The organism is Corynebacterium sp. HMSC070E08, assembly GCF_001808895.1.
GTDB classification, from domain to species: domain Bacteria; phylum Actinomycetota; class Actinomycetes; order Mycobacteriales; family Mycobacteriaceae; genus Corynebacterium; species Corynebacterium hiratae.
The window spans coordinates 1-103,455 of record NZ_KV794771.1 but is presented as its reverse complement, the minus strand read 5'-3'; the positions used below and the strand labels follow the sequence as shown (position 1 = coordinate 103,455).

Genomic DNA, 103,455 nt, shown 5'->3' with positions numbered 1-103,455 from the left:
TTCCACGTCGGTGGCATCACCAGAAGCGGCCGGCGCCTCGGACTCAGCGTCCTCAGCGGGCTTGTCTGGGGTCTCGGCAGCCTTCTCGGAGGAATCCGCGGACTCCTCAGTAGCCGGTGCGGATTCGCCTTCGTCACCGATGATGGCGATGACTGCGCCCACGTCTACGGTGTCATCTTCCTCAGCCTTGATTTCGAGGATGGTGCCGGCGACCGGGGAGGGGATTTCGGTGTCGACCTTGTCGGTGGAGACCTCGAGCAACGGTTCGTCGACCTCGACGGTGTCGCCGACGGACTTCAGCCACTGGGTAATCGTGCCTTCGGTTACGGATTCGCCCAGTTCGGGCATCACAACAGAGTGTGCCATAAGTGTTAAGACTCCTCGAAAGTTGGAATTAGTGAAACGCTAGTGTTTGATTCTACAGCGTGTTTATAAAAGGTGCGCACGGGTGGGGTGAATTAGGGCATCCTCCGCACGAAGTGGCTGAAGGTGGCCTCCGGTAGGCTAAAGAGCCATGTTCAACCCCTTCCGCCGCAACAGCTCCAAGTCCCAACTGCGCCCGCCCCGCGCACCGGGGGAGACCATTCGCGCAGAAGACGCCCAAGAGCTTCAAGCCTGGGCGCAGGGACGTGCTTTTATTGAGGCCTTTGTTGAACCGGAGACCGTGGTCAACGAGATGTCTGTCGTTGTGGTGGATGAAAACGGCGCCTTCATTCGCCGTCGCATTGGTGGGCCCAAAGGCATCGACGCGGTGGCTAAGCTTCTGCGCTGCGATGTCTATGACGTCGAAGAGACTGGTTACCCCCAGCGCATGCGCGAGCGCATCGAGCGAGAGCGCATTCTGCGCAAGCGGGAGGAACAACGCGAGCGCCGTCAGCGGTTTGAACAGCGACAGCAGCAGAATGACCAGGACGGCAATTAGAGGGGTGCTGCCTAGCCAGTAATGATGGTGGCGCCTGCCTTCTCAAGCTCTTCCAGAGCGGCGGCGCCGCGGGCCTCGTCGACAGGCGCGCAGTAATCCGCCAGCACACGCACCGTGAATCCCTCCGCAAGGGCGTCGGCAGCGGTGGCGCGCACGCAGTGATCGGTAGCGATGCCCACGATGTCCACGGCGGTGATGTCGTGCTCGCGCAGCCACTCTGCCAGGGGAACGCCGTCGGCCGCGCCTTCGAAACCGGAATACGCAGCGGTATATTCACCCTTCTTGAAATAGGCCTGGGCGGGCCCGATCGCTTCGTGCATCGCGGCGCCGAAGGAATCGGCCACGCAGTGCGTGGGCCAGGTATCGACAAAGTCGGGGTTCTCAGAGAAATGAGTGCCTGGGTCGATGTGCCAGTCCTGCGTGGCAACGACAGTGTCGTAGGAAGGCTGGAGGGCACCGATGCGATCGGCCACCTCATTTCCGCGCTCGGCGGCGAGGGCTCCGCCGGGGCAGAAGTCATGTTGGACGTCGACAATGATGAGTGCAGGTGTCATACGCGGCAATTCTATACGCTGGGAAACGATGAAAACACCGATTCCTTTTTATCTACAGAAGATCCTTGATGGCGTTCACGATCACGATTCCGGAGAAGTCGCGGACTATATCCCGGAGCTGGCTGCCGCAAACCCCGAGCAGCTGGGGGCTGCGCTGTGCTCTGTGACGGGCCACCTCTACAGCGCCGGTGACGCGGAGACCCGCTTTACCATTCAGTCCATTTCCAAGCCCTTCGTCTATGCCCTCGCTCTGAGCGAGTTCGGCCCTGACGCGGTGCGTGAGGTGGTAGGACTCGAGCCCTCGGGGCAGGCCTTCAATGAGTTATCCCTAGCCAAGGACCACCGCCCCCTGAACCCGATGATCAATGCCGGTGCCATCGTGGTCAATCAGCTGATTAATGGGGTGGAGTCGACCGTGGAGGACCGCGTGGAAAAGATCCGCGCCTTCATATCCCAGTTGGCGGGGCGCGAGGTGGACGTCGATAAGCGCCTGTGTGACTCGGAACTTGAGCACGCTGAGCGCAACCTGTCCCTGGCACATATGCTGCGCTCCTACGGCATCATCCAGGACGATGCCCACGACGCCGTGCTGTCCTATACCTCGCAGTGTGCTCTGTCGGTGGACGTGCGCGACCTCGCCGTCATGACCGCGACCCTGGCTAATGGTGGCCGCCAGCCGGTAACGGGGGAGAAGATTTTGGACGCCGACGTCTGCCGCATGACGCTGGCGGTGATGAGTTCCTGCGGCATGTACGACGGTGCTGGGCGCTGGATGGCGGAGGTGGGAATCCCCGCTAAGTCCGGCGTATCCGGAGGACTCATTGGAACGCTGCCGGGGCAGATCGGCGTGGCGACGTTCTCGCCGCGTCTCGATGAGCAGGGAAATAGCGTGCGCGGAACCGAAATCTTCCGCGAGCTCTCCTCGGACATGGGCCTGCACTTGATGTCCACGGAAAACCGCTTTGGTGTGCACCCAGTGCGCAGCGTCGACGAGGATGACGACACCGCGATTATCCGCCTACAAGGTCATATCAACTTCACCGCCACCGAAGCCATCCTCCACGAGCTGGAGGAGCGCCAGTTCTCCGGCAAGCGCTTGGCCTTGGACTTCTCCCAGGTCTCTGGCCTGCACAAGGTGGGCCGGCGCATGCTCAAGGAAGGACTGCGCCGGCTGCGTGAGGAAGGCAACGAGGTCGCGCTTGTCGACGACGACGGGCTCGTCACCGACCGCGCCATGTCCGACGGTACGGTCCTCCCATTGGCGGATAAGGAGGACTACGTCATCGCCGGCGAAGAGGTGTGAGCGGCCTAAAGCCGCTCACACGAGGGGCCGCATGGAAGCCGCTCTGATCTAGGCTTCGGCGATCTCGCGCAGCGCTGCCACCACGGTGCGCACCGGAACTCCGGTGGCGCGCTTCGGGGTGTAGCCGCGCGGGGCGGAACCGTTCCAAGAGGGGCCGGCGATATCGATGTGGGCCCACTCGATGCCCTCGCCCACGAACTGCTTGAGGTAGGTGCCGGCGAACTCCATGCCGCCCTCGCGCTTGGCGTTGATATTGCGGATGTCTGCGGCCTGGGACTTGATCTCCTCGTCGTGCTCCTCCAGCAGCGGCATGGCCCAGGCGTTCTCGCCCACTTCGCGGCCGATTTCGGCGAGGCGATCGCGGAAAACCTCGGAGCCCATGATGCCGGAGGTGCGCGAACCCAGCGCCACGATCTGTGCGCCGGTGAGTGTCGCAGTCTCAATGAGGTAATCCGGCTTGTCCTCGCTGGCGCGCGCGATGGCGTCCGACAGCACGAGGCGGCCCTCGGCGTCGGTGTTGAGAACTTCGGAGGTCAGGCCACCGTAGTGGGTAATGACATCGCCCGGGCGGGTGGCGCCAGAGCCCGGCATGTTCTCAGCCAGCGGCAGGGTAGCGGTGATCTGAACCGGCAGCTTCAGCTTGGCCGCCGCGATGATGGTGGCCGCCATCGCAGCAGAGCCACCCATATCCGAAATCATGTCCCACATGCCATTGCCTGGCTTGAGGGAGATGCCGCCGGTATCGAAGGTAATGCCCTTACCTACAAGAGCCACGTGTTTCTTGGCCTTCTTGGGCTTCCAGCTCAGGCGCACCAGACGCGGCGGACGGGCAGAACCCTTGCCTACCGCGAGGATACCGCCGAAGCCCTGCTTCTCCAGCTGCTTTTCATCGAGCACCTCGACGTCAAGACCGGCTTCCTTTGCCTGGCCGGAAAGGAATGCGGCGTAGGACTCCGGGTAGAGTTCGTTGGCGGGGGCATTCACGAGGTCGCGGGCAAGCAAGACAGACTCGGCCACGGTGCGGGCTGCCTCGAATTCTTCGGAGACAGACTTATCAGCCACCACCACGAAAGTGGCTGGTTGTTCCTTCTCCTCCAGTTCGGTGGAGCGAATGCCGCGATAAGCGTAGCCGCCGAGGATGAGACCCTCGACAGCAGCAGAAACACCGAAGTCCGCCAGGCTGGTCACGATGGTGCCCACGCCTGCGGTGGCGCGGGCCACGGAGCCGGCGGCGCGGCGCAGGGCCTCGGCGTCAAGCTCCTCTACATCGCCCAAGCCCAGCGCAATGACCTGAGCAGCGCCCGCCTTCTGCGGGGCGGGAACCTTCACGATTTCCCCGGCCTTGCCCGTCGCGCCCACGGCCGCGAGAGCCTCGTACGTCGAGCGCAGTGCGGACGAGCTGAGAAGAGAGGTGCCCGGCACCTCGAGTCCCTCCTCGCCGGCGAAGGCGGCGATCAGCAGGGCATCTGCCTGCTTCGGGGCCTTCTTGGCCAGCTCAACAGTGGGGAAAGAGCCGCGTGCGGGCAGTTCGAACGTGGAAGAAGCCACGATGTCCTCCTTGAGAAAAGTGACAATGGGATACTCCTCACACACTACCCGTGTCTATGGTGTGGAACGTAGTGGGATTACAGTGGGATTACAGTGGGAGTGGGGTGGGGTGGCAGCGGGGCTAGTGGGCTAGCCGAGTGGACTTAAGGAGTGGTGATCTAGCTAAGGCATTTCTGCATCTCTATAGGGGGCTAAGGAGTACGCTGTAATCCATGTTGAATTACACCGTGACGCGAACTGAAAACCCCACCTCCCCGAAGCGCCTGCAGGAGATTCTGGCGAACCCGGGCTTTGGTAAGTACTTCACCGACCACATGGTGACGATTGACTGGACTGAGGACAAGGGATGGCACGACGCGCAGGTACGCCCCTACGCGCCGTTTAGCATGGATCCGGCGTCCACCGTCTTCCACTATGGCCAGGCCATCTTCGAGGGCATCAAGGCCTACCGCCAGCCCGACGGCAGCATCGCCACCTTCCGCCCGGAGCAGAACGCGCAGCGTCTGCAGGCTTCCGCTGAGCGCATGGCTATGCCGCAGCTGCCAGAAGAGGAGTTCATCGAGTCCCTGCGCCAGCTTGTCGACGTCGACCAGGCCTGGGTCCCCGAAGCCGGCGGCGAGGCAGCCCTGTATTTCCGCCCTTTCATGATTGCTACCGATGTGTCCCTGGGCGTGCACCCGGCGCACTCCTACCGCTATGTCGTCATCGCCTCCCCGGCAGGCGCGTACTTCACCGGCGGCATCAAGCCGGTGTCCGTCTGGCTATCCACTGACTTTGTTCGCGCTGCTCCTGGTGGAACGGGTGCGGCCAAGTTCGCCGGCAACTATGCGGCCTCCCTGCTGGCGCAGGCGCAGGCAGCGGAAAAGGGCTGCGACCAGGTGGTGTGGTTGGATGCCATCGACCGCGCCTACATCGAGGAGATGGGCGGTATGAACCTGGCCTTTGTCTACGGCGAGGAGGGCAACCAAACCCTGGTGACCCCGGCGCTGTCGGGTTCGCTGCTGCCGGGCATTACCCGCGCCTCGCTTCTGCAAGTTGCTGAGGATATGGGGCTGAAGGTCGAAGAGCGTCGCATCACCTACAAGGAGTGGGAGCAGGACGTTGCTTCCGGTGCCATGGTGGAGGCCTTTGCCTGCGGCACCGCAGCCGTTATTACCCCGGTGGGCCACGTCATGGGCGACGAGACCGACTTCCACATCAACAACGATGAGGCCGGTGCTACGACGATGGCCCTGCGCGAGCGCCTCACCGGCATCCAGCGCGGGTCCGTGGAGGATACTCACGGCTGGCTGCACACGCTGGTGGAGGCTTAGAGCGCAATTCGCTTAGGCAAGCTCGGCGGCCAGCTGCACCAGCGGCAAGGCCGCGAGCGCGCCGAGGGGGAAGCCTTCGCTCAGGTTTAAATCAAGCAGTGGGGTTAGTCCCAGCTCCTTGAGGGCGAGGGCATACGCCGGTTCGGGGGTGGTCGTCCCTGCGCGCAGCCAGCCCTTCACGCCGGGCGCGGTGCGCTCGGCCAGGACAGCGGCGGTGGCGGCTAGGGGGCCGTCGATAAGCACCGGCGTTCGCCGCGCCGTGGCCTGCGCGATGAAACCCGCCAGCGCTGCGAGATTCGGGGAGCCGATGGTCTGCACGACCTCCCAGCCCTCCAGGTTGCGGGCGCGGAACATCGAGTCACGCACAACGCTCACGCGGGCCTTCCACATCGCATCCGTGATACCGCTGGCCAGAGTATTCGTCCCCACAATCGCCACCGGTTCGGTATGGGTAATCCGGCCCATGACGCTGGCGGCGACTGTGCTTGCGCCGATACCAAAATCAGACGTGATGAGCAGATCAGTGCCCGAATCGATCTCTCGGTCAGCGGTAGCCATGCCGAGTTCGATGTGTGACTCGCACTCTGCCGGGGACATAGCGGCAGAGGGGGCACCAGGCTCAGTGCTGGTGGACTCTGCGCTGCATTCGACGAAGTCGATGCCCGCTCCTGCCCGCTGCGCAGCGCTGAAGAGATTATCGCGCCACCGATCTGCATCGCTGGGGGAGTGCAATGTGGCTTCTGCACCGTCGACGGTGCGTTGAACGTTGGCATCAGCGCCCTCAAAGACGATGGCTCGGGGGCGCTGAAGGGGCTTCGCCTGCGGGGAATCCTGCGCTGCCGCCAACCACGCGGCAATTTCGGCTACGCGGTTTGGTTGAGCTGCGGTTGAAGGGCGCAGCTGGGGAACCGCGGTGAATTCAGGCATGTGTCCTCCGGTTTAGACGGTGGCTCCGCGCTCCACCTGCGGGCGCGGGGTGCGCCACTTACGCGGCTGGGAGGCGCGGGAGTACGCGTAGAAGCCTAGGCCAAAACCGGCCTCGGTGGTGCCGGGGAACTTGAGACGCACGGCGTTGTTGCACTTGCGCGCGAGCAAGAAACCTTCGACGGCAAAGACAACGATGACCGCCATCGCGCCGATAGAGATGATCTGCGACAGGCGCGGGTCCCGAGTGCTGACGAACATGAGCACCAGCAGGACGATGGCAAAGGGCATGACCCACTCGTTAATGAAGCGGCGGGAGTCTACCCAATCGCGTACGTAGCGGCGGACCTCGCCCTTATCGCGGGCGAGCAAGTAGCGCTCGTCGCCAGCGGCCATGCGCTCCTGTGCCACCTTGTTACGTTCGCGGGACTCAGCGCGCTCCTTACGCTTATATTCCTTCCATTCCGCCTTGGACATGGAAGCCTTAAGCTCCTTGCGATGCTGGTAGCGCTGCGCGTCCGACATCCCCCGGGGATCACGCTTGACGCCGCGGGCGATTTCCTGCGCATCACGCTTGGGCGTGGGGCGGCCCTTCGGCGGCGTGTAGCCCTTGCGGTGCGGTTTCTCGGCGGCGGGTTGTTCTTCCGGCGCCGGGGTGTGCTCGGCGGGGGAAGAAGTCTTGTCATCTTTTTGCCACGGAAGTTTCACGCTGTTTAGCGTACAAGGTCGCGCGGACATAACGGGAATAGGCCCGCGGGAGAGAGCGTTGTGGTGAGGGAACAGGGCACCAGTGAACCACTAGTGAACTGTGAGGCATCCTTTCTTCCTCACCTGTGAGGGGGTAGGGTGGGCTCCAGAAAAATTCCGCATATATAAGAGGAGAAATCATGACCGCTCCCGCGTCTGCAACCGGAGTTATCCTGACCGAGGCCGCTGCTGCCAAGGCAAAGTCCCTGCTTGAGCAGGAAGGCCGCGACGATCTGTCACTGCGCATTGCTGTCCAGCCAGGTGGCTGCGCGGGTCTGCGCTACCAGCTCTACTTCGATGACCGCACCTTGGATGGTGACAAGGTGGACACCATTGGCGGCGTTAACCTCGTCGTAGACAAGATGTCTATCCCGTACCTCACCGGCGCCAAGATTGACTTCTCTGACACCATTGAGGCCCAGGGCTTTACCATCGATAACCCCAACGCTGGCGGCTCCTGCGCTTGCGGTGATTCCTTCAATTAAATTCAAGTAAAGTCACGTTGACAAAACGATGAAGCCCTCGTCCGCAGTGTGCGGCGAGGGCTTCGTCAGTTTTGTTGTTTTAACTAGAGCTTCACGGGGTAGTCGCGCTGCTCTATCTTCGGGTCGATGCGGTCTTCCACGAAGATGCCATGCCAAATCATGAAGGACAGCACCGTCCACAAGCGGCGTGAGTGATCGGATACACCGTCGCGGTGCTCCTTGAGCATCTCCAGAACTTCCTTCTTGTTGAAGATGTCCTCGGTCTGGGATTCGGTAATCTGATCCTGGGCCCAGCCGTAGAGCTCATCGCCGGCCAGCCAGTGGCGCATCGGAACCGGGAAGCCCAGCTTCTTGCGGTGCAGCACGTGCGGGGGAACGATCTGCTCCATGGCCTTGCGCAGAGCGTACTTGGTCGTGCCGTGCGAAATCTTGAGCTCGTGGGGGATAGTTTCCGCGACCTTAAACACTTCCTTGTCGAGGAAGGGAACGCGCAGCTCTAGGGAGTTGGCCATGTTCATCTTGTCGGCCTTGACCAAGATGTCGCCGCGCATCCACGTAAACAGGTCGAGGTGCTGCATGCGGGCTACCGGGTCGAAGTCCTGTGATTGCGCATAGATCGGTGCGGTGACCTCGCGGTGATCCCACGACGGCTTGGCCCAGGGGAGCACCCGCTGGAGCTGCTCGAAGTTAAAGGAACGTGCATTGCCGTAATAGCGCTCCTCCATGGTCATCGAACCACGGTTGAGCAGGGACTTGCCCTTCATTCCTTCGGGGAGTACCTGTGAGAGCTTGCCCAAGCCGCGGCGCAGCGGGGAGGGGATCTTCTCGAACGGAGCTAGCGAGAGTGGCTCCTTATAGATGGTGTAGCCGCCGAAGAGTTCATCCGCACCTTCGCCGGAGAGCACCACCTTGACGTGCTTACGGGCTTCCTGGGCCACGAAGTACAAGGGGACAAGAGAAGGATCTGCTACGGGGTTGTCCAGGTACCACATGATCTTCGGGACAGCCTCGGCGTATTCCTCGGGGGAGACGATCTTGACGATGTGCTCTACACCAATGGCTGCAGCCGACTCGGCGGCGACGTCGACCTCGGAGTAGCCTTCGCGCTCGAATCCGGTGGTGAAGGTGAGGAGGTCCGGGTTGTGGCGCTTGGCCAAGGCTGCGATGGCGGTAGAGTCAATGCCGCCGGAGAGGAAGGAACCGACGGTCACATCGGCACGCATGTGCTTCTCGACGCTATCCTCCAACGCCCGGGCAATCCTATCGAAGAGCTTCTGCTCCTCGCCCTGCTTGACGGGTTGGATAGGGAAGCGTGGCTTGAAATAACGCTCGGAGACTACTTCTTCGCCGGGGCGAAGAGTGACGGTACAGCCAGATTCCACGCGGCGAATATTGGCGTGGAGGGACTCCGGCTCAGGCACGTACTGCAGGTCTACGTAGTGCTCGATGGCGCGCCTATCAAGGCTGAGGTCTAGACCCAGCGAATCGGCCATCGAAAGGATGCACTTCATCTCCGAGGCGAAGACTGTGCCCTCCTTGGTGGTGGCGTAGTAGAGCGGCTTGATGCCGAACTGGTCGCGGGCAGCAAACATCGTGCGCGTTTCGGTATCCCAGATAACGAAGCCAAACATGCCACGCAGGTGCTCTACGACGTCCTTACCCCAGTGGTGATAGCCCACGACGATGGGCTCGCCGTCGCCCTCGGTGTTGAAGGTATAGCCGGCGGCACTGAGCTCTTCGCGAAGTTCTACGTAGTTATAGATTTCGCCGTTGAAGGTAAGGGCATAGCGCTCGGGGTTGTCCTCGGGGCCCCAGCGGAGCGGCTGATTGGAGTGCTCGAGGTCGATGATGGATAGGCGGTTAAAGCCAAAAGCCGCATCATCGTCGTGCCAGGTTCCGGCAGCGTCCGGGCCGCGGTGGCGCATGCACTGAAGAGACTGTTCAAGAGCTTCCAGGTGCTGGGCGGCGTTGCGATCGGCGCTCAGTAGCGCGCAGAGTCCGCACATAAGCTTGCTTCTCCTTATAGATCAAGGTTCATCTCCGGAACACTTTACGGCCGCGGCCAAACGATCTGCGAACCCCGCGCCGCGTTCCCCGTTAGGGTGCGAACTTTCGGATGATGCAGGGGTGTGCGGCTTGTGAATTGGGTCATAGCCGGGAGGGGGAGGCTGGGGGAGCTGGCGTGATCTTGTGCAGGTGGGCCGGTAACATTCCGTACGTTCACTACTTATAGGGCAGGTCCAACGCCCAAACAGTCCAGCGAAAAGGCCTGAAAATCAGGCAGGATGCTCTATTCTGATTGGGTAGGAATGCTCTGTGAGTATTCGAGAAGTTTGTGTGCACAGAAAGGCAGAACACACGTGGGACAGCGTAAGCAGCGCAACCTCGGCCGTAAGGCAGGCCTAGCGGGCGTCATCGCTTTGGGCGGTCTAGCCCTTGCGGGTTGTGACGTCGCAGCGCCGACGGCAGTTGAGAACCTCCTAGGCATGGGTTGGCCGAAGGGTGTTACCCCTGAAGCGACCTCGATGTACAACTTCTGGATCTGGGTCTGGGTTGCTGCATGGATCATCGGTTTCATCATGTGGGGCCTGTTCCTCACCGCTATCTTCCGCTGGAATGCGAAGAAGGCTGAGAAGGCCGGCAAGGGCGAGTTCCCGAAGCAGCTGCAGTACAACGTGCCGCTGGAGATGGCTCTGACCATTATCCCGATTCTGATCATCATGGGCCTGTTCTTCTTCACTGTTCAGGCTCAGCAGAAGGTTACGGCGCTGGACAAGAACCCTGAGGTGACCGTGGACGTTACCGCCTTCCAGTGGAACTGGAAGTTCGGTTACGCCGAGAACAAGGTTGATGGCGAGAACTACGATGGCGCCGATGCTGAGCGTCAGAAGCTTGCCGAGGAATCCTCCCTCGACCCGGAAGGCACCCCGAACCCGAACCCGATTCACGGTAAGTCCACCGGTGACATCTCCTACCTCAACTTCAACAAGATTGAGACTGTTGGTACCACCGAAGAGGTTCCGGTTCTGGTTCTCCCGGTTGACACCCCGATCGAGTTCCGTCTCGCCTCCGGCGATGTTTCCCACTCCTTCTGGGTTCCGGAGTTCCTGTTTAAGCGCGATGCTTACTCCCACCCGGAGAACAACTCCCAGGAGCGTCGCTTCCAGGTAGAGAAGATTGAGGAAAAGGGCGCCTTCGTTGGTCGCTGTGCTGAGATGTGCGGTACCTACCACGCCATGATGAACTTTGAGATTCGCGTCGTTGACCGCGCAGACTTCAACGAGTACCTCAAGTTCCGTGAGGAGAACCCGCAGGCAACCAACGCCGAGGCTCTCGAGCACATCGGTGAAGAGCCCTACGCAGTTACCACCGCTCCGTTCAACTCTCTGCGCGACACCCGCGATGCCGACAACTTTGTCGACACCGCTGAAGCGGCATAAGAAAAGGAACTGATAGAAAATGCGTGCAACATCTAAGGTCTTTTATTCCATCGCGACCTACCTCTTCGTGTCGCTCATCGTCTACGTCATTGGCGTTAACTACGTCAAGGATGATGGCTACATGTACGGCACCGAGTGGGTCGGCATCGTGGGCTTGGTCCTCGCTATGCTGCTCTGCCTCATGCTGGGCGGCTACCTGCACTTCACCGATAACCGCTCCGACATCGCGCCGGAGGATTGGGAAGAGGCGGAGACTGAAGACGCAGCCGGTATCCTTGGCTTCTTCTCTCCGAGCTCCATCTGGCCGCTGTGCATGACCGGCTCCATCGCAGTGCTGGGTCTTGGCATCATCTTCCTCTACTTCTGGATGATTATCCTGGGCGCAGTCCTGCTCGTCACCTCCGTGACTGGCCTGTCCCTGCAGTATGGCCTTCCGAAGGAAAAGCACTAAGGCTTAACCTTTTCTGCCGCGCTTTCTAGCGTCACGACTTCTCACGCCTCCGCCACACCTCGTGGCGGAGGCTTTGTCGTTGAGAAGACTGCGTCGTAGTGCGTTGCGGAAAGTTCCCAAAAGGGAGAAAAAATTTTGATTTGGGTGGAGTGCTGGGGGAGCGGGTGGCTTGCCGAAAGTGTGTAACTCTAGGTCTGTGCTTAGAATTCCAGCACGTTAACGGCCATTTTTACGGGGGTCATCCGAAAGTTGCAGTCCTGCACTTTCGCCCGCGGGGGCGGGTGTGATTTATCTCATTGGCGTTGGTCCGACCAGTTTCGGATTGCGGGCAAAACGTACCTCTTCTTGACCTGTTGCTGGCTTCACAACTGGCGTTGCCAAGTCTCACTACCTGCAGGGATGAGGCGTCGTAAAGCGCGCTAAAAAGTTCCCGACTACTTCCTGGGAGCTCTATGGTTCCTGCCTGGGGTGAAAACTGTGAAGGTCTAGGTCGTGGCCTCAAAAAAATCGGGGGGAAATGAGATGACTTATGCGGTCAGACCAGCCATACTGTTATGCGTGACGAGCGTAGTTTCTAACCAAGGTATGGCAGCACCACGTGTTGCCGCGCTGAACCGACCCAACATGGTCAGCGTCGGCACCATCGTGTTCCTGTCTCAGGAATTGATGTTCTTTGCTGGACTGTTCGCGATGTGGTTCACCTCGCGTGCGAACGGCCAGGAGGGTGACTGGGCAGAGCACACGGCGCACATCAACGTGCCCATGGGCTTCCTCATTACGAGTGTCCTGGTTCTTTCCTCCGTGACCTCTCAGTTCGGCGTGTTTGCAGCAGAAAGGGGTGACGTTTACAAGCTCCGACTCTGGTACTCGGTAACCATCGCGTTGGGTGTTGTCTTCTTGGGCATCATGGCGTTCGAGTGGACAGAGTTGATCATGGCAGGTCTCACTGTTCAGTCCAGTGTCTTTGGTTCGGTCTTCTATATCCTGACCGGGTTCCACGCGGCACACGTGACTGCGGGTCTGATCGCCTTCGGAATTATCTTGGCGCGAATTGCCCGCTCCAAGTTCACGCCTGCACAGGCCACCGCGGCAATGGCAGTGTCTTACTACTGGCACTTCGTTGACGTTGTGTGGATCGGCGTGTTCGTAGTCATCTACCTAGTTCAGTAGGCCGTAGTCGCCGGAGAATAGCCGGCCTACAGTCATTCATCTCCATGTACGAGTTATCTAAAGGAAAATGATGGATAACATCCAGCAGCCCGCCGCAGTGGAAGACACCACTGCCGCGGCTAAGAAGACCCGCCGTCGCCGCAAGGCGAAGCGCACGCTTGCTGGCGTCTTTGCACTGAGTATCGGGCTTACCGGCGCAGGAGTCTTGGCTTCCGCCCTGACCCCTGATGCGCAGGTGGCCACCGCCGCAAAGGATGACCAGGCACTCGTTCAAGAGGGCAAGGATATCTACGAAGTCGCGTGTATCACCTGCCACGGTGCGAACCTGCAGGGTATCCAGGACCGTGGTCCTTCCCTCGTTGGTATCGGTGCCGGCTCTGTGTACTTCCAGGTGCACTCCGGTCGTATGCCGATGATGTCGAACGACGCACAGGCTGAGCGCAAGACCCCGCGTTACACCGAGCAACAGACCCTTGCGCTGGCTGCCTATGTTGCTGCCAACGGTGGTGGCGCAGACATCGTCTACGACGAGGATGGCTCCGTTGCGCAGGAGTCCCTGCGTGGCGCTAACTACAACGGCCAGATCCAGGCAGAGGACGTCGCCAAGGGCTCGGAGCTCTTCCGCATGAACTGCGCGTCCTGCCACAACTTCACCGGTAGGGGCGGCGCTTTGTCCTCCGGTAAGTTCGCGCCGCCGCTCGACCCGGCTAACGAGCAGGAGATCTACCAGGCAATGCTGACCGGCCCGCAGAACATGCCGAAGTTCTCCGACCGTCAGCTGACTGCAGATGAGAAGAAGGACATCATCGCCTACCTCAAGTCTGCGAAGGAAACCCCGTCTCCGGCTGGTTGGTCGCTCGGCGGCCTCGGTCCGGTGGCTGAGGGCCTGGCAATGTGGATCATCGGCATCAGCCTTCTGTGCGTTGCCGCTATGTGGATTGGATCTCGCTCATGAGCAACGTAAAGAAGAATTACTCTCGCAAAGAGCTCGATGCTATGAGCAACGACGAGCTCGCAGCCCTCGGTACCGAGCTGGACGATGTTACCGTTGCGTTCCGTAAGGAGCGCTTCCCGGTAGAGGGCGATCCCGCCGAGAAGCGTGCCGCTGCAAACGTCACCTTCTGGCTCATCATTTCCGTCCTGATGGGCATTGCCTTCCTGGCCGTCTACCTCTTCTGGCCGTGGGAGTACAAGATGCTCGGCGAGGACGGCATGTGGTGGCACACCCTCTACACGCCGTTGCTCGGCTTGACCTCGGGTCTGTGCATCCTGGGCTTGGGCTTTGCCATCGTTCAGTACGTCAAGAAGATCCTCCCCGAGGAGATCTCGGTTCAGCGCCGCCACGACGGTCCTTCCGATGAAGTCGACCGCCGCACGCTGACCGCGCTGCTGAATGACTCCTGGAACACCTCGACCTTGGGTCGTCGTAAGACCATCATGGGGCTGCTCGGTGGTGCTGGCGTTCTCTTCGGCCTTACCGTCATCGCTCCGCTGGGTGGTGCCATCAACAACCCGTGGAAGAAGCGCCACGAGTTGAACTACATGGGTGACGGCACCCTGTGGACCTCCGGTTGGACCCTGCATGAGAAGGGCGTCAAGCTCTACCTCGCTCGCGATACCGGTACTATCGCCGAAATGCACGAAGGCGAGTCCGGCTCGCACTACACCACCCGTGGCGTCACCCGCCTGGTGCGCGTGCGTCCGGAAGATCTGGCTGCAGGCGGTATGGAGACTGTCTTCCCGCTGGCTGCTGAGGATGTCAACGACGGTGCAGAGTACTCCGAGGACAAGGACGTCTACGAGAACCACATGCACTCCATCCACGGTAACCGCAACGCTGTGATGCTCATCCGCCTGCGCAACGATGATGCCAAGGAGGCTATCGAGCGCAAGGGTCAGGAAGACTTCCACTACGGCGATTACTACGCCTACTCCAAGATCTGTACCCACATTGGTTGCCCGACCTCGCTGTACGAGGCACAGACCAACCGCATTCTCTGCCCGTGCCACCAGTCGCAGTTCGACGCGTTGCACTACGGTAAGCCGGTCTTCGGCCCGGCAGCCCGTGCACTGCCGCAGCTGCCGATTGATGTGGACGATGAGGGCTACCTCATTGCTAAGGGCAACTTCATCGAGCCCGTCGGACCTGCATTCTGGGAGCGTAAGTCATAATGAGTAACAAACTTGCACAGATGGGTAACAACATGGACGAGCGGTATTCCGCTGCCGGCGTCCTGCGTACCCAGCTCAACAAAGTCTTTCCCACTCACTGGTCCTTCATGCTCGGTGAGATGGCACTGTACAGCTTCATCATCCTGTTGCTGACCGGTATCTACCTCGCGCTTTTCTTCGATCCTTCAATTACGAAGGTCATCTACGACGGTGGGTACACCCCGCTGAACGGCGTGGAGATGTCTCGCGCCTACGCAACGGCACTCGATATCTCCTTTGAGGTCCGCGGCGGTCTGTTTGTGCGCCAGATGCACCACTGGGCTGCACTCATGTTCATGATGTCCATGATTGCCCACATGCTGCGCATCTTCTTCACCGGCGCATTCCGTCGCCCGCGTGAGGCCAACTGGATTATCGGTTGCGCGCTTATCCTGCTGGGCATGGTCGAGGGCTTCCTTGGCTACTCCCTTCCGGATGACCTGCTCTCCGGTGTTGGTCTGCGAATCATGTCAGCCATCATCCTGGGTCTGCCGATCATCGGTACCTGGCTGCACTGGGCCATCTTCGGTGGCGACTTCCCGTCCGACCTCATGCTGGACCGTTTCTACATCCTGCACGTGCTGGTTATCCCGGGCATCATCCTGGGCCTTATCGCAGCACACCTCATCATGGTGTGGTTCCAGAAGCACACCCAGTTCCCTGGACCGGGTCGCGCTGAGAACAACGTCGTGGGTGTCCGTATTATGCCGGTCTTCGCCACCAAGGCAATCGGCATGGGCATGATGGTTGCCGGTGTCCTGGCGCTCATCTCCGGTCTGATGACGATTAACGCCATCTGGAACCTTGGCCCGTACAACCCGTCCCAGGTCTCCGCTGGTTCCCAGCCGGATATCTACATGCTGTGGACTGACGGTGTTGCTCGTGTCATGCCGGCATGGGAGCTCTACATCGGCAACTACACCATTCCGTCTGCGTTCTGGGTTGCACTGCTCTGTGGCCTCATGGTCGTTCTGCTCTTCGCCTACCCCTTCATTGAGAAGAAGCTGACGGGCGACGACGCTCACCACAACCTCCTGCAGCGCCCGCGTGACGTTCCGGTTCGCTCCGCTATCGGTGCAGCTGCCATCGTCTTCTTCCTGCTGGTAACGCTGTCTGGTGGTAATGACCACGTGGCACACTTCTTCCAGATCTCGCTGAATGCGATGACCTGGGTTGGCCGTATCGGTCTGATTGTCCTGCCGCCGATTGCATACTTCATGACCTACCGCATCTGCGTTGGTCTGCAGCGCTCCGACCGTGAGGTGCTGGAGCACGGTATCGAGACCGGTGTCATTAAGCAGCTGCCGAACGGTGCCTTCATCGAGGTTCACCAGCCGCTTGGTCCGGTGGACGAGCACGGCCACCCGGTTCCGCTCGAGTACGCCGGCGCTCCGGTTCCGAAGCAGCTCAACCAGCTTGGTCTGGCCGACTCCGAGACACAGGGCATCTTCTCTTCCGATGACTCCGCTATCGTCTCCCGAGTCAATGAAATTCGCCACGAGAACCACGCTGAGGAGGCGGAGATGTTCCGTCAGCTCAACGAGGCTAACCGCCGCGAAGACGAGGAGAATGGCCGCATCTAGCGCCATCACTCGCTGAAACACGCTCACAGAGCCCGTTCCTTTCTCCATCAGACAGGAGATTGGGAACGGGCTTTTGCGTTTTCATTTCCTTTTGTCGCGGGGCTTCGAACTGGGCCCTTGGAGCCGGCCTGGTTCATTTGTTCATTTCGGAAGCTGAGCTAAATTAGGAGGGCGTACTTGCACAAGGCATCTGACAAAAGGCATCTTTGGGTCTGAAGACGCCATCTGAAATGAGTAAATGGCGTTTTTAGCCGTCAAAACGCCTTATGACTGATGCCTTTTGCCAGACGCCTTTTGTCAGATGCCTCAGGCGTGTCAATAGAGGCTCCCAGACGTTGGGCGTTGGAGGAGCTCAAAGAAGGTAATCCGTTTCGCGAAGATATGTGCAGTGCACTACGGAAAGGTCGTCGTGAACCGACCTGGGTTGGGAGGGTCAGTAAACCTTGATGTCACTCTTGGCAGTATTGCCTAGTGTTGTTCGGCGGTGGGGCGGGATTTCTTCGCACTTAATTGGCCTACGTCAGGTTGGAGCTGTCTTGGTTGAAGAAGCATTAGACCCCGCCGCGAGCACGCTAGGTGAGCGCGAAGGGCGTCCCAGAGGAGTTCGTTGGATACAGCGTTCTTTCATGCCTAGGCCTCTAGAGCGTGTGCTTTACACTGGTTGTAAGGCCGTCTACGTACCCGCTGTCAGAGGAGCGGTCTGCAGGCGCCAAGCTGGGTGGGAGACCGGGCTCGTAAGTTTTGCGTTGCTTGCCTTTCAAGGTGTTAACCCACAGTTAACCTCCTCGTAGTTTGTCTGATTTCCGGGAATCGAGGAGCGATACGGCGATGCGGAGGTCTCTCATTTGCTCGGGAGAGTGACGCGGTCGACATAAAAACCGCAGGAGAGAACCACTTTGTTGCATGGTTTCAGGAGAGGGTAGTGGGTCAAATGGGGTCGATGTGACGCCGAGTTACACGAGTGTGATGAAGGTTACATCGTATACTTTTGGACGCTCTTTGGGGCTTTAGGTCGGTGTTAAGGTCTAGCGGTGTGAAGTGAAAACCCCTCTGGGTTATTGCAGGTGAGGGCAAGTATCTGCCTGTCGTGCTTGTGTAATGAACTGGGGTCGTTGGGCGCCGTGTCGTTTAGGTTTCCATTTGATAACGGGACGGTAACGAAGCCGGTTTTACGTTTCTGACTCGACATCGCTCGTGATGATTTCGTAACCTATTCGAGACATTGAGTTACCGCCACGGTGTACACATCACCGGTGCTCAATACGAACTGAAGATTTAAGCGCCGCGTCTGGCCCCTCCTAAACATCCGGGGGCCGAGCGGAGATGGCCCTACAGGAACGGGTCATCGTCGAACGCTAGGCCCGCCCTTGGGTCAGAGCTTTTGTTCGCGTCATGTGGAGAGTAGTCATATGGATTGCCTTCTCCTAGTGAGCGAAAGTAGGCGCGCAGGAAGATTTGGAGTTTAAATTCGTGGCTAAGCACCGTCGTCAGGGCAACCTGAACACCCGTCGCATCGCATCCACTGCTGCTGTTGCTGCTACCGCAGCTGTTACCGTCCCTGCCGCTGCTAATGCGGCTGAGGTTGTCGTCCCGGAGACCGATATCCGCTTCGAGGTTGCTGGTCTGGAGAACGTCCCGAATATCAAGCAGCTGCCGAACATTGACCGTTACATCCCGGCCTTCAAGGCTGATCAGGGCGCGGGTTACGCCGCTGCTGTGGAGGCTCCGGTAGCTGAGGCTCCGGCGCCGGCACCGGTTCAGTCCGTGGGCGAGAAGGTTCTCGAGGCTGCTCGCTCCGCCGTCGGTTCCCCGTACGTCTATGGTGCCAACGGCCCGAGCGCTTTTGACTGCTCGGGTCTGACCTCGTGGGCTTATCGCCAGGCTGGCGTGTCCATTCCGCGCACCTCCCAGGCGCAGGCTTCTGCGGGTACCCCGGTGTCCCTCGATGCCCTGCAGCCGGGCGACATCATCGTCTACTACTCCGGTGCATCCCACGTTGGTATCTACACCGGCCACGGCACCATCATTGACGCGCTGAACTCCGGCACCCCGGTCGGCGAGCGCTCCCTGAACTACATGCCGATTCACTCCGCTGTTCGCTTCTAAGCGAACCTGGCGATTTGGCTAACCCCTTCCGCTGCTCTTGCCATGTTGATGGCGAGGGTGGGGAAGGGGTTCGGCTATTCTAGAAGCCGTTATGCTTTTCCTTGACTGAGGGTATAATTCAGTCATCTATTAACCTTCTCTTAGTTTCGGGGGTATTCATGTCGCGTCGTGGCATTGCGTGTGCCGTCGCTGCAATCGTTGTGGGTGCGGCTCCGGTGGTCGTCCTGTCGCAATCTGCAGTGGCTCAAGAGTTCCTCCAGGAGCAACCGCAAGAAGCGGCAGGGGAGCAGGCACCCGAGGATCTGAGCGATCTCATTGAGCGCATGGCGGACGTCGCCCAGCGGGTTTCTGCCAAGGGTGAGGAAGTCAAGGGGCTTGAGGATGAGCTCGCAGAATCGGAGAAGGAGATCGGCGAGCTGGAACGCAAGGCTGAGGAGGCGCAGCGCAATTCCGAAGACGCCTCCGTGGTTGTCGCTGAGCAACAGCAGCGGATCGATTCCCTGGCGCAATCGCGCTACCGCCGAAGCGCGGCAACGCCAGTGTCGGCAGCCCTTGATGCCAACGACGTAGCCAGTGCGGTCGAGCGCATGGGGTACCTGGGGGCTTTGACGAGGGCTGCCAAGCGTGAAGAGGAAGCCATGGTGGCTGCCGCCGCCGCGGCCGACGAGGCGCATCAGCAGGCAGTCGATGCTACTGAGGAAGCGCGCCTCAAGCGCGACGAGCTGCAGGCACAGCGCGATGCGGTTCTCAAGGAGCAGGCTGACCTGGAAGAGCAGCAGAAGGAGCTCGAAACCAAGGTTGATGGCTTGAGCCCTGAGGCGCGCCAGGCATGGGTTGAGCACTTTGGCGGCTCTGCCGACCTTGACTTAGCTGCGTTGGCCGATGGTTCGGGATCCGCCGCTGTCCAAGCAGCACTCACCCGCATTGGTGCCCCGTATGGCTGGGGAGCAACGGGCCCTGATGTGTTCGATTGTTCCGGCCTGATGGTGTGGAGCTATCAGCAGATGGGGAAGAGTATCCCGCGCACCTCGCAGGCGCAGATTGCCGGCGGCACCCCAGTACCGATCGATGAACTACAGCCCGGAGACATTGTGGGCTATTACGCCGGCATTACCCACGTGGGAATGTATATCGGCGACGGTCAGGTGGTTCACGCCTCCACCTATGGCGTTCCCGTGGCAGTGGTGCCGCTTCATTCCATGCCCGTTCAAGGCGCCGTCCGCTACTAGGCCATGGCGCGCACACTCCTAGTAACGAATGATTTCCCGCCCACCATCGGCGGGATTCAGTCTTATCTTCGAGATTTTCTGGCAACCCTCAACCCGGAGGACGTCGTCGTCTTCGCCTCGACCCAAGATGGTGACGCCGCTGCCGAGTATGACGCGACGCTGCCGTATACCGTGGTTCGCTGGCCACGCACCATCATGCTTCCGACACCAGCCACCGCGCGCCGGATGCAGAGTCTGATTCGTGAATACGATATCGAGACCGTGTGGTTTGGGGCGGCAGCCCCGCTTGCCCTTATGGCGCCGGAGGCCCGGGCGGCGGGCGCTCGCCGGATCGTTGCCACGACGCACGGTCACGAGGTGGGCTGGTCCATGCTTCCCATAGCCCGGCAGGCCCTGCGTCGCATTGGTCAGCATGCCGATGTCATCACGTATATCTCGGACTACACGCGTACCAGGTTGGAACCCGCGTTTGGTACCCATGCGCGCTGGGTGCACTTGCCTTCTGCGGTTAATCTGGAAGACTTCACTCCGGCCACGGAGGGAGAAAAGCAGAGCGCGCGGGAGCGCTTTGGACTCGGCCCAGGGCCCGTCATCGTGTGCATCTCCCGCTTGGTTCCCCGCAAAGGCCAGGACCAGCTCTTGCGGGCGATGCCGGCGGTACGGGCACGCTTCCCGGACGCCCAGGTACTCATCATCGGTCGCGGACGCTATGAGCAGACACTGCGCGAGCTAGCGCGTCTGTACTGCCCCGACGCGGTGTTGCAGGAGGCGCGGGACACCGAAGAATTGCAGTTGGCGCTTCATGCTGCCGATGTGTTTGCCATGCCGGCGCGCACGCGGGGTGGGGGACTCGACGTCGAGGGCCTCGGCATCGTTTACCTAGAAGCACAAGCGGCGGGGTTGCCGGTCATTGCGGGTGACTCCGGTGGTGCACCGGAAACAGTAACGTCCGAGACCGGCATCGTCGTGCGCGGCTCCTCAGTTCTGGAACTTGAGCAGGCCTTGTGCACGTTGCTTGGCGACGTCCCCGGGGCCCGCCGCATGGGGGCGGCAGGGCGCCGTCACGTGGAGGAGCACTGGACGTGGGAAATCATGGGCGCACGATTGCGTGAGGTTCTGGAATGTGATCGTGGGCAGGCCGGGGTATATCCTACTAGTCATGCTTGAACACACTTCCTCCGCTGACGGTGGCCACAGCGGCCTCACCATCGGGTTCGATATTGGTGGAACCAACTTGCGGGCCGCGGTGATTAATCCCGCCGGAGAGATTGTGGATTCGACAAGCGTCCCCACGGCCAGGGAAGCGCAGACACTCGAAGATGACATCGTGCGCTGCGTAGACAACTTGGCAGCATCCCATGACATCGAGGCCGTGGGCCTTGCCCTCGCGGGCTTTTTGGATCCCGAGTGTGAAGTTGTCCGCTTCGCCCCGCATTTGCCGTGGCGTAACGCCCCAGTACGCGAGATCCTCAGCAGGCGTTTGGACGTGCCGGTCCGCCTTGAGCATGACGCCAATTCAGCCGCGTGGGGCGAATGGCGCTTTGGCGCTGGGCGCGGTGCGAAAGAATGGGTTTTCTTTGCTGTGGGAACGGGCATTGGCGCCACGCTTTTTACTGAGGGAAAAATCTACCGTGGAGCTTTCGGCACCGCCCCGGAGTTCGGGCACCTTGTTGTGTCGCCAGGCGGGCGCCTCTGCCCCTGCGGCAAGCGCGGGTGCTTAGAGCGCTACGCTTCCGGAACCGCTTTGCCGGACACCTGCGCAGAGCTGCGCGGCGAGTATGACACCACCTTGTCGGAGAATCCCTCCGGCGAGGAGATCACCGCAGCAGCTAGGCAGGGCGATCCGCTGGGGATAGCTGTCATGGAGAACTTCGGTCAGTGGCTCGGGCAAGGGTTGTCCATGGTGGCAGATGTGCTCGACCCAGAGCTCATCGTGATTGGCGGCGGGGTGTCCAAGGATGCGGATTTGTACCTGGATCGGGCGCGGGATGCCATGGCTCGGCAGATCGTCGGAGCCGGTCACAGGCCTTTGGCCCGAGTGGCAACCGCGAAGTTGGGTTCGGCGGCAGGTATGATCGGAGTCGCTGATCTCGCCCGCCAGGAGCACCGAGGTTAACACCGCACATTTTTCTTTCACCGAGCAGCACTGCTTGCTCGGCACACACAGATAGGACTATAAGCGATGCGAAACAAGTGGTACTGGGCCTTTAAGCACATCTTTTTCGGCCCGGCCCTTCGAGTGTGGAACCGCCCATGGTCCGAAGGTATGGATCGCATCCCGGAGTCTGGTCCGGCAATCTTGGCATCCTCCCATCAAGCGGTGATGGACTCCTTCTACTTCCCGCTGTTGTGCCCGCGGCAGATCACCTTCTTGGCAAAGAGTGAGTACTTCACCACCCCCGGTTTCGTTGGCCGCCTGCAAAAGTGGTTCTTTAGCTCCGTGGGGCAGGTGCCGATTGATCGCGTCAACAAGGACGCCGGTGACGCGATGCTGGTGAGCGCACAAAAAATTTTGGGCCGCGGGGATCTCTTCGGTATTTACCCGGAGGGGACTCGTTCGCCCGATGGGCGCATCTACAAGGGGCGCACCGGTATGGCCCGCATCGCGCTAACCACCGGTGAGACAGTAATACCGATCGCCATGCTCAACACCCGTAAGGCTAATCCAATCGGTTCGTGGGTTCCGCGTCCGGTGCGCGTCGGCATGCGCGTTGGCGAACCCATCGACCCCCACGCATGGGCCGCTGAGCGCAACCTTGATCCGCAGGATCACGCCACCGTGCGTGCTTTCACGGACTACGTGATGAAGCAGTTGTCTGAGCTGTCCGGTGAGCCGTACGTCGACGTCTATGCCTCCGACGTGAAGGCGTCCCTGCAAGCTGGGCACGGCTACCCGGAAGGGGCCGAGCCCAGTTCGGAGGCGCGGTAGTCAGTGACTTCCTCCCCGTCTCAACGCTTAGCGTGGCCTGATGTAGCAAAAGGGATTTCCATCCTGGGCGTCGTGCTGTTGCACATCACGCTTACGGTTCCAGAATCGAAGGGCACGTGGTTGGCCGCTTTCAACGTGTGGCTCGACCCACTGCGCCTGCCCCTGTTCTTTTTGGTGAGCGGGTTCTTCGCGCAAAAGGTTTTTCGCTTTAGCTTCGCAGAACTCTTTACTCGCCGCCTGTGGTACTTCCTTGTTCCTTATGTGGTGTGGATGCTGGTTGAACAGCAGACCAAGCGCGTGGAGTACCACTGGGTATTCGGGGATCCCGTGTTCGATTTCAGCCAGATGACGGCCAGCCTGCTCGTGGGCCATTCCATGGCGTGGTTTCTGCATTCGCTGATTCTGTTCAATATCTTCCTCTGGTGCGTGCGCAAGCTGCCCGGGTGGGCGGCGCTAGCGCTGAGTTTTAGCCCTATTCTGTTCATCGCATGGCAGGCGCAGTTCACCTCGATCGCGAAGGCCATCATGTTCCTTCCCGTCTTCGTTGCCGCTGCTTATTTCCGGGATGCAATCTCCGCCTTCGCTTCCGCTATCGAGGCCCCCTTCAAAGGCGAGTGGGATTACCGGAGCTTTTGGGCGTATTCCGGCATGGTTGGGGCCTACGCCATCGGGTTCTTTATCCGCCGCGCGTGGGATAACTACGCTGGGGCCGTCGAGGTCACGTGGTTGTTGCCAGGCACGGAGGCGTTGGTGAGAGATGACGTCCATATTCTCGTGCGCATGGTAGAGCAGTTCTTCGAGGTTCCGGTGGGAATTGCGGTGGCGGTGGCCGTGTCCTATATACCGGTCTTATCCACCGGACTGCGGTTTATCGGTTCGCACACGCTGCCCATCTACCTCGGTCACCCGATTGGACTTACCGTCCTTTGTGGCTACCCCATGGCGCTCAACCCGCGCGAGGTAAGCTTGGCTGGTCAGTGGCCGTTGGAAAATACCTGGTTCTGGCTCAGCATGTGCTTTGTTTATTGCGCGATTGCGTCGTTGGTCCTGTGGGTCTTGGGCAAGGTGCCCGTTGTGGGCTGGACGCTGAAGCCGCCGCCGATCGGTGCGAGTAGGAGAACCACGGAACCGCCCTCGGCAGGCTTGAGCTTGAGCCAGAAACTCACTGCGACAAGGAGCACCACGACAAAGAAATAGTCGTTACCTAGAGCCTGCTGCCACCAGGACCACTCCAGTTCCAGCTGCTCGCCGTGGGGGACAAGCCAGTGGCCGCGGGCTAGCAGCACGAACCACGTGAGGCCTGCGAGGAACCAGTAGCGGCGCGCGGTGAGGTAGACCGCGGCTAGGCACAGCCACGTGAAATGGTGGGACCACGAGACCGGGGAGCACAGCAGCGCCGCCGTGGAGGCCAGTAACACGAGTTCTATCTCTGAGGATGTGTGCTCCATGACCCACCACAAGACTGCGACGATGAGAGCGCAGCCAATCAACCACAGGCCCGATGCTTCCTCGGGACTAACACGGCTGAGCAAGCCTCGGAGGGATTGGTTGCTGGAATAGGACAGCGTGCCGATTCGGGAGGAGTCCCGGAGGATGTCAGTCCAGTACGCCGCAGAGCTTGCAGGGGAGGCGAGGTAGCCCACCACACCGCAGGCGATGAAGGCACCTATCGCCGTGGCGAGGGCACGCCAGTCGCGGCGAACGAAAAAGACCGCGAGGAAGACCGCCGGGGTGAGCTTGATCGCCATAGCAACGCCGGTCAGCACACCTCGCCACGAGGAGCGTGGTCTGAGCAGCAGGCAGTCGACAACGACGGCCGCGGTCAGCAGGAGATTCACTTGGCCGAAGCTGAAATTCTCGGTAATCGGTTCGGTGAGTGCGCAGGCGAGCAGCGCCCACGTGGCCCACCAGTCGGGGCGGTCAACTTCGCAGCACCGCGAGATAACGGCGTAGAGACATACCCAGAGCGCACCGAGTGACGCCGCAGTAAGAAGGAGAGACAGCGGCCACAGCGGCATCCACGACACCAAGGCAAAGAGCGCTGCAGCAAAAGGCGGGTAAGTAAAAGGCAGCGACACGCCGTTGCCGAGAACGTAGCTTTGCGCGTAGAGATTCTCCCCGCGGAGCAGGGCCTGCCCTCCCTCTCGGTAGACATCGAGGTCAACATGGTAAAACGGCACAATTCCGCCGCTGTTCATCGACGCCGCAAGATGGATAGTCCACGGCACCGTTGCCAGCCCCACCAGAAGGAGTGGAAGGAGGAGCGAGGAGAGAGCTTTCTTCACGCAGCTGAGTATAGGCCCCCAGTGGCACGGCTCCTCTAGGCAGCAGACTAGGATACGGGGCGTGCGCTACTTCTACGACACCGAGTTTATCGAGGACGGATCGACCATCGAGCTGGTCTCCATCGGCATTGTCGGAGAAGACGGCAGCGAGTATTACGCGGTATCCACCGATTTCGATCCGGGCAAGGCCAATGCGTGGGTGCGCGACAATGTACTGGATAAACTCCCGAGCCCGGCGGATCCCGTCTGGAAATCGCGCGAGACCATCCGCGAAGATCTCCTGAAATTCTTGGGCCGCCACTCCACCCCCATCGAACTGTGGGCCTGGGTCGGGGCTTATGACCACGTGGTGCTCGCCCAGCTGTGGGGAGACATGGCGAGCCTGCCCAAGGGGCTCCCGCGCTACACCCGGGAACTCAAGCAGTACTGGGAGTTTGCGGGCCGCCCCAAGCTGCCTCCCGTGCCCAACGGGAACCACGACGCGTTGGTCGACGCCCGCCATAACCTGGCCAAGTTTCGCATCTGTGAGCAGCACTTGCCGCTGACTCGGGGCAACCGCGTGAGCTGATCGTGAATTAATACCGTGACCTAAAAGTCCATTAACTAACGCGCGACAGGCCCGAGATGGTTAAATACTGGGTGTGAGTTGGACAGTAGATATTCCCAAAGAAGTGCTTCCTGATCTGCCGCCGCTGCCGGAGGGGATCAATGAGAAGTTCCAGGACGCCATTTCCCGCGAGGCGAAGCAGCAGCCCAGCTGGGATCAGCTGCAGGCTGATAACGTGCGAAAGATCCTGGAATCCGTCCCGCCTATCGTCGTGGCTCCAGAGATTGAGGAACTCAAGCGCAAGCTTGCCGACGTCGCCTTGGGCAACGCCTTCCTCCTCCAGGGAGGCGACTGCGCGGAGACTTTCGAGTCCAACACGGAACCGCACATCCGCGGCAACATCAAGACGCTGCTGCAGATGGCCGTCGTCTTGACGTACGGCGCTTCCACTCCGGTGGTGAAGCTGGGTCGTATTGCTGGCCAGTACGCTAAGCCGCGCTCCTCTGATTTGGACTCGAACGGTCTGTACAACTACCGCGGTGACATCGTCAATGGAGTGGAGGCCAACGAGGAATCCCGCCGTCACGATCCCGCCCGCATGATTCGCGCCTACGCAAACTCCTCGGCGGCAATGAACCTGGTTCGCGCGCTGACGCACTCCGGAACCGCGGACCTGTACCGCCTCCACGAATGGAACCGAGAGTTCGTGGCCAACTCCCCGGCGGGTGCTCGCTACCAGGCCTTGGCTGATGAAATTGAAAACGGCCTGGCCTTCATGAATGCCTGTGGGGTGTCGGATGAGACCCTGCGCTCGGCGGAGATTTACTGTTCCCACGAGGCCTTGCTGAAGGATTACGAGCGTTCCATGCTGCGCTTGGGTACGGACTCTAACGGCGAGACCAAGCTTTATGACCTGTCCGCGCACCAGCTGTGGATTGGTGAGCGTACCCGTGGTCTCGACGACTTCCACGTGGCGTTTGCTTCCATCATCGGCAACCCCGTGGGAATCAAGCTTGGCCCCGGCGTGACGCCGGAGCAGGCAGTGGAGTACGCGGAGAAGCTTGACCCGAACCGTGAGCCGGGCCGTCTCACCATGATCGCGCGCATGGGCCACGATAAGGTGCGCTCCGTGCTGCCCCCGATCATCAAGGCAGTGGAGGACTCCGGCCACAAGGTGGTGTGGCAGTCCGATCCGATGCACGGAAACACCTTCACGGCGTCGAACGGTTACAAGACCCGCCACTTCGACAAGATCGTCGACGAGGTCCAGGGCTTCTTCGAGGTGCACCGCGAGCTGGGTACCCACCCGGGCGGCGTGCACCTGGAGTTCACCGGTGAGGACGTCACCGAGTGCCTCGGCGGCGCTGAGGACATCACGGACGTGGACCTGCCGGGTCGCTACGAGTCTGCCGTGGACCCGCGCCTGAACACCCAGCAATCGCTGGAGCTGTCCTTCCTCATCGCAGAAATGCTGCGCAACTAGAGTCTGCGCAGCGTCTAGCTGCGCAGACTAGTACGGCCTCCAGAGAATCGGCCAGGTGCCGTATTCTCCGGAGCCAAACCACCAGGCGGCCACGGCGACAGCCAAGGTGGCGAGGCCGACGAGGACGAGGAACCCGATGAGCCCGACCGCGCTGCGGTTGCTCAACGGACGTTCCTCCGGCTCCTCTTCGGCCCCGGCCGCATATGGTTCTGGCACGGCGGGGGAGGGCGCCGGGGTGTCTACCGGTGCGGCAGGCAGGGGGAAAGCGTCCTCGCGGGTTTCCGCCCGTGTTTCACGCGTGGGGGAATCGGGCGAGGGGATTGCAGAGGTCGCTTCGAAGACACGCGTATTGTCTGTTCCCGAAAAGTCTGTAGGTACTGCAGCGGTACGTGCGGCGGCCGAGTTTCGCGGGACGGGGACCGTGAACTGTGGCAGTTGCAGTTCCCGGGAAACGTCATCCAAAGCATCGAGGAATTCACCCGCGTCTGCAAAGCGTTCGGCTGGGTTACGTGCGGTGGCGGTGGCCACGAGGGCGTCGAAAAGCATCGGCACCCCCTCAATGCGTGAAGATGGTGCCACCACATCCGCGTGCACGCGCGCGGTGGCGTGCGCCAGCGGGGTGTCACCGTGGAAGGGGACTGTGCCCGTCAACAACTCGAACAGGACGATTCCAGCCGAGTAGACATCGGAAGCCGGCGTGATATCCGCGCCAGTGACTTGCTCGGGGGAGAGGTAGCTTACGGTACCGACGATCTGGCCGGAGCTATCATGCTCCGCCTTTGCGGAGCGCACCAAGCCGAAGTCACCCACCTTGACTCGGTGGTTATCGGTGATGAGAACGTTATCCGGCTTGATATCGCGGTGCACGAGGCCGGCGTGGTGGACTTCGGTGAGCCCGGCCAAGACCGAGTGCATCACGCCGGCCGCAGCGTGCGGCGGCATGGGTCCGCGTTCCGCAAGGAGCTCGCGCAACGTGCCGCCGGTGATGAGCTCCATGATGAGATAGATGGGCAAACCATCCGCGGAAAAGTCATGCACGGCGACGAGATTGGGGTGGCTCAGCTGCGCCATCGCGCGGGCCTCGCGCTTAAAGCGGGTGACGAAGACGGGGTCGTCGTGATAGCGCTCATCCATCACCTTGGCAGCTACTGCGCGGCCCAAACGCATGTCCACGCAGCGATACACAGTGGACATGCCGCCGCGAGCGATCGGCTGATCAATGCGGTAGCGTCCTTCAAGAATGTCGCCCACGTTCAGCCTTGTCATGGGTTCCAGTATGGTCGATCCTCTCCTCAAAGTGTGATCCCGCTACAGTTGTGTCTGTGACTAATTCTGCGAACCCTGAAGAGAATTCCCATCCCGAGCTTCCGCAACTTCTCGCCGGAGAGAAGCTGCTGACGCTTAAAGAGGTAGCTGAAAAACTCGATCTGCCCATTACTCGCGTCTTCGATCTGCTCAATGCCCGGAAGTTCATCGCGTGGCGGGACGCCGAAGGCCAGCGCCTCGTCCCGGAAGCGTTTTTCAATGCCAAGGGCGTCATTTCCAAGCACGTGTCCGGCGTCATCACTGTTCTTTCGGACAACGGCTGGGGTGACAACGAGATCCTGGCGCATCTTTTTACCGAGGACGAGTCCCTACCGGGCCGCCCCATCGACGCGCTGCACGGCCACCTCGCGCGGGAGGTTATACGGCGCGCGCAGGCTTCGGCGTTTTAGACGGCGCATCAGCACCAGGCGCAGTTGGTTCAGCGGCGGTGCGTGGAACACCATCGAAAATCCACTGTGTGGCCAACCATGCCACGACCACCATGGCAATCACCCAGAACCAGTTGTAGAGCTGGTGATTACCGTCGCCGGCGAAGGCCACACCAATAAAGAGAGCTGCGCCGGTGGTGAGCTTGATGAGCGGTAGTGGTGGGCGAAAGGTTCCCATGAGCGTGAGTACTGAGGCGTAGTACCACGGCAGCGTCACAGAGTTGAAGACGAACGCCACCTGGTAGGCCGCGGCCGTGGCGGCAATGGCGCGGCGCACGCCCGTGCGCCCCCACCACCACACAAGGACAAGGCCCAGGAGCATCAGGAGCATCGCGGCCGAGCGCAGCACGGTGAGCACGCCGTTATAGGTGGTATCGGGGGAGAAGACCTGGATGAGCGGAACGAGAATATCGGCAAGCAAGGTGGGGCCGGCCAAGGGGTTGATGACCTTAGAATTACCACTGATCTGAGACAGCCAACCCCACGAGCTTCCCGACGCCCATGTGATCGCCGCCACCGCCAACGCGACCTCCGCCACGGCGATAACGCCGGATAGTAGGAAGAACCCGACGCGCTTGAGCGGCTTCGTTCCCTTCGGCGCCCAGTGATGCAGCATGAGCCACACGATGAACGGCGCGGCGAAGACGGCGGTGGCCTTGAGGGACACTGCCACGCCAACGAGTATGAGGCTGAGGTGGAACTTGTGGTGCACAGCAGCGAGAAGGCCCAGCGATACCAGCCCCACCATGACTGATTCGTTGTGCATGCCGCCGATGAGGTGCAAAACCATCACCGGATTCGCCACTCCCAACCAGAGTGCTAGGGCGGGGTCGCCGCCGATGCTTCGGGCTAGGCGTGGAATTGACCAGGCGATGGCTGCAAAACCAAGGACGGAAATTGCCTTGTAGACGATGATGCCCGCAGCAACGTTATCGCCCACCAGGTGGGTTACCCCGTTGCCCATCCACAGGTGTAGCGGCCCGTAGGGCGTAGTGGTGTTGCGCCAGTCGTGAGAGACCTCAAGCAGGAAGGGACCGGGGTTAACGGCTGCGCCCTCGACGTAGGGGTCGAAACCATCGCGCACCATCGCGCCTTGCATCAGGTAGGAGTACACGTCCCGGGAAGCCAGCGGTGCGGCGCACAGCAGCGGGGTGACCCAGCAGATCAACATCCGGCGGATGTCTGCCAGTGCGCCGTCTGGTTGCGGGTTCTTGAGCTGTGGGGCAATGAAGTGGCGGCCCGCCAACACCCATGCGGCGACGAGGCCAAACAGGCCAACCCAGTAGAGGACCATGCCAATGTTGCGGCCGTGGCCATAGGCAAGGAAGCTGATGTTGAGCGCCTCAAGAAAACCTCCGCGATTCCGGGTCGCGCCGCCGGAGAAGGAGGCGAGCGCCAGGACGATCGCAGAGACGATGCCCAGTGGCAGGGGATGGGGAATGCGCAGGGGCACGCGCGTGGATGCGGAGCGAGCCATGCTACATCCGGCGGGCCGTGGACTTGTGAGCAAGTTCTTCCAAAACCGCTGTGACCTCGGGGTCAACCTGCGCGTTGTGCAGATGATCGAGGCCGGAACGCGTGAGATCGCTGATGCGCTGCTCGACGACGTCCGGCGCACCGGAATCAGCAATGATCTGCGCCATGCGGGCAATGTCTGCGGGGTCCTCCGTCTGCCCGATGAGGCGGCGAAGCTCAGCGGCGGCTGCGGGATCGGTGGCGTCCGCGCGCTGTAGGGCCAGCGACAACAGAACCGTGCGCTTGCCTTCGCGCAGATCGTCTCCGGCGGGCTTGCCGGTGATAGCCGGGTCACCGAAGACGCCGAGCAAATCATCGCGCAGCTGGAAGGCGACACCGATGTCCTGGCCGTAACCGCGGAAGGCAGCAACGAGTTTTTCGGGTGCGCCCGCTATAACGGCGCCCAGATGGAGGGGGCGCTCGATGGTGTACGCGGCAGTCTTGAACCGGTTCACCGAGTCCGCCAACGTGGCGTCCTCGGAGCCGGCGGCTTCCAGGGAGATGTCCAGAATCTGGCCGCCGATGACTTCGCGGCGCATTGCCCGCCATGGTGCGCGGGCGCGCGCCAGCGCCTCGGGGCTCAAGCCGGAATCTTGAAGCATGTCCTCCGCCCAGACCAGGGCCATGTCACCGATGAGGATGGCCAGCGATTGCCCGAAGAAATCAGCGTCGCCGCTGAGCCCGAGCTCGCGGTGGCGAGCAGCAACGCCGCGATGGACAGTGGGGTTGCCGCGCCGGGTATCGGAAGCATCCACGATGTCGTCGTGGATAAGTGCACAAGCCTGAATGAACTCCAAGGACGAGGCAGCGCGGAGCATTGCCTGCGGGGACTCAGTCCCGTCGAGCCCGTGCGCACCGACAAAACCTGCCCACGCGTAGAGGGGGCGAATGCGCTTGCCGCCGTCCAGGACGAAGGAATCCAAATAGGAGATCGCGTCGGCCACCGGAGAGCCGATGGCCGCGATGGCGTCGCGCTGACTGTCCAAGAAAAGCTTAAGCTCCTCGCGCACGGCTGCGGGGATGTCGTTCAAGGAAGGTATCTGCGGTGTAGTCACGCCTGCTACTTTACCTGGGTAGCTATGCCGGCTTGCCGCCAGGTTAAGCGGTGTCGGCTGGTGTCAGCGGCACCGTCGATTGCAGGATGGCGAAGGGGCGCGCATCGGCGGGGTAGTAGAGCTGGCGAAGGAAATCACTAAATCCCATCTTGCGGTAGAGGCCGAAGGCGGAGTTTGCCTCGTTGGGAACTTCCGGAGTGGAAAGCAGGATGTAGCGCGCGGGAAGGTTCCACGCCAAGGCTTCGAGCAGTGCGCGCCCTAAGCCGCGACCCTGTTCTTCAGGCAGCACGTGAATCTCCGCCAGCTCGAAATAGTTGTGGAGAATGTCTTCTTGTTCCGGGGTCGGTCCGCCACTGGCGGTGAGCGCTCGGCGAAGCTGTTTGTCCCACCACGTGTCCGGAGAGCCAAAGAATCCGTAGGCAAAGCCTGCAATGCCGTAGTCGGTGGTGGCCGCGACGCAGGAAAACCCTGGGCGTATGAGATCTGCGCGCCACCGCGAGATAGAGACGTCGCGCACTGACTGGCTATAGCCCATTGCCGCGATGTAGATATCCACCAAGCGCGGGACAGCAATGGCGAACTCTTGGGGGCTTAGGCGGCGCAGCGTGTAACTCACATCTCTAATAACAGCAGATTCTTCAGGCATGTGAAAGCGCACAGAGAAACTATCTTCTGCACATCCAACCGCCATGGAGTCAGAGTACGTGTTCGAAAAGAGAAGAAATATCGCCCATCCCTATTGTTTAAATCGAACACATGAACTAAAATTAGAGGTGGATGTACGAAGGTGGTTTTACGGTGAGTCTCATCAGCGAACAGCAGCAGAAAGTCAACAGCACAGTCTTCATTGACAAGCTCAGGAAGCAGCCCAAGGAGGAGAGGTTATGGCACAGGTAATTTCAGCAACGGCAGCGGCTCGGGGCCGGAACAGGGAGGCGATGCAGCGCGTGCGCCGTGACCGCTTCCTCGGTCAAGCGTTGGATCTGTTGGTGGATGCGCGCCGTAGCGCTGCGGAGGGGCGGTTCGAGGACGCTCTTGAAATGGCATACCGCGCCTCGCTTCGTGCTGCGGGCGCGCGTGTGGCGGCGTCTGCGGTGTCGCGCCGTCGGCGCTTGCCTACCTCTGCATGGGAGCAGGTAGCTCTTATCGGTCCGGCGGATGCTCAATGGGCCGCAGAATTCACAGACTATTCCCGCGTGCGCTCGCGCGTGGCCTCCGGAATGGATCCGGTGCCCGCTGCGGATACGGTCTACCAGTACTTGGCGCTTGCCACACGTTACGTGGACGCGACCGAATCTGAGCTGGGCTTCGGTGGGCTGGCCGCCTAGTGAGGGCGTGATTGCTCCGGTAGCAGGGGTGCAGGGATGCCCAAAAACTATGGACTGTCTTTGTGGGAACTATCTCGCTATCCTTGACGTTATAGAGGTAGTAAACATAGTTCCCAGTTCCACTACCTAAACCCAAATCATTACGGAGGACGCTGTGGCCCTTTCTGAGCACGAACAGCAAGCGCTGCGTGAAATTGAACAATCGTTGCTGGCCAACGATCCTGATTTTGGCGCGTCTGTGTCCGGTGAAACTTCTTTCGGCGGCAACTCGGGTGCCATCACCCTCCGTGGGGTGGCCTTAATCGTTGTCGGTCTGTGCATGATGGTGGGCGGAATCGCGTTGGCCCAGCAGTCCCTGTGGTTCGTTATCCTCTCCGTACTTGGCTTTTTGGTCATGTTTGGATCCGGTGTGTGGATGCTGCGCGGAAATTCGGAAGATTCTCTGGTTGCCGCCGGCGCACCAGCATCCGCTAAGCGGCGCAACAAGCAGTCCAAGAAGGCTGGCAGTGACGTTGGAAACCGCCTTGAAGATAACTTCCGCCGCCGTTTCGAAGGAAACTAAGCGCTAGAAGCATCCCAGCAGCCCTTCGCTCTATTGTGAGTCGGAGGGCTGTGGCACGATGGCATCGGCCATGGCGTACAGGGTTTGCGTTATGCCCGGGAGCTGCTCGGGCGAGCGGTTTGCCAATTCTGATGCGCGAACGATGGCGGCGTTGAGCAGCGAGATATCCGCTCTGGAAACGCCAGGGCAAAACTCGTTAACGATCGAGGCAAACCCACCATGTGACTGCTGCACTGCCTCATCCGCAAAAGCCTGGGGGAAGTGCTGCGCGGCGGTCATCAAATGGCCGTGCGCACTATGAATAAAGAGCTCGAGCGTAGCGTCGACATAGGCGTGGATACGCTTCTTAGGCTCCGGGGAGGCTACCGCCATGGCAGACTCGAGCTGCTCATTCCACGATTGGGTGGCCTGAATTAGCAGCTGCACCAGTAAATCGTGCTGGGATGATACGTATCGATAGACGCTGGGTCGGGCAAGACCGACCTCCGCGGCGACTTCGGCCAAGGTGGGGACTGCACCATGGCTTGTGATGATCAGCTTTTCGGCAGCCTCGAGCACCGCGCGGTGCTGGACGGCGCGGTGCTCGGCTACTGTCGTTTCAGTGATCTTTGGCATGCGTGTGAGTCTACGTTAAGCTGCGCATTCTTTGCTTATCGCTGGGCGGAGGTGGTGGCCGGTGTTAAGCGGCCGTCGACCATCTCATAGACCTTGTCGCAGTGATCGAGAACCTCGTAGTCGTGAGTGACCATAACGCCCGCGACGTTGAAGTCATGGCACTCTTGTGCCAAGAGCGCAACGATCTCCTGGGAGCGTGCGCGATCGAGGGCGGCAGTGGGTTCGTCGACGAGCAGCACCTGTGGATCGCCTACGAGTGCGCGCGCGATACCGACGCGCTGGCGCTCACCGCCGGAAAGGCTGCCGGGCCGGTGCTTCGCGCGATGCGCCATGCCGACCTTCTCCAGCAGCTCGGCGCTGGAGTAGCGCCCAGTCTTGCCGATGACCTTGCTGGCCAATTCGATCTGCTCCTCCGCCGTCAGTGCAGACGGGAGATTGCCAGAGGACTGGAAGACGAAGCCGATGTGGTTGCGGCGGATCTGCGCCAGTTCGGAGTCACCCAGCGGCACGATGTCCTCGCCCGCGACGAGGACTTGGCCGGAATCGGGCGTCGTCAAAGCGCCCGCGACCGCGAGCAGTGTGGACTTTCCGGAACCGGAGGGGCCAACCACGGCAACGAATTCGCCTGCCTCAACGGTGAGATCGACGGAATTCAGTGCCTTAACGTGTGAATCTCCGTCGCTGTAGCTGATGGTGACGTCTTTCAGTTCCAAAGCGTGGCTCATCGGTTTTCTCCTAGGGCTGCGAGGGGGTTGGTTCGGGTAACGCGGACGACGGCAATGAAGGCGCCGAGCAGTCCGGCGACGAAGAGAATGAGACCGCCATTGATGACAGCGCTGAATTCGGTGGCGTAGGGCATAGCCGTTTTCTCTAGGAGGCTGCCCAGGCCAACGGCGATGAGTGCGCCGGCGAGGATTGATACGAGGAGGATGACCACCGCTTGGCCGAGGCTATCGCGCAGCAGGAAGCTCTTGGTGGCGCCCATTGCGCGAAGGGTGGCGATATTGCCGGCGCGCTGGATGGTCCACACGAGGAAGAAGGCGCCGGTAACGAGCGCGGCAATGACATAGAGGAACCAGGTGATCATGGAAAGGGTCATCATTTCGGCGGTGTAGCCGGGGGAGGAGTCGAAGCTCTCTTTGAGAGTTCGAACGTCGAGGCCGGAGCGCTCGGTGAGAGCATCGGTATCGGGCTTATCCGCCGTGCGAGCGACGATGACAGATGCTTCCTCATAGGCCTCTGGGGTGACAGCTTCGCCGTGGCGCCCGCCGGCGTGAACCTCTTGCCAGATATCGAGCGGCAGGTAGGCCACGTCGACGTGGCCGAAGGTTCGCTGGTTGTCGGTGAACCCGATGACGTTGAGGGGGATATCCAAGCGGTCGAGGGTGATGGTGTCGCCCACCTCGATCCCCTCGTCCTGCAGGGTGGAGGACAGGATGATGTCGTGTTTCGTGTTGCTGGGCTTGCCATCTGTCCGGGCGGTGTCGATTGGGGGCAAGCCTGCCGGTGCGATGAAGGAGTCAGGTTCTACTCCGAAGAGTGTGAGGTCCACCGCCGTGGCGTCCTGGTTGTGGGCGTTAGCAATGGTCAGGCCCAAGGGGGTGGCTTGGTCCACGCCCTCTAGTTGAGAGAAGGACTCGGCATCGGAGGCATCGACAACCGAGCGGGTGAATGCAGAGTCTTTCTGCGTGCCATCGGCGAAAGCGATGACGTTGCTCTCCATCGCCTTGAGGCCGGAGACGCCGTCGTTGACCAAGCCTGCTGTGAGACCGGAGATGATAACGACGAGCATGGACATGAGTGCAAGGACGACGCCCATGAGGAGGAATCGGGTACGCGCGAAGAGCATCTCGCGCCAAGCTAGATACATGAAGGAACTTCCTAGTGTGTGGGGTGAAAGTAGGTTGGCGTGTCACCCTGCGTGCCGCAAGATGGCAACATGATGTTTCTATCATGGCGACGCAGTGTTTCTAAAAACTTGTGCGGGCATCTTGCGTGGGGAGGGGAGACTTTTCGTGCGATTTCCCGATTTTCCCCACTTTGCCCCACCTGTGCTGCTCGCCGGTCGGAAAATGTCGGCCCGAGGGCTCTTTGGGGCGTGGTGGGAAGGTGTAAACGTCAGGAATATGGGGGTGGTGGGGAAAATTACATGCTAAGAGGTCAAAGTTGCGTGAGTGAATACGTGGAAATTGGCCTGTTTAAGGGGGTGTGTCAAGGGGAGTCTGGGAAAACTTCCCACTGGAAAAACTGCCTTTTACCTGCAATGTTTTTGCGACACGCAGATTGTTGCGGTGATAAAGGTGTGGGAGGTGGGGGAAAGTGGGGTAGAGTGGGGCGTAGCGGAGGAGAGTTGCTCTCTTGTCGCGAGAGGAATCCGGAGTTTTCGAGTGACAGGAAGGTGGACCCGGGGATGTTTCTCGGCACCTACACTCCCAAGCTCGATGACAAAGGACGGCTCACGCTTCCGGCAAAGTTTCGCGAAGAACTGGCTGGCGGCCTCATGGTCACCAAAGGTCAGGATCATTCGCTCGCGGTATACCCGCGGGAGGAGTTCGCGGCGCGAGCTAGGAAAGCAGCGGCCGTGTCACGCACCAACCCAGAAGCGCGTGCGTTCATCCGTAACTTGGCAGCGAGTGCGGACGAGCAGCGCCCCGATGGGCACGGACGTATCACGCTGTCCGCAGGGCACCGTGAGTACGCAAACCTGACGAAGGAATGCGTAGTTGTGGGCTCGGTTGACTTCCTCGAAATCTGGGACGCAGCCGCGTGGGCTGAATACCAGGCGCAAACTGAAGACGCTTATTCGGCGGCAGACGCCGATGACGTACTTGCCGGGCTGCTGTAGAGCTTCCTGGCACACAGAGAGTGCGTGTATGGACTCTGCCCGAGGAGGATGAGCTGGTGTACTTCCCCGACATCAGAACCCTTCCTCGGACAGGGCCCTATACGCACTCGATTTTTATCGAACAGATCTGATAGCGGCCTCAGGCGCCTGAATGGAAAGGGGGACAGCAACTGTGGACCACAACGGCACCATTACCTATGACGTGAATGACAACCACGGCCATGTCCCTGTTATGCGTGCACGTATGGCTCAGCTGCTTGCTCCGGCCGTCGAAGCAGCGGGGGAGCACGCCGTCATCGTGGACGGCACCCTGGGGGCTGGTGGTCACAGCGAATACTTCCTCAGCAGCTTTCCTAACGCGCGGATTATCGGTGTGGACCGTGATTCCGCCTCCTTGAGCAATGCTTCTCGACGTCTCAGCCCCTTCGCTGACCGCTTCGTCGCCGTCAACGCGCGTTTCGACGAGGTGGGCAGCGCCATTGCGCAGGGCGAGCACGAAATCTTTTCTATCGCGCGGGAGCACGGCATTGCCGGGGCGCTGTTTGATCTTGGTGTGTCATCCATGCAGCTCGATCAAGTAGACCGCGGATTTGCGTACAAGACCGATGCACCGCTGGATATGCGCATGGACCCGCGTCAGGAAATGACGGCCGCCGACATCCTGAATACGTATAGTCACGGCGAGCTTGCGCGCATCCTCAAGACTTATGGCGATGAACGCTTCGCCGGCAAGATTGCTTCGGCAGTAATAAAAGAAAGAGAAAAGGAACCTTTTACTACCTCAGCCCGCTTGGTTGAGCTGTTGTACGCCACGATTCCGGCAGCGACGCGTCGCACCGGTGGCCACCCCGCGAAGCGCACCTTCCAAGCGCTGCGCGTCGAGGTCAACCGCGAGCTTGAAGCGATTGAGCAGGTTATCCCTGTGGTAACGGACGCCCTGGCCGTTGGTGGGCGCGCGGTGTTTATGAGCTACCAGTCGCTCGAAGATCGCATCGTCAAGCATGCCTTCACCAAACTCAGCACCTCGACCACACCGGCGGGCCTGCCCATGGATCTTCCGGGCACCGCTGCGCACTACTCCATTGTGACGCGCGGCGCGGAGAAGGCGAGCGAGGAGGAGATTGCAGAGAACCCGCGGGCAGCGTCCGTCCGGGTACGCGCACTCGAACGCCTCGAGGGCACTCCGTCATTTCATGAACCGGGAGGTAGGCCATGACGCTGAGAGATCGAACCGCACAGGCAATTCACCACCGCGACCACGAGAGGACCCACACCATGGGAGCTAGCCGCGATTTCACCACCGGATCTGATTTCTCCGGTCAGGGAACCGCGCTGCTGGAGCGGGGACGCCGCACCACCCCGTTGCCCAGTCGCACGCCGCATCGCGGTACTGTGCCCGCCCGCCGGGTCGGAACGGGTCTGCGAGGAAACCGTCTTGGTTCGAAGCAGATAGTGAGTAATCGTGGGCGCCGTGTCGTGCAGCCCACTCGGGTTACTGGCCTGTTCGCTCGCCTTTCTTTCATCGCCATTGGCCTGCTCATCACTGGTGTGGCAGCGGCGATGTGGCTCTCTGGCCTGTCGACGTCCCAGACCTTTAAAATTCAGGAGCTTACTGCCCACGAATCCACGCTGGATAACCAGCTGGAAACTCTTAACCGAGACTTGGAGAACGTGCGTTCGGCGTCGGACGTCGCCCGCCGCGCCCACGAGGCCAAGATGGGCGTCCCAGTTCAGCCTGGCGTAGTGGAAGTCGACGCAGACGGAAACGTGGAACAGAAGCGCGAAGCCACCCCGGATATGGAATCTGTCATCGACGTAAACGGCGAACCGGTCCGCCCGGGTCAGGCCTCGAGTGACCCACACGCGACGGCGAACGTATCCGATAACCTGAACGCCCGTCCGACGCTGAGCGAGAGGAACCGCGAGCGCGAAGGCGCCGAGTCGGGTGCGTCTCGTTCGGACAGCCACCCAGACAGCGGTGAATCCACCAATGACGGACAGCCGGCCGAAGGGAACGTAGAACTGCCGGACATCCCGGCCCAGGCTCCCTACGCCGCCCGCGGGTAGATTCCATCCCCGCTCCGCGCGTGCCTGCGTGGGCGGGCGGCGATAATAGGGCACAATTCGGGATGAACCACTGATTATTGACCCATCTTCGCTGCAGACAGAAAGGTGACGTGTGACCCCACCACACTCCGGTGGCCCGCGCCCGAGGCGCGCTTCCGCCGCCCGTGCCGCCCAACCGCGCGGTACCTCTCACCAACCACGGCAGCGTTACGACGCCGACCGCGTCGTTCCCGCGACCCGTTCACGGAATCCGCGCACCGGCAAGCCCTTCATGAGCCAGCAGAAGACGATGCGCCGTCGTGTACACGTCATCGCGGCTTTGCTGCTCGTGGTGATGCTGGCGTGGATGGGGCGCCTCGCGTGGGTCCAGATAGTGTGGGGACCTGACTTGGCGGCGAAGGCCGCTGCGCAGAGAACCCGCGTCTATGTCGATACGGCCGGGCGCGGCGAGATCCTCGCGCGCGACGGCCAGCGGTTGGCCTACACGATGCGCGCCCGATCCTTGACCGTGTCACCTACGCGCCTGCGAGATGAGCTCCGTGAACAGGAAGAGCAAAAGGCCGCCGGCGAGGCTCACTTTGAGTCGTTGGCACCCGATGCCAAAGAGGCTTTCCTCGACGACAAGGTGACAGAGCGGCTCACTGACATGTCGGAGGGCATCCCGAACAAACTGAAGGAAGCCGGCATCGATGCCGGGGACGTGGATTCGGAGCAAATCATGGACAAGCTCCGTGCCGATACTCAATATGAGGTCCTCGTGCGCAACGTCGATCCGGATGTCGCGGTGGCCATCTCCGAGGACTACCACGGTCTCGCCGCTGATGAGCAGCAGATCCGCCAGTACCCCAATGGTGCTATCGCAGAGAACGTCATCGGCAAGGTATCCATGGACGGCCAAGGCCAGTTCGGCTTTGAGGCCTCCGGCGATACCACACTGACGGGTATTGACGGCAGCTCCACCGAAGACGTTTCAGCCAGCGGTCAGGTCATTCCCGGTACCCTTCGCGATCAGGTGCCCACCACCGACGGCAAGAACGTCACGTTGACGCTCGATCTGGATCTGCAGACCTACGTTCAGCAGAAGCTGGAAAAGGCCAAGGCTAATTCGAAGGCAAAGAGCGCCGAGGCAGTCGTTCTGGATGCCGCCACGGGTCAGGTTCTGGCTATGGCGAATACCGGCACCATCGACCCGAACAAGGACATCGAAAAGCAGCTGGAGAAGGATAAGACCTTCGACAACCTCGCCGTATCCCACCCCTTTGAGCCGGGTTCGGTGGCAAAGATCATCACCGCCGCGGCAACCATTGAGGAGGGCCTCACCAACCCCGATGAGGTCCTCCAGGTTCCCGGCTCCATCGACATGGCTGGGGTGACTGTGAACGATGCCTGGCCGCACGGCGTTGAGCCCTACACCACGACGGGCGTCTTCGGTAAGTCATCGAACGTGGGAACGTTGATGTTGGCAGATCGTCTTGGCCAGGATAAATACGCTGACTACCTCAAGAAGTTCGGCCTCGGCCAGACTTCCGGCATTGAGCTGCCCAACGAGTCTCCAGGCCTCGTACCTGACCGTTCGCAGTGGTCCGGCGGTACCTTCGCTAACCTGCCCATCGGCCAGGGCCAGTCATGGACTGCCCTGCAGTTGGCCTCCATCTATCAGACCCTGGCCAACGACGGTGAGCGCATTGAGCCGCGCATCATTGATTCGATCACCGCGCCTGACGGGACTAAGGAAGAACTAGAGAAGCCCGAGACCACCCGCGTGGTCAGTCCCGAAACTGCGCGCACTGTCGTGGACATGTTCCGTGCGGTCTTCCAGGAGGATCCGCAGGGGCTGAACAACGGTACAGCCGGCAACGCGCAGATCGAGGGCTATCAGCTCTCCGGCAAGACTGGTACCGCGCAAAAGGTCGACGAGGAGACGGGAGCATACTCGAACTCCAAGTACTGGATCACGTTCGCGGGCATCGCGCCTGCCGACGATCCCCGCTTTGTCGTCGCAGTCATGCTGGACGAGCCCGAATCCGGTGTCAACGACGATGGCTCCGGCGGCCAGTCTGCAGCGCCTGTGTTCAGTGATATCGCATCCTGGCTGCTTGATCGTGACAATATTCCGCCTTCCCCACCAGCACCGCACCTGACCTTGCGTGCCGAATAGATAGCTCCGGCCGCGAATAACCTACAGAGATAGAGAAGAGGACGCACCGTGACCAGCAGCATCAGCCTTGATCGTTTAGCAGAAATTTCTTCGGGCACCGTGATCGGGGATGCCTCGACCACCGTGGGCTCCTGCGGACTAAACTCTGCAACCCTGCCACCTGGTGGACTCTTCGCTGCGCTTCCGGGAACGCGCGTTCATGGCGCACGCTATGCCGCAGACACCGCAGCAGCCGCGATTCTGACCGACCCGGAAGGCCAACGCATCCTTGCCGAAGCGGGAGAAACACGCCCACTTCTCGTGGTCGAGGATATCCGCGCCATCCTCGGACACGTTTCCGCGGAGATCTATGGGCACCCCACTGAAAAGCTCACCATTCTTGGCGTGACGGGTACGTCCGGTAAAACTACGACGAGTTACCTGCTGGAAGCGGGGCTTTTGCACGCGGGCTTGTCGGTGGGCCTGATCGGCACCACGGGCACTCGCATTAACCGGGAGCCGGTGCCTACCTCGCTGACGACTCCAGAGGCCCCCACATTGCAAGAGCTCTTCGCCCGCATGGTGGACGAAGGGGTAACGCACGTGGTCATGGAGGTGTCCTCTCACGCGCTTTCCCTGGGCCGCGTCCAGGGAACGCGCTTTGCCGTTGGCGGATTCACTAACTTGAGCCAGGACCACCTCGACTTCCACCCTACGATAGAGGATTACTTCGAGGCGAAGGCCATGCTTTTCGACGGTCCCCAGGCCGCCGACCGCTCCGTTGTTTGTGTCGACGACGAGTGGGGGCGACGCATGGCGCAGCGCGCCGCGGCGCGTCCGGTCATGACAGTGTCCACGAGCGCGGAGGCCACCGAGGCGGACATCACCGCCCGCCAACTCAGCACTGAGGCCACCGGCGCACAGCAGGTGGAGCTGACGGTGTCCACCGGAGAGCACGCTGGTTCCTATGAATTCCGGCTGCCCATGCCGGGCACTTTCAACATCGCCAATGCGGCCTTGGCCACCGGCATGGCCGCAGCCAGTGGCATCGAGCCGCGCGTCTTCTTGGAAGGCGTAGAAAAGGTGGCGGTTCCGGGCCGCATGGAGCGCATCGACCGCGGCCAGCAGTTTGTCGCCGTGGTCGATTATGCGCACAAGCCAGCTGCGGTCGCCGCGGTCCTCGATACCCTGCGTGCGCAGCTGGAAGGCAGCAGCGGCCGGATCGGCATTGTCGTCGGCGCGGGAGGTGACCGCGATTCTTCCAAGCGCCCGCTCATGGGGGCGGCTGCTGCGAAGGGCGCCGATATGGTCGTGATCACCGATGACAACCCCCGCACCGAGGACCCAGCAGCTATCCGCGCGGCAGTGCTCGCGGGAGCGCGCGAAGCGAACCCGGAGGCCGATATCCGGGAGGTCGGCTCCCGTGCCAAAGCCATCGACGAGGTCGTGGCGTGGGCACAGCCGGGCGATGCCGTCATCGTCGTCGGCAAGGGCCACGAAGTAGGACAGCTGATTGGTGATACCGTCCACCACTTCGACGACCGCGAAGAGATGGCGCGTGCACTTGATGCCGCGATGACAGCGACTACCCTGAGTACCGAAGAATCCAAGGAGCAAGCATGATTGCGTTAAGCCTCGCTGAGATAGCTCAGATCACGGGCGGCCGCCTGGATAGCGTCGACGAGCCAGAGACCCCAGTGACCGGCTTTGTTGAGTTCGATTCTCGCAAGGTCACTCCGGGTGGACTCTTCGTGGCACTGCCCGGAGCCCGCGTCGATGGCCACGATTACGCCCACACCGCGGTGGAGAAGGGAGCCGTCGCCGTCTTGGCTGCCCGGCCGGTGGGTGTACCCGCCATCGTCGTGGAGCCGCGCGGACGCGTAGAAGGTGACGGAGCCAACGCCGATATCTATGCCAACGATGTCGATGGCTCCGCCGCCGCCGTCGTCGAGGCGTTGTCCGCGCTGGCCCGCGCAGTAACGCAGCGGCTGGCGACAGAGCAGGATTTGACCATCGTGGGAGTGACGGGATCGGCGGGCAAGACCTCGACCAAGGACCTCATCGCCACCATCTTCCGCGAGGTGGGGGAGACCGTCGCCCCGCCCGGCTCCTTCAACAATGAAATTGGGCTTCCGTATACGGCTCTGCGCTGTGATGAGCACACGCGCTACCTCGTGGCGGAGATGTCGGCCCGCGGTATCGGGCACATCCGCCACCTCACCGAAATCACCGCTCCGCGCGTCGGCGTGGTCCTTAACGTCGGCTCCGCGCACCTCGGCGAGTTTGGCTCGCGCGAGAATATCGCGCAGGCCAAGGGAGAGCTGGTGGAGGCTCTGCCGAGCGCGGAAGCGGGCGGTGTGGCCGTCCTCAACGCCGACGATCCTTTCGTCGCCGCAATGGCGACGCGCACGGGGGCCAAAGTGGTGTACTACTCCACGGATAACCGCCGCGGCGGCGCGCCGGCGGCACAGTACTATGCCACCAACATCGAGCTCGATGACGTGGCCCGCCCCTCCTTTGTCCTCCACAGCCCCAACGCTGAGCCAGTTGCAGTGAAGCTGCAGGTATTTGGTTCCCACCAGGTGTCTAATGCACTGGCCGCGGCAGCCGCAGCCATCGAGCTGGGGGTATCGGCAGCCACGGTAGCGGCTGCGCTGTCTGGGCACCGCCTAGCCTCCGAGCACCGCATGGACGTGCGCACGCGCCGCGATGGCGTCACCATCATTGATGATTCCTACAACGCCAACCCGGATTCGATGCGCGCGGCGATTGCCGCCTTGGCCTATACCGCAGCAGCACGCCCCGATGCCCGCTCCATCGCGGTGCTTGGTGAGATGGGAGAGCTCGGCAGCGATGCCGAACAATCGCACCGCCAGCTCGGGGAGATATTGGCCAAATACCACGTGGAGCACCTCGTCGCGGTGGGGGAGAACCCCAACTGTCGGGCAATGACTGAGGCGGCTGCGCAGCAAGGTATAAATACAATGGTGTGCGCCGATGCCGCGGCTGCCGCTCGGGCGGTCGACGGCATTCTGCGCGCGGCCCCGGCAGGGGTCGATGATTGGGCTAGCCGTAGCGTTAAGGACGTGGTCTTGATTAAGGCCTCCAATGCCCAGCGCCTCTGGTTGGTCGCGGAGCAGCTGAACCACAGCTAGCCGCTAGAAAGGACTTCAAGCTCGTGACTCAGATCATCATCGCTGGTGCGGTTAGCTTCCTCGTGGCGATCTTTACCACCCCGGTTCTCATCCGATACTTTTCCGACTCCGGTCGCGGTCAAGAGATCCGCGAGGACGGACCCAAGTCCCACCTGCGGAAGCGGGGTACGCCGACGATGGGCGGCCTGGCTATTCTGGCCGGTATCTTGGTGGCTTATCTCGTGGTTGGTTTTTATGGAATGCTGACGGGCCACGGGGGGTTTACTGCTTCGGGTCTGCTCGTCCTCGGACTGACGCTGGGCTTGGGCGCGGTGGGATTTGCGGATGACTTCATCAAACTCTTCCGGAAGCGCAACCTAGGTCTCAACAAGACCGCGAAGCTGGTCAGCCAGCTGGTACTGGCCCTCCTCTTTGGCTTTCTTGTGCTGCGTTTCCCCAATGATGCGGGCCTGACTCCTGGCTCCACCAAGCTGTCGTTCATCCGCGATTTGAAAACTTTCGACTTTGCGGTTGGCGGCGTTGTGATCGGAACCATCGTGTTCTTGATCTTCATGTACTTCCTCATTGCGGCGTGGTCGAACGCGGTCAACCTCACCGACGGCCTCGACGGTCTTGCCGCAGGAGTGACGGCGATTGTCATGGGCTCCTACTCGCTGATGACCTTCTGGCAGTTCCGCTATTCCTGCGCCACCAACTTTGCGGCAGGCTGCTACCAGGTGCGCGATCCCCTCGATCTCGCCGTGCTCGCGGCGGCGGGCCTCGGTGCCTGCCTCGGCTTTTTATGGTGGAATGCCGCGCCCGCCAAGATCTTCATGGGAGACACCGGCTCCCTGGCGCTCGGCGGATTGGTTGCCGGCATTTCGGTCACCAGCCGTACCGAGCTTCTCATGGTGATTATCGGCGCCCTGTTCGTTATCGAGACGGTGTCCGTTGTCATTCAGATCGTGGTCTTCCATTCCACCGGCAAGCGCTTCTTCCGCATGGCCCCGATCCATCACCACTTTGAAAACGGCGGTTGGGCGGAGACTGCTGTGGTTGTCCGTTTCTGGTTGCTGGCCGCGATGGCGGCGATGGCCGGCGTGGCCATCTTCTACGGTGAATGGCTGACCTCCACAGGTATAGGTGTCGGCGCATGACGCGCCCCGACTTCCTCTCTGGCCGGGTCCTCATCGCCGGTGCCGGCGTTTCCGGCCGCGGCTGTGCTGCGGTCCTGGACCACCTAGGCGTGGACGTCACGGTGGCTGATGGAAACCAGGAATCCCGCGCTCGCCTCGCCGCCGAGCTCGACGTTGCCACCGTGGACACAGCAGCAGTAGACCTGTCGGATTACTCCCTCGTCGTGACCTCGCCGGGGTGGCGCCCGGATTCGCCGTTGCTCGCCGCCGCAGCTTCCCGCGGCCTTGAGGTCATCGGTGACGTGGAGCTGGCCTACCGCCTTGACCAGGCAGAGGTATTTGGGCCCTCCCGCCGCTGGCTCGCGATCACAGGTACCAACGGCAAGACCACAACGACGGGGATGCTCGCTGCCATCATGGCCGCTGACGAGCAGCGATCCGGGCAGCGCGCGCAGGCCGTAGGAAATATCGGGGTCTCGTCTTTTGATGCCCTGGCCGCCGAGCCCCGCGTGGATATCCTCGTCGCGGAACTGTCCTCGTTCCAGCTGCACTGGGCCTCCCAGCTGCGCCCGGATGTGGGAGCGCTGCTCAACCTCGCCGATGACCACCTCGATTGGCACGGCTCCTTCGAGGCCTACGCGGCGGATAAGGCGAAGATCTTGCGCGGCACGCACGCCGTTTATGGAAAGGACGACGAGCACGTTCGAGCGCTTGCCGCCTCTCTATCCAGCGCCACCGCCTTTACCCACGCCGAGCCCGCCCCGGGCGAAGTCGGCGTGAGCGCCGGCAGCCTCGTGGTCAATGAGGTCGCCGGACTGCACGCGGCAGTGGTGGAGGATGTCACCACCATCCAGCCCGCAGGTCTTGCTGGGGTGCTGGATGCCGCTGCTGCCGCGGCGGTTGCCGCGCTTGCCGGCGCTCAGCCTGAGTCCATCGCGGAGGGCCTCGACGCCTACGTGGTGGCCGGGCACCGCGGTGAGGTTGTCCACCGTCATGGTGGCGTGACCTACATCGACAATTCCAAGGCGACGAATCCGCACGCCGCGGAGGTGGCCATGCGTGGTCTTGACTCCGTGGTGTGGGTCGCCGGTGGTCAGCTCAAAGGCGCAGATGTCTCGGACCTCCTGCGTACCCACGCTGCGCGGCTGAAGGCGGCGGTTCTGGTGGGCGTCGACAAGCACGTGCTGGCCCAGGCCCTCGTCAAGGCGGCACCCCACGTGCCTCTCGTCATCGTGGACAGTCATGACCCGCAGATCGCTATGGACCAGGCCGTGAGCGCCGCCGTGCAACACGCCGAAGCCGGCGATACCGTACTTTTGGCGCCCGCTGCGGCATCGTTGGACATGTACACCGGAATGAGCCAACGCGGCGACATGTTTGCCGCCGCTGCCCGCCGCCTCGCCCGCTAGCTAGGAGCACCCAGAAGCCGTGACTGCCACCAGCACCCAGAAGCCACACCGCACGCTGGGCCACCGCCTGCGTGATCTTCGCGAGCGCCTGCGCGCCTACCCGGGGCTTGACTACCTGATGCTGCGCATCGCGATCTTCTCGCTCATCGGCATCGGCGTACTCATGGCCTTCTCTTCGTCGATGGCGACGTCCCTGTCGGAGACCGATAGCCCGTGGTCGGCCGCTTTGCGCCAGTGCGTGTTGGTCGCCGCCGGCCTCATCGTGTTCTGGATAGGCCTCCGCATATCGCCGCGCACGTTGCGGGCGCTCGTACCGTGGTTCTTGGGGCTATCCATCCTGCTGCTTATCCTCGTGCTTGTGCCCGGTATCGGTACCGGCCGCGCGGAGGTCGGTTCACAGTCGTGGATCATGTTGCCGGGCGGTGTGGCCTTCCAGCCCTCTGAGTTCGCTCGCGTCGCCGTGGGTATGTATGGCGCCTCAGCGCTGGCGGATAAAACACATCGTTCGATGCGCTTGACGGATCCGTTCATGATGTATTCCATCATCGCCGGCATCATGTTCGTGCTCATCGTGGCCCAAGGTGACTTGGGCATGGGCGTATCCTTCGCTCTCATCGTGGTCTTCACCCTCGTATTCGCCGGCGTGAACTGGCGTGTGCCCGTCGTCGTCGGCGTCTTTGGCGCCATCGGCATGATCACTGTTTTCCTGGCGGGTGGATTCCGTTCGCACCGTTTCCACACTTACTTTGATGCGCTGCGCGGCAACATTGAGGACACACAAGGTACCGGTTTCCAGGCTTATCAGGGCTTTCTTTCGCTTGCCGACGGCGGCTTCTGGGGCGTTGGCCTCGGCCAATCACGCGCCAAGTGGTTCTACCTCCCAGAAGCCAAGAACGACTTCGTCTTCGCCATTATCGGTGAGGAGCTAGGCCTCTGGGGCGGTGCGCTCGTCATCGTGCTTTTCGCCGTGCTGGGCTACTTTGGGTTGCGTACCGCAACCCGCGCGCAGGACCAGTTCCAGTCCTTGCTGGCCGCCACGCTGTCGGTGGGTGTTGTCGTGCAGGCCTTCATCAACATCGGCTACGTCATCGGTGTGCTGCCGGTGACGGGTATTCAGCTCCCGATGATTTCTGCGGGTGGTACGGCTGCGGTCATCACCATCGGCTCGATGGGCCTGCTGTGCAATGTGGCACGCCACGAGCCGCTGCAGGTGTCCGCGATGCAGAACTTTGGACGTCCGCTCTTTGACCGTATCTTCTTCATCCCAGAGCCGACCCCGCCCAACGAGCGGCGCGGCGGGGCGCACCGTGCCCCGCGCGAGCGCGCAGATGCTCGGCGTTCCCAGCGCCCATACCGCGAGCGCTCCCAACGCCACGTGGAACGCAGCCGTGAGGAACGTTTCGGGCGTGCGGTGACGGGGCGCTCTCAGCGGTCGCAGGCGCCGCGCGTGGAGGGGCGGCGGGAGTATCGGCGCGGCGAGCGCCGGTAGCGCAGTGCGGCGCTGGTAGCGTGTAGTGCATGAATGACACGCCGATTTCCGTCGTCATAGCAGGTGGCGGCACCGCCGGACACATTGAGCCCGCGCTTGCGGTGGGGGAGGAGCTACGCCAACGCCACGGGGCGCGGGTCACCGCCTTGGGTACGCCGCGGGGTCTGGAAAGCGATATCGTGCCGGCTCGCGGTGTCGATCTGCGCATGATCACTCCGGTTCCTGTCCCGCGAAAGATCAACATTGACGCGGTGAAACTGCCCTGGCGGATTCTCAAGTCCGTTCGGGAAACTCGCGCGGTGCTTAAGGACGTCGGGGCCAACGCTGTGTTTGGCACCGGTGGTTACGTTGCGGCGCCGGCTTACCTGGCGGCGAAGTCTTTGGGCATTCCGTTCTTCGTTCTCGAGACGAATGCCTTGGCCGGTATGGCTAATAAGCTGGGCGTGCGTCTTGGCGGCACGGGAATCAACGCCCAAGAGGGTTCTGGCATGCCGGGCGAGGTCCTGGGCATTCCGGTTCGCCCGGGCTTGGCCGAGGACCCGGATGGTACGAAGGCCGCTGCTGCGCGCCAGAATTGGGACTTGGATGAAGGCCGCCCGACCATCGTGGTTACCGGCGGTTCGCAGGGAGCGGTGAGCATTAACACCGCCGTCGCCGGAGCGCTCGAGGACCTGTGCCGAGACTTCCAAGTGCTGCATGCCTACGGCAAGAAGAACACGGTGCCGACTGAGCACGAGCACTACACGGCCGTGCCCTATATCGATGACATGGCCGGCGCGCTTGCCGTTGCTGATGTGATGGTCTGCCGCTCCGGCGCGATGACCGTGGCTGAGGTGTCTGCGGCCGGCCTGCCCGCTATCTATGTGCCACTGCCGCACGGCAACGGCGAGCAAGCGTTGAACTCCCGGGCTCTGGTGGAAGCGGGAACCGCGGTCCAGATACCGGACGCGGAGCTTACTCCGGGGCGCCTTGTCGCCGAAGTTCGCGCTATCCTTGACCATCCCGACGCCCTTTCGGCCATGCGTGTCGCTGCCGATGCCAGCACCGCCGGCGATGCCGCCGCGGTGATCGCTGACCGAATCGCGCACCGCGTCGCCGCCGACACCCGCGGCTAGGCGCACAGTACAGGTTTATTAAAGAAGGAAATTTTCACCATGACTGATACCCCCGCCACCACGGACCTGTCCCGCGTCCACTTCGTCGGCATCGGCGGTTCCGGAATGTCCGGCCTCGCGCGCATCCTGGTTAGCCGTGGCGCGGTCGTCACCGGCTCGGACGTTAAGAAGTCGACGGCCGTTGACGTCCTCCGCGCGATGGGTGCGCACGTCGCCGTCGGCCACGCGGCTGAGAACCTCGATCTGGCCGGGGACAAGCCTACGGTGGTCGTCACCTCCTTCGCCGCCATCCCGCAGGACAACCCGGAGCTGGTGGCGGCACGGGAAGCCGGGATTCCGGTGATCCGTCGCTCGGACCTGCTGGCTGAGCTCATGGAAGGCCACCGTCAGGTGCTGCTCGCCGGCACGCACGGAAAGACCTCGACGACCTCTATGGCGGTCACCGCGCTCCAGCAGGCGGGGATGGATCCTTCCTTCGCCATCGGCGGGCAACTCAACCGAGCTGGGACCAACGCGCACGGCGGCACTGGCGACGCCTTCGTGGCAGAAGCCGACGAATCCGATGCCTCCCTCCTGCGCTACAGCCCCTTCGTGGCAGTCATCACCAACATCGAGCCTGATCACCTCGACTATTTCGGCACGGCAGAGAGCTACTATCGGGTCTTTGATGATTTCGCCGACCGCGTGGTTGAGGGCGGCTACCTCGTCGTGTGCCTCGAGGATGAGCATGCGGCCGCCACGGGTGAGCGGGCGGCTCAGCGCGGGATTCAGGTGCTGGGCTACGGCACGCGCAGCGAGGTAGCCGCGGATTCTTCCGTGCCGCTGGCAGCGGAGATCCTAGAAGAAACCGTCTCCGCCGCCGGCGCGCACGTCCGCGTTCGCTTGGCCCTGCCGGGGCAGGCGCCGCAGGAGTTGTCTTATGACTTGCACGTCCCAGGCCATCACATGGTGCTCAACTCGGCGGCGGCCCTGCTGGCCGGTGCGCTGGCTGGCGGAGACCCGGCGGAACTGGCTGCAGGCTTGACCGACTTTACGGGTGTGCGCCGCCGCTTCGAGTACCGCGGCAGCGCCCAGGGGATCCGCGTCTTCGATGACTATGCCCACCATCCCACGGAGGTGTCTGCGGTGCTCACCGCAGCGCGCGCGAAGGCGGACGCCGAGGGCGAGGGTGCGCGCGTGATCGCTTGCTTCCAGCCGCACCTGTACTCCCGGACCATGGAGTTTGACGCCGAGTTTGCTCGGGCCTTGGCGCTTGCCGACGCCGCCGTCGTCCTCGACATCTACGGCGCCCGCGAGAAGCCGGTAGAAGGAATTACCTCCCGCATTATCACCGACAAGATGCCCGAAGACATGCCGGTCATTTTCGAGCCTGATTTCTCTGAGGCTGCCGGCGACGTCATTTCCCTGGCGCAGCCCGGAGATATCGTCCTCACCATCGGCGCGGGAACGATTACCTACGTGGCGGGTGAAATTTTGTCGGCGCTAGAGAATGCGAGCGGCGCGGAGGAACCGAAGGAACCGAATGTCTAAAAAGACTGGGGCGCTCGCGCTAGGTGCGGTGCTTCTCGTAGTGGCGGTTGCTGCCGCGGCGGTGTGGCTTTTTCCCATCCTGAAGGTGACATCCTTCGAGGTCGTGGGAAATGATCACGTCGCGGCAGAAGAGGTCGAGCAGGCCAGTGGCGTCGTGAAGGGCTCTAATTTGGTGCGGCTGGATGCGCGCGAAGCTGCGCACGGTGTGGCCTCCCTGCCGTGGGTAGAAAGCGCGACGGTGTCGCGGGCCTTCCCGTCAACCGTCCACATCGAACTTGTCGAGCACGAGGCGGTAGCTTACGTGCGGGAGGGCGATAGGACGATTTTGGTGGACAACAACGGCAAGGAATTCGCGGAGGACGAAGCACCACCCGAGGCCGTGGAGCTGACGGGGCACACCGACTCCGGTTCGCCTGAGATGCAGGGGGCTGTCGACGCCGTCGCTGCGCTCCCCGCGCCGATTCGGGAGAAGGTCTCGACCCTCGAGATCAAGGACCGGTATTCGCTGACCTTCCGAACGGAGGATGACAAAACCATCTTTTGGGGTGCGTCGGAGGACAACGCGAACAAGGCCATTGCTTTCGAAGATGTGCTCAAGCTCGAGGGCGAATCCTGGAACATTTCTAACCCGTCGCTGGTGACTCGCCGCTAAGCGCGTCGCGAGTGGGGCGGGTGGGACGCCTGTTAAGAAAACCGCATGTCAGCAACCCTAAAGTAGAGGTTGAGGGTACCGACACGCGGCAAAATGTGCGCCGAAATTACCCCGTTGTCGTTAAAGATGGATGTAACCGCCTCTCAGAAAAAAGGGGCGCCTCCTCGTTTACATTAAAACCTTATTCGAAAGGCAAGAGACCCTCGTATGATCTCATCTAGCAACAACCTCGCGGACATCAAGGTCGTCGGCGTCGGCGGCGGCGGTGTCAACGCTGTCAACCGCATGATCGAAGAAGGGCTCAAGGGAGTCCAGTTCGTGGCGATCAACACCGATTCCCAGGCGCTGATTTTCTCCGATGCGGATACCAAGCTCGACATCGGTCGCGAGGCCACCCGCGGCCTCGGCGCGGGTGCCAACCCGGAGGTAGGTAAGACCTCCGCGGAGGACCACAAGACCGAAATCGAAGACGCCCTCCAGGGCTCCGACATGGTCTTTGTGACGGCTGGCGAGGGTGGCGGAACCGGTACCGGCGCCGCTCCGGTGGTCGCCTCCATCGCGAAGAAGATGGGCGCTTTGACCGTCGGTGTCGTTACCCGCCCGTTCAAGTTCGAGGGCGCGCGCCGCACCCGTCAGGCCATGGCCGGCATTGAGGAGTTGCGCGAGGTCTGCGATACCCTCATCGTTATCCCGAATGATCGCCTCATGCAGCTGGGCGGCGAGGAGCTGTCCATCGTCGAAGCCTTCCGCGCCGCCGACGAAGTTCTGCACAACGGTGTGCAGGGTATTACCAACCTCATCACCATCCCGGGCATGATCAACGTCGACTTTGCGGACGTTCGCTCCGTCATGTCCGACGCCGGCTCCGCCCTCATGGGCATCGGCTTCGCCCGCGGCGATAACCGCGCGCTCAACGCCGCCGAGCAGGCCATTAACTCCCCGCTGCTGGAGTCGACCATGGAGGGTGCCAAGGGCGTTCTGCTGTCTATCGCCGGTGGCTCCGACTTGGGCCTTCACGAAGTCAACGCCGCTGCCTCCATGGTGGAGGAGCGCGCCGACGAGGACGCCAACATCATCTTCGGCACCATCATCGATGACAACCTCGGTGACGAAGTCCGCGTCACCATCATTGCGACCGGCTTCGATGCCCAGGCCAACATGACCTCCCAGCCGGCACAGCCTGGCCAGACGCAGCAGCATGGTGCGGAGGCTACCCCGGCTGCACGCCCGGGTTCCCTCTTCGAGAACCGCGCTGAGGCACAGCCTGAGAGCCCCGCCGCGCCCCGCACCGAGGCCCCGCGCGAGGAGTACACCCGCGCCGAACCGCAGCGCGCTGACTCCCAGCGCATTGAGCGTGAAGAGTACGCCCCGCGTCACTCCTACGAGCGCGAGCAGCCGGCAGAGCCGGCCCCGTCGAGCGGACTATTTACCACCTCGGATCGCTTCCGCGGTGAGGACTACCGCCGCGGCGGCGACGATGAGTACCGTCTCTCGCGCCCCACGGAGCGTCGCGGCCGTGACTTCGACGATGACGGCGATGACGATCTCGACGTGCCATCCTTCATGCGCTAGTTCCAGCCAGCTACTCTGGAGTGCATGCCAGTAAACGAGGAAGCACACGCAGTACGACGCCCCGTCCGCATGGTTTTTACAAGCCGTGCCGGCGGGGCGTCGTCGTCGCCTTATGACTCTTTTAACCTCGGCGATCACGTTGGCGATGACCCCGCCGCCGTGGCCGCCAATCGCGAGCGGCTCCGCCGAGCCACGGGCTTAGAGGACATCGTGTGGATGGAACAGCTCCACACCAACACCGTGACGGTGGTGGGGGCCGAGCGCCGCGGCGTCGAGGAGCCCGTGCCGGCCACCGATGCCGTGGTAACCACCGAAAAGCGCTTGGGCCTGGGCGTTCTCGTGGCGGACTGCACGCCGGTGCTGCTTGTCGACGTCTCCGCGGGCGTCATCGGCGCCGCCCACGCCGGGCGCCTTGGCGCGCGCAACGGAATCGTCCGCAATACCGTCGATACCATGGTTGAGTTAGGGGCCCGCCCCGCCTCGATTCAGGTGCTCATGGGGCCGGCCGCTTCTGGGCGGAACTATGAGGTGCCGGAGGCGATGGCGGATGACGTCGAGAAGCATCTGCCAGGCTCCAAGACCCGCACGTCGTCGGGTACCTGGGGCGTCGACGTGCGCGCTGGGCTGATTCGTCAATTGATGGAGATGGGGGTTACGGCTATCGAATCGGACCCGCGCTGCACGATTGAGGACACAGATTTCTTTTCTTATCGCCGCGAGGGCGTCACCGGACGCCAAGCCGGCGTGATTTGGTTGGAGGATTAATGACGAACAACGATACTGCGCGCCGTGAAGAACTGAGGGCTGGTTTGGAGAGCACCCGCGCTGCTATTCACCGTTTCGCTGAGGCCGCTGGCCGCCCCGCCCCGCAGCTGCTGCCGGTGACGAAGTTTCACCCGGCCGAGGACATCGCGCTGCTAGCTGAGCTGGGAATCACGGATGTGGCGGAAAACCGTGAGCAGGAAGCGCGCGCCAAGGCGGAGGCTTTGCCCGAGATGCGGTTCCACATGATCGGCCAGGTACAGACCAAGAAAGCGAACCACGTGGCCCGGTGGGCGCATAGTGTTCACTCGCTCGACTCAGAAAAACTCGCCAGAGCACTCGACCGCGGCGTGGCTCTTGCCCAGGAACGCGGCCAGCGAGAGGACACGCTTCCGGTCTATATTCAGGTATCCGCCGACGGTGATACCGCGCGTGGCGGCTGCCCGCTAGAGAACGTACCTGCTCTGGTGGATCTGGTCGAAGATCTGGAGAACCTACAGCTGTGTGGGTTCATGGTGGTTCCACCGCTGGAAAGCGAACCGGCGGAGGTTTTCACCCAGGTGAGAGCATTGACGGATGAGGTGGCGGCCAAGCTTGGGCGAGACCTGAAAATGTCCGCCGGCATGAGCGCCGACATGGAGGCAGCGATTGCATCTGGAACGGATATCGTGCGTGTCGGAACCGGAATCATGGGAGCCCGCCCGCTAGGTTAATTGTCATTGTAAAACTGCATTACAAGACAGCAAATGAACAGAACACACTAGGTCAGAGGGAGACCCAGAATGTCACTGATTGATAGGACTAAAGAGTTCTTCGGGCTGGGCCCGATGGACATGGACGCCGACGATGCCTACTACGCCGACGAGCGCAGCTACAACGCTCCGGCCTACGCACCTTCCTACGAGAAGCAGGAAGAGGAGTTTGTCCCGACCATCGTGGCTCTCTCCCTCGTCTCCTTTGATGATGCAGCAAAGGTTGGCGGCCCCTTCCGTGACGGTGACGCAGTGGTCTTTGAACTCACCGATGCCGACCGCGGCTCTGCCAAGCGCTTCGTGGACTTTGCCGCTGGCCTCTGCTTCGCGTTGGAAGGCCGCATGAAAAACCTGACCAAGGGCATGGACACCAGCCGCAAGGTTTTTGCCATCGTGCCGAAGGGTGCTGATATCTCCACCGTGGAGCTGGAGCGAGCAGCACACCTGCGCTAGAGACGTCAGGCTTTAACCGCTTCATCGTTATTCTCCTCCGTGTTGGCTTAAGGGAGGCGGAAGGCGATGGGGCGGTTTCGTCGTTTTCATCGTGGGGCCTTATCGGAGAGTCATTCTCGGCGGCGGTATGGCTGCCGCGGTGCCGTCTCTGTACGCCGAGGGCGAACCTTAGGGCAGGGGAGTACCGCTGGCGGGGGTGATTCCGATAGGCTCAGGCATTGTGAGTGCTTTAGGTTCAATTCTCCTCGTCGCCGTGAGTCTTTACTCGTGGGTTTTGTTGGCGCGCATCGTTATTGAAATGATCCAGTCTTTTTCGCGCCAATTCAACCCGCCCCGCTGGTTCATGATGGTTGCTGAGGTGCTTTTCGTGGTCACCGATCCGCCGGTCAAGGCGCTGCGAAAGGTGATTCCGCCGCTGCAATTGGGCGGCATCGCGCTCGATGTTTCCATCATTGTTTTGTTCCTGCTTTTGTCCGTTCTTTCGCAACTTATTGCGTGGCTATTTTTCGGTACCAACGGACTTGCGGTGTAACTAACGGGTGTATTAAACCCTCCTGTTAACGTTGAGACTCGTGCCCGCGTTAGATAATGTGTTGATTCGGATACAATGAGTTACCACAATCCGTATTATTAACCGCATATGTACCCGGCCTCTGGACCCTCTAGAGGTTTGACCGATTCGTAAGGGGAAGAGAAGTCAATGCCACTGTCACCAGCTGATGTACACAACGTCGCTTTCAGCAAGCCGCCAATTGGCAAGCGTGGCTACAACGAGGACGAGGTCGATCAGTTCCTCGATCTCGTTGAGGATGCTCTTGCTCAGCTGCAGGATGAGAACGATGATCTCCACGCCCAGGTTGAGGAGCTGAAATCTCAGGCTCCAGCCGGCGCTGCCGGCGGCGCCGCTGCCGCTAAGGTCGACGAGGCCGCTGTGCGCAAGGAAGTCGAATCCAAGCTGCGCGCTGAGTATGAGGCAAAGCTGGCTGACTCCAAGAACGAGACTGCCAAGGCCAAGGAAGAAACCAAGCGCGCCCAGGAACAGGCGAAGGCCGCTCAGGCGCAGGACAATTCCGCAGAGCTCAAGGCCGCACGCGAGGAAGCTGCTGCTGCCAAGCGTGAGCTCGAGGCCTCCAAGAAGGAACTGGAGAGCACCAAGAAGGAGCTGGAGTCCGCAAAGAAGAACTCCGCAACCTCCACCACCGCATCTTCCGCTGCTGCCGTGGCTGGTGCAGGTGCTGCACAGTCCAACGCACAGGGCCTCGCCACCCCGGACACGCATATGCAGGCAGCCCGCGTTCTGGGCCTGGCGCAGGAGATGGCAGACCGCCTTACCAACGAGGCCAAGGCCGATTCCGAGTCCATGCTGGCGGAGGCCCGCACGGCTGCAGAGAAGCAGCTTGCCGACGCTGACTCTCACTCCAAGGCTCAGCTTGCTGACGCCCAGAAGCGCTACGACGCGCAGCTGCAGGAAGCCGATACCCGCTCCAAGAAGCTGGTGGCTGACGCCGAAAACAAGGCAAAGCAGACTGAGGCCGACGCTACGTCCCGCGCGGAGGCACAGATTCGCCAGGCTGAGGAGAAGGCAGCTGCCCTGCAGGCAGATGCTGAGAAGAAGCACACCGAGGTCATGAACACGGTCAAGCAGCAGCAGACCGCTCTGGAGGCCCGCATCTCCGAGCTGCGCACCTTCGAGCGCGAGTACCGTACCCGCCTCAAGACGCTGCTGCAGTCCCAGCTTGAGGAGTTGGAGTCCCGCGGCACCGCTGCCCCCAACGGTGAGGCCGGAAAGTCCAACAATTAATCTCTGAATGAGCGGCGTCCCTGCGGGGGCGCCGTTATTCTTTTCTGTAGGTATACGTCCGTAGGTATACATTCTTTGTAAGCACAGAGCCCTTAGTCATTGGTGGGGAAAGGAGAGCGCACATGCTCATCGGCGCATTGCTTCTGGCCTTTGTTGCTTTCTTGGCGTTCGTGAACTACATCCTCACCGCTGCTGAGTGGTCCTTGTACGTGCTCTTCGCTTCGGCTGGGGTGGGTATCGTCCTGTTCATCGCAGACACCGTGATCAAGCTGCGCCGCAAGCACGACGAGTAGCTCGGTCTCGCCGAAAATCTGTAACGCGCGCAGCTAAGGCACGACGAGTAGCCCTCGACCCAGTGGTAATTCTGGGTGGAGGGCTACTTCTGTGAAGTCGCTAGTCGTCTCGCTCCCCGGAGTTTGGGAATAACCCGGGTGGCGCTTGCAGCGGCGTGGGTGGCGGGGGAGGGCCGTACGTTCTCTTCGCTTTTCCCCTGACCCGAGCCATGCGGCCGCGACCCGGCGGCGCATTCGGATCGTCCTGGTTCACCCCATTGTGATACGGACAGAGCATCACCAAGTTTTCCTGGTTGGTGTACCCGCCGTTCTTCCACGCGATGAGGTGATGAACTTGACATTCATCGGCCGGCTTCAGGCAGTCATCCCAAGCACAGACTGGGAACTCGGCCATAGCCATGATGCGCTGCTTGATGCTGGCCGAGCGCTCCTCGTAGTAGAGGTTGACCGGCCCGTGATAGGGATGAAAAAGAGTCGCGAGCGCGCCGTCTTTATCGATTTCACCGGCGATGACCTTGTTGAGGTACTCTGCCCCGGTCATCGTGGCGCCATTGGTCATCTGGAGGGTGATTTCTTCGCCGTCACCGTCGAGAATTTTCGTCATTGCATCCAGCGGCACAAGGATATTGGTCTGCAAGCCGCGGCGCGGTGCAGCGCCTTTGAAGAAGGCCTCGCGGATGGACTCGAGGGGACGTGCCGGGTCGACGGCGTCGTTAAGCTCTGCAATCAGTTGCGAGGGGCCCGTGATCGCCATCGTCCACGGTGCATTGCGGCGGCGGTAGACAGTCACGCCCTCCTTCGGCGTGGGCGGTGCTGAGTGTTCCTTGAGCTTCTTCTTCGCCAGCGCCTCCATGGCGAGGGTGTCAGCGCTCGTTCGGCAGAGTTCTAGACGCAGCTTCCAGCCCAACGCTTGTGTTTTGGCTTTGCGGGCATAGCGGTCGATGACCTCCAAGGTAGGCAAAGAATGCTTGCGTTGGCGCGCTGCCTTCACTGCGTCGCGTTGCATCCGCGTCATGGCGGTTTTGCCAAAGAAGCTCGTATACAGCCGTGCCAACTCCGCGGCGGTTTTGTCTGGGGATCCGGCGGCGATGAGGTCTGCTTCAGACATGCCTTCGCACTCGGCGACGACATCGATGCCGGCCCCGAGTGCGTTAAGGAAAGTCTGCAGTGCGCTCATGACAGTGGAGCTTAAAACACCTTATGACCTGCGCGCATTAGAAAAAATGTTCCTGTGGAAAACCTTATCCCAGGTGCCTCTTTCGTGTACTGGCGTTTCTATTTTGGGGCTTTCGGGAACCTGCGCCTGTGAAAACTTGACCGGCTCGCTATACTTTTAGGCGTATGCAGTGAGCCGGCTATCACCGGGGAGCATTCCGGAAGAACGTGCTTTGCGCTTAGCGGAGCATTATTAGAACCGGGCGGGTAGGGACCGTCATCTCCTTCACATCAACGAAGCGGGGCGCCTCGGCGCCCAAGCGGGGTGGTACCGCGAGCCGTAAGGCGCGTCCCCGCCACAGCGAACGAGTGAAGGAATTTTTAGATGAGTAATAACCCCGCGAACGTCGGCAGCGTTTATCCCAAAGTCGATATGACTACTGGGTCTTCCCGTTTCCCCGATATGGAGCAGGAGGTCCAGAAGTACTGGAGGGCCGACGACACCTTTAAAGCCAGCCTCGAGCAAACCGAGGGCTGCCCCGAATACGTCTTTTATGATGGCCCTCCCTTTGCCAACGGCCTGCCACACTACGGCCACCTGTTGACCGGTTACGTCAAGGACATCGTCCCGCGCTACCGCACTATGGCCGGCAACCACGTTCCGCGCGTCTTCGGCTGGGACACCCACGGCCTGCCAGCGGAGCTGGAGGCAGAAAAGCAGCTCGGCATCACCGACAAGGCCCAGATCGAGGAGATGGGCCTGGAGAAGTTCAACGAGTACTGCGCCAAGTCCGTCCTCGAGTACACCGATGAGTGGGAAGAGTACGTCAACCGCCAGGCTCGCTGGGTGGACTTTGAAAACGGTTACAAGACCATGGACTTGAACTACATGGAGTCCGTGATGTGGGCGTTTAAGGAGCTCTATGACAAGGGCCTGATCTACCAGGGCTTCAGGGTTCTGCCGTACTCCTGGGCTGAGCACACCTCGCTGTCGAACCAGGAGACGCGCCTGGATGATTCTTACAAGATGCGTCAGGATCCGACCCTGACGGTGACCTTCCCGGTAGCGGGCGCTGTGGAGGGAAGCGCGGCGGAGAAGACGTTGGCGGATAACGCCGAGCTTGCCGACGCCTCCTTCCTCGCCTGGACCACCACCCCGTGGACCCTGCCGTCCAACCTGGCTTTGGCGGTCCACCCGGAGGTCGACTACGTCCTGTTCAAGGCCACCGAGGGCGACTTTGCTGGCCGCACCTTCATCATGGCCGAAGCGCTCACCGGCACCCTGGCCAAGGAGCTGGGTGAGGCGGAAGTTCTCAAAACGTTCAAGGGCGCTGAGCTCGAGGGCTTTAAGTACCAGCCCATCTTCGATTTCTTCCCGGATGTCGAGAATGCCTACCAGCTGCTGCTCGCAGATTACGTCACCACTGAGGACGGTACCGGTGTGGTCCACCAGGCTCCGGCCTTCGGTGAGGACGATATGCTCACCTGCCAGAAGTACGGTGTGGGCCTGGTCATTCCGGTGGATGAGGATGGCAAGTTCACCTCGCAGGTGCCACCTTACGAGGGCCAGCTGGTCTTCGACGCTAACAAGGGCATCATCAAGGACCTGAAGGAAGCTGGCCGCGTGGTGCGCCACGTGACCATCGAGCACTCCTACCCGCACTCCTGGCGCTCCGGCGAACCGCTCATCTACATGGCGCTGCCTGCATGGTTCGTCAAGGTGACCGAGTTCCGCGACCGCATGGTGGAGCTCAACCACAACGAGATCGAATGGCTGCCGGAGCACATCCGCGACGGCCAGTTCGGCAAGTGGCTGGAGGGCGCACGTGATTGGAACATCTCCCGTACCCGCTACTGGGGCGCTCCGATCCCGGCGTGGATCTCCGATAACCCGGAGTACCCGCGCGTGGATGTCTACGGCTCCTTGGATGAGCTGGAGCGTGACTTCGGCGTGCGCCCGACCAGCCTGCACCGCCCGCACATCGATGAACTGACTCGCCCGAACCCGGATGATCCGACGGGCAAGTCCACGATGCGCCGCGTGCCGGACGTGTTGGACTGCTGGTTTGAGTCCGGCTCGATGCCGTTTGCGCAGAAGCATTACCCGTTTGAGAACAAGGAGTGGTTTGAGACCCACTCGCCGTCTGATTTCATCGTGGAGTACTCCGGTCAGACCCGCGGCTGGTTCTACGTCATGCATGCGCTGTCCACCGCGCTCTTTGACCGCCCGGCCTACAAGAAGGTTGTGGCCCACGGCATCGTTCTGGGCAATGACGGTTTGAAGATGTCCAAGTCCAAGGGCAATTACCCGAACGTCAACGAGGTCTTTGACCGCGATGGTTCGGATGCCATGCGCTGGTTCCTCATGTCCTCGCCGATCCTGCGTGGTGGCAATCTCATCGTCACCGAGCAGGGCATCCGTGAGGGCGTGCGCCAGGCCATCCTGCCGATCTGGAATGCCTACACCTTCCTGCAGCTCTACGCTTCCCAGGACGCGACGTTCGATGTCAGCTCCACCAACGTTCTGGACCGCTACATCTTGGCCAAGACGCATGACTTGGTAAAGAACACGAATGATGCGCTGGCGAATACCGATATTGCTACGGCAACCGAGGAGGTTCGCCTCTTCGCCGATGCACTGACCAACTGGTACGTGCGCCGCTCCCGCGACCGTTTCTGGGAGGGCGAGGAGACCCACGCGGAGGCCTTCAATACCCTCTACACGGTGCTGGAGACTGTGTCCCGCGTGGTGGCTCCACTGCTGCCGCACGTGGCTGAGGTCATCTACCGCGGCCTGACCGGTGAGCGTTCCGTGCACCTGGCGTCTTACCCGAAGGCTGAGGACTACCCGGCGGATGCAGGACTCGTGGCCGCCATGGATGCTACCCGCGCGGTGGCATCTGCAGCGTCGTCTGTGCGCAAGTCCAATAAGCTGCGCAATCGCCTGCCGCTGCCGAAGCTGACCGTGGCGATGCCGGATTCGGCTCGCTTGGCCGACTTTAAGGACATCATCCGCGATGAGGTCAACGTGAAGGACGTTGAGCTGACCGATGATGTCGATGAGGTCGGCACCTTCGAGGTTGTCTGCAACGCCAAGGTGGCGGGCCCGCGCTTGGGCAAGGACGTACAGCGCGCCATCAAGAACTTGAAGGCGGGCAACTACGAGCGCGACGGCGAGGAGGTTATCGTTGACGGCGATATCCGCCTGACCCCGGATGAGTACACGGAACGTCTCAAGGCTGCGAACCCGGAGTCCACGGCGCGTGTGGACGGCGTGGATGGCCTAGTGGTATTGGATACCAACGTCAACGAAGAGCTGGAGGCTGAGGGCTGGGCCGCGGATGTCATCCGCGGCCTGCAGGATGCCCGCAAGGCCGAGGACTTCGTGGTCACTGACCGCATCACCGTGGCCCTCTCTGTCCCCGCGGAGAAGGAAGAGTGGGCCAACCGCCACCGCGAGCACATCGCGGCAGAGGTACTCGCCGTCGACTTCACCGTGACGACCGAGGCCCTCGAGGCTAGAGCTGGCCAGAATGTCCACGACGTTCTTAAGGGCGTAACCGCCACGGTGGCTAAGGCCTAAGACGGCAACAGCGACGTTAACGGTCGCAGAAAAAGCTCTGCCTCCCGGATGTGGGAGGCGGAGCTTTTAGCGTCTGTGCACAGGTAGCGCAGTGCGGCCCAGGGGAGGGCGCCCGACTGGTGGGGGCCGGTGTTAGCGGCGAGTGCCGGGCAGGTGCGCGCGCCAAGCAAGGATGACATTGATGAGGCAGACCAGAGCCAAGAAGCTACCGATGCTGAACAACGCGGTGAAACCAAGGTAAGGTGCGAGGGCGCTGAAAGCCATCGGGATGAAGAAGCCGGTGTAGGAAATGGAGTAGTACACGGCGGTCAGACCGGCGAGCTCACGCTCGCCCGCGATGCGTTGGACCTCCGACAAGCCGGCGACGAGTGCCAGGCCGTATCCTGCGCCCATGGTCGCGGCGGCGGCGATGCCGAGCGGCAGGGAGAGCGAGTGGGCGGCGAAGGCTCCGAGGATGGCGCCGACGGTGATGACGAACATGGCCAGCGCCGAGGCGCGCGCAGACTTATGGGTATCCACCAGTCGGCCCAACATCTGGACAGCGACACCGCACCCCAGGGTGATAACGGTCATCAGGCCGGAGAAAGCGATGGGGGCATCGCCTGCCGAGTCGGACAACAGCTGTGGCAGGAGCGCATAGGCCGCTCCCGCGCAACCGAATACCCACGGGGCCACAGGGACGACGACGCGTAGGAAACGCTTGTGAGCAACGGCGGGAATGTGCAGCATCTCCAGCATGTCGCGCCCCCGAAGCTCCAAGATGGTGGTCTTGACGTCGCCCCGGGTGGGCTGGCGGGTCTCCGGAGTATGCAGGATCCACACGGCGGTCAGCAACGTAAGCAGCATGTGGAGGATATAAGCCGTGTGCGTCGGCCACGGACCCCACTGGGCGAGCACCGAAGCGATGCCCGCGCCGACGAGGAAGCCGGCAGTCAAACACAAGGAAGCCTTGCGGGCGCCCGCCGCCGGGTCACCGCCAGCCCTCGTGATGAGCTCCGTAATCCACGTTGAGCCCACGGCCATGACCAAGCCCAAAGCCATGCCGCATAGGACACGCCCCAGCGCGATGATGAGTGGCTCGTTGGGCGCGATGGACAGCAAGAAAGACCCCGCCAAAGACAGCGGCGCTGCGGGGAGCAACAGGGGGCGGCGGCCAAGCAGATCGGACAGTGGGCCGCCGATCAGAAGGGCGGGGATGATGCCCACGACGTAGGCGGCCAAGAGCCCGTTGACCGTCACCTGGGAAAAGTTGGAGGTCTCGCGGTACATCACCAGCAGCGGGGTGAACTCGTTTCCGCCCCACGCCACGGCGATCATGGAACCGGCGACGGGGAACCACGCGCGCGGCGACAGCGGCGTTCCGTCCGAGTGGATAGGCGAGCGCGAGGAGGTGGGGCTTTCGGCAGCGTCGGTGTCCAGAATGGCGTCGTGCTCGGTGGTGGGCGCCTCGACAGCAGGGTTCGAATGCGCAGAGACAGTCACAGTTGCTTCCTTGAGGAGTTGAGGTGGGAGTGGAGTTCGGTGAGGTAGGAGTCGATGTCGCCGGAGCGGAGGGCGTCGGCAAGCAAGGCGTGTTGAGCTACGAAGGCGCGTGCCTTCTCGACGCTGCGGCCAATGGCGGTGGCAGTGAAGCGTTGTTGACGCTCGCGCAGCGTGTGGCCAAGGTGCGCCAAGAGGCGGTTGCCGCCGTTGTCCATGATGGTCTGGTGGAACTTTGCGTCCAGTTGGGCGTAAGTGCGCAGATCAGAGTTGTCGAGGGCGGCTTTCTGTTCCTCGATCGTGGCATCGAGGACATCAGCGATAAGGCCACGCTCTTCGGCGGGGAGCTCGCAGATGTGGCGGGCAGAATTCTCGTCCACGAGGAGGCGGGCTTCGTAGACCTCACGGATCTCGCGGGGGCTGATGGGGACGACCAACGCGCCGCGTTTGGGGTAGAGCTTCAAAAACCCCTCTACCTCCAAGCGGAGAAACGCCTCACGCACCGGGGTGCGACTCATTCCTAGCTCGGCGGCAAGGGCGGCTTCGGAGAGCATGTCCGAGTCATCGACCTCGTCATCGATGATGCGGCGCTTGAGGTGCTCATAGGCCCTTTCTGCGGCAGGTACCTTGTCTTTCTGCATGCATACATGATGCATGCATGCGGGTCTTAGTGTCTAGTACTACACGCCAATCGTGGGGCATAGATCACTCATGCCGCGCGTGAGAGCTAGTTCTCTTTGCCTGCCGAGGGCTTCCTTGTGGATGCGAATATATGTTTTAGACTTGTAGCTATGCAGCGCTGGGTTCTTCACATCGACATGGATGCGTTCTTTGCCTCGGTGGAACAGCTCACCCGCCCCACCCTGCGCGGCCGGCCGGTGTTGGTGGGAGGGACATCCGGCCGCGGGGTCGTCGCGGGTGCGTCCTACGAAGCGCGCGCTTATGGTGCGCATTCCGCCATGCCCATGTTCCGCGCGCAGCAGCTTGTGGGTTATCGAGCCGTGGTGGTGCAACCGCGCCGGGCGGTCTATTCGGCAGCCTCGCGCCGGGTGTTTGGGATTATTGCGCAGCACGCCGGGGTAATCGAACAACTATCTATCGATGAGGCCTTTATGGAGCCTGAGGCACTCGTCGGTGCCTCACCAGCCGAGGTCCGCGAGTGGGCAGAGAACCTCCGCCGCGTGATTCGAACGGAGACGGGCCTTCCCAGTTCTATCGGTGCGGGTGCGGGAAAGCAGAGCGCGAAGATCGCCTCCGGAGAGGCCAAACCGGATGGTACCTTCGTGGTCCCGCAAGAACGCTTCGATGAGCTTATTCACCCGCTGCCGGTGGGCAAGCTCTGGGGTGCGGGCCCAGTTACGCAGCAGAAATTGGCCGCCATCGGAGTGGAGACTATTGGCCAGTTGGCGGCGATGAGCCGCAAGGAAGTCGAGATTTCACTCGGCAGCGTGGTGGGGGTGCAGCTGTGGGAGCTTGCCCAGGGAATTGATGAGCGCCCCGTCGCCCCGCGCGCGATTGCCAAACAGATCTCCACCGAATTCACCTACCCAACGGATCTGCGCACGGCGGCAGAGGTAGATGCGGCGCTGATTCGCGCGGCGCAGGGTGCTCATTCTCGTTTGCTCAAGGATGGGCGCGGCGCGCGCACGGTGACGGTGAAGCTGCGGATGGCAGATTTTCACATCGAGTCACGCTCAGCCACCTTGCCCTACGCCACCGATGACCTGAAGGTGCTCGAAGCCAAAGCGTTGAGCTTGGCCCGCTACCCGGAAGAACTCGGACCGATCAGGCTGGTGGGGGTGAGCTACTCAGGACTGGAAGAGGCCCGCCAAGACGTGCTCTTTCCGGAACTGGACCGTGAGATTGTGCGCCGGGCACCGGACACGGACTACGAAACCGGGGTCAGTGATTATCTGCCTGGGACGCCATCTGCCCCCGAGAGTGTTTCCCCGGCGGGTGGAGCTGCGGATTCCGAAGAATCGCTGAGACACCGGTGGCGAGCGACCCAAGACGTCTACCACCCCGACTTCGGCCACGGCTGGATTCAGGGCGCGGGCCACGGGGTGGTCAGTGTGCGCTTTGAAACCCGCGCTACGGGCCCGGGGTTCGTGCGCTCCTTCGCGGCTGAGGATGAAGACCTCCGCCCCGCCGACCCGCTGGACTCACTGGCGTGGGAGGACATCCCGCCGGATGAAGACGCCGACCCCGAGGACGCGGTAGAGGCCCCACCACGAGAGGACAGCTAGCCCGCGGTATAGGTCGTGGCAGGCGGGGTCGAGCTAAACATCTCGCCCACCGGAGTACCCGTGGCGAGGGCAGCGGCGAGCATGATGCGGGCTTGGCCTGCGCGGAATCCGCCGGAAGCCACCGCGCCCATTTCGCCCAAGGTGGCTCCACCGCCTGCACCGCCATAGGCCAGCTTTGTCACTCCATAAGGCGTGCGGGTGCTAATCACCACGGGCACACCCGCCTGTAGCGCGCGGGTTACCCCAGCACCCATCTCCGCGCCCATGTTGCCCGAGCCCATCGCCTCGATGACGAGGCCGGAGGTGTGGGGGAGGGAGGCGTCGACAAGCGTGGCGCCGGCGCCCGGGTAGGCCGCGATGATCTCAACGGGGTGATTGGCCAAGGGCACCAGGGGGAGGGGCTCTAAGGAGGTTTCTCCCACCGGCAGCTCCTCAAAGCCGTTGAGCTGCGATGTGTGCCACTTGCGCGCACCGCGCCCAGGGATGGTGCGGCCGCCAAACTGCACCCACACACCCGGCTTCCCAGCGCGCAGAAGCTCATAGGCCTCGCGCAGGTTGCGCGGCCCATCACCATCCGGGTGGTCAAAGGCGCGCTGCGCGCCCGTGAGCACGATGGGGCCCGCACCGAGATCGAAGAGAGACAACGCTAGGGCGGTCTCTTCCAAGGAATCGGTGCCATGCGTGATGAGTACGCCGTCGATGTCCGGGCGGGCCAGCTGGTCACGTACGCACAGCAGCAGCTCATCGAGGTCTGCCAAAGTAATCGAGCTGGAGTCCAGGGCGCGGAACTCCACCACCTCGATATCGTGAGGGCTGCCCGCAGTACCTAGGGATGCGGCCAGCTGCTGGCCGCTGACGGTGGGGACGAGGGAGCCGTCACGGACCGTCGTGCAGGCGATGGTGCCACCGGTGGCGATGAGTGCAAAAGTCATGCCAGCAGGCTACTACAGGCGCGCACCTGCGCGGGAAACCCAGGGTGAAGCTCGCGGGCGCTAGAGTAAAAGGGATGAACCACGATCCCCAACGTGAGGAGTATTTGTGAAATCCTTCAAGCTGAGCGCCGCCGTCCTGGCTTTGGGCGCCGCGACTGCCCTGTCCGCCTGCTCGTCTTCCGACGACGGCGCGGCCGAGAACAGCACCGCCGCTAAGCCCTCGGGCGAAACCTCCGCCTCGCAGGTTGTCTCCACCGAGATGCCCTCCGTGGAGGAACTCAACGAGATCCTGGCCAAGGCCGCCGACCCGAACCTGCCGCAGGAAGAGAAGGTGCAGCTGGTGCAGGGCAGCGAAACGGCGCCGGAGCTTTTCGACGTCATGTCGCAGTCCCAGGCCGAATCCGGTGCCACCTTCGAGGTCGTGGCCCCGGTCATCCCGGGCCTCGTGCCGGATTCCGCGCTCGCTACCGTCCACATCAACACCCCTGATGGCCAGCAGCAGACCGCTGACCAGGTGGAGTTCATCAACGAGGGCGGCACGTGGAAGCTGTCTAAGACCTGGGCTTGTGTCTTGGTCACCAACATCGTCCCGCCGGAAGAGGTCCCGGAGATGTGTGCCGATTCCGTACCGGAAGATGCTGGCGCCGAGGAAGGCGCCGGCATGGAGGACGGCGCTGAGGCGCCTGCCGACGCCCCCGCGGAAGGTGCCGAGGCTCCCGCCCAGTAAAACAGGGTTTCATAACTTAAGCGCCCGCCACTCACTGGTTCTCATGCCAGCCAGGTGGTGGGCGCTGCCTTGTGTGGAGGCTGCATCGCGGTGATCTCGCGCGGGGAAGGCGGTGCGCAGCGGGCTAGTCGGTGGTGAACTCCATCTCGGTGGCGCTGGTCTGCACCACGCGAAGATCAGAGCCTTCTGCACCATAAGAAATGGCGGTGGTCACGGAGACATCGCCAGCGGTGGGGAGCGGCTTGGTTAGATCAACGGTAACGGAGCCCTCCGAGGTCGACGTGTGGTCCGTAACCTTCAGCTCCTTGCCACGCAGCTCCTCGGGGGCGTCGGCGCCGTCGAAGGACAGTGCGCCCAGGGAAGGCCGCTGCTCAATCTTCACGCTGAGCTCAGCGATATCCCCGTCCAGCTTGTCCAAGGTATAGGTCGTGGTTTGCAGCAGCGTGGATTCACCGGTGACGCGCGATTCCACCATCCACCTGGCACCAGGGCCGATTTCCTCATCCGGGAAGACGATGGGCAGGGAGGTCAGGCTGGTGATAGCGCGCTCGACTGTGCTGCGGGCCTCGTCGGTCGCTGCCCGCGGGGCCGCCAGGCGCAGAGAATTCATCTGTCCGGTATCCGTACCACGCCACCCAAACTGGAAACCCTCGGCGGATGTGACGTCCGTGCCGTCAGCCTCAGGCTTGCCCACAGTGACGAAGGCGTTGCGGCTAGCCGGCAACTGGCCTTCGACATTCTCGGTGGCAGCTTCCACCGAGGCTTGCAGCGGAAGAGTGACCTTGTCCTTGGTCGCCGGCGAAGGAGCGGTGCTGCCGTCCTTGCGCAATTGCTGGTCGAAGCCCGTGGCGACCTCATAGGTCAGCTCTTGCGATGCGTCGAGATCCTTGTACGCCAAGACTGTGCCGGCGCCCTCACCGGGTTCCAGAAGAGTGACGCGCGGGGCGTCGAGGGCTAAGCCCACTGGCTCCTCGACTGGCTTGGCCGGCTGGGAATAGGAACAGCCGCTCAGCGCGCCGGCGACTCCCAGGACGGTGGCGGACAGGACTGCTAGGGCTCTCACACGAAACACGCATTCCAAATTACCGGATGAGCCTGTTTAGAATGGAACGGGTGAAAGCAAGGAGTTATATCGGAGTGATGGTTGCGGTGGTGCTCGGTGTGGCCGCCGTCGACCAAGCCGTGAAGGCGCTGATGCTGTCCATCCTCACTGAAGGTGAAGCGTTGCCGGTAATCGGTGACTGGTTCCGTTTCTACCTTCTGTTTAACCCCGGCGCCGCCTTCTCTATGGGCGGGGAGGGCTCGACGTGGCTGTTTACCACGATCCAATTGGTCTTCATCATTGGTGTGGCCATCGCCGCCCCGCGCATTCACGATAAGTGGCAGGCGATAGGTCTGGCGATGATCGCCGGAGGCGCCCTGGGTAACTTCATCGACCGCCTCGTGCGTGAACCAGGGTTTTGGTTTGGGCACGTGGTGGATTACATCTCCGTGGGCAGCTTCGCGGTTTTCAACATTGCGGATGCAGCCATTACCTGTGGCGTCGTGGTCTTCATTGGTGCGATGTTCTGGGCTGAGATGAAAGAAAAGCCACAAGAGCAGGAAGCGGGGGAAGCTTGATGCGCGAAAGTCGTAGGTTGCCGGTGCCCGAGGGCCTCGATGGCATGCGCGCGGATGCCGCCCTGGCCAAGCTCTTGGGTATTTCGCGGGCCCGGGTGGCCCAGTTGTGCGCGGCGGGAGACGTGGAAATCGATGGTGCCGCCGTGGGCAAGTCCGAGCGCTTAAGTGCTGGCGGCTGGATCGATGTCATGATGCCATCGCCGGAGGAACCGCTCATCCCCAAAGAAGAGCTGGTGGAGGGCATGGATGTTCTCTACGCGGACGAGGACATCATCTGCGTGTGCAAGCCCGTGGGTGTGGCTGCGCACCCCACGTTGGGTTGGGATGGGCCCACCGTCATCGGCGGGCTGCGGGCAGCAGGCTATGCGCTTGCCGACGCCGGCCCGACCGAACGCAAGGGTATTGTCCACCGTCTCGACGTGGGGACCTCAGGCGTCATGGTGGTGGCCGCCAGCGAGCGCGCCTACTCCCAACTCAAGAACGCCTTCCGCGAGCGCACCGTGCAGAAGACCTATCACGCCGTGGTGCAGGGCCTGCCGGATCCCATCGTGGGGACCATTGATGCACCCATTGGCCGTCATCCTTCGGCGGGCTGGAAATTTGGGGTCGTCGATGACGGCAAACCGGCCGTGACACATTACAAGCTGTTGGAGGCCTTCCGCGAGGCTAGCCTCCTCGAGGTTCATTTGGAGACCGGCCGAACCCACCAGATCCGTGTCCACATGTCCGCCACCGGGCATCCCTGTGTCGGCGATCCGATGTATGGCTGTGACCCGAACCTGGCCAAGCGTGTGGGGCTTAACCGCCAGTGGCTGCACGCGGTCGAACTCGGCTTTACCCACCCGGGAACCGGCAAGTGGTTCGAGTGCACTGCACCCTACCCGGACGATCTCAAGCACGCCGTGGAGGTTTTGCGCGGATGAGCCCGCAGCGACGCGCCAGCCAACGCATCTACCGGCGCCGCCGTGCCGCGGCGCTGGTGCTGTTGGCCGTGCTCGCCTTGGCAGTGGTGGTCGCCTTCGGGCTCTTCGGAACGCAGCCCAGCACGGCGGTGCAGGGAGACCAACTTGGCCCTGATGGCTCGGAGAGCGCGGCCGATTATCGGGAGCGCGCGGAGACCTCATTAGCGCACGCAACCGATCCGGCCTACGCGCTGGTGGGCTTTCGCGAGCCGCTGAGTCCGCAGGACGTGAGCGACGCCCTGCAGCCCATCGAGCGCATGGATGCCATCGTGATCGGGCTGGCCGCGCCCATCGCGGTCCCCGAGCCTGTCGCCGGCGCCACGCGCGCCGACGTTATCGATACCGTCTTGGCCCGCGTGGCCGACCATGCCCGTGACATGGCGGAGGATGCACCAGCGAAGGTCGATGCCGTCGTGGTCTATTCCGGGGGGAGTCAACTGCGCGCCCTCGCTAACGATCCGCGGGTCGATACCGTGGAGGTCGCGCCCGCTGACGCCGCATGGGGCTCCTTCGGCGTGCGCCCGCCCGCCAACGTCGGACAGAATGAGAACCGCTAGAACAGCCGAGGAGAAGACATGCGCCTGTTTCCCAACACCACCGAGTGGCCGCCGAACTACCGCTTTGCCTACCTCTTGATGTGGGCGGGCGCGTTCATCGCCTCTGGGGCCGCCATCGCGCAAGGAATCTGGGGAGCGGACAAGCTCACCTTCGGCATTCTCATCGTGGTGGCCATCTACTGCATCGCCATGGCCATCCTCATGCCGCGGTGGGCGCTCAACGCGCGCGAGGAATCCGCCCGGCGCGCCCAGGCTCGTCAAGCGCGCGAAGAGCTGAAGCGCCGTTAGCCCTCTGCGGTGGGTGATGCGTCGGCGGGGTGGAGGCGGGCGCGGCGTCGAGAAGCGCGGCCCATGCGCACCAAGTCCGCCAGGTAGATGATCACCGCCACCCAGATGATGGCAAAACCGATCCAGCGCTCAGTGGACATGTGCTCCTGGGTGACGAACAGTGCCCACAGCATCTGCATGATGGGGGTCATGTACTGCAGCATGCCGAGCGTAGACAGGCGCAGGTGCTTAGCGCCCTGGGCGAAACACAACAGCGGCAGAGCGGTGACGAGGCCGGAGGTAATCAGCAGTGCGATGTGCCCGGGGCCTTCGGTAGTGAAGGTGGATTCTCCCTGTGCCTGGAGGTAGCCCAGGTAGACCAGCGCGAAGGGGAGCATGACCAAGGTTTCCGCGGCCACTGAGCCCATCGAGGAGACCGTGATGCGTTTCTTCAGCAGGCCATAGATTCCGAAGCTGAAAGCCAAGGCCAGCGAATAATAGGGGGCCTGGCCCGTCATAAAGGTCAGCCACAACACCGCGATGAAGGCGATGCTGACCGACGCCACCTGCGCCTTCGTCAGCTTCTCCTTGAGGAAGATAATGCCGAGGGCCACGGAGACGAGCGGGTTAATGAAATAGCCCAGTGCGGCATCGGCCACGTGATCGCTGTTGATGGCGATGACATAGGTACCCCAGTTGATGGTGATGGCCACGCCGCAGGCAAACATCCACCCCCAGGTGCGCAAGCTGAACGCTTTCAGCTCGCGCCAGCCACCAGTCACCAGCAGCATTGCGGTGACGAGAACCGCAGTCCACACGATGCGGTGGGCCAAGATCTCAAACGGGCTGGCGGGGCGCAGCAGCGGGAAGAACGCTGGGAAGAAGCCCCACATGAGATAGGCGGCAATAGTGTAGAACATTTAAGAAAATGTACCTTAACGAGGACCTACGGGCGAAGTTTGACGGCCCCGCTAAGATGAGCCGCATGGCCAAAAACTCCTCCTTCGTCCATCTGCACAACCACACCGAATTTTCCATGCTGGACGGCATGGCCAAGGTGGACATGTTGGCGGATGAGGTTCTCCGCCAAGGCATGCCGGCAGTCGGTATGACCGACCACGGCAACATGTATGGATCCAATGCCTTCTATCAAAGGATGACCAGCGCCGGCATTAAACCAATCATCGGCATCGAGGCCTACCTGGCTCCTGAGTCACGTTTCAACAAGAAGCGCGTGCTGTGGGGAACCCCGGACCAGAAGCGCGATGACGTCTCTGCCTCCGGTGCCTACCTGCACCAGACCATGTTGGCGGAGAATGAAACCGGGCTGCGCAACCTGTTCAAGCTTTCCTCCTTGGCTTCCTACGAGGGCCAGTTAGGAAAGTGGCCGCGCATGGACGCGGAGCTTATTGCCGAGCACGCCGAAGGCATCATCGCGACCACCGGCTGCCCCTCCGGCGACGTGCAGACCCGCCTGCGCTTGGGCCAGTTCAACGAGGCTCTCGAGGCTGCCGCGATGTGGCAGGACATCTACGGCAAGGACAACTTCTTCCTGGAGCTCATGGACCATGGGCTGGACATCGAGAAGCGCACGCGCGACGGCCTGCTGGAGATCGGCCGCAAGCTGGACTTGCCGCCGTTGGTGACCAATGACTGCCACTACGTGCTGGAGTCCCAAGCCCCGGCGCACGAGGCCATGCTGTGCGTGCAGACCGGTAAGACGTTCATGGACCCGGATCGCTTCAAGTTCGATGGCACCGGCTACTACATCAAGTCCGCCGCGCAGATGCGCGAACTGTGGGATCACATGGTGCCGGAGGCCTGCGATAACACCCTGTGGATTGCGGAGCGCGTGCAGGACTACGGTGCGATTTGGGAGGAGCACACCCACGATCGCATGCCGATTGCCGACGTCCCCGAGGGCCACACCCCAACCTCCTGGCTGACCCACGAGGTGATGGAAGGACTGAAGGATCGCTTCAACGGTGGGGATGTGCCGCAGGAGTACATCGATCGCGCTGAGTACGAGATCAGCGTCATCGACATGAAGGGCTACCCCTCTTACTTCCTCATCGTGGCCGAGCTCATCAAACACGCGCGGTCCATCGGCATTCGCGTCGGTCCGGGTCGTGGTTCGGCGGCCGGTGCACTCGTGGCCTACGCGCTGACCATTACCAACATTGACCCCATCGAGCACGGCCTGCTCTTTGAGCGATTCTTGAACCCGGAGCGTCCGTCCGCACCGGATATCGATATCGACTTCGATGATCGCCGCCGCGGCGAGATGATTACTTACGCCGCCGAGCGGTGGGGCGAGGACAAGGTTGCCCAGGTGATTACCTTCGGCACCGTGAAGACCAAGCAGGCCATTAAGGACTCCGCTAAGGTGCACTTTGGCCAGCCGGGCTTCCAGATGGCGGACCGCATTAACGGTGCGCTGCCGCCTGCCATCATGGCCAAGGACATCCCGCTCGCCGGCATCATGGACCCCGAGCACGAGCGCTACTCGGAGGCGACCGAGGTCCGGCAGATGATTGAGACTGACCCGGACGTCAAGAAGATCTACGAGACCGCTCGCGGCCTCGAGGGCGTGGTCCGCCAGGCCGGCGTGCATGCCTGCGCGGTCATTATGGCCTCGGTCCGGCTTATGGACCACATCCCGATGTGGAAGCGCCCAGCCGACGGCGCCTACATCACCGGCTGGGACTACCCGGCCTGTGAGGCCATCGGCCTGCTGAAGATGGACTTCCTGGGTCTGCGCAACCTCACCGTGATTGGTGACTGCCTGGAAAACATCAAGAAGAACCGCGGCGAGGAAGTCCACCTAGAAGACCTCCATGCCGACGACCCGAATGCCTCAAAGGTCTATGACCTGCTCTCGCGCGGCGATACTCTGGGCGTGTTCCAGCTGGACTCCGGCGGCATGCAGGAGCTGCTCAAACGCATGAAGCCAACGGGCTTTAAGGACATCGTGGCGTCGCTGGCGCTCTACCGCCCGGGCCCGATGGGTGTGAACGCGCACTGGGATTATGCCGACCGCAAGAACGGCCGCAAGGAAATTACCCCAATTCACCCCGAGCTGGAGGAGCCGCTCAAGGAAATCCTGGATGAGACCTATGGCCTCATTGTGTACCAGGAGCAGATCATGCGTATCTCGCAGAAGGTGGCGAACTACACCGCCGGCGAGGCAGACGGCTTCCGCAAGGCCATGGGTAAGAAGAAGCCGGAAGTGCTGGCCCAGCAATATGACAAGTTCTGGGGCGGCATGAAGGATAACGGCTACTCCAAGGAAGCGATGGACGCTCTGTGGGGCACCATTGAGCCCTTCGCCTCCTACGCGTTTAACAAGTCCCACGCCGCCGGTTACGGGTTGGTGTCCTTCTGGACGGCTTACCTGAAGGCCTATTACGCGCCGGAGTACATGGCCGCGCTGCTGACCTCGGTGGGTGACAAGAAGGATAAGTCCGCTATCTACCTGGCCGACTGTCGCCACCTGGGCATCCGCGTGCTCTCCCCGGACGTCAATGAGTCCCAAGAAACCTTCCAGGCCGTGGGCGAGGATATCCGCTTCGGCATGGGCGCTATCCGCAACGTCGGTGGGGAAGTGGTGGATTCCATCGTGAAGACCCGCCGGGAGAAAGGCGCTTTCACGTCCTTCTCCGATTACCTGGAGAAGATCGAGCTGGCGGCCTGTTCGAAGCGCGTGACCGAATCCCTCATCAAGGCCGGAGCCTTCGATTCCCTGGAACACCCGCGCAAGGGCCTCATGCTCATCCACGAGGATGCCGTGGATTCGGTGCAGACTACCAAAAAAGCAGCCGACAAGGGCCAATTTGACCTCTTCGCTGGCTTTGGCGGTGGTGATGAACAGGGCGACTCTGTCTCCGCCTTCGCCATCGATATCCCAGATGAGAACTGGGATCGAAAGCACGAGCTGGCCTTGGAGAGGGAGATGCTCGGCCTGTACGTGTCCGGCCACCCGCTCGATGGCTTCGAGGAAGCCCTCAACGCGCAGACCGACACCCCGATTACCAAGATCCTCAACGGTGAAGTCGGCAACGGGCAGGAGCTGGTGATCGGCGGCATTATCTCGGGCGTCGACAGGCGCTTTTCCAAGCGCGATGGCTCGCCCTGGGCCATCGTCAGCATCGAGGACCATAACGGCGCCCAGGTGGATATCCTCGTGTTCAACCAGGTGTACTCGCTGGTGGCCCCGCAGATTGCGGAAGACAATATCATCCTGGCCAAGGTTCAGGTGAAGATTCGCGATGAGCGCATGTCCTTGTTCTGCTCCGATATCCGCGTTCCCGATTTGGGGCCGGGCAACGGTGCTGGCCTGCCGCTGCGACTGACCATGCGCACGGATCAGTGCACGATGGACAACATTGCGCGGCTCAAGCAGGTCTTGGTCAACAACAAGGGTGAGTCCGACGTGTACCTCACGCTTGTCGACGGCGAAGAGTCCACCATGATGGTCCTCGGCGAACATCTGCGTGTGGAGCGCTCCAGCAACCTCATGGGTGATCTCAAGGCGACGATGGGCGCCGGCATCCTTGGGTGAGCCCACCTGCTGGGGCCGCGTGCTGAATAAAAGTGCAGAACGAAGCGGGCTGTGCTTCGCCCGTGGGTTACGCTAGACAGCACAGTCTAGTTGAAAGGGAATGTACCTCCTATGGTCAATAAGATCCGCACCACCCACGTCGGCTCGCTGCCACGCACCAAGGAGCTGCTGGAGGCTAACCTCGAGCGTTCTGCCGGCACCATCTCCGATGAGAAGTTCCACGAGATTCTTCAGCGCTCGGTTGCTGACGTGGTCAAGCGCCAGGTTGATCTCGGCATCGACATCATCAACGAGGGCGAGTACGGCCACATCACCTCCGGCGCTGTGGACTATGGAGCTTGGTGGAACTACTCCTTTACCCGCCTGGGTGGATTGACCATGACGGACAAGGACCGCTGGGAAATCGGTGACAAGATCCGTTCCGAGCCGGGCAAGATTCGCCTTTCCTCGATGAAGGATCGCCGCGACCGCGCACTGTTCGCCGAAGCTTACAACGATCCGGATTCGGGTATCTTTACCGGCCGCAAGAAGGTCGCTAACCCGGAGTTCACCGGCCCGGTTACGTACATCGGCCAGGAGCAGGTCGAGGCGGACGTGAAGCTGCTTGCCCACGCCCTCCCCGAAGGCACCGAAGGCTTCGTCGCCGCCCTATCTCCGGGTGCTGCGGCACGTCTGCCCAACAAGTACTACGAGGATGAGTCCGATCTCGTGCGTGCGTGTGGCGAGGCGCTCAAGGTGGAGTACAAGGCCATTACCGATGCCGGTCTAACAGTCCAGTTCGATGCCCCGGATCTGGCCGAAGCTTGGGACTCGGTGGTCCCGGAGCCGACCGTAGAGGACTTCCAGGCATTCCTGCGCGAGCGCATTGACATCCTCAACGAGTCCATCAAGGATATCCCGCGCGAGCAGACCCGCCTGCACATCTGCTGGGGTTCCTGGCATGGCCCGCACGTGACGGATATTCCGTTCGCGGACATCATTGAAGAGATCCTGCAGGCCAAGGTCGGCGGCTTCTCCTTCGAGGGCGCCTCGCCGCGCCACGCACACGAGTGGCGCGTGTGGCAGGACCACAAGCTACCGGAGGGCACTGTCATCTACCCGGGCGTGATTTCGCACTCGACAAACGCGGTGGAGCACCCGCGCCTAGTGGCGGATCGCATTATCCGTTTCGCCGAGTTGGTGGGCCCCGAGAACGTCATCGCGTCGACGGACTGCGGTCTCGGCGGACGCCTGCACCACCAGATCGCGTGGGCAAAGTTGGAGTCCCTCGTTGAAGGCGCACAGATCGCTACGGAGGAACTGTTCTAACCCGTCGCCGGGGCTGGGGCGCGCAAATGCTCTAGCGCGCGGTCCCGTCCGAGGACGAAATAAATAGGCGCGAACCAAGTGTGGTTCGCGCCTTCGAGATCGTACGGTAGGGAATTATTCCTCAGCCGCGTCGGCCTCTTCCTTCTTCTTGGTGTTATCCCAGTAGAAACCGTGGCTCTTGAGGAAGGCACGCAGGTCGTTGAGGACAGCCGGGTTGGACTGCGCGACCGCGGCCAGCAGGTTGATGCCGACGGAAAGTAACGCAGCCGCGCCACCGATCCACGCAAAGACTTCCTCGGCCGTGTCATTGGGGCGTGCAGACTGTACCCAGTCCGGCATCTCGTCCCACTCCTTCTCCAGCTCAGCGTCCTTTTCTTCCTGGACGCAGTCCGGCTCTTCCGGCATACCGGAGGAACCATAACCGTTAAGGATGCCGAGTCCGAGCTCCTTCGGCCCCATGAAGGACGAGCCCGCAGTGTCATCGGCCACCGCGTTTTCGTGCTCCTCGCGCGCCTTGCGCACCGCATCCGCGCACTCCTCGGAGAGGCCGGAGGTATTGGTGTGACCGATGTTCATCGAGCTTCCGCCAGTGGAGCTCTGACCGTTCTGTCCGCTCTGGCTCTGCGCGGCGGGCTGAGCGCTACCAGAAGCGTCGTCGGCTGCAGCCAGCGGAGTTACCAGGGCCATGGTCGTGGTGCACACTGCGATCAGGGAGGTTGAAAGGCGCATAATCAGAGGGTTCTCCTTGGGAAGGGATGCGAGGGGATGAGAAAAAAGGGGGAGGGGCTTCGAGCAAGCCCATCTCAATGTAGCAGCCCTCCCCAGGAGCGCGGTAGGGGCTAGAGGAACTTCTCCAGCTGCTCGCGCAGCGGCGCAGGAGCCAGGCTGAGGACCGTTTCACGGATACCCGGGGCGCGCAGCAGGCCTACGGCAGCGGCTAGGGCGGCGATGACACCGATGACAGAACCAGCGATGATGGCCGCGGTGGACGGGCGGGAGCTCTGGCCGTCCTTGTTCTGGTCGTCCTGGTCCTGCGAGTCATCGCCAGGGTTCTCATCCGGATTCTCGTCCGGATTCTCCTCGTCGTCCTTGTCGCCAGCGAGGAGATCCTTAACGGAGTAGACGGTCGTGGTTCCGGATACCTCGTTGCCGACGATGAGCAGGTACTCGCCGTTGGGGGAGTCCGCCTTGTCGACGAAGGCAAAGCCCTCCGGGCCTAGGTCGCCGGCAGCAGCGGACTCGTCGGTGGAGAAGTCGCGGTTGTTGACGTAGGTAACGAAGGAAGAGTTAGCAGGGTCGGTGACGTCGTAGACAAAGATGCCGCCGACGCGCTCCGCGCCGATGAAGGCGTATGTGCGATCTCCCACGGTGCCGATGGTGAGAGCCTCGGGCTCGGGGCCCTTGTTGTCGGAACGGTCATCAAACTCGGCGCTCTCATTATCGGCGTTGTGGTGGAACACGCCCGGCTCGTTGAGCTCGGCGGTGATCTTTTCGAACTCGGCACCGGAGTCGAAGACAACGTTGCCCTCCGCGTCGTAGATGCTAAAGGAACGGGAGCCGTAAGCATAAAGCTCGTCGAAGCAGCCCTTCTCTTCGTTCCAGCCAGAGGCGTTGCTCAGCTTCAGGTTGCCGGCTTCCTTCTTGTCGGCGAGCTTGTCCAGGTCGACGTCGCCAAGCGCGCCCTCGCACACCTTGCCATCCTCGACCACGTCCTTGAGCTCCACCTCATCGGTGTAGACGCCGGAACCGCCGTCCTTCTCCTCCACGCCCCATTCGCGGGCGTCGCCCTCGTTCGCGGTGGCGAAGTAGGTCTGGCCGCCAGCGGTGAAGGCACCGATGGAATCGGGCATGGACAGACCCTTAACCGGGATGGTGCGCAGCTCCGCCTTGTCATCCTTGTTCGAGGGGTCCAGCGGGACTGTCGAGTGATCCGCAATGTGTGCAGGCAGAATCTTTTCCACGGTGGCGGACTCGATGTCAATGACACCGATGGCGTTGGCCTCCTGCAGCGTTACAAAGGCCTTGCCGTCCTGGGAGGTGATGTACTCCGGCTCGAAGTCGATAGAGGGCTTGGAATCGTGACCGGAGGGGCCGAAGACGCGCACGCCCTCTGGCAGGGGCTGACCGTCGAAGGCTGTGAAGTCGGCGATACGGGCGTGCGCTTGGGTTGAAGCCTCAACACCCTCCGGCAGCTTAATGACGGAGACGGAACCTTCCGGGTCCGTGACGTAATCGGTGCCCTCGGCGTTGAGCTCGTTCGAGGGCTCGCCCTCATTGGCGAGGAGAGCGTAGCCACCATCGGCGGTGATGTGGACGTTATCCGGCAAAGCGCCCACCATCACGCGCCCTAATTCGGCGGTCGTCAGGTCTTCGGCTGCGGCGTTGAAGAACAGTGCTTCGCCCTCCTCGGTCTTGTCCGCTTGCTGGACGGCGGCCACAGCCAGGCCATCGGGGCGCACGGCCACGGAGTTGATTTCCTTGCCCTCGCCAGCAGAAATGGAACCGATGAGCGTGAGCTTGGTCGGATCCGAAGCATCGAGGACATCAATCTGGCCCGCATGCGCGTTGACGGTGAGAATGCGCTTGGAGGCCGGGTGGAAGGCCACGATCTCTGCGGCGGACTCTTCGTAGACCCCAGACTCATAGGTGCCAATCGGGGTGACCTTGAGGTTAGCGTCGGCAGCAGAGTGCTCGATGACATTCTCTACGATCGCAGCCGAGGAAGTCGGTACAGCCAGGCTAAGGCACGTGGCGGTCGCAGCGCACAGGGTGAGGGAGCGGCGGGAGATAGAACGAGACATGCAGAAAGACTCCTTGTTGCGAGACGAAAAGATTCCGCACCACCGTACGTTTGCCCCTAGTGCTTTTGGGGAACAGTAAGTTGCGGCCAAACGAGATCTGGGTAAACGTTCGGTGAACCGGTCGAATGCTAGGTAATGTGCGACGCGTGGAGGGCGGGGCGCTAAAATAAGCCACCATGACAACCATCCCGCAAGACTTCGAGCCTATCCACGCCTCTGATATCCAACTGGCCCAATCGCGAATTAGCTCGGAGATTGCCCCGACTCCGCTGCAGTACTGCCCGCGCCTGTCCCAAGAGACAGGTTATGAGGTGTACCTGAAGCGCGAAGATCTGCAGGATGTGCGCTCCTACAAGATCCGCGGGGCTATTTACGGCATGTCAAACCTCAGCGAAGAACAGCGCACGCAGGGGATAGTTACCGCCTCGGCGGGAAATCACGCCCAGGGCGTCGCCTACGCCTGCCGCACCATGGGAATCCACGGCAAGATCTACGTGCCGGAACCTACCCCGAAGCAAAAACGCGACCGCATCCTGGTTCACGGTGGTGATTTCGTGGAGTTGGTGGTCACCGGCGCTAACTTCGACGAGGCAGCAGCTGCCGCGCACGCGGATGCCGCCGAGCGCGGAGCCTTCTTCATCGAGCCTTTCGACTCGCGCGATACCGTCACCGGTCAGGGAACTGTGGCCGCGGAAATCGTGTCCCAGCTGTCCTCAATGGGCAAGTCCTTGGATACCGTGGTGGTCCCCGTGGGCGGCGGCGGACTCATTTCCGGCATCACCTCTTACCTCGCCGACATGGCCCCGCGCACCGCGGTGGTGGGCATTGAGCCGGCCGGGGCGGCGTCGCTGAGCGCTGCGTTTGCGGCCGGTGAGCCGGTGACCCTGGAGACCGTCGACCCCTTCGTCGATGGTGCTGCCGTCAAGCGCATCGGCGAGCTGCCTTTCAAGATTCTGGAAGCCAACCAGGGCCGCCTGCACCATGACATCGTCTCGGAAGGCGCCGTGTGCACGGAGCAGCTCGCGCTCTACCAAAACGAAGGAATCATTGCCGAACCTGCCGGCGCGCTGAGCGTGACCGGTCTGCGCACGCTCAACCTACAGCCGGGCTCAACGGTGGTCTGCGTGATTTCCGGCGGCAATAATGACGTGCTGCGCTATGCCGAAATCATGGAGCGCTCCCTGGTGCACCGCGGACTCAAGCACTACTTCCTGGTGAACTTCCCGCAGGAGCCAGGCCAGCTGCGCCACTTCCTGCAGGATGTTCTCGGCCCTGAAGATGACATCACGTTGTTCGAGTACCTCAAGCGCAACAACCGCGAGACCGGCGCCGCGCTGGTGGGTATCGAGTTGGGGAGTGCCGCAGGTATCGACGGACTGCTGGAGCGAATGGAGAAATCGAAGCTCAACTGCCAGCAGCTTCAGCCCGGCACGCCTGAGTACGACTTCCTCGTCGCATAATGCTGGAGAGCTATCAGCGCCCCGCCGCCGGTGAGATTGTCGAGCACGAGATTGAGATCAAGCGCTCGCGGTTTATCACCCTCATAGGCCGCGCCACGACGGAAGCGGAAGCACGCACGCTTATCGACGGCGCCCGCGACCGCTTCCCTGACGCCCGCCACCACTGCTCGGCCTACATCTACCACGTTGACGGCTCGAATCCAGTGGAGCGCTCCTCCGATGATGGCGAGCCCTCCGGCACGGCGGGCAAGCCGATGCTCGATGTTCTGAAGGGCTCCGGACTGCTCGATATCTGCGCGGTCGTGGTGCGCTACTTCGGCGGTATCAAGCTGGGCGCGGGCGGGCTCGTGCACGCCTATGGAGGTGCCGTCAGCGAGACGATGGAGCAGGTTGAGCCCGTCACGCGTGCCTTGCGCGAGCTCTATACCGTCGAAGTGTTCCATGCGGAGGCCGGGCGGCTGGAAGCGGAGCTGCGCAACCGCGGCGTCGACATGGTGGATACCGCTTATGGCCAGGCGGTGACCTTCACCGTGTCCGTTGAGCCCGGCGGTGAGGAGAAACTCGCTGCAACGCTCGCGGCACTGACTCAGGGTGGGGTAGAGCCGAAGGAAGCCGGAACAGCCTGGGTGGAGCTTTAAGGGTGTGGGCTTCTGGCCATGTAAAATAAGCCCCATGACTATGCAGCGACGCCCCAACAACCCCATTGAGCAACGCAAGCAAGCCGTGCGCACCCACGCACGCAACGGAGCTATCTGTGTCGTGGGCGGCGTCGCCGGCGGTGTGCTCTTGGGCTGGGCGCTTACCGGTTTCTGGACCTGTATGGCCATTGGCCTCATCGTCGCCGTGGTCGGCGGCGCCTACAACTGGGTAAAGATCCAGAAGATCGTCAACGAAAACCACAACCTTTAAGCGCCTATGGTGAATCAGCCCGACGGGCGGCCCGTCCGCATTGACGCCTGGGTCTGGTCCGTGCGCATGTTCAAGACTCGGTCAGAAGCTGCCACGGCGGTGCGCGCCGGGCACGTCAAGCTCAACGGCAACGCCACCAAGCCCGCGCAGCAGGTTGTCCCCGGCGACCGCGTGCGCGTGTGGCGCAACCACCACGAACATGATCTCGAGGTGCTCGCCACTGTGTCCAAGCGCGTGGGCGCTCCCATCGCGCGGACCTGCTACATCGACCATGCCCCGCCGCCACCGCCGAAGGAGTTCATGCCCTCCGTCCCAGTCCGCCCGCGCGGTGCAGGCCGCCCCACGAAGAAGGAGCGCCGGCAGATGGAGAAGTTCCGCGGCGGATTCCGCTAATTATTCCGGAAGTTCTTTAAGGCCTTCAGGCGCGCGTTCAAGCGGCGCTTGCGGTCCCTGCGGTCGCCGGCATCGGCGGTGGCCTCGATGTGCTGGGCGCCGAATTTGTTGAGCAGCAGGTCGTCGATAAGCCTGACCTGGCCCGGGCGGAAGCGGTAGCGCATGGCGTCGTGAACGTGGGCGATGTCGTCATCATCGAGTAGCTGCCTGAGCTGGCTCAAGTGTGTGATGCCGTTGTTTTCTAAAAGCTCCGCCAGGAAGCGGTAGTGCTCCGAGCGTGAACGCGGAAAGCGGTTACCCAGAATGATGGCGAGGACGCCGGGGAGGGTCTCTGCCGTGATTTCCACGTCATCGTCCGTCTCAGAGCTGGGAGCCTTGAGCGCGGCGATTTCATCGAATTGCTGATCCGCCAGCTCAATGAGGCCTGCGGCGAGCGTAAAGAGCCGATCGACCTGTGGGGAGGGAGGATTCGGACCCTGTTTGTAGCGGATATCGTGTTCGAACTCGGCCCACGCGTGCTGGAGTACGGTGCGAATCTGAATCTCGAAGGTCCAGCCGATATAAGGCTCAAGTTCCTCCAGCGTGGCGGCGCTATCCTCCGATACCGTCAGTACCAAGTGATGGGAGCCATAACCAAACCCACCGGAAATTCGCGTCTCCGCTGCCTTATCCACTGAGCGAAGCACGGTAAAGGTCTCTCCTAAAACCTCCAGGGCCTCTGGGATAATCGTGGAGTGGAAGACAGTAATCCGCACGCCCAAAACATCGTGAATATCCTCCCACGGGTTCGGATACATGAGCTCGCCGTTCTCTCGACGCTTCTTCGCCTTGGCCTTGAGCGACGGCCATTGTTTTACACGGGTGGCCACGCGGTCGAAGATAATTCCGGCGTCGTTCAGCAAGTCCTCGATGGCGTCGCGGAAGTCTTGCGCCGCGGTGGGGTGCGCGCGTACCCAGGAGTGGTACTGGTTGCCCAGGCGGGACATGGATGATTCAGGCATCGTGAAGAACGTGACTCCTTTCGGCCACGGCGAGAATGAAGTGAGGCGTATCTACACCTCGAGAGGGAAGCCGTTAGCCAATACTAGTGGTTGCAGGCTCAGAGGGGGACGATGGCGCGGGCGCAACTCGGCCGCGCGGCAGGCCAGTTCCGTCGCTCGCTGTGGGGAAACGTTAAGCAGCGCGTAGAGGGTGTGCGCATCAGGAACGAGGTAGGTAATACTCGTGGCTTGGCTCAAGCGTTTCAGATGATTATCCAGGATAACGAAGGCCTGCGGATGCGCCAACCACGACGATACGGTGCAACGGTGCACGCGCACTTCGAGGCTGCCTTCAGCACCGCTGAGACTGTGCTCGGCTGGCCGGGTAAAGAAACGCAGTCCCTGCTGCGTTAACGCGCAGCGTTGAAGATTAAGCGCTGCGGTATCCCACGCCTGGCGCGTAGTCAGGCCCAGATCGTCCAACGCACGCTGGCTCACGCGCTTGGTTTCGGCACCCGTGCCGTGCACCATGGACATCGATAGCGTCCGCGAGAGTTGGATGCGCGCGGGCGAGTCGCCGAAGCCATCATCGCACAGCTTAATTCCGTTGAGCTCTTCGCTCGGGCAGAGCGAAGGGAGCAGGTGATCGACGTGAAGCGAGGTGGGCAGCGCGATGGTCATGTGTTCGTCTCCGTGAAAGGTAGGCTAGTGCGGATTCCTTGCCTTTATTGGACTGTGTCTTGCGCCCATAGGTTCCCACCGGAGAAGAGAAATTTCACCGCGCGCTAGAGCCTGGATGCCCTAACTCCCTAGCGCCCTTTACTGCCTAGAACGGTGGGGCTTCGTCGAGCTGCAGTTCCTCTAAGAGCTTGTCGGACTGCCAGATGGCGATGTCCTGGCCGTTGCTTTGCAGCTCTTCGGCACGCTTTTCCTTCGACGTTTTGGTGGCCCACTGGCCCACGACGAGGATGGTGGTCTTCTTCGTGACGTTTTTGCCCACCTGGCCGCCGCGCTCAGCGATCTTGGACCACAACAAGCCCTTGTCGAAAGGCTCAAAGTCACCGGTGAGGGTGACATTCTGGCCAAACAACGCGCCTTCCGGGTCGGCATCGGGGTTCGGATCCGGGATGTTGTCCGGGGTGGACACGGACTGCCACGGGGCCGGCCCGCGGCGCTTCTGCGAGGAGGAGCGCTTCTTCTGAGCACCCGAGGTAGCACCCGCCATGCGGGTGTTGTCGCGGAAATCTGTACCCGCGCCTAGGTCTGCTGCGGAAAGCGGTGCGGTGTTGGCGCGGAGGACAGGGATAACCGAATCCTCGCTTAAGGTTCCCAGTGCAAACTCGCGGGTAGAGAACAATTCCTCGATGGAACCGGAGTGGCCAAAACGTTGAGCCAAGGCGCTGACAATTTCCCCAGCGGCGCGGGCATCCGCCGTGGCCTCGTGGTGCTGAAAATCTTCGGCGCCAATGTAGGAGGCAACGGTGGGAAGCTTATGGTTGGCCACGTCGATAACGCCGGCGCGGGAGGCGTCGCGAGCCAGCGCTAGCGAACATGCTAGGCGCACTTCTGGGACTGGAGCCGCCGCCTTCTGGAGGCCACTGCGCAAAGCGGTGGAATCGAATTGCGCGTTGTGGGCGACCAACGTGTCGGAACCGAGGAACTCGAAGAGCTCGGCAGCGGCGTCCGCGAAGGGGGAAGCGCCGGCGACGTCGTCTGCTGTGATGCCGTGGATACTGATGTTGACATCGTCGAAGTGCTCCAGACCCGGCGGGGGAGTACACAGCCACGTGCGGGACTCAGTTTCTTCACCATCGCGGAAGCGGACCGCGCCGATTTGGCAGACCGAACCCCAGTTGTCGTTAGCGGTTTCCACATCGACAGCGGTGAAATTCAGTCCGTCGACTCGGCTGCTGGTCGCCGGCGCTTCGCCGCGGAGGGCGGCCTTGACCGCCTGAGCGAAGGCCTCCGCGTCCTGGCCTGGGGCGAAGCGGATGACCGTGTCCCCAGCATTCCCCGCAGCATCGACCGTGCCGCGCACCACGACCTGCCCGAAGCCCGTGGCCGTTGGCGCCGTGCACTCCACGCTCGTGGCATCGGCCATCGAGAGAGCCTCGTGGGCCGGTGCGCCGAGGGACGCAGCAAGCTGGGAGCGGCGGAACGTGAGGGCATCGGCGGTGACATCAATGACAGCGCCATGGGCGGTATAGGACACAGATTCCTTTCAGGACAGGGGAGCAGAGCGTAGGTGGTAAAGGAGCAGTCTAGTTCTCGTCTGCTCCGGCGGACTCATCGCTGTCATCGAAAACCGGCGGCTCGGTCTGGCGGAGGATGAGCGACGTGCGCGGTTGCACCACGATGGATCCCTCAGCCGCGATGAGCTTTTCTTCATCTGGGTAGCCACCGGAGTCAGACGTATCCACGATGAGGCGCCAGCTAGCACCCAAGTCCTTCTTCGGCAGAGTGAACTCGATCTCCTCGTGGTGAGCGTTGAAGATCATGATGAAGGAATCATCCGTGATGCGCTCACCCCGGGCAGTCGTCTCCGTAATCGCGTTGCCGTTGAGGTAGACCATAAGCGCCTTACCGAACTCAAAGTCCCAGTCTTCAGGGGTCATCAGCTTGCCGGAGGGAACCAGCCACGCAATATCGCGGTCTTTCACCTCAGAACCGAAGGGGCCGCCGGCCAAGAAACGCTGGCGACGGAACACCGGGTGGTTCTTGCGGATATTAATCAGGCGCTTGGTAAAGCCGTGCATGGCGATGTTCTTCTCTTGCTCCAACATCGACCAATCGATCCACGAAATCTCGTTGTCTTGGCAGTACACATTGTTGTTGCCACCCTGGGTGCGGCCCAGCTCATCGCCGTGGCATAGCATCGGGGTGCCCTGGGACAGCAGAAGGGTGGTGAGGAAGTTACGTACCTGGCGGCGGCGAAGCTTCTTAATCTCTTCGTCGTCAGTGGGGCCCTCCACACCGTGGTTCCAGGAGCGGTTGTGGGATTCACCGTCGCGGTTGTCTTCTCCGTTTTCGGCATTGTGTTTTTCGTTGTAGGAGACCAAATCACGCAGCGTGAAGCCATCGTGCGCGGTGATGAAATTGATGGACGCGGTGGGGCGGCGGCCGTTGTTGGCGTAGAGGTCGGAAGATCCGGTCAGGCGCGAGGCAAACTCGCCCATCGTCGACGGCTCGCCGCGCCAAAAGTCACGGACGGTATCGCGGTACTTGCCGTTCCACTCGCTCCAAATGGGCGGGAAGTTACCAACCTGGTAGCCGTTATGGCCCACGTCCCAGGGCTCGGCGATGAGCTTGACCTTGGAAACCACCGGATCTTGCTGGACTAGATCGAAGAAGGTAGCCAGCTTGTCGACGTCATCAAGCTCGCGCGCCAAGGTGGAAGCCAGGTCGAAGCGGAAGCCGTCGACGCGCATTTCCGTTACCCAGTAGCGCAGCGAATCCATGATCAACTGGAGGGAGTGCGGGTGGCGGACATTAAGAGAGTTACCGGTGCCGGTGTAGTCCATGTAGTGCTCGGGGTTGTCATCAACCAACCGGTAATAGGCGTGGTTATCAATGCCGCGGAAAGCAATGGTCGGACCCATGTGGTTGCCCTCGGCGGTGTGGTTGTAGACAACGTCGAGGATGATTTCGATGCCGGCCTCGTGGTAGGCGCGAACCATGGCCTTGAACTCGGCGACCACCTCGCCGGGCTTCTTGGCGTAGGCATAGTCCGCATGGGGCGCGAAGAAGCCGAAGGTGTTATAGCCCCAGTAGTTGCGCAGCCCCAGCTGGCGCAGGCGATCATCCTGCAGGAACTGATGGACTGGCAGCAGCTCGACGGCTGTCACACCCAGGTCCTTGAAGTAGTTGATGATGGCCGGGTGTGCCATGCCGGCATAGGTTCCGCGCAGCTCCTCCGGAACATCCGGGTGCGTCATCGTCATGCCCTTGACGTGGGCTTCGTAGATGATGGTCTCGTTATCCGGCGTGTGGGGGCGGTTGTCGCCGTGCCACTCGAAGAAGGGATTAATCACCACCGACAGCATTGTGTGGCCTAGGGAATCATCGTCGTTGCGTCCGGTGCCGGGCTCGTCCGCGAAGATATCGTAGGAGTACAGAGAGGTATCGCCATCAAAATCACCGTCGAAGGCGCGAGCATAAGGATCGACAAGAAGCTTTGAAGGATCGCAGCGCAGGCCATGTTCTGGTTCATAAGGGCCATGGATGCGGTAGCCATAGCGCTGCCCCGGGCTGACGTTGGGAAGGTAGGCATGCCAGACGTGGGCGGTGATCTCGGTCAGTTCAATGCGTTCTTCGTTGCCGTTGTGATCGATGAGGCAGAGCTCGACCTTCTCGGCGATCTCGGAAAAGATAGCAAAATTAGTACCGGCCCCATCGAAGGTGGAGCCGAGTGGGGAGGGGGAACCAGGCCACACCTGGCGAGATGGCGTTATATCAGCACGGGTCTCAGTCATGAGGCTTAGTTTAGTCAATTCCGCTGCATGCGATCGGTTCACAGCGTGCGTAAACCCGCGACCATGAGTTCTGCGGCGCGCACCAAGGTGTCAACGCCTGACACAGCATTCGACGCTGAGGGAGCTGCGCTTGGTGACGCCCCACTGAGCTGTTCGCGGGATTGCTCCATGAAGGTCGCTCCCAGGACGTAATGGATGAGAGCACGGGCTGCGACACCTCTATCCTCCGGTGATGCCCCGGGGGCTTCCCGCTTCAACGCGGAGGTGAAAAGCTTCTCCAAGTCAGAACTTGCTGAGGATTCGGGGAAGGCGGCACCTGCTATGGCGACTTCGGCGCCGTCGCGCCAGCGCGTGAGTTCCCCATGAAGGGAGCTGACCAGCTCCGTTGTGGTCTCTCCTGTAACGGGGGAGAGGATCTCGGAGGTCATTGCGGCGATGAGCGATTGCTTATTGGCCACATGCCAGTACAGCGCGCCGGGAGCAACGCCGAGGTTGGTGGCAACACGGCGCATGGTGACATCGGCGAGCCCGTAGCGTGTCAAGAGCTCGAGGGCGGTGGAAACGATAGCGTCGCGAGAAAGGTGCACGGAAACCACTCTACGCGGCGGAAGGAACCGCCAAGCGTGGCTCACAGGAAGCTTCAAGGTGAAGTGTAGGGTTTATACAATCATGCCTTGTTAGGGTTATGTGAAGTGCCCAAGAGCAACTGCCACGCCCAGCGTGGTTTTTACTATCGCTCTCTATAGATATTAGGAGTTATCCCTTGTCTTTTCTGACACCTGCCAAGAAGTCCCTCGTCGCTGTTGCGCTCGTCGCGCCGCTCTCCTTGGCTGCTTGCGGTTCCGATGATGAGAACGCTACCGATACCGCTTCCTCCGCGGTGAAGACCACCACCACGACGGAGTCCAAGGACAAGACCTCCGAGGGGCAGTCGAAGGAGAAGGATTCTGAAAAGAAGGAGGGAGACGAAAAGAAGGAAGGCGAAGAGAATAAGGACGGCGAGAACGCCGATCCGAAGCCGGAAGGGGAGAACCCCGAGGGCGGCGAAAACCAGGCCATGGCTAACCCCTTCGAGAACGGTGTGGATCCGTTCCAGAGCATGCCGAAGGTTGAGCCGGTCCAGGGTGAGGCTGCAAGCCAGGAAGACATTGACGGCATCAATGGTCTGGTCCGTGGCATGTACGAGCAGCAGACCATGCGTTCCTTCGTGAAGTACCTCCCGGAGCACACCTGCGCTGAAGTGCGCAACGACCCGAACTCCGGCCTTGACCAGGTGGACTACAACCAGGTTCCGGATGTTCCGATGGACCAGCTCAAGGACATGATGGCGGCAGCTGGCCAGGACACCTCGCAGATGGAAGGCTTTGACTGGTCCAAGACCGGTGTTGAGTCCATCAACGATGTCGTGGTCAACGGTGACGATGCATCCGCAACCGTGAACGTCAACACCAGCAAGGGCATGGACAGCTCCACCATGCGCTTCAAGCGTGAGAACGGCAACTGGACCTTCTGCGGCTAGAACATATCGTGCCTGCACTGCGTGCACCTAGCTTTCGCATACCCCGCGCCATCGGATTTGGTGCGGGGTTGCTCGCATTAGCGCTCCTCGGGTTTTCTGTGGCCGGCGCCGCGTGGGGGCTGTGGCGTCCTGCCCTCAAGGGGCACCGGGTTGATGATGGCGGCTACGCCCTGCGCAACGTCGCTAACGTTCAGTTTGATTCCTACATTACTTTTGTACTCATTACCGGTGCCCTGGGTATGGCGTTGGGGCTTATTGCCTATCGGCGCGGCGAGCGCTACCGCGGCGTCGGGGTATTGCTGTGGGTAGCCCTGGCTTCCTTGGCTGGCGCGGCGTCGTTCTACGTCTTTGGTGGAGCTACCGCAACGAGTATCCCGGACGATCCCGGGGAAATTGTGGAGTTCGTGCCGAAATTCTCGCCCGGCATCGCCTGGCTCGTGGGGCCGTTCATGGCCATGTTTACGTACTGGTCCGCAGTATTTGTCAATCCTCCTCGTGCCGTGGACGACGAAGAAGCGGAGGCAATGGCGGCTGAGGCAGAGGCTCCTTAGGGCCAAGCGACGGGGGAGGAGCCCACAGCATCGCGTGAAATGTCATCGATGCCGTGGAGGACGTGTTTGATGCCGCGGCCTAGGGCGGTGATCAGTTGGGCGTCGGAAAGCCCAGCGCCCGTCATAACGGCGTAGTCAATGCGCACCTGCAAGCCATCGACGTTGGAGTGGCAGAAGGCAGAAGCCGAGTGGTTGGTGCGGTTCCAGTCATTGCAGATGAGGAAAATTTTGGAGAACTCGCTTCCTGGGAGGTTGGGATCCCAATGGCCTTTGATGATGAGGCTCGGCCCAGAGTCGATAGCGAAGGCAAAGAGGACATCGTTTATCCACGCGTAGACGGCCTCTTCCGCATCTGCTTGGAAACGCGTAATACCGAGGGCGGGTAAAAGCTCCCCGAGACGAGCGGTATCGACTGTGCCGACGGGGCCGTCGAGCTCTATCTGTTCTTCCGGAGCCGCCGGGCGGGGAAGCGTCAAGACGGGGAAATGATCCGCTAATTCCTCAAGGCAGGCCGCCGCGTTGTGCAGCGCAGGGATGACAGAGGCGGAGAGCTGGGCCGCCGTGGGTTTCTGGTGCACGACGAGGAAGGAATGGCCCCACACCTCGACCTCGGTCGGGGAGGAATAATTGAGCACGAGCTGCGGGGAGAGACAATCGTGGTTCCAGTCGTTGACGAACTCGCTGAGCGCGGGGATATCGCCGAAGCCCAAGACACCGTGGTGGGTGGTGCAGAAGCGCAAAATAGGCTCACCCTCGGTATCCATAAAGGCGCGGGTCTCCCCGAGCGGCGGATGGGGGAAGAGGAGTTCGTGCGCGCTGACCCGGATGCAGTGGAGGCTTTCGCGGTGCGCGAGGTGCTCCACACGGGCAAGCAGATCCGAGGTGGAGTGGCTGTCATTACCTTCGGCGCCGTTGCTCATCTCGCCGCCTCCCTTCGCCGAGTCGGGGTGCCGGAACGTGTTAGTAGTGACACATTCTATAACCTGCACCTGCCAGCTCGCTGGCTTTTTGGCACGGGTATAGTAATGGGAAGGTATAGAAACCGCTGCATATTATGCGGCTGTATTTTATGAAAAGGGCTTGAGCATGCTACGAACCATTGACCTGCGCGGAGAGACTCTCACCACCTCCCGCCTGCGCCGAGTATTGCCGCGAGGCGGAACCGATGTTTCCTCAGTCATGGACACTGTTATCCCCATGGTGAACAAGGTGCGAGAAGGTGGTGTTGCAGCGGCCCTCGACTTCGGTGAGAAATTCGACGGGATCCGCCCCGCCACGGTGCGGGTCCCGCATGAGGAGCTCGAGAAGGCGGCCCAAGAACTGGCCCCTCAGGTCCGGGCAGCTATCGAAGAATCTATCGCCCGCGTGCGCGCCGTTCACGCGGACCAGAAGCCGGCCCCACACACGACAACGCTGGCGCCAGGTGCAACGGTTACCGAGGTTTTTCAACCCATCGAACGGGTAGGGCTTTACGTCCCAGGCGGCAAGGCGGTGTACCCATCCTCCGTCATTATGAATGTCGTCCCGGCCCAAGAAGCGGGCGCTGAAGCGATGGTCGTGGCTTCCCCGCCGCAGAAGGAATTCGGTGGCCTGCCGCACCCGACGGTGCTGGCCACCTGCCACATGCTCGGCGTGGACGATGTCTGGGCAGTCGGTGGTGGACAAGCCATCGCGCTTCTGGCCTACGGCGACGATGAACCCGCCACGGGGGAGGATGCTCTTGAACCCGTGGATATCATCACCGGCCCCGGCAATGTCTTTGTTGCTGCTGCTAAGCGCGCGGTGCAGGGAGTGGTGGGCATCGATGCGGAAGCCGGCCCCACCGAGATCGCTATCCTGGCCGACGAGACCGCCAACCCGGTCTACGTGGCCTATGACCTCATTTCCCAGGCGGAGCATGATCCGATGGCTGCCTCCGTGCTCATCACCGACTCGGAGGAGCTTGCTGCCGCCGTGAATGCGGAAGTAGCTCAGCGCTACACCGCCACCGCGAACGCCGAGCGCGCAGCTGAGGCTTTGCGCGGCGAACAGTCCGGCATCGTGTTGGTCGATGACCTCGAAGCGGGCATTGCTGTCGCGGACGCCTATGCCGCTGAGCACTTGGAGGTTCACACAAAGAATGCCCGGGCAGTAGCGGAGCGTATCCGCCACGCCGGTGCCATTTTCGTGGGTGATTATTCGCCGGTGCCGCTCGGTGATTACTCCGCTGGCTCCAACCACGTCTTGCCCACCTCGGGAACCGCGCGGTTTAGCGCTGGGCTGTCGACGCACACCTTCCTGCGCCCGGTCAACCTCATCGAGTATGACCGCGCAGCACTCGGGGAGGTGGCGGAGAATGTGATTGCCTTTGCCACCGCGGAGGCACTGCCTGCCCACGGCGAAGCAATTGCTGCACGATTCGCCGATGCCCCAGATACCCAGAAAGTAGAGGCTTAAGTAATGGCTGAGTTGAAGGATCTTCCCCTGCGCGAAGAATTGCGCGGCTCCAGTGCCTATGGAGCCCCGCAGTTGACGGTGACCAACCAGCTCAACACCAACGAGAACCCCTACCCGCCGTCGGAGGCGCTGGTCAAGGACATCGTGGCGGCCGTCGAAAAGCACGCCCGAGAGCTCAACCGCTATCCAGAGCGCGACGCCGTCGAACTGCGCACGGCGCTGGCGGGGTATGTCAGTGAGCAGACCGGCGTGAATGTCAGCGTGGACAACGTGTGGGCGGCCAATGGTTCCAACGAGGTGCTGCAGCAGCTGCTCCAAGCCTTCGGAGGGCCGGGGCGCAGCGCGCTGGGATTTACCCCGAGCTATTCCATGCACCCCATCCTGTGCGCGGGCACCCAAACCGAATTCATCTCCTGCCCGCGGAACGAGGATTTCCGCATTGCGGAAAAGGAGGCGCTGGAGGCCGTCGCCAAGCACCGTCCTGACGTCGTCTTTATTACCACCCCGAACAATCCCACCGGTGACGTCACCCCGATCGACCTAGTGGAGAAGATCGTGCAGGCCGCGCCGGGCATCGTCATCGTGGACGAGGCCTACATGGAGTTCTCGCCTTCACCTTCTGCCACCACGCTGCTGGCGAAATATCCGACCAAGCTCGTGGTCTCGCGCACGATGTCCAAGGCCTTCGACTTCGCCGGCGGACGCTTGGGCTACTTCGTGGCCGATCCGGCTTTCGTGGAGGCCGTCATGCTCGTCCGCCTGCCCTATCACCTCTCTGTCCTCTCCCAGATCGCGGCCACTGTGGCTCTGGCACACAAGGAGGAGACTTTGGGCACCGTGGCGAAGCTGTCGGCGGAGCGGGACCGGGTTGTCGCACGGCTCCAGGAGCTAGGGTACTACGTGGTGCCGAGCGAATCTAACTTCGTCTCCTTCGGACGCTTTGCCGATCAGCACGCGGTGTGGCAGGGGTTCCTGGACCGCGATGTCTTGATCCGAGATAACGGCGTACCGGGACTTCTGCGCGCCACGATTGGCCTGCCTGAAGAGAATGATGCCTTCCTTTCGGCCGCAGAGGACTTGGCAGATACAGTAGAGATGGCTGACTGAACGATGATGAACTGAGCCCCTCCTATGGGGCACGATTTGAAGGAGGAGCGTGGGGACGATGAGCGCTGATGAAGCTGCACGCCGCGATGGCGGCGACCGCATTGGCCGCGCCGAGCGCGTTACTGGGGAGACAAAGATCTCTGTAGAAATCAACCTCGATGGCACCGGCCAAGCGGATATTTCGACGGGGCTGCCGTTCTTTGATCACATGCTGAATGCTGTGTGCACCCACGGCTCCTTCGACCTTCGCGTCCACGCCGACGGCGATATCGACATCGATGCCCACCACACCGTCGAAGACACCGCGATTGTTCTCGGCCGTGCCTTCCTGGAAGCACTGGGGGACAAGTCCGGTATCCGCCGTTTCGGGTCCCAGCTGCTGCCCATGGATGAGGCGCTGGTGGAGGCCGTCGTCGACATTTCTGGGCGCCCCTACTTCGTGATGAATGGCGAACCGGAAAACATGGAGTGGCAGGTCATCGGCGGGCACTACGCCACGGTGATCAACCGTCACTTCTTCGAAACCTTTGCCACGCACTCGGCGACGACTCTGCATGTCAACGTGCGGTACGGCCGCGATCCACACCACATCACGGAGGCTGAGTACAAGGCGGTGGCCCGTGCCCTGCGTCAGGCTACTGAGCGGGATCCGCGCATGACCGGAGTTCCTTCGACGAAGGGAGCTCTCTAAGCCGTTATGAACGTGTTGGTTCTCATTCTCTTTCTGGTCACCGGTTTGCTCGTCGGAGGCGCGTGGGCGGCTTATCAGAATGGCTCGGTGCTACTGACCGTGGTCGCAGGCGCGCTCGCGGCGGTGTCCGCGATCGCTGCGCTGGCCTGGATGCTTGACATCTTCTCAGCGGGGGTGGCAGCGAAGTGACGGAGCACACCCCGCAGAGCGTATGGAAGGTCGCCGGCTTTAGAGAAACCATGATCGCGGTGGTTTCCGCCTTCGGTGCCTGGTCGGTCCTGCTTCCGGTGGTGCCCCTGGCCGTGCTGGACTCCGGTGGTTCCGCCACGTTGGCTGGTGCCACCACCGGCGTGTTCATGTTGGCGACGGTGCTTACCCAGATGGCGACTCCGATGCTGCTGCGCATCTTTGGCTATCGCCCCATCATGGCGGCCTCAGCACTGTTGTTGGGACTGCCGGCGTTGGGACACATGCTGGGCGATGCCGCCCCGATCGCCCTGGGATTCTCCGCCCTGCGCGGCATCGGCTTCGGCGCTCTCACAGTGGCGGAGAACGCTCTCATCGCAGAAATTACGCCGCGGCGTTTGCTGGGCAAGGCCACCGGTATCTTCGGTTTGTTCATCGGTGCAGCCCAGATGGCGTTCTTGCCTGTGGGTCTCGCGGTGGCTTCAGCCTTTAATTACAACACGGTGTATCTCCTAGCCGCTGGCCTTGGCCTGCTGGGATTCTTCACGTGCATTTTGGTACCGCAAATCAAGGCAGCTCCAGTGGGGTTGCCAGACCCAACGGACACCACCCCGCGGGCACCAATGTGGAAGCTTGTGCTCGTCCCAGCGCTCGCTCTGACCAGTTTCTCCGTGAGCTACGGCGTCGCCTCCAATTTCATTTCCCCGGCGGTACGCGAGCTGGATCCTGAGCGCGGCGCTGTCCTAGGCGGCCTCATGCTGTCCGTGATCGGTGGCGCGGCCATGATTTCACGCTATGTCGCCGGTGTCGTGGCGGACCGCGTGGGCCAGCCAGGCACGTTGATGATTCCAGCCCAGGCTTTCTCAGTCTTTGGCGTGGGTCTAATCGCCGCCGTGCTGTGGCAAGAATGGTCAGTATGGCTGCTCGTGTTCGGCACTGTCATCTATGGTGCGGGTTTCGGCATCGTCCAGAACGAGGCTTTGTTGTCGATGTTCGACCGCCTCCCTCGCGAGCGCCTGTCCGAAGGTTCTGCGGTGTGGAATATCTTCTACGACGGTGGAACTGGACTTGGTTCGACGGTTCTCGGCGCCGTCGTGGCTATGTCCGGATACGATGGCGCCTTCGCGGCTGGTGCCGTCATCATCGCGGGTGGCCTGCTCATGTCCGTGGCTGACCGCGCCTTGGGCAAGACCCGTGTGAGCGAGCTGAATGATATTCAGACTCGCCTGCGCATGATTAGAAGGCCGAGGAGGCCCGGAAAGGAGCCACGATGAGCTCATACGACGTAGTAGTCCTGGATTATGGCGCTGGCAATGTCCGGTCGGCAGTGCGCGCGCTGGAGCGGGTCGGCGCTACCGTGACGGTCACCGCGGACCCCAAGACAGCCGTGGAAGCCGATGGCCTCCTAGTCCCCGGTGTGGGGGCCTTCGCCGCCTGCATGGAGGGGCTGCGCGCCGCGCAGGGACCAAGGATTATCGGCCAACGCTTGGCTGGCGGGCGCCCCGTCCTGGGAATCTGTGTGGGTATGCAGATTCTTTTTGACTCAGGTACCGAACACGGCGTACACACCGAAGGCTGCGGCGAGTGGCCGGGAGAGGTCTCCCGCTTGCAGGCTTCCGTTCTCCCACACATGGGATGGAACACCGTGGAGCTTCCTAGCGGAAGCCGCATGTTCGAAGGCGTGAGCGCGGAGGATCGCTTTTACTTCGTGCATTCTTATGCCGCGCGGAACTGGGAGCTCGAGACGGAGATTACCGAGCCACCGAAGGTGGCGTGGTCTGAGTACGGCGGTGACCGCTTTGTCGCCGCAGTAGAAAACGGTGCGTTGTGGGCCACGCAGTTCCACCCGGAGAAATCGGGTGACGTGGGTTCGCAGCTGCTAAAGAACTGGATTGGAACGCTTTAAAGAGCCCGCGTGAAAGGTAGACTACCCACCATGAGCTTTACACTGTTGCCCGCGGTTGACGTCGTTGATGGTCAGGCAGTACGCCTCGACCAAGGAGAAGCAGGAACCGAAAAGTCCTATGGATCGCCGCGGGAGGCCGCCCTTAAATGGCAGGCCCAAGGCGCGCAGTGGTTGCACGCGGTGGATTTGGACGCCGCCTTCGGTCGTGGCTCCAACCACGAGCTGCTCGCTGAAATTACGACGAGCGTGGATCTAGACGTGGAATTGACCGGAGGTATCCGGGACGACGATTCCTTGGCGCGAGCCTTGGCCACTGGTGCCCGCCGCGTCAATATTGGAACTGCAGCGCTGGAAAACCCAGAATGGATTGCCAAGGTCCTCGCAGAACATGGCGACCGCATTGCAGTGGACCTCGCCGTCCGAATGGTGGATGGTGAGTGGCGCACACGCGGTCACGGCTGGGTATCCGATGGCGGAGACCTCTGGGAGGTGCTCGAGCGTCTTGATGCAGCGGGTTGCACCCGTTTCGTGGTGACGGATGTGTCGAAGGATGGCACACTCCAGGGCCCCAATATCGAGCTGCTGCGTGAGGTAGCGGCCGCCACGGACGCCAAGGTGACCGCCTCCGGCGGTATTTCCACGCTCGATGATCTGCGCGAGTTGGCCCTTTACGAGAACGAAGGGATCGATTCCGCCATCATCGGTAAGGCACTCTACGAGGAGCGCTTCACCTTGGAGGAGGCTCTTGCAGCCGTTGCGGAGGTTACCCCGCTGCCGGGAGAGGAATACATCGACCCGATCGAGGAGAAGTAGGCCTATGGCCCCGATGACAGGAACTTCAGCGTCGGATCCGCGCGAACTTGTTGCCTTTGCGGAAGCCGCAGTGGACCAGGTTGATGAACTCTTCCGCAGGGGCCTTGGCGCGGCACCCGCGCGTTTCAAAGGCGAAGGAGACTTTGCTACCGAGGTGGATCTGCTCATCGAACAGCAGTTGCGCCAGACATTGGGCCAGCTCACCGGCATTCCGGTGTTCGGTGAAGAGTCCGGTGGCAACTTGGAGGAGACGGTGTGGGTTGTGGATCCGGTAGACGGAACCGCGAACTACTCGGCTGGGAATCCGTGCTGCGGCATTCTTGTTTCGCTCCTGCACGATGCAAAGCCGGTCGTCGCCGTCGCCGACTTTCCATTGTTGAACCGCCGTGTTGTTGCGGCGCAAGGGATGCCGCTGCGTACGACCGGCGGCCCGGCGACCGGGTTCGGGGGAGGAGAGGAGGCCCTAGGATTCGACGAAGCGCGCGGACACGTGGGCTGCTCCTCGCACCTGCCCACGAGCCTATTCAACGACCTACGAGAGACCGGGCTGCGCCCCCGTATGACTGGGTCGGTAGGGCTGGACAACGCTTTTGTCGCTCAGGGCGTGTTCGACGGTGCAGTGAATTTCTCGCCGCACCCGTGGGATAACGCGGCGGGCGCGCTCATCATTAAGGCTGCCGGTGGCCGCGTGAGCGACCCCGAGGGCAATGAGTGGACTGCACACTCGAAGGGCTTCGTGGGCGGGACCCCGCAGGTGCATGCCACGATTTTGGAGGCCATTGCTCGAAATCCCCGTGGGGACCGCTAAATAGGCCCCGTCCCGGGGCTGAAACCGGTGCTCGGCACTGGCGCTGAATCCCGGACTTATTCTTTAACGTTTTACCGTTTTCCTACTATGCTCATCACCGTTCGGTGGTCCCAAGTGGACTGCTGTTCATCTCACCTTTAGCTATGAGGAGGATTGTCACCATGGCGCTTGCCGTGCGCGTGATCCCGTGTCTGGACGTTGACAATGGCCGCGTGGTCAAAGGCGTCAACTTTGAAAACCTGCGTGATGCCGGCGACCCAGTGGAGCTGGCCGCTCGCTATGGTCAGCTGGGCGCTGATGAGCTGACATTCTTGGATGTCTCCGCGTCCAAGGACGGCCGCGGCACCATGCTCGACGTCGTTCGCCGCACGGCGGATCAGGTGTTCATCCCACTAACCGTCGGCGGCGGCGTGCGGTCGGTGGAGGACGTTCGTGAGCTGTTGCGGGCTGGTGCCGATAAGGTGTCCGTTAATTCTTCCGCCATTGCGCGCCCCGAGTTGTTGCGCGAGCTCGCGGATGTGTTTGGTTCTCAGTGCATCGTGTTGTCCGTCGATGCTCGCCGTGCGGCGGGCTTTCCCAGCGGATTTGAGGTCACCACGCATGGCGGCACACGCTCCGCGGGGATCGACGCTGTGGAATGGGCCAAGCGCGGCGAGGAATTGGGGGTCGGCGAGATTCTGCTGAACTCCATGGATGGTGACGGAACCAAGGCAGGCTTCGACCTCGAATTGACTGAGGCCGTGCGTGCAGCGGTTTCGGTGCCGATCATCGCCTCGGGTGGGGCCGGGAAGGCCGAGCACTTTCCACCGGCTATCGACGCTGGAGCGGATGCCGTGCTCGCGGCTAGTATCTTCCACTTCGGCGAGGTGGAGATTTCCGAGGTCAAGCAGGCATTAGCTGCTGCAGGAAAGGAGGTCCGTCAATGACAGAGGACAGCACTAACTCCGCCAGCACCACGAACGTCGGGGACTATGAGCTGAGCGACGACATTGCCCTGCAGCTCAAGCGCAATGAGGCGGGCCTAGTCCCGGCTATCGTGCAGTCGGAACGAGGTGAGGTACTCATGCTGGCGTGGATGGATGACCACGCGCTGGCTTACACGCTGGCGACGCGCCGCGGGACCTACTACTCACGCTCGCGTCAAGAGTATTGGATTAAAGGGCTGACGTCCGGCAATACCCAAGAGGTAGTGGGTGCGCGCCTAGATTGCGATGGTGACACCATTCTGCTCACCGTGCGTCAGCGCGGCGGGGCATGCCATACCGGCGACCGGACCTGTTTCGACGCGCGAACCCTTCTTGGGGAGGAAGATCATGGCTAAGCGCGGCGGACCCGTACTGATGTTGGTCGGCGCCATCTTGTTGTGGCTATCCTCCCGCATGACGTGGGTGAAGGCGGCGGTCGAAGACGATAAGGCCGGATCGAGCGTGGTGGAGCTATCCGGCTCCTTATGGTCCCTTGAGCTCATCGCGCTGAGCGTGGTGGTCCTGGCCGGTGGCGTGGCTGCCTTCGCTCTCCGGCGGACTGGCCGGCGCATCGTCTCCGTCATCACCGCCCTCGCTGCTGCGGCTGCGGGATGGCGTCCGGTGGCGCTGTTGACCGCCGGCTCCGAGGCGGAGCGTGCCCAGGAGCTTCTGCAAGGCGGGACCAACGATACCTCCGTGGATACGACGACTATTTCCGATTGGGCCGTCGTCCTCACCGCGGACGCGTCGACTGCGGGCCCAGTTCTCGCGCTCGTCGGCGCCGCCCTGGCGCTCTTTGGGGCGGTGCTGGTGGCGAGCAACCCGGGTGCTGATAAACCCCGCACAGCCAAATACGAAACCCCGGCGGTACGGCAGGAGCGCCTGCAGGAAGAACTCGAAACCTCCCAAGATTCCGGCCGCGTGATGTGGGACGCGCTGGATGCTGATATTGATCCCACAGATCCCCGCTCCTCCTAAACTCCCCGTTCCGCCTAAACACACGCGCCGCGACGGCGAGCATAGTGACGGAGAGCCTGGTGAGAAAGGCCCTGTTGCGGGGAACGGGTGCCCCGGATTTCTAGTTAGAGGTGGGGGCGCGCTAGCCTAAATGTGATCTCGAACGCCCCTGTTTCTTTCTTTGAGTCTCCTTCGGGGAAGGGAGGTGGAATCATGCCTACCCCGATCGCCGTCGATCACCTCGTGGCCGGAGTGCTGGCTGATGTAGCCGCGCGGGAGGCCCGTGTCCCGTTCAAGGAAATTAAAGCAAGGTCCCGCGACATGGACGCTCCGCGCGATGCCGCGAAAGCTCTGCTGCGCCCGGGATGCTCTATCATCACCGAAATCAAGCGCGCCGTGCCCTATGGCGGTGAAATTGCCCACTTGGATAGCCCGAAGTCGGTGGCAGAACTGGCACATAGCCTGGAGGAAGCAGGGGTTCATGTGATGGCCTGTCAGACAGATCGTCGCCGCTTCCACGGGTCACTCGAGGACATGCGGGTCGCCCGTGCAGCCGTCGACATACCGATGCTGTGCCGCGACACCATCGTTGATCCCTATCAGATTCATGAGGCGCGGTGCTATGGGGCAGACGCGATTCCCTTGCAGGTGGAGCTGCTCAGCCAAGCTCGCCTCGAGTCACTTCTCGATCGCGTGGAATCCCTCGGGATGACCGCCATCCTGGAAGTCCGCACCTGTGCCGAGGTGGATCGCGTTATCAAGGCAGGGGGAACTGTCGTGGCGATCAACGCGTGGTCATTGGCCTCCGATGCTATTAATCGGGAGGCCTTTTCTGCTATTTCGCCCGGCCTTCCTGAGAGCATCACTCGCATCGCGGTGGGCGGTGTTAATAACCCGCGCAACGTGCTGTCTTATGCCTCGCAAGGTGCTGATGCCATCCTCGTCGGTGAGTCCATCATGGCTGCCCAGGACCCGATGACCTTGGCCCGTTCCTTGGTGGCCGCAGGCCAACACCCCGCATGCCCTTCGCGTAGAAGCTAAGCGCGTTGTCGCGGCCGTCATTTTCAGGCACACTGTTTCCCGTGCAGATTTACAACCTCGCCAATATTCCTTCCCCGCCACAAGGCGTGTGGCATCTCGGCCCGGTCCCGATTCGTGCTTATGCCATGTGCATCATCGTCGGCATTCTCGTCGCGATGTGGATGACGCTGCGCCGTTATACCGCTCGCGGAGGCAACCCTGACGTGGTGTGGGATGCTGCCCTGGTGGTGATCCCGGCGGGCATCATTGGCGGGCGCCTCTATCACGTGATTACGGATTACGATAAGTACTTTTGCTCCACGTGTGATCCGATCGATGCAGTGAAAATCACCAACGGGGGGCTCGGTATCTGGGGAGCTGTCGCACTGGGGGCGGTGGCTCTGTGGATCATGTTCCAGATTAAGGGTATTCCGTTGGGGCCCTTTGCTGATGCCGTCGCCCCAGGGCTTATCTTGGCCCAGGCCATCGGCCGGTTGGGTAATTGGTTTAACCAGGAACTGTATGGCCGTGAGACCACTGTCCCGTGGGCCCTCGACATCTACTACCGAGTTAATGAAAGCGGTGAGTATGCGCCCATCAGCGGCCGCTCGACTGGGGAAGTAGTGGCCTCTGTGCATCCGACCTTTCTCTATGAGCTTGTGTGGAACGTGGCGGTATGCGTGTTCCTGCTTTGGGCGCACAAGGCGTTCAAGCTTGGCTATGGTCGTGTCTTCGCGCTGTATGTTGCCGGGTACACCGCGGGCCGCTTCGTCGTGGAAAACATGCGTGCGGACGACGCCACGCACATCTTCGGCCTCCGGGTCAACGTCATCGTTTCCGTGGTCTGCTTTGTCGTGGCGCTCATCGTGTACTTCCGACTGCCGCGCGGGCAGGAGTCGCCGGAGGAAGTCGATCCCACCCGCGCCACGGAGACTGCGGTGGGCAGCGCTGCCGAGGGTAGCGCCGGTGAGTCTAAATGGTGACGGTGTGCGTAGTGCCCACCGTATATAGGCCCTGAGATTCTGTGGAGTAGCCGGGATCACACGTGGGGTTTGCGGCTCCTTACATAGCAATCTAGAGACCGGTGAAGCGGAGCCGAAATGCCCGGATGTGCCCGGTTATTACCGTTTGTAGCTGCAATGCGGGCGTCGCGTTTTCCGCTTGGAATACCGGCGCTACGGGTCGAAAACCCGGCATGAGCTTCGTTCGTGGTGGCCGAGACCAGTAAACGGGGGTAGTTTGGGAACCGTTAGAAACTCCCGATGTGAATAAGGCACTCCATGTTGGATAGAAGAACCAAAATCGTTTGTACGTTGGGTCCTGCAGTCGCAAGCAAGGAAGGAATTCTTGGGCTTGTTGAAGCAGGCATGAACGTGGCGCGTCTGAACATGTCCCACGGCGAGCATGCGGACCACGAGGCGAACTACCGCTGGGTCCGCGAGGCCACCGATGAGACCGGCCACGCAGTCGGCGTCTTGGCGGACCTGCAAGGCCCGAAGATTCGCCTAGGCCGTTTCGTCAACGGTGAAGAGATGTGGAAGGACGGCGAAATCGTCCGCATCACCGTTGATGACGTCGAAGGCACGCACGACCGCGTGTCCACCACCTACAAGAACCTGGCACAGGACGCGAAGCCAGGTGACCGCCTGCTGATCGACGATGGCAAGGTCGCCGTCGTGTGCAAGGAAGTCGACGGCAACGACATTGTCTGCGAGGTTACCGAGGGCGGACCGGTCTCGAATAACAAGGGCGTGTCCCTGCCGGGAATGGACATTTCTGTTCCGGCGCTGTCGGAAAAGGACATCGCAGATCTTCGCTTTGCGTTGAAGCTCGGCGTAGACATGGTTGCCTTGTCCTTTGTGCGCTCCCCGGCTGACGTGGACAAGGTCCACGAGATCATGGATGAGGAAGGTCGCCGCGTTCCTGTCATCGCCAAGCTCGAGAAGCCGGAAGCAGTCGACGCTCTCGAGTCCATCGTCCTAGCCTTCGATGCCATCATGATCGCCCGCGGTGACCTCGGCGTCGAGGTTCCGCTGGAACAGGTTCCGCTGTTCCAGAAGCGCGCTATCCAGATCGCTCGTGAGAATGCCAAGCCGGTGATCGTGGCAACGCAGATGCTCGATTCTATGATCTCCAACCTGCGCCCGACTCGTGCGGAGGCCTCCGACGTTGCCAACGCAGTGCTCGATGGCGCCGATGCGGTCATGCTCTCTGGTGAGACCTCCGTCGGCATCGACCCCCACAATGTTGTGCGCACGATGTCCCGGATCGTGATGAACGCTGAGCAGGGCGGCCAGGTTCCTCCGCTGACGCACGTCCCGCGCACCAAGCGTGGCGTTGTGTCTTACTCCGCACGTGATATTGCTGAGCGCCTTAACGCGAAGGCTATCGTGGCCTTTACGACGTCCGGTGATACCGCTAAGCGTGTGGCTCGACTGCACTCCCCGTTGCCGCTCTTGGCCTTTACCCCGCACCCGGCGGTGCGCTCGCAGCTGGCCTTGACGTGGGGCGCGGAGACCTTCCTGAGTGACGCGGTTGAGTCCACCGATGACATGATGGCAGCCATCGATGAGGCCCTGCTGGGGATGGACAAGTACAAGGAGGGCGATATGATCATCGTCATCGCCGGTACTCCTCCTGGAATCTCCGGTAACACGAATATGATTCAGGTCCACGAACTGGGCCAGACCCTGCGCGATAAGTAATACTGTCGCAGATAAGCAGGCAGCGCCGCCTCACCCCGGTTGCTTCCTTACCCACTAAGTGGGAAGGAGGAACGGTGGTGAGGCGGCGCTTTGTCTGTGAGGAAAGCCCGTCGGGGGTTAATAGGCAACAGTGCGTCTATAACCTGACTTGGCTCAAATTAGTGCCGAAGGGT

96 protein-coding genes and 1 pseudogene are annotated in these 103,455 nt (G+C 61.7%); 69 read left to right on the top strand and 28 right to left on the bottom strand.

The genetic code is table 11. The features are described 5' to 3' along the window. A partial coding sequence (locus tag HMPREF2526_RS08135) for a biotin/lipoyl-containing protein (RefSeq protein ID WP_305764317.1) occupies positions 1-366 on the bottom strand: 366 nt, incomplete at its 3' end. Positions 367-514: 148 nt separating this feature from the next. Here HMPREF2526_RS08135 and HMPREF2526_RS08130 point away from each other — a divergent pair. Then, positions 515-922 (top strand): oxidoreductase, encoded by a 408-nt coding sequence (locus HMPREF2526_RS08130; RefSeq protein WP_070546898.1) that lies wholly within the window; start codon positions 515-517, stop codon positions 920-922. An 11-nt stretch (positions 923-933) separates the two neighbouring features. Here the strand turns inward: HMPREF2526_RS08130 and HMPREF2526_RS08125 are convergent, their stop codons facing one another. Next, entirely contained in the window at positions 934-1,476 is a 543-nt protein-coding gene (locus HMPREF2526_RS08125; RefSeq protein WP_070546895.1) for an isochorismatase family protein, read from the bottom strand. Between the two features lie 28 nt (positions 1,477-1,504). Here HMPREF2526_RS08125 and HMPREF2526_RS08120 point away from each other — a divergent pair, with 28 nt between their 5' ends. Further along, the gene (locus tag HMPREF2526_RS08120) at positions 1,505-2,779 is read left to right on the top strand and encodes a glutaminase (RefSeq protein ID WP_046647935.1); all 1,275 of its coding nucleotides are present in this window, start codon (positions 1,505-1,507) and stop codon (positions 2,777-2,779) included. Between the two features lie 48 nt (positions 2,780-2,827). On the opposite strand, the gene HMPREF2526_RS08115 is transcribed toward HMPREF2526_RS08120, so the two are convergent. Beyond that, complete coding sequence (locus HMPREF2526_RS08115; protein WP_070546907.1) at positions 2,828-4,327, bottom strand: leucyl aminopeptidase; 1,500 nt, start codon at positions 4,325-4,327, stop codon at positions 2,828-2,830. Between the two features lie 212 nt (positions 4,328-4,539). Between HMPREF2526_RS08115 and HMPREF2526_RS08110 the strand changes: the two genes are divergently transcribed. After that, the gene (locus tag HMPREF2526_RS08110; protein WP_070546892.1) at positions 4,540-5,640 is read left to right on the top strand and encodes a branched-chain amino acid aminotransferase; all 1,101 of its coding nucleotides are present in this window, start codon (positions 4,540-4,542) and stop codon (positions 5,638-5,640) included. Between the two features lie 12 nt (positions 5,641-5,652). Here the strand turns inward: HMPREF2526_RS08110 and HMPREF2526_RS08105 are convergent, their stop codons facing one another. Further along, the gene (locus HMPREF2526_RS08105; protein WP_070546889.1) at positions 5,653-6,567 is read right to left on the bottom strand and encodes a nicotinate-nucleotide--dimethylbenzimidazole phosphoribosyltransferase; all 915 of its coding nucleotides are present in this window, start codon (positions 6,565-6,567) and stop codon (positions 5,653-5,655) included. A 12-nt stretch (positions 6,568-6,579) separates the two neighbouring features. Then, positions 6,580-7,272 carry a DUF3043 domain-containing protein gene (locus tag HMPREF2526_RS08100; RefSeq protein WP_070512398.1) on the bottom strand — a complete coding sequence of 231 codons (693 nt, stop codon included), beginning with the start codon at positions 7,270-7,272 and terminating at the stop codon, positions 6,580-6,582. A 179-nt stretch (positions 7,273-7,451) separates the two neighbouring features. Between HMPREF2526_RS08100 and HMPREF2526_RS08095 the strand changes: the two genes are divergently transcribed. Next, complete coding sequence (locus HMPREF2526_RS08095) at positions 7,452-7,796, top strand: HesB/IscA family protein (RefSeq protein WP_070512402.1); 345 nt, start codon at positions 7,452-7,454, stop codon at positions 7,794-7,796. An 83-nt stretch (positions 7,797-7,879) separates the two neighbouring features. Here HMPREF2526_RS08095 and asnB read toward each other — a convergent pair whose 3' ends face one another. After that, positions 7,880-9,802, bottom strand: a complete 1,923-nt coding sequence (gene asnB, locus HMPREF2526_RS08090) for an asparagine synthase (glutamine-hydrolyzing) (protein ID WP_070512407.1) — start codon at positions 9,800-9,802, stop codon at positions 7,880-7,882. A 354-nt stretch (positions 9,803-10,156) separates the two neighbouring features. On the opposite strand from asnB, the gene HMPREF2526_RS08085 reads away from it, so the two are divergent. From HMPREF2526_RS08085 to HMPREF2526_RS08030, 12 genes are all read left to right on the top strand, one after another. Further along, positions 10,157-11,236, top strand: coding sequence for an aa3-type cytochrome oxidase subunit II (locus tag HMPREF2526_RS08085; RefSeq protein WP_070512410.1), 1,080 nt, complete (start codon positions 10,157-10,159; stop codon positions 11,234-11,236). A gap of 19 nt (positions 11,237-11,255) precedes the next feature. Continuing rightward, positions 11,256-11,687 (top strand): aa3-type cytochrome oxidase subunit IV, encoded by a 432-nt coding sequence (locus tag HMPREF2526_RS08080; protein ID WP_046647941.1) that lies wholly within the window; start codon positions 11,256-11,258, stop codon positions 11,685-11,687. A 585-nt stretch (positions 11,688-12,272) separates the two neighbouring features. After that, entirely contained in the window at positions 12,273-12,857 is a 585-nt protein-coding gene (locus HMPREF2526_RS08075; protein ID WP_010190575.1) for an aa3-type cytochrome oxidase subunit III, read from the top strand. A 67-nt stretch (positions 12,858-12,924) separates the two neighbouring features. After that, the gene (locus tag HMPREF2526_RS08070) at positions 12,925-13,812 is read left to right on the top strand and encodes a cytochrome bc1 complex diheme cytochrome c subunit (RefSeq protein ID WP_029159009.1); all 888 of its coding nucleotides are present in this window, start codon (positions 12,925-12,927) and stop codon (positions 13,810-13,812) included. Further along, positions 13,809-15,029, top strand: coding sequence for a cytochrome bc1 complex Rieske iron-sulfur subunit (locus HMPREF2526_RS08065; protein WP_070546885.1), 1,221 nt, complete (start codon positions 13,809-13,811; stop codon positions 15,027-15,029). The genes HMPREF2526_RS08070 and HMPREF2526_RS08065 overlap by 4 nt, the downstream gene beginning before the upstream one ends. Further along, positions 15,029-16,651 (top strand): cytochrome bc1 complex cytochrome b subunit, encoded by a 1,623-nt coding sequence (locus tag HMPREF2526_RS08060; RefSeq protein WP_046647943.1) that lies wholly within the window; start codon positions 15,029-15,031, stop codon positions 16,649-16,651. Before HMPREF2526_RS08065 ends, HMPREF2526_RS08060 begins: the two co-directional genes overlap by 1 nt. Before the next feature lie 1,470 nt (positions 16,652-18,121). Then, on the top strand, positions 18,122-18,757 hold the full coding sequence (locus HMPREF2526_RS08055; protein ID WP_046648126.1) for a C40 family peptidase: 636 nt from the start codon (positions 18,122-18,124) through the stop codon (positions 18,755-18,757). A gap of 158 nt (positions 18,758-18,915) precedes the next feature. Further along, positions 18,916-19,986 (top strand): C40 family peptidase, encoded by a 1,071-nt coding sequence (locus tag HMPREF2526_RS08050; protein ID WP_070512419.1) that lies wholly within the window; start codon positions 18,916-18,918, stop codon positions 19,984-19,986. Between the two features lie 3 nt (positions 19,987-19,989). Then, positions 19,990-21,153 carry a glycosyltransferase family 4 protein gene (locus HMPREF2526_RS08045; RefSeq protein ID WP_070515781.1) on the top strand — a complete coding sequence of 388 codons (1,164 nt, stop codon included), beginning with the start codon at positions 19,990-19,992 and terminating at the stop codon, positions 21,151-21,153. After that, positions 21,146-22,102 (top strand): ROK family protein, encoded by a 957-nt coding sequence (locus tag HMPREF2526_RS08040; RefSeq protein ID WP_070546882.1) that lies wholly within the window; start codon positions 21,146-21,148, stop codon positions 22,100-22,102. Before HMPREF2526_RS08045 ends, HMPREF2526_RS08040 begins: the two co-directional genes overlap by 8 nt. 66 nt (positions 22,103-22,168) lie before the next feature. Then, positions 22,169-22,915 carry a lysophospholipid acyltransferase family protein gene (locus HMPREF2526_RS08035; protein WP_046647947.1) on the top strand — a complete coding sequence of 249 codons (747 nt, stop codon included), beginning with the start codon at positions 22,169-22,171 and terminating at the stop codon, positions 22,913-22,915. 3 nt (positions 22,916-22,918) lie between these two features. After that, positions 22,919-24,112, top strand: a complete 1,194-nt coding sequence (locus HMPREF2526_RS08030; protein WP_070546879.1) for an acyltransferase family protein — start codon at positions 22,919-22,921, stop codon at positions 24,110-24,112. A gap of 194 nt (positions 24,113-24,306) precedes the next feature. Here the strand turns inward: HMPREF2526_RS08030 and HMPREF2526_RS13625 are convergent. Further along, a pseudogene (locus HMPREF2526_RS13625) lies at positions 24,307-25,113 on the bottom strand (glycosyltransferase family 87 protein); the annotation flags it as partial. 148 nt (positions 25,114-25,261) lie between these two features. Here HMPREF2526_RS13625 and HMPREF2526_RS08025 point away from each other — a divergent pair. Together HMPREF2526_RS08025 and HMPREF2526_RS08020 are read left to right on the top strand one after the other, a co-directional pair. Next, positions 25,262-25,768, top strand: a complete 507-nt coding sequence (locus tag HMPREF2526_RS08025) for a polyadenylate-specific 3'-exoribonuclease AS (protein ID WP_070515775.1) — start codon at positions 25,262-25,264, stop codon at positions 25,766-25,768. A gap of 73 nt (positions 25,769-25,841) precedes the next feature. Next, positions 25,842-27,230 carry a class II 3-deoxy-7-phosphoheptulonate synthase gene (locus tag HMPREF2526_RS08020; RefSeq protein WP_070546876.1) on the top strand — a complete coding sequence of 463 codons (1,389 nt, stop codon included), beginning with the start codon at positions 25,842-25,844 and terminating at the stop codon, positions 27,228-27,230. A gap of 27 nt (positions 27,231-27,257) precedes the next feature. On the opposite strand, the gene HMPREF2526_RS08015 is transcribed toward HMPREF2526_RS08020, so the two are convergent. Continuing rightward, positions 27,258-28,496 (bottom strand): protein kinase domain-containing protein, encoded by a 1,239-nt coding sequence (locus HMPREF2526_RS08015; RefSeq protein ID WP_070512437.1) that lies wholly within the window; start codon positions 28,494-28,496, stop codon positions 27,258-27,260. 56 nt (positions 28,497-28,552) lie between these two features. Between HMPREF2526_RS08015 and HMPREF2526_RS08010 the strand changes: the two genes are divergently transcribed. Further along, positions 28,553-28,945 (top strand): Rv2175c family DNA-binding protein, encoded by a 393-nt coding sequence (locus HMPREF2526_RS08010; protein ID WP_369816152.1) that lies wholly within the window; start codon positions 28,553-28,555, stop codon positions 28,943-28,945. Here HMPREF2526_RS08010 and HMPREF2526_RS08005 read toward each other — a convergent pair. The 3 genes from HMPREF2526_RS08005 to HMPREF2526_RS07995 are packed head-to-tail and all read right to left on the bottom strand — an operon-like array spanning position 28,914 to position 32,170. Further along, positions 28,914-30,461 (bottom strand): alpha-(1->6)-mannopyranosyltransferase A, encoded by a 1,548-nt coding sequence (locus HMPREF2526_RS08005; RefSeq protein WP_070512443.1) that lies wholly within the window; start codon positions 30,459-30,461, stop codon positions 28,914-28,916. The genes HMPREF2526_RS08010 and HMPREF2526_RS08005 overlap by 32 nt on opposite strands. A gap of 1 nt (position 30,462) precedes the next feature. After that, positions 30,463-31,554: a polyprenyl synthetase family protein gene (locus HMPREF2526_RS08000; protein WP_070512446.1), complete on the bottom strand. Its 1,092-nt coding sequence runs from the start codon at positions 31,552-31,554 to the stop codon at positions 30,463-30,465. 43 nt (positions 31,555-31,597) lie between these two features. Further along, positions 31,598-32,170: a GNAT family N-acetyltransferase gene (locus tag HMPREF2526_RS07995; protein ID WP_070512448.1), complete on the bottom strand. Its 573-nt coding sequence runs from the start codon at positions 32,168-32,170 to the stop codon at positions 31,598-31,600. 268 nt (positions 32,171-32,438) lie between these two features. Here HMPREF2526_RS07995 and HMPREF2526_RS07990 point away from each other — a divergent pair, with 268 nt between their 5' ends. Next, positions 32,439-32,882: an SAV_6107 family HEPN domain-containing protein gene (locus tag HMPREF2526_RS07990; protein WP_046647958.1), complete on the top strand. Its 444-nt coding sequence runs from the start codon at positions 32,439-32,441 to the stop codon at positions 32,880-32,882. 154 nt (positions 32,883-33,036) lie between these two features. After that, complete coding sequence (locus HMPREF2526_RS07985; protein WP_046647959.1) at positions 33,037-33,444, top strand: DUF3040 domain-containing protein; 408 nt, start codon at positions 33,037-33,039, stop codon at positions 33,442-33,444. Between the two features lie 30 nt (positions 33,445-33,474). Here the strand turns inward: HMPREF2526_RS07985 and HMPREF2526_RS07980 are convergent, their stop codons facing one another. From HMPREF2526_RS07980 to HMPREF2526_RS07970, 3 genes are read right to left on the bottom strand one after another with little or no spacing between them, the layout of a single operon-like run. Then, positions 33,475-34,059 (bottom strand): TetR/AcrR family transcriptional regulator, encoded by a 585-nt coding sequence (locus HMPREF2526_RS07980; protein WP_046647960.1) that lies wholly within the window; start codon positions 34,057-34,059, stop codon positions 33,475-33,477. Between the two features lie 35 nt (positions 34,060-34,094). Beyond that, positions 34,095-34,784, bottom strand: a complete 690-nt coding sequence (locus HMPREF2526_RS07975) for an ABC transporter ATP-binding protein (protein ID WP_046647961.1) — start codon at positions 34,782-34,784, stop codon at positions 34,095-34,097. Next, the gene (locus HMPREF2526_RS07970) at positions 34,781-35,929 is read right to left on the bottom strand and encodes an ABC transporter permease (protein ID WP_070546873.1); all 1,149 of its coding nucleotides are present in this window, start codon (positions 35,927-35,929) and stop codon (positions 34,781-34,783) included. The genes HMPREF2526_RS07975 and HMPREF2526_RS07970 overlap by 4 nt, the downstream gene beginning before the upstream one ends. Positions 35,930-36,469: 540 nt before the next feature. On the opposite strand from HMPREF2526_RS07970, the gene mraZ reads away from it, so the two are divergent. The 19 genes from mraZ to HMPREF2526_RS13390 all read left to right on the top strand — a co-directional run bounded on the left by mraZ (position 36,470) and on the right by HMPREF2526_RS13390 (position 57,206). Further along, complete coding sequence (mraZ, locus tag HMPREF2526_RS07965) at positions 36,470-36,904, top strand: division/cell wall cluster transcriptional repressor MraZ (RefSeq protein WP_046647963.1); 435 nt, start codon at positions 36,470-36,472, stop codon at positions 36,902-36,904. 172 nt (positions 36,905-37,076) lie between these two features. Further along, on the top strand, positions 37,077-38,120 hold the full coding sequence (gene rsmH / locus HMPREF2526_RS07960; protein ID WP_070546870.1) for a 16S rRNA (cytosine(1402)-N(4))-methyltransferase RsmH: 1,044 nt from the start codon (positions 37,077-37,079) through the stop codon (positions 38,118-38,120). Next, the gene (locus HMPREF2526_RS07955; protein WP_070546867.1) at positions 38,117-38,971 is read left to right on the top strand and encodes a cell division protein FtsL; all 855 of its coding nucleotides are present in this window, start codon (positions 38,117-38,119) and stop codon (positions 38,969-38,971) included. Before rsmH ends, HMPREF2526_RS07955 begins: the two co-directional genes overlap by 4 nt. A 289-nt stretch (positions 38,972-39,260) precedes the next feature. Then, positions 39,261-41,129, top strand: coding sequence for a peptidoglycan D,D-transpeptidase FtsI family protein (locus HMPREF2526_RS07950; RefSeq protein ID WP_049155442.1), 1,869 nt, complete (start codon positions 39,261-39,263; stop codon positions 41,127-41,129). 48 nt (positions 41,130-41,177) lie between these two features. Then, positions 41,178-42,731, top strand: a complete 1,554-nt coding sequence (locus HMPREF2526_RS07945) for a UDP-N-acetylmuramoyl-L-alanyl-D-glutamate--2,6-diaminopimelate ligase (protein WP_070546864.1) — start codon at positions 41,178-41,180, stop codon at positions 42,729-42,731. Beyond that, entirely contained in the window at positions 42,728-44,263 is a 1,536-nt protein-coding gene (gene murF, locus HMPREF2526_RS07940) for a UDP-N-acetylmuramoyl-tripeptide--D-alanyl-D-alanine ligase (RefSeq protein ID WP_049155250.1), read from the top strand. Before HMPREF2526_RS07945 ends, murF begins: the two co-directional genes overlap by 4 nt. Positions 44,264-44,286: 23 nt before the next feature. Beyond that, complete coding sequence (mraY, locus tag HMPREF2526_RS07935; RefSeq protein ID WP_049155252.1) at positions 44,287-45,399, top strand: phospho-N-acetylmuramoyl-pentapeptide-transferase; 1,113 nt, start codon at positions 44,287-44,289, stop codon at positions 45,397-45,399. After that, on the top strand, positions 45,396-46,787 hold the full coding sequence (murD, locus tag HMPREF2526_RS07930) for a UDP-N-acetylmuramoyl-L-alanine--D-glutamate ligase (protein ID WP_070512459.1): 1,392 nt from the start codon (positions 45,396-45,398) through the stop codon (positions 46,785-46,787). The genes mraY and murD overlap by 4 nt, the downstream gene beginning before the upstream one ends. 19 nt (positions 46,788-46,806) lie before the next feature. Further along, positions 46,807-48,276 (top strand): FtsW/RodA/SpoVE family cell cycle protein, encoded by a 1,470-nt coding sequence (locus tag HMPREF2526_RS07925; protein ID WP_049155255.1) that lies wholly within the window; start codon positions 46,807-46,809, stop codon positions 48,274-48,276. A gap of 29 nt (positions 48,277-48,305) precedes the next feature. After that, entirely contained in the window at positions 48,306-49,391 is a 1,086-nt protein-coding gene (murG, locus tag HMPREF2526_RS07920) for an undecaprenyldiphospho-muramoylpentapeptide beta-N-acetylglucosaminyltransferase (RefSeq protein ID WP_070546861.1), read from the top strand. 39 nt (positions 49,392-49,430) lie between these two features. Then, the gene (gene murC, locus HMPREF2526_RS07915; protein ID WP_070546857.1) at positions 49,431-50,921 is read left to right on the top strand and encodes a UDP-N-acetylmuramate--L-alanine ligase; all 1,491 of its coding nucleotides are present in this window, start codon (positions 49,431-49,433) and stop codon (positions 50,919-50,921) included. Then, on the top strand, positions 50,914-51,573 hold the full coding sequence (locus HMPREF2526_RS07910) for a cell division protein FtsQ/DivIB (protein WP_083295544.1): 660 nt from the start codon (positions 50,914-50,916) through the stop codon (positions 51,571-51,573). Before murC ends, HMPREF2526_RS07910 begins: the two co-directional genes overlap by 8 nt. A 207-nt stretch (positions 51,574-51,780) precedes the next feature. Beyond that, positions 51,781-53,145, top strand: a complete 1,365-nt coding sequence (ftsZ, locus tag HMPREF2526_RS07905) for a cell division protein FtsZ (protein WP_046647972.1) — start codon at positions 51,781-51,783, stop codon at positions 53,143-53,145. A 24-nt stretch (positions 53,146-53,169) separates the two neighbouring features. Further along, positions 53,170-53,910, top strand: a complete 741-nt coding sequence (gene pgeF / locus HMPREF2526_RS07900) for a peptidoglycan editing factor PgeF (protein ID WP_070546854.1) — start codon at positions 53,170-53,172, stop codon at positions 53,908-53,910. After that, a complete protein-coding gene (locus HMPREF2526_RS07895) occupies positions 53,910-54,620 on the top strand; it encodes a YggS family pyridoxal phosphate-dependent enzyme (protein WP_070546851.1) in 711 nt (236 codons plus the stop codon). Before pgeF ends, HMPREF2526_RS07895 begins: the two co-directional genes overlap by 1 nt. 69 nt (positions 54,621-54,689) lie before the next feature. Further along, positions 54,690-55,112, top strand: a complete 423-nt coding sequence (locus HMPREF2526_RS07890) for a cell division protein SepF (RefSeq protein ID WP_046647975.1) — start codon at positions 54,690-54,692, stop codon at positions 55,110-55,112. 220 nt (positions 55,113-55,332) lie between these two features. Then, positions 55,333-55,644 carry a YggT family protein gene (locus tag HMPREF2526_RS07885; protein ID WP_046647976.1) on the top strand — a complete coding sequence of 104 codons (312 nt, stop codon included), beginning with the start codon at positions 55,333-55,335 and terminating at the stop codon, positions 55,642-55,644. Positions 55,645-55,812: 168 nt separating this feature from the next. Then, positions 55,813-56,913, top strand: coding sequence for a DivIVA domain-containing protein (locus HMPREF2526_RS07880; protein ID WP_070546848.1), 1,101 nt, complete (start codon positions 55,813-55,815; stop codon positions 56,911-56,913). Positions 56,914-57,035: 122 nt separating this feature from the next. Continuing rightward, positions 57,036-57,206 carry a hypothetical protein gene (locus HMPREF2526_RS13390; protein ID WP_046647978.1) on the top strand — a complete coding sequence of 57 codons (171 nt, stop codon included), beginning with the start codon at positions 57,036-57,038 and terminating at the stop codon, positions 57,204-57,206. 100 nt (positions 57,207-57,306) lie between these two features. Here HMPREF2526_RS13390 and HMPREF2526_RS07875 read toward each other — a convergent pair whose 3' ends face one another. Continuing rightward, positions 57,307-58,383, bottom strand: coding sequence for an HNH endonuclease signature motif containing protein (locus HMPREF2526_RS07875; RefSeq protein WP_070512462.1), 1,077 nt, complete (start codon positions 58,381-58,383; stop codon positions 57,307-57,309). Positions 58,384-58,746: 363 nt separating this feature from the next. Here HMPREF2526_RS07875 and ileS point away from each other — a divergent pair, with 363 nt between their 5' ends. Further along, positions 58,747-61,944 (top strand): isoleucine--tRNA ligase, encoded by a 3,198-nt coding sequence (gene ileS / locus HMPREF2526_RS07870; RefSeq protein WP_070546845.1) that lies wholly within the window; start codon positions 58,747-58,749, stop codon positions 61,942-61,944. 132 nt (positions 61,945-62,076) lie between these two features. On the opposite strand, the gene HMPREF2526_RS07865 is transcribed toward ileS, so the two are convergent. Both HMPREF2526_RS07865 and HMPREF2526_RS07860 read right to left on the bottom strand, forming a co-directional pair. Beyond that, a complete protein-coding gene (locus HMPREF2526_RS07865) occupies positions 62,077-63,426 on the bottom strand; it encodes an MFS transporter (protein ID WP_070546842.1) in 1,350 nt (449 codons plus the stop codon). Continuing rightward, positions 63,423-64,064, bottom strand: a complete 642-nt coding sequence (locus tag HMPREF2526_RS07860; RefSeq protein WP_070546839.1) for a GntR family transcriptional regulator — start codon at positions 64,062-64,064, stop codon at positions 63,423-63,425. The genes HMPREF2526_RS07865 and HMPREF2526_RS07860 overlap by 4 nt, the downstream gene beginning before the upstream one ends. A gap of 150 nt (positions 64,065-64,214) precedes the next feature. Here HMPREF2526_RS07860 and HMPREF2526_RS07855 point away from each other — a divergent pair, with 150 nt between their 5' ends. Continuing rightward, positions 64,215-65,669, top strand: coding sequence for a DNA polymerase IV (locus HMPREF2526_RS07855; protein ID WP_070546836.1), 1,455 nt, complete (start codon positions 64,215-64,217; stop codon positions 65,667-65,669). Here the strand turns inward: HMPREF2526_RS07855 and HMPREF2526_RS07850 are convergent. Next, positions 65,666-66,601 (bottom strand): asparaginase, encoded by a 936-nt coding sequence (locus HMPREF2526_RS07850; RefSeq protein ID WP_070546832.1) that lies wholly within the window; start codon positions 66,599-66,601, stop codon positions 65,666-65,668. The two genes, HMPREF2526_RS07855 and HMPREF2526_RS07850, sit on opposite strands and share 4 nt — an antisense overlap. A gap of 106 nt (positions 66,602-66,707) precedes the next feature. On the opposite strand from HMPREF2526_RS07850, the gene HMPREF2526_RS07845 reads away from it, so the two are divergent. Then, positions 66,708-67,328 carry a WKL family lipoprotein gene (locus HMPREF2526_RS07845; RefSeq protein ID WP_070546827.1) on the top strand — a complete coding sequence of 207 codons (621 nt, stop codon included), beginning with the start codon at positions 66,708-66,710 and terminating at the stop codon, positions 67,326-67,328. A gap of 124 nt (positions 67,329-67,452) precedes the next feature. Here HMPREF2526_RS07845 and HMPREF2526_RS07840 read toward each other — a convergent pair whose 3' ends face one another. Beyond that, the gene (locus tag HMPREF2526_RS07840) at positions 67,453-68,400 is read right to left on the bottom strand and encodes a hypothetical protein (RefSeq protein WP_070546823.1); all 948 of its coding nucleotides are present in this window, start codon (positions 68,398-68,400) and stop codon (positions 67,453-67,455) included. 32 nt (positions 68,401-68,432) lie between these two features. Here HMPREF2526_RS07840 and lspA point away from each other — a divergent pair, with 32 nt between their 5' ends. Genes lspA through HMPREF2526_RS07820 form a run of 4 tightly spaced genes read left to right on the top strand, consistent with a single transcriptional unit; the run spans position 68,433 to position 70,755 of the window. Beyond that, positions 68,433-68,948, top strand: a complete 516-nt coding sequence (gene lspA, locus HMPREF2526_RS07835; RefSeq protein WP_070546820.1) for a signal peptidase II — start codon at positions 68,433-68,435, stop codon at positions 68,946-68,948. Then, on the top strand, positions 68,948-69,871 hold the full coding sequence (locus HMPREF2526_RS07830) for an RluA family pseudouridine synthase (protein ID WP_070546817.1): 924 nt from the start codon (positions 68,948-68,950) through the stop codon (positions 69,869-69,871). The genes lspA and HMPREF2526_RS07830 overlap by 1 nt, the downstream gene beginning before the upstream one ends. Next, positions 69,868-70,467, top strand: a complete 600-nt coding sequence (locus HMPREF2526_RS07825) for a hypothetical protein (RefSeq protein WP_070515730.1) — start codon at positions 69,868-69,870, stop codon at positions 70,465-70,467. Before HMPREF2526_RS07830 ends, HMPREF2526_RS07825 begins: the two co-directional genes overlap by 4 nt. Before the next feature lie 18 nt (positions 70,468-70,485). Beyond that, the gene (locus tag HMPREF2526_RS07820) at positions 70,486-70,755 is read left to right on the top strand and encodes a hypothetical protein (RefSeq protein WP_049155293.1); all 270 of its coding nucleotides are present in this window, start codon (positions 70,486-70,488) and stop codon (positions 70,753-70,755) included. On the opposite strand, the gene rarD is transcribed toward HMPREF2526_RS07820, so the two are convergent. Further along, positions 70,752-71,654: an EamA family transporter RarD gene (gene rarD / locus HMPREF2526_RS07815; protein ID WP_070546813.1), complete on the bottom strand. Its 903-nt coding sequence runs from the start codon at positions 71,652-71,654 to the stop codon at positions 70,752-70,754. The genes HMPREF2526_RS07820 and rarD overlap by 4 nt on opposite strands. A gap of 65 nt (positions 71,655-71,719) precedes the next feature. Here rarD and dnaE point away from each other — a divergent pair, with 65 nt between their 5' ends. Together dnaE and HMPREF2526_RS07805 are read left to right on the top strand one after the other, a co-directional pair. After that, positions 71,720-75,295, top strand: coding sequence for a DNA polymerase III subunit alpha (dnaE, locus tag HMPREF2526_RS07810; RefSeq protein WP_070546904.1), 3,576 nt, complete (start codon positions 71,720-71,722; stop codon positions 75,293-75,295). A 111-nt stretch (positions 75,296-75,406) separates the two neighbouring features. After that, complete coding sequence (locus tag HMPREF2526_RS07805) at positions 75,407-76,603, top strand: cobalamin-independent methionine synthase II family protein (RefSeq protein ID WP_070546811.1); 1,197 nt, start codon at positions 75,407-75,409, stop codon at positions 76,601-76,603. Between the two features lie 114 nt (positions 76,604-76,717). Here the strand turns inward: HMPREF2526_RS07805 and HMPREF2526_RS07800 are convergent, their stop codons facing one another. Together HMPREF2526_RS07800 and HMPREF2526_RS07795 are read right to left on the bottom strand one after the other, a co-directional pair. Further along, complete coding sequence (locus HMPREF2526_RS07800) at positions 76,718-77,332, bottom strand: hypothetical protein (RefSeq protein ID WP_070515724.1); 615 nt, start codon at positions 77,330-77,332, stop codon at positions 76,718-76,720. A 110-nt stretch (positions 77,333-77,442) separates the two neighbouring features. After that, entirely contained in the window at positions 77,443-79,404 is a 1,962-nt protein-coding gene (locus HMPREF2526_RS07795) for a choice-of-anchor I family protein (RefSeq protein ID WP_070546809.1), read from the bottom strand. Positions 79,405-79,580: 176 nt separating this feature from the next. On the opposite strand from HMPREF2526_RS07795, the gene ilvA reads away from it, so the two are divergent. Genes ilvA through HMPREF2526_RS07775 form a run of 4 tightly spaced genes read left to right on the top strand, consistent with a single transcriptional unit; the run spans position 79,581 to position 82,166 of the window. Further along, entirely contained in the window at positions 79,581-80,864 is a 1,284-nt protein-coding gene (gene ilvA / locus HMPREF2526_RS07790; protein ID WP_070515721.1) for a threonine ammonia-lyase IlvA, read from the top strand. Beyond that, entirely contained in the window at positions 80,864-81,502 is a 639-nt protein-coding gene (locus tag HMPREF2526_RS07785) for a YigZ family protein (protein WP_070546806.1), read from the top strand. Before ilvA ends, HMPREF2526_RS07785 begins: the two co-directional genes overlap by 1 nt. 34 nt (positions 81,503-81,536) lie before the next feature. Then, the gene (locus tag HMPREF2526_RS07780; protein WP_070546804.1) at positions 81,537-81,773 is read left to right on the top strand and encodes a hypothetical protein; all 237 of its coding nucleotides are present in this window, start codon (positions 81,537-81,539) and stop codon (positions 81,771-81,773) included. A 6-nt stretch (positions 81,774-81,779) separates the two neighbouring features. After that, a complete protein-coding gene (locus HMPREF2526_RS07775) occupies positions 81,780-82,166 on the top strand; it encodes an RNA-binding S4 domain-containing protein (RefSeq protein WP_010190494.1) in 387 nt (128 codons plus the stop codon). Here the strand turns inward: HMPREF2526_RS07775 and HMPREF2526_RS07770 are convergent. From HMPREF2526_RS07770 to HMPREF2526_RS07750, 5 genes are all read right to left on the bottom strand, one after another. Beyond that, positions 82,163-83,167 (bottom strand): GTP pyrophosphokinase, encoded by a 1,005-nt coding sequence (locus HMPREF2526_RS07770; protein ID WP_070546801.1) that lies wholly within the window; start codon positions 83,165-83,167, stop codon positions 82,163-82,165. The two genes, HMPREF2526_RS07775 and HMPREF2526_RS07770, sit on opposite strands and share 4 nt — an antisense overlap. Positions 83,168-83,218: 51 nt before the next feature. Next, complete coding sequence (locus HMPREF2526_RS07765) at positions 83,219-83,827, bottom strand: hypothetical protein (RefSeq protein WP_070546797.1); 609 nt, start codon at positions 83,825-83,827, stop codon at positions 83,219-83,221. 145 nt (positions 83,828-83,972) lie between these two features. Beyond that, positions 83,973-85,358, bottom strand: a complete 1,386-nt coding sequence (locus HMPREF2526_RS07760; protein ID WP_070546794.1) for a 3'-5' exonuclease — start codon at positions 85,356-85,358, stop codon at positions 83,973-83,975. Positions 85,359-85,407: 49 nt separating this feature from the next. After that, entirely contained in the window at positions 85,408-87,618 is a 2,211-nt protein-coding gene (glgX, locus tag HMPREF2526_RS07755; RefSeq protein ID WP_070546790.1) for a glycogen debranching protein GlgX, read from the bottom strand. A gap of 38 nt (positions 87,619-87,656) precedes the next feature. After that, entirely contained in the window at positions 87,657-88,205 is a 549-nt protein-coding gene (locus HMPREF2526_RS07750; RefSeq protein ID WP_046647998.1) for a TetR family transcriptional regulator, read from the bottom strand. A 176-nt stretch (positions 88,206-88,381) separates the two neighbouring features. Between HMPREF2526_RS07750 and HMPREF2526_RS07745 the strand changes: the two genes are divergently transcribed. Together HMPREF2526_RS07745 and HMPREF2526_RS07740 are read left to right on the top strand one after the other, a co-directional pair. Next, positions 88,382-89,137: a hypothetical protein gene (locus HMPREF2526_RS07745; RefSeq protein ID WP_049155315.1), complete on the top strand. Its 756-nt coding sequence runs from the start codon at positions 88,382-88,384 to the stop codon at positions 89,135-89,137. Between the two features lie 8 nt (positions 89,138-89,145). Beyond that, positions 89,146-89,688, top strand: coding sequence for a hypothetical protein (locus tag HMPREF2526_RS07740; protein WP_232745218.1), 543 nt, complete (start codon positions 89,146-89,148; stop codon positions 89,686-89,688). On the opposite strand, the gene HMPREF2526_RS07735 is transcribed toward HMPREF2526_RS07740, so the two are convergent. Further along, positions 89,685-90,608 carry a YbjN domain-containing protein gene (locus HMPREF2526_RS07735; protein ID WP_070546787.1) on the bottom strand — a complete coding sequence of 308 codons (924 nt, stop codon included), beginning with the start codon at positions 90,606-90,608 and terminating at the stop codon, positions 89,685-89,687. The two genes, HMPREF2526_RS07740 and HMPREF2526_RS07735, sit on opposite strands and share 4 nt — an antisense overlap. A gap of 166 nt (positions 90,609-90,774) precedes the next feature. On the opposite strand from HMPREF2526_RS07735, the gene hisD reads away from it, so the two are divergent. The 14 genes from hisD (at position 90,775) to pyk (ending at position 103,282) form a co-directional block, all read left to right on the top strand. Then, positions 90,775-92,124, top strand: a complete 1,350-nt coding sequence (gene hisD, locus HMPREF2526_RS07730) for a histidinol dehydrogenase (RefSeq protein ID WP_070546784.1) — start codon at positions 90,775-90,777, stop codon at positions 92,122-92,124. A gap of 3 nt (positions 92,125-92,127) precedes the next feature. Then, complete coding sequence (locus HMPREF2526_RS07725) at positions 92,128-93,231, top strand: histidinol-phosphate transaminase (protein WP_070546781.1); 1,104 nt, start codon at positions 92,128-92,130, stop codon at positions 93,229-93,231. 58 nt (positions 93,232-93,289) lie between these two features. Continuing rightward, positions 93,290-93,922 carry an imidazoleglycerol-phosphate dehydratase HisB gene (hisB, locus tag HMPREF2526_RS07720; protein WP_070515707.1) on the top strand — a complete coding sequence of 211 codons (633 nt, stop codon included), beginning with the start codon at positions 93,290-93,292 and terminating at the stop codon, positions 93,920-93,922. 6 nt (positions 93,923-93,928) lie between these two features. After that, a complete protein-coding gene (locus HMPREF2526_RS07715) occupies positions 93,929-94,111 on the top strand; it encodes a hypothetical protein (RefSeq protein WP_070515705.1) in 183 nt (60 codons plus the stop codon). A 50-nt stretch (positions 94,112-94,161) separates the two neighbouring features. Continuing rightward, complete coding sequence (locus tag HMPREF2526_RS07710; RefSeq protein ID WP_070546778.1) at positions 94,162-95,382, top strand: MFS transporter; 1,221 nt, start codon at positions 94,162-94,164, stop codon at positions 95,380-95,382. Then, entirely contained in the window at positions 95,379-96,014 is a 636-nt protein-coding gene (gene hisH, locus HMPREF2526_RS07705; RefSeq protein ID WP_046648004.1) for an imidazole glycerol phosphate synthase subunit HisH, read from the top strand. Before HMPREF2526_RS07710 ends, hisH begins: the two co-directional genes overlap by 4 nt. 30 nt (positions 96,015-96,044) lie before the next feature. Beyond that, entirely contained in the window at positions 96,045-96,827 is a 783-nt protein-coding gene (gene priA, locus HMPREF2526_RS07700; RefSeq protein ID WP_049155328.1) for a bifunctional 1-(5-phosphoribosyl)-5-((5-phosphoribosylamino)methylideneamino)imidazole-4-carboxamide isomerase/phosphoribosylanthranilate isomerase PriA, read from the top strand. Between the two features lie 4 nt (positions 96,828-96,831). Then, the gene (locus HMPREF2526_RS07695; protein ID WP_070546776.1) at positions 96,832-97,635 is read left to right on the top strand and encodes an inositol monophosphatase family protein; all 804 of its coding nucleotides are present in this window, start codon (positions 96,832-96,834) and stop codon (positions 97,633-97,635) included. Positions 97,636-97,796: 161 nt separating this feature from the next. Beyond that, on the top strand, positions 97,797-98,561 hold the full coding sequence (gene hisF, locus HMPREF2526_RS07690) for an imidazole glycerol phosphate synthase subunit HisF (protein ID WP_070546773.1): 765 nt from the start codon (positions 97,797-97,799) through the stop codon (positions 98,559-98,561). Next, positions 98,558-98,956, top strand: a complete 399-nt coding sequence (gene hisI / locus HMPREF2526_RS07685; RefSeq protein ID WP_049155332.1) for a phosphoribosyl-AMP cyclohydrolase — start codon at positions 98,558-98,560, stop codon at positions 98,954-98,956. The genes hisF and hisI overlap by 4 nt, the downstream gene beginning before the upstream one ends. Beyond that, positions 98,949-99,578 carry a TIGR02234 family membrane protein gene (locus HMPREF2526_RS07680; RefSeq protein ID WP_070546770.1) on the top strand — a complete coding sequence of 210 codons (630 nt, stop codon included), beginning with the start codon at positions 98,949-98,951 and terminating at the stop codon, positions 99,576-99,578. The genes hisI and HMPREF2526_RS07680 overlap by 8 nt, the downstream gene beginning before the upstream one ends. 192 nt (positions 99,579-99,770) lie before the next feature. Next, positions 99,771-100,598 (top strand): indole-3-glycerol phosphate synthase TrpC, encoded by an 828-nt coding sequence (locus HMPREF2526_RS07675; protein WP_070546767.1) that lies wholly within the window; start codon positions 99,771-99,773, stop codon positions 100,596-100,598. A 41-nt stretch (positions 100,599-100,639) separates the two neighbouring features. After that, positions 100,640-101,560 carry a prolipoprotein diacylglyceryl transferase gene (gene lgt, locus HMPREF2526_RS07670; protein WP_070546763.1) on the top strand — a complete coding sequence of 307 codons (921 nt, stop codon included), beginning with the start codon at positions 100,640-100,642 and terminating at the stop codon, positions 101,558-101,560. A gap of 300 nt (positions 101,561-101,860) precedes the next feature. Beyond that, positions 101,861-103,282 (top strand): pyruvate kinase, encoded by a 1,422-nt coding sequence (pyk, locus tag HMPREF2526_RS07665; protein ID WP_070546901.1) that lies wholly within the window; start codon positions 101,861-101,863, stop codon positions 103,280-103,282. Positions 103,283-103,455: the final 173 nt, after the last annotated feature.

Coding starts and splice junctions, on each gene's coding strand:
- HMPREF2526_RS08130 (WP_070546898.1), top strand. CDS start 515: ATGTTCAACCCCTTCCGCCGCAACAGCTCCAAGTCCCAACTGCGCCCG.
- HMPREF2526_RS08125 (WP_070546895.1), bottom strand. CDS start 1,476: ATGACACCTGCACTCATCATTGTCGACGTCCAACATGACTTCTGCCCC.
- HMPREF2526_RS08120 (WP_046647935.1), top strand. CDS start 1,505: ATGAAAACACCGATTCCTTTTTATCTACAGAAGATCCTTGATGGCGTT.
- HMPREF2526_RS08110 (WP_070546892.1), top strand. CDS start 4,540: ATGTTGAATTACACCGTGACGCGAACTGAAAACCCCACCTCCCCGAAG.
- HMPREF2526_RS08105 (WP_070546889.1), bottom strand. CDS start 6,567: ATGCCTGAATTCACCGCGGTTCCCCAGCTGCGCCCTTCAACCGCAGCT.
- HMPREF2526_RS08095 (WP_070512402.1), top strand. CDS start 7,452: ATGACCGCTCCCGCGTCTGCAACCGGAGTTATCCTGACCGAGGCCGCT.
- asnB (WP_070512407.1), bottom strand. CDS start 9,802: ATGTGCGGACTCTGCGCGCTACTGAGCGCCGATCGCAACGCCGCCCAG.
- HMPREF2526_RS08080 (WP_046647941.1), top strand. CDS start 11,256: ATGCGTGCAACATCTAAGGTCTTTTATTCCATCGCGACCTACCTCTTC.
- HMPREF2526_RS08075 (WP_010190575.1), top strand. CDS start 12,273: ATGGCAGCACCACGTGTTGCCGCGCTGAACCGACCCAACATGGTCAGC.
- HMPREF2526_RS08070 (WP_029159009.1), top strand. CDS start 12,925: ATGATGGATAACATCCAGCAGCCCGCCGCAGTGGAAGACACCACTGCC.
- HMPREF2526_RS08065 (WP_070546885.1), top strand. CDS start 13,809: ATGAGCAACGTAAAGAAGAATTACTCTCGCAAAGAGCTCGATGCTATG.
- HMPREF2526_RS08060 (WP_046647943.1), top strand. CDS start 15,029: ATGAGTAACAAACTTGCACAGATGGGTAACAACATGGACGAGCGGTAT.
- HMPREF2526_RS08050 (WP_070512419.1), top strand. CDS start 18,916: ATGTCGCGTCGTGGCATTGCGTGTGCCGTCGCTGCAATCGTTGTGGGT.
- HMPREF2526_RS08045 (WP_070515781.1), top strand. CDS start 19,990: ATGGCGCGCACACTCCTAGTAACGAATGATTTCCCGCCCACCATCGGC.
- HMPREF2526_RS08040 (WP_070546882.1), top strand. CDS start 21,146: ATGCTTGAACACACTTCCTCCGCTGACGGTGGCCACAGCGGCCTCACC.
- HMPREF2526_RS08035 (WP_046647947.1), top strand. CDS start 22,169: ATGCGAAACAAGTGGTACTGGGCCTTTAAGCACATCTTTTTCGGCCCG.
- HMPREF2526_RS08015 (WP_070512437.1), bottom strand. CDS start 28,496: ATGACAAGGCTGAACGTGGGCGACATTCTTGAAGGACGCTACCGCATT.
- HMPREF2526_RS08005 (WP_070512443.1), bottom strand. CDS start 30,461: ATGGCTCGCTCCGCATCCACGCGCGTGCCCCTGCGCATTCCCCATCCC.
- HMPREF2526_RS07990 (WP_046647958.1), top strand. CDS start 32,439: ATGGCACAGGTAATTTCAGCAACGGCAGCGGCTCGGGGCCGGAACAGG.
- HMPREF2526_RS07980 (WP_046647960.1), bottom strand. CDS start 34,059: ATGCCAAAGATCACTGAAACGACAGTAGCCGAGCACCGCGCCGTCCAG.
- HMPREF2526_RS07975 (WP_046647961.1), bottom strand. CDS start 34,784: ATGAGCCACGCTTTGGAACTGAAAGACGTCACCATCAGCTACAGCGAC.
- HMPREF2526_RS07970 (WP_070546873.1), bottom strand. CDS start 35,929: ATGTATCTAGCTTGGCGCGAGATGCTCTTCGCGCGTACCCGATTCCTC.
- mraZ (WP_046647963.1), top strand. CDS start 36,470: ATGTTTCTCGGCACCTACACTCCCAAGCTCGATGACAAAGGACGGCTC.
- HMPREF2526_RS07955 (WP_070546867.1), top strand. CDS start 38,117: ATGACGCTGAGAGATCGAACCGCACAGGCAATTCACCACCGCGACCAC.
- HMPREF2526_RS07950 (WP_049155442.1), top strand. CDS start 39,261: ATGCGCCGTCGTGTACACGTCATCGCGGCTTTGCTGCTCGTGGTGATG.
- murF (WP_049155250.1), top strand. CDS start 42,728: ATGATTGCGTTAAGCCTCGCTGAGATAGCTCAGATCACGGGCGGCCGC.
- murD (WP_070512459.1), top strand. CDS start 45,396: ATGACGCGCCCCGACTTCCTCTCTGGCCGGGTCCTCATCGCCGGTGCC.
- murG (WP_070546861.1), top strand. CDS start 48,306: ATGAATGACACGCCGATTTCCGTCGTCATAGCAGGTGGCGGCACCGCC.
- murC (WP_070546857.1), top strand. CDS start 49,431: ATGACTGATACCCCCGCCACCACGGACCTGTCCCGCGTCCACTTCGTC.
- HMPREF2526_RS07910 (WP_083295544.1), top strand. CDS start 50,914: ATGTCTAAAAAGACTGGGGCGCTCGCGCTAGGTGCGGTGCTTCTCGTA.
- ftsZ (WP_046647972.1), top strand. CDS start 51,781: ATGATCTCATCTAGCAACAACCTCGCGGACATCAAGGTCGTCGGCGTC.
- pgeF (WP_070546854.1), top strand. CDS start 53,170: ATGCCAGTAAACGAGGAAGCACACGCAGTACGACGCCCCGTCCGCATG.
- HMPREF2526_RS07895 (WP_070546851.1), top strand. CDS start 53,910: ATGACGAACAACGATACTGCGCGCCGTGAAGAACTGAGGGCTGGTTTG.
- HMPREF2526_RS07890 (WP_046647975.1), top strand. CDS start 54,690: ATGTCACTGATTGATAGGACTAAAGAGTTCTTCGGGCTGGGCCCGATG.
- HMPREF2526_RS07880 (WP_070546848.1), top strand. CDS start 55,813: ATGCCACTGTCACCAGCTGATGTACACAACGTCGCTTTCAGCAAGCCG.
- HMPREF2526_RS13390 (WP_046647978.1), top strand. CDS start 57,036: ATGCTCATCGGCGCATTGCTTCTGGCCTTTGTTGCTTTCTTGGCGTTC.
- HMPREF2526_RS07875 (WP_070512462.1), bottom strand. CDS start 58,383: ATGAGCGCACTGCAGACTTTCCTTAACGCACTCGGGGCCGGCATCGAT.
- ileS (WP_070546845.1), top strand. CDS start 58,747: ATGAGTAATAACCCCGCGAACGTCGGCAGCGTTTATCCCAAAGTCGAT.
- HMPREF2526_RS07860 (WP_070546839.1), bottom strand. CDS start 64,064: ATGCAGAAAGACAAGGTACCTGCCGCAGAAAGGGCCTATGAGCACCTC.
- HMPREF2526_RS07855 (WP_070546836.1), top strand. CDS start 64,215: ATGCAGCGCTGGGTTCTTCACATCGACATGGATGCGTTCTTTGCCTCG.
- HMPREF2526_RS07850 (WP_070546832.1), bottom strand. CDS start 66,601: ATGACTTTTGCACTCATCGCCACCGGTGGCACCATCGCCTGCACGACG.
- lspA (WP_070546820.1), top strand. CDS start 68,433: ATGGAACGGGTGAAAGCAAGGAGTTATATCGGAGTGATGGTTGCGGTG.
- HMPREF2526_RS07830 (WP_070546817.1), top strand. CDS start 68,948: ATGCGCGAAAGTCGTAGGTTGCCGGTGCCCGAGGGCCTCGATGGCATG.
- HMPREF2526_RS07825 (WP_070515730.1), top strand. CDS start 69,868: ATGAGCCCGCAGCGACGCGCCAGCCAACGCATCTACCGGCGCCGCCGT.
- HMPREF2526_RS07820 (WP_049155293.1), top strand. CDS start 70,486: ATGCGCCTGTTTCCCAACACCACCGAGTGGCCGCCGAACTACCGCTTT.
- rarD (WP_070546813.1), bottom strand. CDS start 71,654: ATGTTCTACACTATTGCCGCCTATCTCATGTGGGGCTTCTTCCCAGCG.
- dnaE (WP_070546904.1), top strand. CDS start 71,720: ATGGCCAAAAACTCCTCCTTCGTCCATCTGCACAACCACACCGAATTT.
- HMPREF2526_RS07805 (WP_070546811.1), top strand. CDS start 75,407: ATGGTCAATAAGATCCGCACCACCCACGTCGGCTCGCTGCCACGCACC.
- HMPREF2526_RS07800 (WP_070515724.1), bottom strand. CDS start 77,332: ATGCGCCTTTCAACCTCCCTGATCGCAGTGTGCACCACGACCATGGCC.
- HMPREF2526_RS07795 (WP_070546809.1), bottom strand. CDS start 79,404: ATGTCTCGTTCTATCTCCCGCCGCTCCCTCACCCTGTGCGCTGCGACC.
- ilvA (WP_070515721.1), top strand. CDS start 79,581: ATGACAACCATCCCGCAAGACTTCGAGCCTATCCACGCCTCTGATATC.
- HMPREF2526_RS07785 (WP_070546806.1), top strand. CDS start 80,864: ATGCTGGAGAGCTATCAGCGCCCCGCCGCCGGTGAGATTGTCGAGCAC.
- HMPREF2526_RS07780 (WP_070546804.1), top strand. CDS start 81,537: ATGACTATGCAGCGACGCCCCAACAACCCCATTGAGCAACGCAAGCAA.
- HMPREF2526_RS07775 (WP_010190494.1), top strand. CDS start 81,780: ATGGTGAATCAGCCCGACGGGCGGCCCGTCCGCATTGACGCCTGGGTC.
- HMPREF2526_RS07770 (WP_070546801.1), bottom strand. CDS start 83,167: ATGCCTGAATCATCCATGTCCCGCCTGGGCAACCAGTACCACTCCTGG.
- HMPREF2526_RS07765 (WP_070546797.1), bottom strand. CDS start 83,827: ATGACCATCGCGCTGCCCACCTCGCTTCACGTCGATCACCTGCTCCCT.
- glgX (WP_070546790.1), bottom strand. CDS start 87,618: ATGACTGAGACCCGTGCTGATATAACGCCATCTCGCCAGGTGTGGCCT.
- HMPREF2526_RS07735 (WP_070546787.1), bottom strand. CDS start 90,608: ATGAGCAACGGCGCCGAAGGTAATGACAGCCACTCCACCTCGGATCTG.
- hisD (WP_070546784.1), top strand. CDS start 90,775: ATGCTACGAACCATTGACCTGCGCGGAGAGACTCTCACCACCTCCCGC.
- HMPREF2526_RS07725 (WP_070546781.1), top strand. CDS start 92,128: ATGGCTGAGTTGAAGGATCTTCCCCTGCGCGAAGAATTGCGCGGCTCC.
- hisB (WP_070515707.1), top strand. CDS start 93,290: ATGAGCGCTGATGAAGCTGCACGCCGCGATGGCGGCGACCGCATTGGC.
- HMPREF2526_RS07715 (WP_070515705.1), top strand. CDS start 93,929: ATGAACGTGTTGGTTCTCATTCTCTTTCTGGTCACCGGTTTGCTCGTC.
- HMPREF2526_RS07710 (WP_070546778.1), top strand. CDS start 94,162: ATGATCGCGGTGGTTTCCGCCTTCGGTGCCTGGTCGGTCCTGCTTCCG.
- hisH (WP_046648004.1), top strand. CDS start 95,379: ATGAGCTCATACGACGTAGTAGTCCTGGATTATGGCGCTGGCAATGTC.
- priA (WP_049155328.1), top strand. CDS start 96,045: ATGAGCTTTACACTGTTGCCCGCGGTTGACGTCGTTGATGGTCAGGCA.
- HMPREF2526_RS07695 (WP_070546776.1), top strand. CDS start 96,832: ATGGCCCCGATGACAGGAACTTCAGCGTCGGATCCGCGCGAACTTGTT.
- hisF (WP_070546773.1), top strand. CDS start 97,797: ATGGCGCTTGCCGTGCGCGTGATCCCGTGTCTGGACGTTGACAATGGC.
- hisI (WP_049155332.1), top strand. CDS start 98,558: ATGACAGAGGACAGCACTAACTCCGCCAGCACCACGAACGTCGGGGAC.
- HMPREF2526_RS07680 (WP_070546770.1), top strand. CDS start 98,949: ATGGCTAAGCGCGGCGGACCCGTACTGATGTTGGTCGGCGCCATCTTG.
- HMPREF2526_RS07675 (WP_070546767.1), top strand. CDS start 99,771: ATGCCTACCCCGATCGCCGTCGATCACCTCGTGGCCGGAGTGCTGGCT.